Origin of the sequence: Enterococcus infantis (assembly GCF_049166715.1) — a bacterium.
GTDB classification, from domain to species: domain Bacteria; phylum Bacillota; class Bacilli; order Lactobacillales; family Enterococcaceae; genus Enterococcus_C; species Enterococcus_C leclercqii.
The window spans coordinates 1-112,505 of sequence record NZ_JBMHFB010000011.1 but is presented as its reverse complement, the minus strand read 5'-3'; the positions used below and the strand labels follow the sequence as shown (position 1 = coordinate 112,505).

Below are 112,505 nucleotides of genomic sequence, written 5' to 3'. Positions count from 1 at the left end.
TTTTAGCTTGAGCATCTGCCGAGAAGCATCAGATCCGAGGAGACTCATTTTCAAGGGCAATCGGAGCAATAACAGGAAGGTTTCATGACACCTTATAAATTTTGTCAAAAAAAGGGTTGCCATTCCAATTACTAGACGCTGCCTACTAACCTGTTTTGATCAATAAAAAAGCACCTTCCAACTGAATGGAAAGTGCTTGAAATCGTTGGTATAACAACGATTAACGCTTAGAGAATTGAGATGCTTTACGAGCTTTCTTAAGACCTGGTTAGCCCAACCATTTTTCAAAACAGCTTCATAATGCTTTAATAGCAACGATTTAGAGATATTAAGACACGAAAAATTTTATTACCTTTCAAATTATTTGAAAGCGATGGTGTCAATTACTCGCGAGCCGATTTGATGATATTAAACAATACTATTGAGTAGAATGACCTCATCAAACTTGTATCAAGAAAATTTAAAAGTATCATTAATACTCGTTTACTTTCTTAATGACCGTTAAACTTTCACAATAGAATTATGGTTACATTTATAAATAAAACACAAGTAATTTAGTCTGATATAAATATTATCAAGATTTTATCAATTACGATACATTGTAAGAATTATTCTTGAGTTACATAAATTAAGACAGAATTTTCAATTTAATTTTATATTGAATAAATATCTCAAATAAAATTCGTAAAACAATAATTTGACGAGTTTTAGCCTTAGAGAAAAAAGTGTATTCTGAAAAGTTGTAAACAGATATTTATAGTCTAATTTTTTCCAAAGAATAAAAAATTGTCAAAGTTTATCCATGCTTGATACCTTAATCTATGGTATATTATCATTAAGGAGGTGTGTAAAATGGCAACTAGAATTAAACGAATACGCGAACAGCAATTACTTAGTCCTGAATTTATTGCTAAACAGCTATCAATCTCCCTTGATGAATATAGAGATATTGAATTCAGTGATTTTAATAATCTAGATTCAAAACTTCAAAATAAGCTTTGTATTCTATTTGGTGTTGAAGCTGTAGATTTAGTTGAAAAAAGCAGAAGCGATATTAACGTTGACACTCTCGGGTTTGCAAGATCATTTTCACACATCAATGACAAAGACAAACATGAGATAAAAAAAATATTAACTTTCAAAAAAAAGTATATTGAAGAGATGTGCTAATGAAAACTTGCTTGCTAAATTGTAATTTTAATATATATGAAACTTCTGATACGCCAGAATCGTTAGCCAAGAAAGCTCATTTTCGCTATTTTGGTAGAGAAGTAAATATGAGTGATTTACCTATTGATCCCTTCAAAGTTTTAAAAGAAAGCGGTGCTGTTTATAGCATCGTTGACTTTGATAAACTAGAAGGGTTTTATTTATTACCGGAAAATGATGAACCTGCATTTGTTGGAATAAATAAAAATCGTCCAGTTACTAGACAAAGATTTACAGGAGCTCATGAGCTATGCCATCACCTAAAAGATAATCAAAGCATTCTTTGTAAAACAGGTGATACTGTTGGAATAGAAGTTTTTGCTAATAAATTTGCTAGCGAATTTTTAGTTCCTACTTCTATTTTAAGAGATATTTTGAAACTCAATCCAATTTGCAGAACCGATTTGGATGAGGTACTTAAATTAAGTGTCAAATTTGGTGTTAGCTTTCAATCCATGTTAATTAAAGTATCTAGTGTTTTAAATTGGAGAGATATCGACATTGGCAAGGTGTCAAAAAAATATAAACCAAATAAAAAGAAGACTGAATTAGGATTGAGCAGTGATTCTATCTTATACCAGCAAATATTAAACAGTTATCAGTTTATAAAAATAAAGCCACCTCAAAAAATAAAAACTGACTTCTTGCGATATGTAATAACAAATGATCATCGTATTGAAAACGGATCACTTAGCGACACTAGAATTAGTGAAATACTGACTTTAATAAGGCTTAACGGTGTGAAGGCAGTAAGAAGTGAGTTGACTTCAAATGAATCCGAAGTTATAGGACAATATCTAATGTATAACCAGATATTTGATGAAGTTCCTATGAGAGATTCATACCTTTCATTTTTATCTTTGCATAGGAAATTTTATGAATGTGCGCCATTTCCGGAAGCTGGTGGATGTTTTAGAGAAGCTAATGCTAGAATAAGCGGAACTAGCGTTAAAACAAGTGATCCTGAAAAAATTGGACTTTCTGTTTATCAAGTCGGTCAAGAATCAAATAAATGTTTAAAAGAAGTTAACGAAGACGATATCAGTTCTTCGATTAAAGAATTTTGCTCACTACATCATAAATTGACCGTAATACATCCTTTTCAAGATGGGAATGGAAGGACAACAAGAGCTTTTTTGAATCTTCAGCTATTATCAATTTCCGTACCACCAATTTATATTTTGGAAGGCGAGAAGAGTCTGTACAGAAACGGTTTGGTGGAATTAGATCGCTGCACGGATTTGGAAAGTAACTTATTATTTGATTTTATTCTTCAGAAAATTATAAATAACTATTCAATATTTTTACCAACAAATGAAGAATAAACATTCATGCTAGTTTCTCGATAATAATTAGCACGAAATCGAGATGCTTAGCCTTGGCACATCAATAATTTTAGACGAAAAAACTCTTCTATTCCGTAAAACACAATAAATAAAGTCAAAAGACTCCTCCTAACGTCTCTTTTGACTTTATTTATTAGGTGTGTACTTTTGTCAGTGCCCGAGGAACTCACGAGTTAGCTAACACTTTGACTTGTCCTCGAACCTTCTCAGCATATCATGATAACCGTCTGCTTTAGCATTTAGGTTTTTTCAAGCCTTTCCTACTTAACCTCCGAACCTGACAAAATAGTTGTTAACAATCAATTTAATATATCAAATTGATTTTTTTGTAGTTGCGACTCAAGTGCACTAGCTTCAATCCCAATCTCCTTTGCTAATCCATCAATAATTGATTGATAATAACTCCGTTGTAATTCCCTAGAGTTCTCAACTGTAAAAGGAAAATCTGATTCTAATAAGATTCTTGATAAAGGCACTTTTTTCATCAGTAATTTGCCTTTCTTAGTTAATAGCATATTCGAGTTGAACGAGAAGTAGCACCCTAGCTTAACGGCCTCTTCAACCTCTCTCTCATCACCCTGAAACCAATGAAGTATTTTCTTTCCACCCTCATATTGCTTCAAGAGTTCTAAAACCTTTTTCTCAGCTTTTCTCGAATGGATTGTAAAAATCTTATTAGATTCGTTAGTAGCCATCTGTAGAATCTTTTCAAATACTTCTATTTGAATGACTAATGATTGTTTGTTCCGATTGCTAGCATCAATTCCCACTTCACCTATATAGCGCGTTTTACCTATCTGAGATTGGAACTTTTTCAATTGATTAGGAAACTGAAAAATTAACTCTGGGTGATAACCCAAAGCATGTTTGAGGTACTTTGTTTCTAGAATAGTCGCTTTATTTTTTTCAAATAATGATGGTAAATTTGTCACCGCAAGTGTATATATCTTTTGCTGATTTATTTGTTGAACCATCCTCGTTCGATCCTCAGCTAAATCTACATGACAATGTGTATCAAAGTAGTTCATCGTTTTATACCTCGTTAATTAATTTCTCAATCTCACACATTCCGATAGAATAAACACGTGCATATCTCTTTAAACTTCCTACTTCAAGAGGCCCCGAGTATTGAACACGAGAAATTGGATTGGAACGCTGATTCTCAAAGATAGCAATTTTTAAAGCGTTTAATGTTTCTCTCCCTACAGTGTTTTCATATTTTTTATAACGATAAGGAGTAGTATCTTGAATATCTGATGATAGGATAGAAGCTCTTCTTATTGTACACGGAAGACAATACCCACAATGAATAGGTTCTGAGAATCCACTCCATCTTGCTTGTTCAGGATGAGAACAAGACATGGTATTGGCAAGATTCTGATTTAAAAAAGACTGATCTAGACATTGCTGGACCATCTCTCCTTTAGTTAATAACTGGTACGGATTTACTATCGAAATATTAATTCCCACAAATTCAAGAATTTTTCTAAATAAGTTCATATAGTAAGGATGCGTTGTTCTTGTACTACTACTGCCATTTCTCGATTCAAATAATGGTACATTTAACGATACAAATCCATTTTCAGGAATTATTAATTGTCCGCCACTATGTGTCAGAGCAATAGCATGAGAGAAAAACATAAATGATCGACTTCTAGTTGTAGGTTCATCCAATCCTGTTAATGATTTCATTGCAGTTGCATAAAACGATACAAAATTGCAATCGGAGAGTTTTTCAAATTTTTCTATGAGCTTTGTTTGAAGAACCTGTTGATAGTCCTTGGTTCCTTTGCTCCCACCCCCATAATGACTAACAAAAATAGGAGAAAACTCATTGTCGGAAGTCAGCATATCAATAGCACCAATAAAAGAATCTAATCCACCAGAAAACATACAAACATTTTTTCCGATTCCCTCATCATCCATATAAAAATCCATCTTACGAAGTTTTATCTCATTTTCACTATATTCTCTTTTTTTAAAAATTATTGTCCAAGTGTCACCAGTAAGAAAAGAGAGCATTTCTTCTAGAACTTTTTGAGCTACTTTCCATTTTTCAAGTAATAATACATAAATGGTCATATTAATTTCTCTAGTCCATCCATCTTTGGCACTTGAACGAGGAATTCTACGGTCGGCTGCGTATATAAAATTGGAAATTGATAAAAGATCAATTCTAGCATCATCCAGTACTGAGAAAAATCTATTATTACTTCTGCTAAAGAAAGTATCACGAAAATCTTCTGGAGAGTCTAGATTCACGGTAAACGCTAAAGAAGAACAACTGATATTTGAGATATTTTTATTCATAGTTTCCACCTATTATTTCCATTACCCCTTCAAAAACGGTGTCAATAATTTTATCAGTTGGTTGATTAAGCTGCGAATTCTTCAACATTACATAAATTTTACTGTCAACAAAATCTCTCAATTCCTGCTCCTTTAGAGATAGCATCTCAGGATCTTCAACATATTTTTCAACACCATAACCAAGGTCTTTCAATAAGAGACCCGTTATATAATTTTTTAGATACTCACAAAGTAAATCATCAATAAATTCGCTCGATATGCTATTTGCTTCTTCAATATCAAGATTCTGTTCATCAATCATGTCATAGAATGTCATCATGGTATCAATTGTTGCTTTTCGTGCTACAGCTTCTTCCTTTGACTTACCTATTGGAGCAATAATTCCAGCCAATTCCGAAAGAGCTTCATCCAAAGTTTTCCCTTCGGATAAAAGGCGAAATGAATCTAATGTAGCCTTTAGCCCGATATCATTAACTTGAGCTATGAAATCATTAATTCCAGAAAATCCTGCTTTACCACCGATTGACGAGTTCGCCAAAGCTTTCGCTCCACCACTGGCTTTTACGTATTTTCCAAACAGTGAAGACGGATCTCCACCTGAATTGTTCATATATTTTCCAAATTCCGTCTTTGCATTTTTCCAACTATTATCATTGTAATCATCCGGTAAAAGTGGATTCTTGCTTGGACCACCAAATGACGAAGATGTTCCCATTTAATTCACCCCTGTTTTTTTAGAATATTTTCCAGATTACTATTCTGACCTCGCCATTTGTCTATCAAATCTACTAATTTTTTATCATTATTATCTTGCCCAAGATAATTCTGAAATAATACACCCGCTGCACTTGGAATTTTTTTACCGCTTAGTGAGTTAAGAAAATAAATCGTTTCATCCAGTACATCTGCATTATTAGAAATCCACTCAAAAAGATTTTGAAAATCTTTAGAACTATACATATCCTTACTACTTGATAGATTGTCCGACAAAATTCTGGCAATTTCTACCTTATCAAATCTTTGAATAGTGTCTTTTTTTTCGATTGCGGAATTTAGACTAGCCGATCCCTTTGATTGCAAGAATTTCAATATTGTTTGACCATTTTTACTAAGTTTAAGAGTACCAATACTAGCTTGATTTTTTTGTGTGTCACGAGTGAAGAACAAATACTCTCGTAAATCAGCCTCCTTTAATGACGGTGTTATTGTTAACCAATTTTTTCCCCACTCATCTTGGAAAAAAGTATTTAGTGGATTTTGTGGACTACGTATATCCTTTTCCAAATCCTCTAATTCTTCAACAATGCCTGTTTCGGATTTGTTTGAAAGAATACTTATTTGCTCGTATGCTGCTGGTTTAAAATATTCTAGAAGCATAATTTTTGTTAATATTTTTCTATCTAATTCAATGCCATAAGATTTAGCCATAATTTCACGCATTTTCATAGTATTCAAAAATCTTTTACATTGTCTTGGATTTCCATTAAGCCCTACTGCTAACAGTCTAGATAATTGAAGAGCAATAGTATACACTTCTTTTAATTCGTCGAAGTATTCCTCTTCAGAATACCCCGATAAAGCCTTCTGTAATTCAAACTTAAGCCTTTTTTCTATTCTCTCGGTGTTAATTTGGATGAATATTGATCCTGATAAACCTTCATCTTCGAAAGAATCTTCCAAAAGTAAACAGAAGATATAGTATTCGACTTCTTTCGCATTTAATTGCGGAATTTTAATAGGGTATTGTACAAGTTTTTCAAGGTACTCTTGACCAATATCAATTTGTCTTCCTTCTATTTCAGCAAACTTTCTTTCAACTGAATATGAAATATGTCGTTCATCTGCACCGATTATAAAAACCGTATTTCCAGTAAAAACAAAAAGTCTCATCGCTTCTAAGGTTTCAATAATCGTATCAGGACTACATCGGTCAAGTTCATCAATAAAAACTACTAATTTCTCAATTTTACTTGCTAAAAGAAGTTCAGCGAACTCCGCTTGGAATTTTTTTAAATCCTTCCGTAATTCATTATGGTTTAACTCGTCCCTAACATGATTAGTCACCTTTTCTAATTGACTTTCAGAGATTTCTTGATTACTCAAAGTAGTTAATTGCTTAACCGTCTCCCCAATTACAGTACCAATACCTCCTGTTGCTAGAACATCTGCCGTAATAGCTGCACCTTTTTTGAACAATTTTATTTTATCGACACTTCTATATAATCCCTTAAGAATCTCAGTGGCTTTTTTACTCAATCCTTCACGAGCGCTAATAGTATCTAAAATACTTTCTAAAAGAACAGATTTGGCATCTTCATAGCCCTCGAACATCCAACCATTAAAGTTTAAGACATCAATCTTTTCGCTGCTTCTCTTTTCCGTTAAATTTTTAATAGCCATTTTAATTAGACTAGATTTTCCTGAACCCCAGTCACCATAAACTCCAATAGTTGCTGGAAGTAATTTTTTATTATCTATTAATTCTGTTAACAACTCTGTTAAGTAACCAAAATTCAGATAATCTATCTCAGTTTCACTATCTCGCCACATATTTATTCTCCCTTTTAAAATTTTTCCACTCATATCTTTACATACTTTTTGAAGCACAGAAATAGAAGTGCTATTTATCTATCAAACCACTCAGAAATCTCATCCGGTGTCTTCTCTACGTACAATTTCATTAACTTTGGTCGTATAGACTGAAATATCCGTACCAATTCTTCTCCACCAAACAGAGTACAAAATGGCTTAGCCATCAGATCTTGTGATAGATCAGAAATCATCCTTTCCGTGGCTTTATCGTCATCTAACACATTGATTAATTTTCCAATCAAATATTCTTCTGAAAATTCAATACTTCCTTTTCCCGCAAGACTATCTATCGAATTCTTTACCATTTTAATGATTTTGTCTTTTTCGCCAAACTTTATTTCGCCGCTCATTTCAATAAAGTCATTCGTATCCGATGCAATAATCATTGCTGTCTCTTCTTTTTCTTTATCGGTTAGCTCTTTCAATTTATTTGAATTGACAACTTGTTCATTCACGATATCTGATACATAGCGCATCATAATCTTTGGCAAAATATCGGCAAAGCAATCATCAATAAATTCTTCCATTGGATAGCCAACTTCATTTTCCCATCCTGGATTTTTAAACTCACCAGTAAAAAACTCTTCTCTGATTTCATTCACCACTTCAGGATAAGCTTTTACCAATTTACCCTGCCCTTTTAACTTCAAGTAGTCTGCAATATATTCTTCAATATTTCCAAAATAAAACCAACCTACCGGTTTCCCACTAATACTCGATAATTGATTAATCACATTTTCAGGTGCCAACGCATAGCCTTGAACATAGGAACTAATCGTTGGTTTTTTTATCCCCAAGCGGTTGCCCAACTCCGTAAAGGACAGATCCATACTCTCTTTGATTTCCTTAATTCGTTGTCCTACCTTCACTTTATCAGGTTGTAATAAACCAAACATAGTTTACTTCCTCCTTGTCATTTTTTTCTATTATATCACTCGTATAAAATTTCGTATATGTTTTTTTGCTAAATCTCTTGACTTCGTATAAACAAACGTATAAAATACAAATCATAGATGGCCATCTATATTTTTTTAAACCAATCGTATAAATTATCGTATATCCAAAAAGGAGGGCTATTATGCCAATTAAAATCAATGATCTCACTTTACCAAAAGAAAAACTCGAAAAAGAATACCAAGTCGTCAACGTCACTCGCTGGCAAAAAGACGGAGAAATTTTAGGTTGGAGTTATGAATGTATCCTACCAAAACTCCGCTACGAAAAAATCAGCGTCAAAGTCAAATCTGAAACTCCTGTGATTACTCCAGAAGAGCTTACTCAACAAGGTTTAGCCATGGTTACATTTACCAATTTAGTAATTGCACCTTGGGGACGCTCAAATGGTCAATTCGTTAGTTACGGCTTATCAGCCACGGCAGATGCGACAACTTTGATTCCGAAAAAACAAGGCCCTACTACGCAAAACTAATTTTCCTATGGGTTTGTTGGGTGGTTAGGACGAAACGGCGAGGCAGCGCCATAGAGCCGCTTCTGTCCGTTAAGACCGCCCAATAAACCCATAGGCTGGAAGGACTGCTTTGCAGGACTTCCCCTTAACTTGATTTATAGAACAACATCTAGAGAAAATAAACGGATCATTGACAATTGAATAAACAACAAGGAGTGATGATTTTTGAAGGCTTATAATCAGAAAATCATTGAAACTCCCACGTACCTTGAAATTTATGATTATGAAGCAATCATTACTCCTAAACAAAAATCAGACAAAAATGAAACCAATCCAAAACGAAAAAAAGAATTAGCTTGGCTTTATGAAGAAGAAAACACCATCACTGATAAGAGAAAAAACTATGATGAATTATCTGCTCAAGGACAATACGACAGCTTAAAACGAAAACAAAAACACTATCAAAATATGCGATTTGAAATTGCTCGACTCGTGGATATGAACTTTGACAATCAGACAAAATTTTTAACTCTCACTTTCAGAGAAAACATTCAAGACATTGCCTATGCGAATAATGAATTTAATAAATTTATCAAACGACTAAACTACGAACTCTATCACACAAAAAAATCTAAGCTAAAATACCTTGCCACGTGGGAAAAACAAGAACGAGGCGCCATCCATTATCACATTATCCTGTTTGACTTTCCTTTTATCTCCTTCAATCGCCTTACAACCATCTGGGGACATGGATTTGTCAAAATCAACAAGATTGATGTGGATAGTATCGAAAATCGTGGACGCTATATCAGTAAATATTTTGATAAGGACTTGGATATGAAAGAGCATAAGAAAAAAGCGTTCTTCAAATCTCAGAATCTCAAAATACCTAGTGTCAAAAAACAACTCGTGGATCAACCTTTTGATACCACAAATCAAGACGTGCTTTATACCAATGAGTATCTTGTAAGACGTCCAATATTTTACAGTGCTGTTAATGAAGATGGGAATCCAGAACAAGTGATGGATTTTCAAGAAAGCATTGTTCGTTATACCAAGATAAAAAAATAATTCATTATTCCCTACGCAAAATTCAAAGGAAGTGAGAATATGACCGAAATGAAAATTTTACTCAGTGATGACCAGATGGGCATCATTTCTACTCAACTATCTGATTTAATCACAACTGAAATCGAAAAAATTAAGACACAGGAAAACCTGCAACACCGCTATATGAATAAAAAACAAACTTGTAACTATCTACAAGTTTCCAATAATACGTTAGATGGCTGGATTAAAGATGGCTTGCCCTTCATTCAAATCCACGGATCAAATAGATTTGACCGTATCGCCATTGATCAATGGCTAGCAAGCCTAGCAAAATAATTCCGACATCGTTATACTCCATGTAGTATTTGATTTCGGCTCGCAAATTCGGAGGGAAATACTATGGCAATTAGCAAAACAGAAAATGAGACTTACCGTTTACGGCTTTACTATCCACAAGATATTCAAGAGATGATAGGCGTAAACAAACTTTATTCCAAAACTTTCAAAACTAGAAAGGAGGCAAAAGCAGCAGAAATTGATTTTTATGCCAAGATTAAAGAGCTACGGGAAAACAAAGAAAAGAATGCTTTTGAACTAGGTGGTGAAGCACTGTTCAAAGCTTTCTATGAAGATATCTGGATCGATGCTTATACAGCTGGTTTAACTTCTCGAAACACGAAGTCTCCTACTCCTGTGACAATTGCGAATACAAAAGATATTTTTCGACTTCACATCTTACCAATGTTTGGGAAATACACATTGAACTATTTGAATCAAAATAAAGCTTTCGTTCTAAAAATCATGACACAAAAGGCTGCCGAATACGCAAACTTCAAAATACTACGTAGCTACGTGAATTCTATTTTCGATTGGGCGGAAGAACTTGAATACATCGAACGAAATAAACTAGAAAAATCGCTTAAACGAATTAACGCTACTAAGAAAAACCAATTGCAAGAAACAAAAAAAGAAGAAGATTTATACCTCTCCTTTGAACAACTTCAAGAATGGTTAACTGCCGTCCAAAGTGATTATGAAAGTGGGCAATTGACTTTACAGGACTATGTATTATTTCTGACTACCTTCTTTTTATCTGATCGAAAATCAGAAACTTACGCTATCAAATGGAAGAACGTGAATTTCACTACTTCCCAGATTACGATTGGCAAAGCCTTAGATAAATTCGGCAATGAAAAAAGTACTAAAGGGAATAAAACGACAATTTTCCATATTCCAAATGAACTAAAGCAATTACTTCAGCAGTGGAAAGTCCAACAAAAAGAAGTACTATCTCAATTTGAAATCGAACAAACCGAAGAACAGCTACTCTTTACCTTCTTTGATGATAAAGGGAATATCAATCAAAGACTTCATACAGATTATTTGAACTACCGTATGAAATCCATTGAGCGACGACATAAGAACCTTACCCATGCGACTCCACACAAGTTACGGCATACTGGGGCAACTTTAGCCAAACAAGCTGGTGTCGCTCTAGAACAGATTTCTGAAGCATTGACTCACAGCGATACCAATATCACAAGAACTTATGTAAATACACCAAATGTGATTCAAATGCCCATTGGTGAAATTGCCTATCGTAAATTGTCTCAAAAAGAGTCAGACCGGAATGGTGTCAACAATGGTGTCAACTCAAAAAAAGACGCTTCGCAAAGTGAATTGCGAAACGCCTGAAAGTACTGATATGAAGCTGTTTTTAACGCTTAGAGAATTGAGATGCTTTACGAGCTTTTTTAAGACCTGGTTTTGCTTATAAATAACACAAATCGATTGTTTATCGTTTAATCTAAAGGGTTTTATAGATTTTTTAAAAATCTTTATATCAATCAATTTCAACTGATTTCAAGCAACTCGTACATCAAAACGTACATCAAAAAAATACGCAAACCAGAACAAGACTACTCAATATAAATAACAAATCAACAATTATTTATATTTGACATATCGTACCTAGGAATATCTACTGTCACCGTGAACAACATCATATCTCATTCGCGTTCAAATTCAGACGAGCGATATTTCTCAATGACTATTTTTAATATCTCAATAATTTCAATATTTCCATCTACATATTCTTCTACTAATTTCATCGTATCTTTGGAAGGCATTGCTGCATCTAATGCTGAGTATGCCAAAGCAGTATCTCGAAGTTTTTCTCGCTCAATTTTTGTGGTGTATTTTATATAATGTTTGTCATCATTCATACCCTATGACTACTTAGAGGTTGCTTACTAATAAAATGCTGATACAAAGCGACTTCATATCAATTTTTTCTGTATAAAATTACTCCTTTTTGATTACATAGTAGTTTAAAGTAATTAAAGCTATAATAAATCCTTTGAGGGTGGGATTATTATTTAGATTGCAACAATACAGTTAACATCTCGTATGTCTGCGTTTTATCAAAAGGAATATCCTCATTTTGAGGAATTTCATTTATTCGTGTCTGTAATTCATCTAAGAACTCCAGCATGTCTTCTTGCACACGTTCATTAAGGGGCAACGAATCGAGATTTTTCAAAGAACCTAATAGTCTTGCTATATCGTTTAAATGCTTTTTGATGTTTCTACTATCCACTCGCATGGTTCCCTGTTCACGTTTTTTAGTTAAGTCCAACCAGGCTTTTGCTTTAAACACAATAAGATATTTACTATCCAGCACTGAATAACCATCTACAATAATTTTTCCTTTTACGAGAAGATCATAATAATCTTTATCAAGTAATAGTGCAGATAAACTCATATCCTCATCAAAATGTACCGGAGCAGTTCTTAATGTACTACTGAACCAATTTGGCGTTACACAAAATAGCTCTATAATTGCTGGATAATCTGGATTATCTGTTTTAAAGCGATATAGTTTTCCCTTCTCATCCATTTTATTTGGTGTGTACCCACCCGCATAAATAAAGTCAACAAATGCCTGATAAAACAACCGATCCTTCTTTTCTTCGATAACCACTAAGTCATAATCTTTTGTTGAACGACTATTCAATCCATTTTGATGTAAAACAAGTGATGTAGCGGTACCACCAATTATCACATAACGATCCGAATAATCTTTAAAGGCTTCTAGAAAGTTTTCATTACTATTTAACGGCATCTCAATTACTCCAAACTTTGTTTTATTTTGTAAAGTAGTTCATCCAGTTCCATCTCAATCCTTGGATCATCGCTATCTTTAAGGCTAAAATACAACGATATTGGATCAACGAATCGATCATTACTAAGGGAAAATGGGGAATAACTCCATAATTCTAGTTCAACCCTATTACCAATATTCACTTCAAATACTTCCTTGTTACTCATTATTGAATCTTCAATTGACTCCTTAAACACTTTTAGTGAAGTGGCATATACTTCCTCGGTATTTGCTAAATTTGATATTCTACTCAATGCCGGTAGTCCAGCAACTTTTAACCTAGTATTGGTTGTCTCTATTTCACTTAATTGATTAATATCTTTGTGCTTCAAATATACACTTTGCTTTTTAGGGTTTGTAAAAAAAGAAGCAGCTTTTTCAAAAACGTCATTTTTGGAAAGTAAGAACGAATAACTTCCATATTCTGATTCAATCCATTTAAACGAACTAAATTTTTTTAAACCTCGATAGACGGTCGGAATAGATACGCCGGTTATTTCACTTATTTCATTTGGTGTAAATCCTTTTCCTGTTCTAAGTAAAATACTTATAAGTACTGCTTGTTCACTAGGAGATAATTTATCTTTTAAGCCTAGCTCTATATTTTGAATTCTCTTAAGGGACATTCCAAGATCCGGGATAAACAAATTCCCCTTATAATCCACAAAAGGAATTCGAGCTTTTAACAATAATGTTCTAGTTTTTTCAGGTATCTCCGTAAATACTAAAATAATCTTTTGTCCGATAATTTCACCTATTTTATCCGCCTGGTTTATAAATGATTCAATCGACCCTGTCCTTTTTTCTTTAACTAATACAAATTGTTTGTTTTCATTTAAAATCGTCATTTCTAGATAATCATATCGATACTCAAAAGCTATAGGCAAATTAACAACTACATTTTTTAGTTGAACTGGCAATGCAATCTTTTCAAATACTTTATAGATTTTTTTTTCGTTCAATCTAACTCACCTACCGTTTTATCATGATAAGCAAATTTTATCACCGCATTTGATAATTTACAACCGTTTTGATAATTCGTGTCTGTTAATTTTATAATAACTAAAAGTAAAAACAGATTACTGGAAAATCAGAATTATTCTGTTCAATTTAAATCATCTAGGATAGAGTTATAGTAAGCAGAAGAACTATCTAATCGGAACAAAATGTCATAATAATAAAGAAAAAATCATTTGTGTAGATTTGTCGCACATTATATGATGAATTCTTAATTTCAGCGCTAGGATTATAATGTTCATCCAGTGATAATAAAGTTCAGGAGGGATTTTACATGAAGATTGGAGTTAAGCTAAAAGAAGCAAGAATACAACGGAAATGGACACAAGACTATGTTGCTTCTCAACTACAAGTTTCTAGGTCTACAATTTCAAGTTGGGAAGTAGGGCGAACTTACCCAGACTTAGAATCTCTTGTTCGACTAAGCGATCTTTTCGAAATTTCTCTTGATACTTTATTAAGGGAGGACAACACCATGACAAAAGATTTAAGCAAAAATATTAGGAAGGGTAGAAATTTAAAATGGATAATCGCACTAGTATTAATCATTTGCATTCCTATCTCTTTTCTAGCAGGTCAAAGATACAAAGAGCAAAAGATAACCTACATGTCTCCCAACATAGTAACCGCAGCTAGTATCCCAGACGAATTAACCAATACAGAGCAAATTGAGCTATCCTTTGATGTTCCTCAAGGTCTCAAATATCAGGGTTATACTGAAGCAATTGAAAATGATACTTTATATATTTCATTATTAGCTAATTTCGAAAAGGGCAATAAAAAGCAATCAGAAAACATAGAAATTAATCTTTCAGAACACAGCAATAATGAGCTAAACAGATTGAAAAATATAGTGGTTGTTAATGGAGAGTTTGGTTCGCCAAACAAAACATTCGATGATTTTGAACAAAATAAGATTTGGAGTATCGACTAAGCAACCTTGCTATATCAAGGTTGCTACAGTATGTAGCAGAATAAAATCAGCCTTAGTTACAAAACATATCAAGCAAAAAGTTGCTAAGTTACTCACGCAGTATTAGCATTGAGTCCTCTTAAATGAATGGAGAATTGCTATGAAAAAAATTATGTTTGGTTCAGTACTTGCTTTGAGCTTATTCGTTGGTAGTGGGATTTACACCCCGCTAATTGTTTCTGCTGCGACAGAAGAAAGTGATTCAGTTAGTTCTACAGATACAAGAATTGAATTATCTGATGGAAGCTTCCTAGTATTGAAAGATTATGTTGGTACTGAAGGTGTCGACTTTGTAGTCAATCAAATTATCGAACAACCTGACGGAAATCTTACGAGAGCAGTTGGAGGATATTATTTATCAACCTCTACTACTATCACGTACTACACTTCGAATTACCCATCCCAAGTATATCGTGAGGTTTCAAAAAATATGTCTGGTAAGATATGGTTATATGCAGGAAATATTCCATTAAAATCTGTTCAAAGCGGAGGGACTCACGGCGGATATAATTGCCATTATGCTGGTAAGATTCCAAGAATACGATAAAATATACAAGATTTTAAAAGTTTAACATGAAGTTTCTAGTACTATCTAGTGAAATTGACCACAAAAAATTATAGCAAAATTTCAAATAGTAAAAACATTCTGAAAGTATTTTGTCATGAAAAAAGTAATTATTGGTATTTTAGCTATGACTTGTCTTCTCTGCGGGACTGGACAAATTGTAGCCTCTGCTGCTGAAAATTCAGATATTTCAGGTCTAACTGGTAATTTTACTGTTGATTCTAACGGATCAACGGATTCACCAGATAAAATCAGAGTAACAGTGACACTTTGATTGATAATACTTTACTACCAGAACCAGATTCTAGATTACGATCTAATCCCTCATCATACTATGTAAGTTCGTATACTTATATTGACTGGGGAGCAGATCCACTAAAACCAATGCCTACCTATATCAATGTAACAGCTGACGTAAAAAACTACTACGACGGACTTAAAGGAAAATGGATTTACGATCATTATGCAGGAAGATTGAAAATTTACAAACAATATCGAAACACTGGATACTACTCAGGCACAATGTACAAGCAATCTTCAGCTCTATTATCCACGCCAATGAAATAGGGGGTACCTACTATGAAAAAAAAGAAAGTAACTGTTTTTTCTATTCTTACCGTCTCCCTAATTTTGTCTTTAAGCATAATCTACAATCAAACTACTTTAAAGAAGAATCTTTCCATGGATGATCCGAAGCGGTCCTCGAATAATTCTCCTAATAGTTCATTTTTTCAAGATGAGTTAACAATGAAGACTGTTAAAGACGGAAAGGTTGTTGGTACCGGAAAAGCAAAGATTATTAGACGAAAAATTGGTCCAAACTTTTCTAAAGATGAAACTTCTAACGATAATAAATTTATTATTAATAACTAAAAAGCTATTTCTTTCATTATATATACTTTATCACAATAGTCGACTAAACGGAGGTCATGCGTGACCATGATCGTCGCTTTTTGTTTTTCTTTCGTTTCTTTTGCTAAAATTTTGACCACTTCATAGGCTTTTTCCGTATCTAAACTTGCAGTGGGCTCATCAGCTAAAATAATCGTAGGATCATGATATAAAGCACGGATGATAGCGATTCGTTGACGTTCTCCTCCTGAAAGCTCTTCTGGATATTTTGAAACTAATTTTTCGACGCCTAGTTGAGTAAATAATTCTGTTCCAACTGACCGTGCTTTTTGTTTCGTGACTTTATCGACTAATTTCAATTGATCTTTGACGGTCAAAAATGGAACAAAATTTGATGCTTGTAAAATAAAGCCGATTTCTTTAAAACGTAAAGCCGCTCGTTGTTTTTCTTTTTTCTGACTAAATGGTTGGCCGTTGATCAAAACTTCACCTGAAGTTGGACTCTGTAAGCCTCCGATAATGGTTAAAAATGTACTTTTTCCAGATCCCGATGGTCCAATAATAGCTACAAATTCTCCTTTATCTACTGAAAAATTCGTTTCTTTTAACGCATGAATCGTCTCATCACCATCCTGAAATTGCTTGGTCACGTGTTTCATTTCTATCGCGCTCATCTATTTTCCTCCTAACTAATGGCTTTTAATGGATCGATTTTGACAATAGTACGAACTGAGAAAAAGGCTCCAATGATTGCAACGACAACCATCATAATACTGACTGCGGCAAAAAATAACGCATTACTTTGAAACGGTACCGCTTCTGGCAATACAAGTCCTGAGCCGATCGTAGCAAGCAACCCGATCCCAACACCCACAACCGCTAAAAAGAACGTTTGGGCAATAACAGAGCGGGCAATGTAACTACTAGAGATTCCTTGGGCTTTCATCACACCAAAAATCGCCGTTTTTTGCATCGTTAAAACATAGATGAAGATCCCAATAACTACTGCAGCGATGACGACTAAAAAGCCGATCATAAAACCAAAAGTCAACACTTGGGCATTATATCCCGGAAGTTTATTGATAAATGTTGAAATCGTTAAACGTTGTAAACTACTTGGTACATCCGTTAGTTTCCCTTTTGTCACAATGGCATTTAATTTCATCGGTTGCATTTGCGCACGTTCACCGTATTTTAGTTTGTGGACCGTATCTAGCGTTGTGTACAGGATTGGTGCCACATTAAATTTTGCATTTTTTGTAAATCCTGTGATAGTTAATTCTTCTTCATTTGTTGCTAAGATGATCGTATCGCCGATTTTATACCCTGCATTGATTTTTAAACTTTCATCGGCAACGACCTCATTATCTTTTGTAAATAATTTTCCTTCTGTAACTTCTGGAGTAATAAACTGATCTGGATTGATTCCAAAGAAACTGACATTTTCTTTTTCTGATTTATCCCCTTCACGATAGACGATACCAGAAAGTTGTGACAATTCAGCCTTGTCTTTGACATCAACCTTATCAAAATCTTTAGGATCGATCATCGACATATTCAAATTATCATTGGCTTCACTGGATAATAAAATATTATCTGCTTGCCATTTATCGATTCCCATTCGATTTTCTTGGGCTAATCCGTAAGCTAATCCTGTCAAAAAAAAGACCAGATAGGCAATTAAAAACATCACACCAATGACTAATGTGTAACGTAATTTAGAATGTTTGATTTCATTTAATGCTAAAAACATCGATTTTCCCCCTTTTTGGTAGAAAAAAAAGGCTAAACTTATAGCCCTTTTTTCCCAATAATTGGAAAGAATTTTGCAGTATGTGCTGCATATTCTTTAAAGTCTTGACGATAATGGTATTTCTTTTCTAATAATGGAACTCCTGAAACAAATAATAACAACAATGTAATACAGATTGGACTTAAAATCAGCCATAATGTCGACCAACTTGTCAGCGCAACTAAAAATACACCCCACCAACAAACGGCTTCACCAAAGTAATTTGGATGACGTGTTACCGACCAAAAACCACTTGTTAGTAATTTGCCTTTATTCTGTGGATTTTTTTTGAACTGTTCTAATTGACGATCGCCGCCAACTTCAAAAATAAAGCCAATCAACCAAATCAAAACGCCAAGCCATTGCCACCACATCATGGATTCATTTGGGTTAGCAAATGTATACGTGATCGGTAGCGCAATAATAAATAATAATACGCCTTGCAAGACGAATACATTTAAGAACGCTTTGATATCGACATATTTTGTCCCCCAGCGTTTACGCATGTTCACATAGCGATAGTCTTCTGGCTTGTTCCAATTGCGACGAGCAAGATGGGTAAATAATCTTCCACCCCATAATGTCACGAGTACTAAAATGGCTAATTGTTGTAATGTAATCAAATCTGTAGCAATCAAACCGACCCAGGCTACTACAACGAACCCCCCACCCCAAGCAATATCGACTAACGAATACTTGCGTTTACCTTTTGAAATAATAAACCAACAAATAAAATAGATGAGTAATGCAAATGCAACAATCCCATACATCATTTTTCTTCCTCCTTTAATACCCCGGCAATCGCTAAACTTGATTGTCCCGCACTGATCGCAATCGCTGCTGAGCTTTCTACGATCGCATCGACTGGTATCGCTCGTGCGTTTAAGCTCGTTTTCCAATCAAGTGCTGCTTGTTCATTAAACACATGTGTGACATAAACTGCTTCTAAACGCTGTTTGTTAGCAAATCCGCTGACCTTTTTTGTGATTTTTTTCAAACTTTGTTTTTGACTCAAAGAAGCGCCAATCAACTTGCCATCGCCTTCTTCATTTAGACTGACGATTGGATGAACAGAGGCTTTTTGAGCGATTTTTCCTAAGAATTGGGGAATTCTGCCAGATTGAATCATCGGATCTAAATCCGCTACTGCTACATATATAAAAATACGTTCACGCAAGGACTGCAATTCATTCACGACTGTTTCAAATGATTTATCTGCCTCAACTAACTCTACGGCTCGTTTGACAAGTAATCCTTGGGCAATCGAATTGAGCTTCGAATCGATTACTTGAATCCAGTTAGAAGAGAGCTGTTTTTCTTTTATGCGTTGGGTGATCAATTGATACGTTCCACTTAATTTAGCCGCTACACTGATAACCAATACATGATCATATTTCCCTTCTAAAAACGAAAGCAAGGTATCGACCGTTTTTATATTCGGTTGCGCAGTACTCATACTTTTAGCTATTTTTAGTCGTTGCTGTAAATAATCTGGTTCGATAGTCAATTTGTCTAAAAATGTTTCTTCATCTAGTAAAAGATTCATCGGTAACACATGTACTTGATGTTCCAAGCTAAAATCTTTTGGTAAGTCTGCGATCGAATCGGTTACAATCGCAATTTTTGCTTTTGCGTTTTGTCCAATTTGATATTGCAATTGCATATCGTCGACTTTTTGATACGTCACTTGACCATTAGATACTAAATAAGACATCAATCGTGCAGGTTCACTAGTGTGGATATGTATCTTTACTTGTGTTTGATCACCAATCAAAACCAAAGAATCACCATAGTGTGCCAGTTGTGCTTTAAATGTGTCAAATTCTATCGTCAACTGTTTGACTAAAAATTCTGAACAATAACGATATCTAGGTGCCTCGCTTAGAAAATGTTCTTCGATTGCTTCCTGTTGATCTACTTGCATCTTTTCATAGTGAGAGACATCCCCATTACAAAAATATTCGGTTAGACCGGCAATAAAATAATAAAATCCTTTTGCACCTGCATCGACTAATTTATTCTTTTTCAATACAGCCATTTGGAACTGTGTCTGTTCCAACGCTGCTTTAGTCTGTCTTTTTGCAACCGTCAACGCCTCAATCAGGGTATTTCCGTGTTCGATCTGCTCAACGAGATGTTCTGACCACACATGCATAACTGATAAAATCGTACCTTCTTTTGGTTCCAAGACAGCTTGATATGCTTTTTTTGACGCTTCTTGTGCTGCATAAACAAGTGCTTTTTCTGCTACGAGTGCATCATCATAGCTAGTACTTAACCCATAAAAATATTGAGCAAAGATCATACCCGAATTTCCTCTAGCACCCATCATTGCCGCTTCTGATAATTGGTTCAATCCATCTTTGATGCTGTTTGTTTGTATGGAAACTTGGTCTAAGATCGTTTGCATCAAAGCAGCCAAGTTACTCCCAGTATCTCCATCAGCTACAGGAAATACATTGATTCGATTCAATTCTTGTTTTTGATTGACAACTTCTTTAGCCCCATTCAAAAAACCTTCGAGTAACTTGGTTCCTTCTGATTCTTTCATTTCATTCACATTCCCTTAAAAAAATTCGCTTGGATCATATAAACAATTGCCGACGTCACAGCGGTTACACCAGTCCCCCAAGCAAGGTCGATAATCGTCATCTTCACTGGCCAATCTTTAAGCGTGGCTAAATTTGTCAAATCGTACGTTGCGTAACAAATCAACCCAAATAATGCTCCCGCACCGATTGTATAAAGAATACTCTGTTTTTCGACTCCTGGTAATAATACGAAAAAGACAACACCTATCACATAAAGCACATAAAAAATCACTGCTGGAGCCAATTTTACTTCTCCCATTAGTTGTCCAATAAAATGTTGATACATTTTTTTCGATACCACCAACAACCAAAATAAGTCAAAAATCAAAAAGACAATCGCACTTGTTAAAAATAATTTGAAAAATTGTGACATGCCTTTCTCCCCCTTATCACTTGATAAGCAAAGTGTAGCATATCTCCATTTTCATGCCTAGATTTTCGCTCAAATTCAAGCGCTTTTTTCTACTAATTAAATAACACGTTACTTTTAGGTTCTATGATATTTTGTGTTGTTACTCTCAACCGAGTAAGGACACCAAATATTTTTTTATAACAAAAAGACATTTGGTTGCCCTATAATTAAATCGCCAAACCCAATCATAGGAGGATAACCAAATGTCCATAGCTAAGAATATCAAATGTACTGATGAAAATACAAGTAAATCAATCAAACAAATCCTGAATATCAAGGATTCTCACATTACTTTCTCTAAAGACGCGATTAGTAAAGAGATTGTTCATGGCCGGATGGCCAATGTATTTACCGGCTTATTAACTGGAGAAGTGAATCGTTGTGAATATTGTGGCTTTGATTCAATTATTCGTCATGCCTACCAAGATAGTTGGATCCAATTGATTCCTTATCAAGAAGTACCTACTTACCTTCATCTATATAAACAGCGTTTTCGTTGTACCCAGTGTCACCATACGTTTTCTGCCAAAACCTATTATGTAGCGGAGAATTGTTACATCTCACAAGCTTTAAAATTTGCAATAGCTGTGGATTTGAAGAAAAAGATTTCAATGCAAGATATCGCCAAACGATACTTCGTTTCCACAAAAACCGTTGAGCGGGTCTTAGATAGTTTCTTTGAAGAGCCTCGTAAAAAGCTAACTTACCTTCCTAAGCATCTTCTGATTGATGAATTTAAAGGAACTAGCGATTGTGAAGGAGCGATGTGCTTTATTGTCAGTGATGCAGATACTGGTAAAATCTTTGATATCCTAGATGATCGACGAAACTTTAAATTACGAGCATACTTTCAGCGGTTTACCTTAAAAGCAAGAAAACAGGTCACACATATTGTAATGGATATGAACGCCTCTTACGATGCGATGACCAAAGAAGTCTTTCCAAACGCCCGAATCTCCATTGATCGATTTCATATCATCCAACAAATGACACGCGCCTTTAATAAACAACGGATTCAGACAATGAATCCGCTGAAGAAAAGCGATCCACAAGCTCAAAAAGACTACCGAAAATTGAAAAAGTATTGGCGAACAATTTTGAAGAAAAATTCAAAGATAAACTACACCTCCTTCAAGCAGTTTCCTCTTTTTCAAAGAAGATACTTAACAGAATCTGAGGTGTTAGATTACCTGCTTTCTATAGACGACCAACTACGGCAAAGCTATGAGGTCTATCAAGAACTGTTGGCTGCTTTTGATGCAAAAGATTTCACCGAGTTCTTTGACTTGATTGAATCATTACCACATTCCTTGAACGATGGGTTTAAAAAAGCGATTCGTTACCTGAGAAAGCACGAAGAAGCCATCACAAACTCCTTAAAATATCCTTATTCAAACGGAAAACTAGAAGGAAAGAACAATCTTATCAAAGTAATCAAAAGAATAGCTTTTGGATTTCGGACTTTCCGTCACCTTCGGATGTGTATTCTCATCCAACAAAATATCTGTGAAATCATTTAATAACGCAAAAAAGGAAATGCCGAAGCATTTCCTAAAGTGCGATTTGATCAAAACAACACCATTTTTATACGAAAGCTTCACCGCACTTATGTATGAAATAAATAAGAAAAAAACGAAAAAAAACTACCCTCCCTGTAAAAAATTAGAGTCTAAAATTTTCAAAGAGCAATAGTTCCTATTCGTGATAGACTTCATTTCTCATAAGCATATAGTAAATCATTCTGGTAATAAGATGCGCAACTGCCACTGTTGCACGCTTACAGCCTCGATTTCTACAGATTCTTTGATAATAATTTTTGAATCTCTGATGTTTAGATTTACAAGCTGAATAGGCACATTGGCATAAAATCCTCTTTGCATAAGTATTTCCCTTTGAAATTCTCGTAGAGCGTCTTTTCCCAGCGCTTTCGTTGTTTCCAGGACAAAGGCCAACCCATGAGGCTAATCTTTCTGCAGAAGAAAACTGATTCATATTGATGCCAAACTCAGAGATAATTACAGCAGCTGAATCCATACTAATTCCTGGGATCGTTAATAAATTGTCAACCTGTTGTTGGTAAGGAAGTAAATATTCAGCTATTTTGGTTTCTAATTCATCAATCTTACTGTTATACATATCAATAACATCTAAAATTTGCGCCAATAAAAACTTGTGATGATTTCTGAAAAAGCCAGTAAGTCCTTCCAGTAGTTCCGGCACTTTAAATTTTAAAGAAGTGTAAACAACCGCTTCAACTTTTTCCGCAGTAATATCTTCTTCATTAATCAGTAGATTTAATAAATTTCTTCCAGACAATCCGAATACATCTGTCATGTAGGAAGTTATTTTAATACCGGCAGTCTGCAAAACTTTGTGTGCACGATTCTTTTCCCGATTTCTAGATTCGATCCACATTTTTCTTAGCCGTGTTAGTTCACGCAAATCTTGTATGGGTTCCTCTGGAACAAAACTTTTAGGAATCAAATCTACTCGCAGCAATTTAGCGATCCAACTTGCATCTTTTTTATCCGTTTTTTGACCAGGAATATTTTTAATTTTATACGGATTAGCCAGAATTAAGTTGAAATTCCCTTGAAGAATGTGCCAAATCGGTTTCCAATAAATACCTGTACTTTCCATAGCGACAATTTCACAATTAAAATCCGTTAGCCATTCATGCAGGGCTAATAATCCTTTGGTGGTCGTATCAAATTTTTGTAGATGTTTTTTTGGTCTGGTAGAAGTAAGCGGCCCTTGTAAAATACAAGCAACAACATTATTTTGATGAATATCTAATCCAGCACAGCATTCGTAAATAATTTCCATAAAAAGACACTCCTTTCACATAATTTTCGGAAAGGAGTGCTTTATTTCATATAAAATCAAATTTTTATACACATGCTCATTGGCAATATTTCAGGGTTCTCGAGAAATAAAGCAAGCCAGTTTGACAATCGGCATAACATTCTTTTCCAAAATGGTGGCGGCTTTTTTCCTTTCCACCATAATTATACTACAATTCTATCTTTCATTCTTCAGGGTGAATGAGTTTGCGAATTCATGTGCGTTTGACAAAGAACCTTTATGACAAAAAAAGAACATGCTCTACGCATGCTCTTCTACTGAACCAAATAATATAGCAAAGAAAAAACCTAACCCGATCGTCATGATAATATGTCCTTGACCGGCAATACCTGAGATCGCTGCTGAACTTTCAATCCCCATCACGGTCATTGTTCCGTGGATCAACATAAGTAATAAGGTGATTCCCAAACCGATATTGTACGTGATATAAAATCGCTTGTACCATTTATGTGCTGTAATATGGAAATTTTTTTCTAATAATAACACAATCAAGAAGAAAAACATCCCCAAGACTAACGTATGTGTGTGTAGGGTACTTAGTTGTGTTTTCCCACTAAAATCAAACCATTTAGTCAATTCTCTATAATAAACCCCAAATAATAATCCAATGATCATATACGACATACTTACTCTGACTAGTTTTTTCATCATTTCCCCCTAAACTTCCTCGGCTTTTACATGATCTTTTTGTGTCAATACGCCATCTTTCATCACGTATACTTTATCACAAAAATCAACTAAACGAATATCATGTGTAACCATAATCGTTGCTTTATTTTTTTCTTTTGTTTCTTTTGCTAAAATTTTAACCACTTCATACGATTTCTCTGTATCTAAACTCGCAGTTGGTTCATCGGCTAAAATAATCGTTGGATCATTGTAAAGCGCTCGGATAATCGCGATTCGTTGACGCTCTCCTCCAGATAATTCTTCTGGATATTTATTTTTTAATTTTGCTACGCCTAATTGTTCGAATAACTGTTCAACATCGATTTTAGATTTTGCCCGTGTCACTTTATCCACAAGCTTCATTTGTTGTTTGACCGTCAAAAATGGAACGAGATTTGATGCTTGTAAGATAAAACCAATTTCATCAAATCGTAATTTAGCACGTTCCTTTTCTTTTTTATCACTAAATGGTTGTCCGTTGATCAATACTTCTCCTTCAGAAGGTGATTGCAAGCCTCCAGTGATCGTTAAAAAGGTACTTTTTCCCGAACCAGAAGGACCGATGATTGCAACAAACTCGCCTTTTTCAACCGAAAAATCAGTGGGTTTCAAGGCTTCGATCGTTTCGTCGCCGTCTTTAAAATATTTGGTTACATTTTTTAATTCAATAGCTTTCATCTAATCTCCTCCTTATCCAATGGCTTTCAACGGGTCGATTTTCACGATCGTGCGTACTGAGAACACGGCACCTAAGATCGCAATGACCACCATCAAGACACTAATACCTACAAAGAACATCGTATTCACTTGGAATGGTACGGCTTGAGGCAATAACAATGCAGAACCTAGTGTTGCAAGCAACCCGACAACGACTCCTACGACAGCTAAAAAGAACGTTTGGGCAATTACGGAGCGTGCGATATAGGCACTTGAGAGCCCTTGAGCTTTCATCACACCAAAGATATTGATTTTTTGCATCGTAAGTACATACACGAAAATCCCAATCACGACAGCAGCAATCACGACTAAAAAGCCAATCATAAAGCTAAATGTTAATACTTGTGCGTTGTATCCTGGCAGTTTATTAATAAATGTTGCGATCGTTAATTTTTCTAAACCTTTTGGTAGATCTTTGACAGTCCCTCTGGTCACAACTGCATTATATATTTGTTCGTTATTTTTAGTGGGTGCACCACCTAAATCGGTCGTTGTGGCATACGATACATAAAGAACAGGTGAGGCAGAGTAACTTGCTTTATCTGTAAATCCAACGATTTTTACTTTTTCATCTGTCCCAGCTACACTGACTGTATCCCCCAGTTTGATGTTATATTGTTTTTTCACACTTTCATCGGCCACTGCTTCATTCTTTTCGCTAAACATTTTCCCTTCAATAATATTTGGCGCAATAAACTGCTCTTTGTCGATTCCAAAAAACGTAACGTTTACCTTATCATCTTGATCATTACCTTTGACCAAAATACCTGGTTTTTGAACTAAGCCTGCTTTATCACTTGCTTTAATAGCATCGAATTCTTTTTGCGTAATCATCGACATATTTAAATTATCATTTGAAACACTTGTTAAAATAACATTATCGGCTTGCCATTTATCAATCGACATTTGAAATTCTTGCGCTAACCCATAAGATAGGCCTGTTAAAAAGAAGACCAAGTAAGCAATCAGAAACATCACACCGATCACTAAACTATATCGTAGTTTTGAATGTCGAATTTCGTTTAAAGCTAAAAACATCATTTATCGCTCCAATTTTATCTTAAGCCTTTAATTAACCATTGTGTTCGAAAATCAAAATCAGCTACTAGTTCATCTTCAGTCCATTCATTGACGAGCGCTGAAGTGATGGAATCTGTCACCAGATCCATTAAAAAGAATAAAAACGCATGTGCTTCTTCTTTCGTCTCGATGTTAAATTGGTTTTGTTTTAATAAACGCATCAACTGACCGATGAAGTGTTTACTCTCGTCGACTGTTGTGCGCTTATATAAAGTCGTCGTCTCTCCTTTAAGCAATAAGTGTAATCCTTTGAATTCTTGGCTCAAACGATCGAGCGTCAGACTGGTTATCAAATATTCTTTCAAACCAAAGAATATGTCTTCTGGTGTCGCCATGACTGCATCTAAAATATCATGATGGATCTGATTGGCAAATTTTTGGACAATATACCGATGAGCATCCTCTAGATTGACAAAGTATTTATAAAACGCTGCTCGTGAGATTCCAGTCGTTTCTACGACTTGCGCTACTTTGACTTGACTAATATGGAATTCATTGAACAAATCGATTAAGCTTCCTTCAATCAACATACGTTTTTCATCGGCTAAATTATAAAAAGTTTGTGTTGGCATTTTACTCGCTCCTTCAAAAGTGACATTTCGTCACTTCTTATTTATTATTCTAATCGAACTATTTTTTGAAGTCAAGAATTAAACAAAAAGAAAAGACTTACAGTACTGTAAGTCCTTTCGCAATACTATTCTTGTGCTCTTTCTTTACTAAATTCATACTTTGCAAGTGCTCTTTTACGTTGTTCTTTATGGTCCACTATCGGCAACGGATACGTTTCACCTAACTGAATCCCATATTCTTTTTGTTGTGCTTCGGTCATTTTTTCAGGTTGATGGATAAATTTATTTGGTATTGCTTTTAACTCTGGTACAAACGTTCGAATAAAGTCTCCTTTTGGATCAAATTTTTCGGATTGCGTAGTCGGATTGAAAATTCGAAAATAAGGAACTGCATCGGTACCTGTCGAAGCCGCCCATTGCCAGCCGCCAATATTGCTTGCCGGATCATAGTCAACTAGCATCTGCTGAAAATACTTTTCACCCCAGCGCCAATCGATTAAAAGATCCTTAGTTAAAAAAGAAGCTGTGATCATCCGCAAACGATTGTGCATCCAGCCGGTTTCATTCAACTGATGCATCGCCGCATCCACGATTGGAAACCCCGTTTGACCAGCTTGCCATTTTTTAAAGTCAGCTCGTTTATTTTCCCATTCGACATATCGATAATTTTCTTGGATACTTTCTTCTTTTTGTTTTGGAAAAGCTACGTAGATCATGTGGTAAAAATCACGCCAGCACAATTCTTTTTCGAATGTCGTTTTACCGGTCGAATTCGGTGCCTTTTGAACTGCTTGCCAAACTGTACGAATCGAAATTTCACCGGTACGCAAGTGACGAGACAAGCGACTGGTTTGATCTGCTTCAGGAATATCGCGCTTTTGATCATATACTTTAAGATCTTCTTTGACAAATTTCTTCAGTCGTTCTATTGCATAGGCTTCACCTAAAGGCTGATCGTCAAGCACAGGTAATTGCTCACAAAACGTCTTGAATCGCGCTTCTTCTTTTTCAAAAATCAGCTGACTTTTTACTGTCGTTTTGCTTAAATTCACTTCGATTGGACTTTCCTTCACTTGCTCGATCCATTTTTTATAGTACGGTGTATAGACTTTGTAATAGTTACCATTTCGTGTAATTTCTCTTGCTCCATGCAGATACCCATCCATAAATTCGTGGACTTGGATCTTTTGTTCTTTAAAAAAAGTACGCATTTCTTGATCACGAGTAGCACCATATCCCGTTTCATCAGTATTAAAATAAATATCTGTAATTTCTGGCACAGCCTTCAATAGTTCTTTAAATGAATCTTTAGGATTTCCAAAATGAACATGCAAGTGGCGATGTTGATCGATTTGTTTTTTTAGATACGCTACACTTGAAAAAAAGGCCTGATGGTTAGGACTGCCTTCGATAAATTGTTCTGGATTTAATTGAAAAAATAAAATCAATTCCTCTGATTCCTCACAAGCTTTTGCTAGTGCTTTATTATCTGAAAGTCGTAAATCTTTACGAAACCACATTACTGAAGTCATCGTCATTTCCTCCCACTTGTTTTTATCTAGTATACGTGATTTAAAAAAATTATGGCATTATTATACATAACAAACAGGCAGAGCAACGGATGGTTTTAACGAAACATCCATTGCTCTGCTTGTTTTCATAGGTTTTTGGGGAGGTATCAAAAGATACTTATTTTTATTAGATTAAAAAGCAAAAGAAGATATTTTTTTGAATAACGGTTGTCAGTATTCGATTCTTTTAAGGTAGCATAAGTACTAGCTTCATTTTTTATTATCTATTCCATTGAACATATTTCTAAATATTTTTCATTCTCTTCTGCTATCATTGTTACACATCTATTTCCCTTATGATTAGCTGTTACTAAATAAATTAGTCCGGCTCTCATTTCAGAATAACCAACTTCAATCACAAAATGATTAGCTCTTATTCCACAATAATACTCATCATCTTTTTCCACCATAAAAACTTTTTTTGCATGAAACAACATTAATTCGTCAATATCTTCTTGATAAACATCCTCGTAAAAATTAATTTCAAATACAACTTCTGAATCAATCTTTGTAAATTTATTTTCATATAGCCATGCAACACGTTGCTCAATATCCTCATAAATTTTTGCTTCTTTTTTTATTTTTAATTCTCGTTTTATCTTTTTTGTTTCGGTATTTTTTGATTTTTTCATATTGTCCACCTCTTCATTTTATTCAGGGAGTCTGTAGGGAGCGTGCTCCCTCAGGAATTGAGAGCCACCATTGACCTTTCCAGATAGAGTAGCCTGCGACAGCATGGCTACTCTATCTGGAAAGACAGTGGGTAGCTCGCGTATGTCTATAAAAATAATCTCACCATATTAAACTTTCTAATTTAATTCCTGGCAAGATACTTTAAAAATCCATTTCAAATCCTTGTCTTCTTTGTTGCTCCATTTCGATTTTATGTTGCATAAATTCATAGTCTTTTTTAGCACGATACATCTTCACATCATCATTAATAGCTTTACTAATTTGATGGTGCAAGGCTCGTGCATTTGGCGTATGAGTATAACTCCCTGCACCAAAATATAGGGACGTGTACTGTTTTTTTTCTGTCTTTTTGACTGCAACTTTTTTATGTTCAGTACTTTTTAAAGTCTGTTTGTTCACTTTCAAATGTACTTTTATTTCGTACTCTTGATCATCAAGTGAACCAAGTGATGTGGCAAAATGTTTATCAACTGACTTTAAAAAATCGTCATACTTCATAAAATGATGCGCACCTTTTCGATTAAATTGACGTTGTGCGATTTCATCTAATTCTACAAAGGGTTCTTCTAGTTCCCCTGTTTTATTAATTCTTTGATTCAAAATAATAAACTGTTCTTCTTATAATCAAGCTCTTTTTCTATCGACTCTAACTCATAACTCTTACCTAATTTTTTAGCACTAAATGTTTTTTCAACATACGGTTCACGTATTTTTCGTGACGCTTTGTCTTTACCTAGAAAAATAAATCTTTCTCTATTCTCATAAAAGTTTGCTTCTTTTTTATACAAAACATAACCTAATTTGTTGCTGTTTTTAGAAAACTTGTAAACTTCTATGTCATGATTTTTCGCTAAAGTATCTGAAAATTTTTCAAAAGAGGTAATCATTTTATCTCTCAGTACATCATCAATAGCATCTTGAATAACTTGCTGAGAGTTCGCTTATCCTTTTTTCAATTTGGATGGATCATTAGAATAAATATTATTACGTCTAAAAAGAGCGTCATAATATTCATTGTCTATCGGTTCTAATAATCTTATCGATGATTATTATGTTTTTTGGTTTTAAGTTCTACTTTCAGTTTTATAGTGATGAGAATAAAGAAATTAATCTAAATAATGTTGCAGATATTTCCTATCTTTCAGGAGATGGTGTAGAAATTAACACTCTTGAGGGTGAAAAAATTCAAGTTAACAGCTACTTAGATATAGTAAGATATTCAATTTCACATCCTGACTCTAAGTACGATAGCGAAGTTCGAAAAACAGTTGTTACGAAGAAAAACATTGAAGAAATAATTCAAAAAGACAAAAAATATAGTAAGAAGTAAAAAGATTTTTTCTAACTAAATCCAATCAATCTCGCAACGTTTCTCCCCCCGCTAGTAACACGGGGGTACCAAACTCATTGGAAATCCCTCTGATGGTTGCTACAAAAGGCTTCACGAGCATTCTTCAAAGATTCGATTTTTGTCAAAATTAGCTAAATAAAAAACCAAAAGACGTGTGAACGAACCGGCTGCCAGCGGCAGAGCCGAGTTCGTTTACACGTCTTTTTTGTGTTTTATCAAAAAAGAAACTTTTTCGAAATGAGGCGATTAAGGAGCAAATAGTTTAAGAATCTCTTACAAGTTAATTCAATTGCCTGTTGTTTCGAAAAATTGCCCTACTCAGATTGTAGTAGTAATGGAAGAGAAATCATCCATAAAGAAAATTATGAGAAATTCCACATTTTTTGGAAAATAGGGGGTTCCAAATTGTTCTTGTTAGTGAAGGGAGGAAATTTTATGCAACTGATTCGTGCACCCACTCTACTTTGTTTCAACCAATTAAAACAAAGACTAAATTCAAAATCAAAGGAGAAATACACATGTCAAAAAAATTAATGATCCAAAAAGGAACCAGTATCTCACTCAACGATTCAGAAACTGTCAATCTAGCCAGTCTACGTTTCGATCTCAAACAATTCAAACTCCCGCAACGTTTTGTTGTAGCCAAAAGTGATATTCAAATGCGGATGGAACGTGAACAGAACCATGTGGGCGAACGTGTAGAAACCGGGCTAATGACCCTCACCTTCAAAGTCTATGATCGGGCTTTTGTCGAACTGGTTCTGAATAACGGCGGAACAGAACTCGGCTCCCCGATTACCATTGTGGTCGAGCATCAAGAAGAATTACCCATTTTAGATAACTATGAAGACGGCGAGTTGATTCCCATTCGTTTTAATGGTTTAAATGTCTATCCCCGAAAAATTCAGAAAAAGTCATTTGTGGGAGAAGGTCAACCAATGATTGACACCTGGCAATTTGCAGCATTGAAAATCAGTGCCACCTCCTATCAACTAGGAGAAGTGAATGAACCAAACACACCGGCAAAGTAACGAATGTCTGATCGATTTTCTGCGTTTTTCATTACCGGATGCTTCGATGGAAAAAGTTGCGGACTTACTGGGAATTGCCCTTTCTGACTTTACTTCAGAAAAGAAAGGGAGTCCTTTTCCCACTTACGATTCTCACTATTCCTTTGCAGATATTATCATTCACCAAAGTGACCACCACAACAATCTCTTAGTAAACTTATCGGGTCAAGGGTGTCGCCAATACGAAGAATATATGTCTAGTGTGGAGGGTTGGCATTGGCAGAAATTCTTAGCCACCATTTTAAAAGCCAAAGGAACCATTACTCGTGCCGACTTGGCAATGGATTTATTTGACGGCTCCTCTCCTCCTGTATCTACTTTGCAAAAATACGTGAGGAACGGCCAACTCAGCTCTCAAAGCCGCCACTTTCGGGAAGTAAACAGTGGGCAACTACAGGAAGGCATTCTGACTGGTCATACGCTTTACATTGGCGCTCAGCCACAACTACTGCGGATTTATGACAAAAAGCAAGAAATACGCGATAAAACGGGAGAAATTGCCCAAGTCAACGAGTGGGTTCGCTGGGAATTGGAGTTAACCGATCAAAAAGCTCGGCAAGCCGTAGAAAAGCTTGCGAAAGGAATACCACTCAATACGGTAATTCGTGGCATTTTAGCTTCCCACTACAGCTTCAAGACCAAACCCAAAGGCCCCGTCAACTATCACAACAAAGCTCGTTGGCCGAACATGAAATGGTGGGATAAATTTGTGGGGGGTATTCCCAAAATCCCCTTACGTGTAGTTCGTGAAAAGCCAACCTTTTCCAAGAAGAAAGCATGGTTAGAAAATGCCACTTCGAAATCGCTCGCCATGATTTATGAAGCTTTTCTACAAGCCTATGGCCCAGAACAAGCAGAAGTTTATTTGAGAGAATTACTAGCCAAAGGAAAAGAAAAATTCACGGAAACAGATCAGACCTTTATCGAACAAAAAATACTGGAATTGGAGAATGAAGATTCTTACTAGAGAAAGGAGGTTACCTATGCACGAAGTTCAATTTTTACTGAACGATGAGCAGATGAAACAGCTAGGAAATAGTGTTTACACACTTCTTCTAAACAATGTGAATCAAGTACGACAAGATACTGCGATCGACAAACGCTATTTAACCAAGAAAGAAACCTGCCAATATCTCCATATTGCGAACAACACTTTGGATAAATGGGTCGAACAAGGACTGCCAAAAATCACGATTCAAGGTGTTGTGCGTTTTGATCGGCAAGCTATAGACGAATGGCTCCATTGCTATACTCGCTAGAAGCGGTTTATAATCAGAACGTAGTCATTCCTACGTTCTGGTTTGCGTATAAGAAAGTAGGAAGGAACATGGCAATTACTAAACTGAAAAACAACCACTACAAATTGGAGGTGTTTTACCCCAAGGAGGTGCGACAAATTCTAGGTGTCACTACCGAACGCTACCGCAAAACATTTAGGACGAAAAAAGAAGCGGAACAAGCTGAAAAAGACCTGTCTCAAAAAATTCAACGTGTGCTTAATGAAAAGAGTGCTCGTTCATTTGAATTAAACGGGCATATCAAATTCAAAGAGTTTTATGAAACAGTTTGGTTGGATATGTATATCGCTGGTTCTACTGGACGATCTAGGCAAATACCAACTGCCACAACCATTAGCAATACGAAAGATGTCTTCCGTCTTCATATTCTACCGATGTTTGGTGAATATTCCATCAAGTTCTTAAACGACAATAAAGACTTTGTGCTTCGTGCTTTGATGAAAAAGTCCCAAATTTATGCCAATATCAAAATCATCAAAAGTTACGTCAACCAGATTTTTGATATTGCGGAGCTATTAGAGTATATCGAATACAATCGGATTGAAAAAGTGATTCGGTATGTGGGTGATCCTAAGAAACAGCAACTAAAGGCGGAACGTCAGCTAAACGGTGAAGCACTGACAGCCGAAGAATTGATTGATTGGCTAGACGCAGCGAATGAGGATTACAGCAATGGTTCTCTAATCATGCAAGACTATGTTCTCTTGATGCTAACGTTGAACCTAGGGGACCGCAAGAGCGAATCCTATGCCCTTCAGTGGAAGCATATTGATTTTGAAAATGGTTATGTCAGTTTGATTCAAAGTAAGGATAAGTTTGGCAATTTAAAATCCACAAAAGGGCGCAAAGCCACGAAGTTCAAGATTCCGACATTCCTTATTAAACTATTGAAAGAATGGAAGCAAAAACAAAAGGAAGAACTGCTACAGTTGGGCATTAAACAGACGAAAGAACAATTTCTTTTCACTTATGCCAATCGAAGTGGCGAAGTAAATATTCCGGTTCATGTGGATTACTTAAATTATCGGCTAAAATCCATTCGCCGAAGACATGAGGAACTGGTTCAGACAAACCCTCACAAACTACGCCATACCTTTAGTACGTTAGCTCGTGAAGGCGGTGCAACAATGGCGCAAATTTCTCAAGCCTTAACCCATTCGGATATCAAAACGACAGAAATATACGTTAATACCCCAAATGTTGTCGATCTTTCCACTTATGAAAAATTCGAGAAACGCCTAGATGAAGCTCGAAAAGCAAAATAAATAACTATTTAAAATAACAATCAAACAAACTAAAAAGAACGATTATATAGTGTCCGACCTAGGTCTTAAAAACAGCCAATTCAAAATCTCGTACATTTTTTCGTACCTAAGCGTACAAAAAAAGACACTTCCCCAAAATCGGAAAGTGCCAGAAACGTTGATATATAAAGGATATTAACGCTTAGAGAACTGTGAAGCTTTACGTGCTTTCTTAAGACCTGGTTTCTTACGTTCGACCATACGAGCGTCACGGGTCAACAGACCAGCGCGTTTCAGAGCCAAACGGAAGTCAGGGTCTACTTCCAGCAATGCGCGGGCGATACCATGACGGATCGCGCCTGATTGTCCAGCGTAGCCACCACCGTTTACGTTTACGAATACGTCGTAAGCGCCTTTGGTTTCGGTAACGCCAAATGGTTGGTTGATAACTTCACGCAAGTCAGCGTGTGGGATGTATTCTTCAACAGCTTTGTTGTTAACAGTGATTTTACCAGTACCCGGTACCAAACGTACGCGAGCTACTGCATTTTTACGACGGCCTGTGCCGGTATATTGTGCTTGTGCCAATGAAATTCCCTCCTATTAGATTAAGTTTGTGATGTCCAAAACTTCTGGTTTTTGAGCAGCATGTGGATGTTCAGCGCCACCGTAAACGTGCAGCTTCATGCCTTGAGCACGGCCCAAAGTGTTTTTAGGAAGCATGCCTTTTACAGAAGTTTCGATCAGACGACGAGAATTTTTAGCACGCAATTCGCCAGCAGAGATTTGTTTCAATCCGCCAGGGAAGTTTGAGTGACGGTAGTAGATCTTGTCACTTGCTTTGTTACCAGTCAATTTTACTTTGTCCGCATTGATTACGATCACAAAGTCGCCAGTATCCACATGAGGGGTGAATGTTGGTTTGTTTTTACCGCGCAATACAGATGCTACAACTGCAGACAAACGACCCATAGGGACATCTGTCGCGTCAACGACATACCATTTACGTTCTACTTCGCCAGCTTTGGCCATATATGTTGTACGCAAGATTTTTTCCTCCAATTTCGATTTCGAATGTTTACAATCACGTGAGTTTCCGGGGCTCTTTGTGGGGTAAACAATACCATTTAACATAATACCTTCTGCGCCAGTCAAAGTCAACGAAAATCTCTAAGTTTTCCCTAGCTTTCGGAAAATCTTTCACGATTTCTTTTAAATCGAACTCCACGGCTAAAAACCATCGTAAACCAATGGAAAACTTGTCAGATCAAGTTCGGTCAGTGGTGAATATTACCACCAATTTTTGGAGTCTAAAAGCCATTTTCACAATCTCACCCAGATTCCGGGCTTGGTGTTTACTACTGTCTTCTGGAACAGGTTAGCTGCAGGTGGTTTGGATTTTGGCGTTAAGGTAAACCACGCATTTGATTGTTTTGACCACAGGCCGTCTTCTAAAAATTTGTTTCTATTATATAGTTTTTACTCGTTTTACTGCCCTTCCTTTTTCATTTTGCATGCCGCTGTTTCCAGCGAGAAACAATTTTCGAGTGTTCACTCTTTCTTAAGAAGTGCACGGATAATTTTACCTGATTATACAAAAAACTATGAATAACCGCTCGTCTTTGTATATTTTCTGCCTTTCTTCAACTTTTTATGTATATTTATTTACTTTTCCCTTGCAACCTGTATGAATATTTGTTACGATGGCATCAGTTAATCGACAAACGACTTAAAGCGAGGGTGTATAACTATGAAAGAGAAAGTAGTATTGGCTTATTCCGGAGGTTTGGATACTTCCGTTGCTATCAAATGGTTGGTAGATGAAGGATATGATGTCGTGGCTTGTTGCTTGGATATCGGAGAAGGCCGCGATATGCAGTTCATTAAAGACAAAGCGTTGCAGGTCGGCGCAATTGAGTCTTATGCTTTGGATTGCAAAGATGAGTTTGCCAACGAGTATGCGTTGATTGCTTTACAAGGGCATACTTTCTATGAACAATCCTACCCATTGGTTTCGGCTCTTTCTCGCCCGCTGATCGCTAAAAAACTGGTGGAAGTGGCTCACGCAGCCGGCGCAACGACTGTGGCCCATGGCTGTACCGGCAAGGGCAATGACCAAGTACGCTTCGAAGTTGCGATTGCTTCTCTGGACCCGCATTTGAAAGTCATCGCTCCAGTTCGAGAGTGGAAATGGTCCCGGGAAGAAGAAATTGCCTATGCCGCTGAAAAAGGTGTGCCGATCCCGGCGAATCTGGATAATCCTTATTCTATCGACCAAAATGTCTGGGGCCGGGCCTGCGAATGTGGGATTTTGGAAGACCCTTGGGCTGCGCCTCCTAAAGAAGCATATGCCATTACAGCGGAGTTGGAAGATACTCCGGATACCGCGGATATCGTGGAAATCACTTTTGATAAGGGTGTGCCTGTGGCTTTGAATGGCGAAGCGCTGTCCTTCTATGAGATTATTGACGAGTTGAATGTCGTCGCTGGCAAGCACGGTATCGGCCGGATCGACCATGTGGAAAACCGGTTGGTGGGGATTAAATCCCGAGAAGTCTACGAATGTCCTGGAGCCATTACTTTGATGAAGGCCCACAAAGAGTTGGAAGATCTGACTTTCGTGACTGAATTGGCTCACTTCAAGCCGACGATTGAAAATCAGTTGAGCGATGTCATCTACAATGCCTTGTGGTTCAATCCATTGACAGATGCCCTGATCGCTTTCTTGAAAGAGACCCAAAAATACGTGAACGGCGTTGTTCGGGTGAAACTTTTCAAAGGTAACGCCATTGTAGAAGGACGGAAATCAGAAAACAGCCTCTACAATGAAAACTTGGCCACCTATACTTCTGCGGATACCTTTGACCAACATGCGGCAGTCGGCTTTATCAAGCTTTTCGGTCTGCCAACTAAGGTCCATGCCGAAGTCCAAAGCAAGGTCAACGAAAAGAACCTCGTCAAATAAACAGGGATTTTTCCTGATGCTGCGTACAGTGAGCCGCAGGTGAGGATTAAATAATCACATTTCCTGATGACGCGTACAGCGAGCCGTGCTTGGGGAGATCATAAGAAAAGGCATAAGCGGGTCTTGCTTGCTTATGCCTTTTCTGTCTATTAGTACTGGATTTGGTATACTTGAAGTAATACGACAAGCGGGAGCTGTTCTCAAATTGCAGCCCGTGACAATTCTATTTAGAGGTGAAGCGATTATGGCAAAATTATGGGGCGGCCGTTTTGACGGCAAAAATGAAGCGTGGATTGATGCATTTGGAGCCTCTATCCCCTTCGATCAAAAGATGGCACAACAGGACATTTTCGGCAGTCTAGCCCATGTAAAAATGCTGGCTCACACCGGAATCATTCCACAAGCTGATGCCGATCAGATCATCGCCGGGCTGGAGGCAATCAAAACCAAACTAGATGCCGGTGAACTGACTTTTACCATTGAAAACGAAGATATCCACATGAATATTGAGACGTATTTGCACGAAGAAATCGGAGCTGTCGCCGGCAAGCTGCATACGGCCCGCAGCCGCAACGATCAAGTAGCAACAGATATGCATCTGTATTTGAAGGATACCTTGCATCAGGTAATCGACAAAATCCAGACTTTCCGCAGTGTGCTGGTGGCAAAAGCCGAAGAAAATATCCATACCGTGATGCCAGGTTATACCCATCTGCAACACGCACAACCCATCAGCTTCGGGCAACATTTGCTGGCTTATTACAGCATGCTGACCAGAGATCAAGAACGCTTCACAGAGAGTCTCAAACGCACTGACCTTTCACCGCTGGGGGCAGCTGCTTTAGCCGGAACTACTTTTCCCATTGATCGAGAGTTTTCCGCACAGGAATTAGGCTTTGCCGGCGTTTATGCCAACAGCATGGACGCGGTCAGTGATCGGGATTTTATTTTGGAATTTCTCAGCAACGGATCAATCTTGATGATGCATCTTTCACGCTTTTGTGAAGAGCTGATCCTCTGGTGCAGCCATGAGTTTCAATTCGTTGCGCTCACCGATACCTTCTCTACCGGCAGTTCAATCATGCCTCAAAAGAAAAACCCTGACATGGCCGAACTGATTCGCGGCAAAACCGGGCGTGTCTATGGAAATCTATTCGGCCTTTTGACGGTGATGAAAGGCCTGCCGCTAGCTTATAACAAGGATTTCCAAGAAGACAAAGAAGGCATGTTTGACACTGCCGAAACCCTGCTCACCAGCCTAGAAATCATGGCGGGGATGATCCATACCATGACAGTACACAAAGAACACATGCTGGAGTCCACTGAAAAAGACTTCTCCAATGCGACTGAGCTGGCTGATTATCTGGCGAGTAAAGGTATCCCTTTCCGAGAAGCTCATGAAATCGTCGGCAAGCTGGTGATTGACGGCATCCACAAAGGGCGCTACCTCCAAGATATTCCCCTGGACGAATACCAAGCTATCACGCCAGTTATCGAAGCGGATGTCTACGAGAAACTGGATTCTTTCAACGCTGTCAAAAACCGCCATTCTCTCGGTGGTACTGGATTTGATCAGGTGGCACACCAGATTCAGCTCGCTAAAGCACAGCTGGCAGCAGAATAATGAGCTGACTTTACCGACACTTGTTAACCAGCAATTCGAGTGCTGCTCCTTTTAGCGACACCCGCAGTACCTCATCATTACCTGGAAAAAAGCTCAAGGTAGTCCAGCTCTTTAATTTATGGCAAACGAAAATACCCGCAGAACCGCTGCTAAAAGCGGTCCTACGGGTATTTGTTTTTGCTTATTTGTCGATTTCTGGTGCTTTACCAAGGTGTGCTTGGACCATCCAGATACGTTTTTCAGTTGCTGTTTTGAATTCGATGAACATGTCTTGCGTTGGATCATCGCCTTCTTCGCCACTTACTTCGATCCCTTTTTGATACAAGTCAGCCAAGTAACGGTAGCCTTCTACCAAAGTTGCCAAGCGTTCTTCCATTGAGCGATCCCAGCTGCCGATTTCGTCTTTGATCTTAGTATTTTCAGCCATTTCTTTCAACGTTGAAAATGGTGAACCGTCCAATGTGATCAAGCGTTCGGATACTTCGTCTAATTGGTCGTTGATATCATCCATATAGGTGTCCATCAATGGATGCAGAGTCAAGAAACCAGGGCCACGCATATACCAGTGGGTTTGGTGGATGACCATTGCCATTTGGCTCAAGTCGGCTACTAATTGGTTCAGTACTTCTTTGGTCTTTTCGTATTTCATTTCAAGTCCTCCTACATCGGTTTTTTGTCGGTAAGCTGTGGGTCTTGCCCCACCTCACCGGCTTCCATTACCTATGTTAGTATGAATGTGATAAAAAGTACAATAATCTGCACCACACTGACAATTTGTAAGAGAAAGGCGTTCTCCTGCAATAAAAATAACGGATCACAAGAGTTTCCTACTTGTGATCCGCCACCGCTTCGCTTACTTCTGCAATTGTTTTTCCAGCTCTTTGGTCAGCTCTGCTTGTGCCGCCTGCCAATTTGTCGATAAGGTGTCCGCATCCTTGACTCCTGCCACAAAAGCCAAGTAAAGCCCCTCTAATTGGGCCTGCTGTCCGCCGACAATGACCCACTGGCCTTTTTCCGGCTTCATCTCCAACATGACATTTACCGCTTCTGCTTTGACCGGCGGAGCTTCCAGCACATGCTTTAACTGTTTGACAGTTTCTGTTTGCAACTTGGCTTCGTCTTTGGCCAACGCGGTGTTTTTCAGCATTTCAGCCGTCACTAATTGCGTCGTTTGCTTCATGATGGTCACCAAATCTAAGCCGTGGACTTGATAGGTCACGTTGCGGATACTATCGCCGTCTTCTGCCTCACCGACTTTGATCTGATAATCCGTGGCGCTTTTTACCTTATCCATTAACAAAGCGGTAATCTCATTAGCCGTCTCTTCACTGACATCCCCATCTGCCGCCACTAGACCGGTAGCAAACGTGTCACGAAAAGCTGTCGTATTTTTTTCAAAGCCTTTTTTTAGATCTGCTCCATTTTGGAAATTGTCTTCAAAATCAGTATCTTCTTTTTGATAGACGAGCTGCTCTACAAATAAGTCGGCAGCCTCCTCCACTGGAATAGCTTTCGGGGCACAGCCCGCCAACAGCAAAAGACCGAATATGATTGGTAAAATCATTTTTTTCATCTTGTTCTCCTTTAACTTCACACACTAGCAGCATCTTTTGGCAAAAGAGGCATTGCCTTTCCCTTGTTCCATTATCAGAAAAAATCCGGCAATTGTCTACTTTTGCAATCAAATTGCGTAATTTTTTAAGAAAGGGGTGATGAGATATGACCATAAACGTACTTTTGTTCCTATTGGGGACCTGCCTGGGTTCCTTTTTTTGCGTAGTCGCTCAGCGTTGGCCACAAGACAAATCAATCCTGACACCGGCTTCTCACTGTACCAGCTGCGGAGAATTTTTAAAATGGCGGGATCTGATTCCATTGGTTTCGGCTTTGCGACTGCGCTTTCGCTGTCGTTATTGTCACAAACATTTTTCTTACAGCAGTTTTGCTGCAGAATTTTTGTGCGGCACCTTGTTCCTATTGTCTTTTCCACTGACTTTCACAGGGGCAGCGTCGCTAAACTTTTTTTGGCTGACAGCTGCGTTTTTGTTGGCATTGGCGGATTGTTTCTACCTGATTTTAGAGCCGAAAATTTTTTATCCCAGCCTGGTGATTCTTTGGGGCGGGAAACTGGGGCTGGGCCAGTTGTTTCACTGGGAGACACTGTTGTATTGCGGTGGGATTTTACTGTTTCTGACGCTTTTTCTCAGAGGACGCTTTGGTATCGGAGACGTTTTATTGCTGCTTTCTTGGAGTCCTTGGCTAGAGCTGCGGCAATTTTGCCTACTACTAATCCTTGCTAGTGGCACCGGCTTAGTTGCATACGGCTTTTTTCAACTGGCAACAGTCACTACACAGCCACTAGCAAAAAAAGAACTGCCCTTCATCCCCTTTTTAGCAGTTGGCTTGTGGCTCGTTTTACAGTTCAACTGGTGAGCCCATCCTAACCCCAGCTTCCCTGAACCACCAACTTCTGATGACAGCTAGTTGCTGTGAATGCCGTCTTACTTCCATTCAAAAAAAGGCCTGTCTTCCAACAAGTGTCGGAAAACAGGCCTTTTTAGTTGTTCTCAAAATCAGTTTTGTTCGTTCAATGCATCTTCTGCCGCCATTTGGGCTTCGATGTCGGAAATGCTGTAAACATTTTCGCTGGCTACAGTCACTTCTTTTGGCTCCATGTTGCGATAATGAGCCATACCGGTACCAGCAGGAATAATCTTCCCGATGATAACATTTTCCTTCAGACCCAACAGTGGATCTTTCTTGCCGCGGATTGCTGCATCGGTCAAGACACGAGTTGTTTCCTGGAAGGAAGCAGCTGACAAGAAGGAATTGGTTTCCAATGAGGCTTTAGTGATCCCCAAAAGAACCGGACGAGACGTTGCAGGTACACCGCCGGAAACCAGCGTAGTGTAGTTACGGTCTTTAAAGTCTGCGATATCCATCAATGTTCCTGGCAGAATATCAGAATCCCCTGGATCCATGACGCGGACTTTACGCAGCATTTGACGAACCATTACTTCGATATGCTTGTCACCGATTTCTACCCCTTGCATCCGGTAGACCCGTTGAACTTCCCGCAGCAAGTAGTTTTCAACGGACAAGACGTCGCGAACTTGCAGCAGTTGTTTCGGATCGATTGAACCTTCTGTCAATGGCGCACCCCGGTGAATATAGTCCCCTTCTGCCACTTTCATGCGGGCAGTAAATGGTACGGTATACGTCCGGGTATCGGTGGTTCCTTTGATAGTTACTTCTTTAGAACGAGTTGCAGCATCTTCGGAGATATCGATGACTTCACCGGTAACTTCTGTAATGACTGCTTGCCCTTTCGGATTACGAGCTTCGAAAATTTCTTGGACACGAGGCAAACCTTGAGTGATATCATCACCGGCAACCCCCCCGGTATGGAAGGTACGCATGGTCAACTGAGTCCCTGGTTCACCGATAGATTGGGCAGCGATTGTACCGACTGCTTCACCAACTTCGACTTCTGAACCAGTTGCCAAGTTACGGCCATAACAATGTTTACATACACCGTGTTTGGTATTACATGTGAAGACGGAACGAATTGAAACAGTTTCAATTCCAGCGTCCACGATTTGTTTTGCCAAATCTTCGGTAATCAATTGATCTTTACCCATGATTGCTTCGCCAGATTGCGGATTGATCACAGATTTGTGTGTGTAACGACCCACCAAACGTTCTTCCAACGATTCGATGATTTCGTTTCCTTCACGAATAGCTGCGATTTCCAAACCACGATCCGTACCACAATCTTCTTCACGGATGATGACATCTTGGGCCACGTCTACCAGACGACGAGTCAGATAACCTGAATCGGCAGTCTTCAAGGCGGTATCGGTCATCCCTTTACGAGCCCCGTGAGTAGAGATAAACATTTCCAAGACAGTCAAACCTTCGCGGAAGTTAGAGATGATTGGCAATTCCATGATTCGGCCATTTGGCGCGGCCATCAACCCACGCATCCCTGCCAACTGAGTAAAGTTGGAGATATTACCACGGGCTCCGGAATCGGACATCATGAAGATTGGGTTTTTAGCATCTAAGGATTCCATCAGTTTTTGTTGGATTTCGTCTTTGGCAGCGTTCCAGACACCGATAACTCGTTCGTACCGTTCGTCGTCAGTAATCAACCCGCGACGGAACTGTTTAGTAATGTTGGCCACTTGCCCATGGGCTGTATCGATAATGTCATGTTTTTCAGCCAAAACCATGATATCGGCGATCCCCACAGTGATACCCGCCATTGTTGAATGGCTGTAACCCAAGTCTTTCATACGGTCCAACATGTGAGAAGTTTCAGTGACTTTGAAACGTTTGAAGACTTCAGAAATAATATTTCCGAGATTTTTCTTCTTGAATGGTCCAACTAATTCCTGTTCTTTGATAAAGGCAGGAATATCTGTTCCGGCTTCCACAAAGTATTTGTCAGGTGTTTGAACAGTCAAGTTAAAGTCAGTCGGTTCGTTCAAGTAAGGGAACTCAGATGGCATGATGGAGTTGAAGATCACCTTACCTACTGTGGTTACCATCAATTTAGAACGTTGTTCGTCAGTGAATGGTTTGTCCCCTAATTTCTTAGGATCGACAGCGATTCGTGAATGCAGATGGACATAGCCATTGCGCCATGCGGTTACTGCTTCGTCCATGTCACGGAAAAGCATGCCTTCCCCTTCACGACCATCTTCTTCCATCGTCAGGTAATAGTTACCCAAGACCATATCTTGAGATGGTGTAACGACTGGTTTGCCATCTTTCGGGTTCAAGATGTTTTGAGCAGCCAGCATCAGCATCCGTGCTTCCGCTTGTGCTTCTTCATTCAATGGTACGTGAACCGCCATTTGGTCACCGTCAAAGTCGGCGTTGTAAGCTTCACAAACCAATGGGTGCAAACGGATTGCCCGGCCTTCTACCAAAACAGGTTCGAAAGCTTGGATACCCAGGCGGTGCAAAGTCGGTGCCCGGTTCAACAGAACAGGGTGTTCTTTGATGACATCTTCCAAAACATCCCAAACTTCATCTTCCATACGTTCGATTTTGCGTTTGGCATTTTTGATATTTGATGCAATCTCGCGTTGAACCAATTCTTTCATTACGAAAGGTTTGAACAATTCAATGGCCATTTCTTTTGGCAGACCACATTGGTACATCTTCAAGAAAGGACCAACGACGATAACGGAACGACCGGAATAGTCAACACGTTTACCCAGCAAGTTTTGACGGAAACGACCTTGTTTCCCTTTCAACATGTGAGACAAAGATTTCAACGGACGGTTACCAGGACCAGTTACCGGACGGCCACGACGACCATTGTCAATCAACGCATCCACGGCTTCTTGCAGCATCCGTTTTTCGTTTTGGACGATAATGTTTGGTGCGTTCAAGTCCAACAAGCGTTTCAACCGGTTGTTACGGTTGATGACACGACGGTAAAGGTCGTTCAAGTCAGATGTCGCAAAACGCCCACCTTCCAATTGGACCATTGGCCGCAAGTCTGGAGGAATGACAGGAATAACATCCATGACCATCCAGCCAGGTTTATTGCCAGATTTACGGAAAGCTTCCAAAATATCCAAACGACGAATCGCGCGGGTCCGTTTTTGGCCGGACGCAGTTTTCAATTCTTCTTTCAGTTCAGCAACTTCTGCATCCAAGTCGACAGAATCCAACAATTGCTTGATGGCTTCGGCACCCATGGCTGCATTGAAGCCTTGACCGTACTGTTCACGTTTTTCACGGTATTCCCGTTCTGTAAGCAGTTGTTTTTTCTCCAAGCTCGTATCGCCCGGTTCAATGACCACGTAAGAAGCAAAGTAGATCACTTCTTCCAAGGCCCGTGGGCTCATATCCAAAACCAGACCCATCCGAGACGGGATACCTTTGAAGTACCAGATATGAGAAACCGGTGCTGCCAATTCGATATGGCCCATCCGTTCACGACGAACTTTGGCACGGGTTACTTCTACACCGCAACGGTCGCAGACGATGCCTTTGTAACGGATCCGTTTGTACTTCCCACAAGCACATTCCCAGTCTTTGGTAGGGCCGAAAATACGCTCGTCAAACAAACCTTCCCGTTCAGGTTTCAACGTACGATAGTTGATGGTCTCGGGTTTTTTGACTTCCCCGTATGACCAGCTTCTGATTTTTTCGGGAGAAGCCAGACCTATTTGCATACTTTCGAATTTATTTACATCGATCAAAAGGGGTTCCCTCCATTTCATTTCATGGCCGCAAGACCCGTATCTACAAACAGTGCCCCTTTGCCGCTATTTTCCTAAGAAAACAACGGCCCGTCACTGTGTAAAGAGAGCGGATCAATGATGAGACGCGGAAAGCTTCCGGTACTGTCGCATCTTTCCTATCTGAAAAAGACGAGCAGTACCATGTTTTTCCGAGCGGTGTCTCTTTAGCGCACGTTATCAGTCTTCGATGTCTTGACGATCTTCGACTGTTTCGATCTGATCGTTCAGCTCATTTTCATCTTCTTTGACTTGTTGTGCGGCTTGTTCTTCCAGCTCTTTAGCGGACTGGCGTTGCTGTGCGAATTTTTCCAACGCATCGACAGTGATCAAATCATCGTCATCGTCGTCCATATCTCGCAGCTCGATCTCTTCGTTGTCGATATCCAAGACCCGCATATCCAAACCAAGAGATTGCAATTCTTTCACTAATACGCGGAAGGATTCCGGAACACCTGGTTTAGGAATTGGTTCGCCCTTCACGATAGCTTCGTAGGTCTTCACACGTCCAACAACATCATCTGACTTGTAAGTCAGGATTTCTTGCAGGGTATAAGCCGCACCGTAAGCTTCCAGTGCCCAAACTTCCATTTCTCCGAAACGTTGTCCACCAAATTGTGCTTTACCACCCAATGGTTGTTGTGTAACCAGTGAGTATGGTCCAATGGAACGCGCATGGAGTTTGTCATCAACCATGTGGGCCAGTTTGATCATATACATGACACCGACAGAGATCCGGCCGTCAAATGGTTCCCCGGTCCGACCATCGTACAAGACAGTCTTCGCGTCAGCCGCCATCCCGGCTTCTTTCACTGTTGCCCAGACATCCTCATCGTTGGCACCGTCAAATACTGGTGTTGCCACGTGGATGCCCAGCTGACGAGCGGCCATCCCCAAGTGCAATTCCAATACTTGCCCGATATTCATACGAGAAGGTACCCCTAATGGATTCAGCATGATATCCACTGGTGTGCCGTCTGGCAAGAAAGGCATATCTTCTTCCGGCATAATCCGAGAAACAACACCCTTGTTCCCGTGACGTCCGGCCATTTTATCCCCTTCATGAATCTTACGTTTTTGCACGATATAGACCCGAACCAGCATATTGACACCAGGTGACAATTCATCGCCGGCTTCACGGGTAAAGATCTTCACGTCGTGGACAATCCCGCCACCGCCGTGAGGCACACGCAGAGAAGTGTCGCGAACTTCGCGGGCTTTTTCACCGAAGATTGCATGGAGCAAACGTTCTTCAGCAGACAGTTCAGTTACCCCTTTTGGAGTGACTTTCCCTACCAGCAAGTCGCCGTCTTTGACTTCGGCACCAATGCGGATGATCCCCATTTCGTCCAAGTCTTTCAACGCATCTTCCCCGACGTTCGGGATTTCGCGAGTGATTTCTTCAGGCCCCAATTTAGTATCGCGGGCTTCTGATTCATATTCTTCAATGTGGACAGAAGTGTACACATCATCTTTGACCAAACGACGGCTCATGATGATGGCATCTTCATAGTTGTAGCCTTCCCAAGTCATAAAGGCAACCAGCACGTTTTGACCCAATGCCAATTCCCCTTGTTCCATGGAAGGACCGTCTGCCAACGTATCGCCTTTATCGACTTTTTCACCCAACGTCACGATTGGACGTTGGTTGTAAGAAGTCCCGGAGTTGGAACGACGGAATTTAGTAACAGAGTAGACATCCAACGCACCATCTTCACGACGAATGCGAACTTCAGATGCATCCACGTATTCAACCACACCTGGGTTCTTACACAACAGGGCAGCACCTGAGTCATGGGCGGATTTGTATTCCATACCGGTACCAACCCAAGGTGATTTAGGGTTAATCAAAGGCACCGCTTGCCGCTGCATGTTGGCACCCATCAAGGCCCGGTTACTATCATCGTTTTCCAAGAAAGGAATACATGCAGTCGCTACTGCCACTACCTGTTTAGGAGAAACGTCCATGTAATCGACTTTATCGATGGATACTTCGATATTCTCAGAAGTTGCACGCGCCATTACGACCTCTTCAGCAAAACTGCCGTCATCGTTTAATGGGCTGTTTGCTTGGGCGACAACGTAATGGTCTTCGATGTCAGCAGTCAAGTAATCAATAATATCAGTAACCCGACCATTGGCACGATCGACACGGCGATAAGGTGTTTCGATAAACCCGTATTTGTTGACCTTCGCATAAGACGCCAGCGAGTTGATCAGCCCGATATTCGGACCTTCAGGGGTTTCGATTGGACACATACGGCCATAGTGAGAATAGTGAACGTCGCGGACTTCATAACCGGCACGGTCACGAGTCAAACCGCCAGGCCCTAAGGCAGACAGACGACGTTTATGCGTCAATTCACCCAGTGGATTGGTTTGATCCATGAACTGGGACAACTGGGAAGAACCAAAGAATTCTTTGATACTTGCCACTACCGGACGGATATTGATCAATTGTTGCGGTGTCAATGTTTCGGTGTCTTGAATTGACATCCGTTCACGAACTACCCGTTCCATACGAGCCAAGCCGATACGGAATTGGTTTTGCAACAATTCACCTACGGAACGAATCCGACGGTTACCCAAGTGATCGATATCATCCACATTGCCGATGCCTTCCATCAAGTTCAGGAAGTAGCTCATAGAGGCGATAATATCTGCAGGGCGAACAGTTTTCACGGAAGCATCCGGATAGCCGTTGCCGATCACATTGATTTCCCGTTCAGGATCTTTTGGTGAGAAGACTTTGATGACTTGAACAGTCATTGGTTCTGTCACTACACCATCTTCTGAAGGGTAGTAAGTTACTGCGTTCAAGCCGGCTTCCAAGAATGGTGCCAACTTGTCCATTTCAGCGTGACCCAAAACAGTGCCTTTTTCAACAAGGATCTCACCAGTTTCCGGATCCACCAGCGTTTCCGCCAATGTCAAATTCAACAGACGAGTCTTCAGATCAAGCTTTTTGTTAACTTTGTAACGACCAACATTTGCCAAGTCGTAACGTTTTGGATCAAAGAAGCGCGCGTTCAACAGGTTACGAGAGCTGTCGGCGGTTTTAGGTTCCCCTGGACGCAGCCGTTCGTAGACATCTTTCAAGCCTTCTTCTGTACGGGAATCACTAGCATTTTTATGCAGATCTTTTTCGACCGTATTGCGCAATGATTCGCTTTCGCCGAAAATTTCAAAAATCGTGTCATCGGAACCAAAGCCCAACGCCCGTACTAAAACAGTCAAAGGAATCTTACGGGTACGGTCAATCCGCACATAAGAAATATCTTTGGCGTCGGTTTCCATTTCCAACCATGCACCCCGGTTAGGGATAACAGTTGAACCGAAACCTTCTTTACCGTTTTTGTCGACTTTGCCATGGAAGTACACCCCAGGAGAACGTACCAACTGGGATACGATAACCCGTTCAGCCCCGTTGATGATGAATGTCCCTTGCTCAGTCATCAGTGGGAAATCGCCGAAGAAGACTTCCTGTGCTTTGATTTCGCCGGTTTCCCGGTTAGTCAAACGCAATGTAACGTGCAATGGTGCCGAGTAGTTGGCATCGTGAGCCCGTGCTTCTTCTACCGTATACTTCGGTTCCTTCAGTTCATAATCCACAAATTCCAGAGACAGGTTGCCGTTGAAGTCGTCGATCGGCAAAATGTCTTCAAACATTTCCCGCAAGCCCTCGTCTAAGAACCATTGGTAAGAGTCCGTTTGAATCTCGATCAGATTCGGTAATTCCAATACTTCACTGATACGTGCGAAACTTCTGCGTTCGCGGTGTTTCCCGTATTTTACTACGTGTCCAGCCAAGCTCTTCACCCCTCAAAATTTCTTTCAAAAAGGCTATCGGATTTCGTTACAGTTTTTTTACAAATATTAATTTACTGTAACAAAAAGCATTTTTTGCGGCTTTTGGGCACAAAAAAACACAAAAGCAGAAAGCGAAATTTTCGTCTTGCAACTTTTGTTTTCCTGTGCTGGAGCCGGAACGGACAATAGATCGTTCCTGCTTCCTTGTGTCAATCAGATAGTTTTTGCATCTCCCTATTATATAGAGAGAAACTGTTTCTGTCAATGCTTTTCACAATGTAACTTTCATGAAAAACGCATCAGTTAAGGATTTCTTTAGGTTTTCCATTGAAAGCCCACCTGCAGATAGGTCAGCTGCAAGCTGCCTCCTTTTTCCCTGTAGGGAGACTTATTTTTAAGTAGTAAATAAGGAAAGCCTGTGTTTGAAATTTTTGACACTAAAAAGCCAAGGCCCTTCCACTGTTTTTAATGGAAATGCCTTGGCTTTTCGGAGCTCACCTGTAGTATCCCTCGCTTCGAAGGACAGTGACCGGAGGATTGACGATTGTCGCAGCCCCGTGCTTTTTATTCGGCGATTGCCGTCTCCAGTCCGACTTCAATCATCTCGTTAAATGTTGTTTGCCGTTCTTCTGCAGTGGTTTCTTCGCCGGTGATGATGTGATCACTCACCGTACAAATTGCCAACGCCTGCACATGGTATTTGGCAGCAATGTAATACATCGCCGCAGCTTCCATTTCTACTCCCAGCACGCCTAGATCAGCCAACTTCAACGTCTCTGTCATATCATCTTTGTAGAAACTGTCTTCTGATAAAAGGTTGCCCACATGGGTCGTGAAGCCTTTTGCTTTGGCAATTTCATAGGCCTTCAACAACAGATCAAAATCAGCGATAGGCGGATAGTTGAAGGTTTGGAAATTCTTTTGCACGATGGAGGAACTGGTTGCCGCTGCTTGACCAATCACCAAATCTCGCACATGAACATCTTCTGAGATGGCGCCGCAAGTTCCCACACGAATCAGCTTTTTCACGCCGTAAGAGTTGATCAGCTCATGGACATAGATACTGGCAGAGGGCATCCCCATCCCAGTTCCTTGTACTGAAACTCGTTCCCCTTTGTAGATACCCGTGTAGCCCAGCATGCCGCGGACTTCATTGTAACAAATGGGGTCTTCCAGGAAGGTTTCCGCAATGTATTTTGCTCGCAATGGATCACCTGGGAGTAAGATTTTATCTGCAATTTCGCCTTCTTTGGCGCCGATGTGTACGCTCATTGTCATGACCTCTTTTCTTTTTTATAGTTCAGCTAATGTCTTTTTCACCAGGTCTTTGAATTCACCTTTCACCCGTTCAGTAGTCGCCACTACCTCTTCATGATTGAGGTTGGCTTGCATACCGGCAGCCAGATTGGTGATACAAGAGATTCCCAAAACTTTCAAACCACTGTGGGCGGCCACGATAACTTCCGGAACAGTGGACATCCCCACAGCATCTGCACCGATAGTCCGAGCCATCCGAATCTCAGCCGGCGTTTCATAAGTTGGACCTGAAAAGCCCATATAGACGCCTTCTTTTAGATGCAAGCCGCTTTTTTGACCAACTTTTTTAGCAACTTCTTGATACGCTGGAGTATAAGCATTGCTCATGTCAGGAAAGCGCGGTCCCAAGTCTTCATCATTTGGTCCGATCAATGGATTTGTTCCAGTAAAGTTGATTTGATCTGTGATCAGCATCAAGTCTCCTGGCTCAAAGTTTTCATTGACCCCGCCACAGGCATTGGTCACAATCAATGAATGGGCGCCTAATGCTTTCATCACCCGCACTGGATAAGTCACGGTCTGCATGGAATGCCCTTCGTAAAAATGGAAACGACCTTGCATCGCCAATACTTTTTTACCAGAAAGCGTCCCGTAAACGAGTTGTCCTGCATGACCCACTACCGTTGACACTGGAAAGTGGGGGATTTCATTGTAAGGAACCACTACTTTGTCTTCGATTTCTTCGGCTAACTCTCCCAATCCTGAACCCAGAATCAGTCCGAAAGTAACTTCGCCAACACCTTGGCTCTTAATAAATTCTGTGGTTTCCTTGATGGCTAATTTTAATTCAGTCATAATGTCCTCCAGATTTTTTCTTTTGTCACAACTTTTATCCACATATCGAAAGCCTAACCCACATTGCTCCACTTATCCATGCGGGATAGGCTCTCGTATTTCAAGTAGTAAAATCCTCTTTGCAAATGATGCTTATTTCAAATCTGCCAAAAAGCTCTTGCCATTTTCAGTTGCCGGTACGCTGAAGTTTTCAGCAATCGTTGCAGCAATATCAGAATAGTAACCTTGTGGCAGTGCGCCTTGGCCGCTGAATTTCTTGCTGTAAGCCAAAAGCGGCACATATTCCCGCGTGTGGTCTGTTCCTGGGAAGGTGGGGTCATTGCCGTGATCGGCCGTGATCAATAGCAGGTCATCTTCCGCCATAGCTGCCAACAATTCAGGAATCCGCAAGTCGAAGTCTTCGATAGCATGGGCATACCCCACCACATCGCGGCGATGACCATAAAGTGCATCAAAATCTACCAAATTGGTAAAACTCAGGCCCGTAAAGTCTTGCTTCATCACATCCAGCAATTTATCAACACCATCCATATTGCTCTTGGTTCGGACTGCCGCTGTGATGCCTTGACCGTTAAAGATATCGTTGATTTTTCCGACGGCAATCACATCTTTGCCATTGTCTTTCAGTGAATCCAAAACCGTTTTACCAAAAGGATCCAACGCATAGTCGTGACGATTTGGCGTCCGGGTAAAGTTGCCTGGTTCACCCACATAAGGACGAGCGATAATACGGCCAATCATATAAGGTTCATCTTTTGTAATATCCCGGGTGAATTGGCAAATACGATACAGTTCTTCCAATGGAATGATTTCCTCGTGGGCTGCAATCTGCAAGACTGGATCGGCAGATGTATAGACAATCAAGTCGCCGGTTTTCATCTGATGTTCGCCGTAGTCATTGATAACTTCAGTGCCGGAATATGGTTTGTTGCAGACTATTTTGCGACCGGAAAAGTCTTCAATCTGTTTTAGCAGTTCTTCCGGGAAGCCATCAGGAAAAACTCGGAAGGGCTTTTGAATATTCAAGCCCATGATTTCCCAGTGGCCAGTCATCGTATCTTTACCCACCGAGATTTCTTCTAACTTCGTAGCATAACCGTCATGACCATTGATTGCTGTCACACCTTCTAGAGGACGAATGGTCCCCAAGCCCAATTGTTCCAGATGCGGGATGTTCAGCCCAGCTTCTTTGGCAATATGTCCCAACGTATCGGAACCTTTATCACCGAATTTTTCGGCATCTGGTGCTTCGCCAATCCCTACTGAATCCATTACGATCAAATGTACACGTTTAAACATCATTAAAAACCTCTTTCCTTTTTTGTTAAACCAGACATTTTCTACACTCTTATCTTACAAAAAAACTCTCAAAATGACCCGTCTCAGCTATCCAAAATCTCTGCGCCAAGCAGTCTCATTTGCAAAGTCTTTGATACCAAACTTGAACATACCATTAAGAAAAACAGCCAAGCCACACTTTCAGCCAAAGTATTGCAAAATAAATAGTTTTGTAGCAACGCGTCTACGCCCAGCTTTCGCCATTGACTACTCATCGCGTTTTCAGAACGTTCCTCTCTGAAAACAGACAAGCCACGCTCCAGCAACAGTTCTGCAAAAATAAAGAGCAAGACAAAGAAACACTGTCCCTTAGTCCCGCCCTTTTTACAGTCCAGCTACTCACAGATTGCTTCTGCAAGTAGCTAGGCAACGTCTTGTTTCTCTGAACAAGACTCTATTTAGTTTTGATATAGTTGGTACCGTTAGCTTTTGGTCCTGAAGCTTTTCCGAGGAAGAGAACCAGCACCAAGATTGTCAAAGCGTATGGCGCTGCTTGCAAGTATACATCCGGGATAGAAGAAATCACAGGGATGTTTTTGCCGGCGATACTGATGTTCTGAGCAAAGCCGAAGAAGATAGCTGCACCCATGGCACCTAGTGGATTCCATTTACCAAAAATCATAGCTGCCATAGAAATGAACCCCTGACCGGCGATAGTGGTAATGGCAAACCGTCCGGAAATGGACTGTGCGAAGACTGCACCCCCCATACCTCCAAGAAAACCAGAAATTAAGACGCCGGCATAACGCATGACATAGACGTTGATTCCCAATGTATCGGCTGCCTGCGGATGTTCACCAACTGAACGCAAGCGCAAGCCAAATTTTGTTTTGAAAATAACGAACCAAGACAAGATTGCCACTAAAATGGCAAAATAGGCCGGCAAGAAGGTGTCCTTGAATAAGATTGGCCCGATCACTGGAATGTCTTCCAAAACTGGAAAACTAAAATACCCCAGGCGACGTTCAATACCATCTGTCTGCCCTTTATTGTACAGCACTTTTACCAAGAAGATAGCTAGTGATGGTGCCAGCATATTCATCACGGTACCACTGATGATATGATCGGCACGGAAATTGATGGTAGCCACTGCATGTAGTAAGGCGAACAAGACGCCCGCCAACCCGCCGACAAGCATTCCCAGCCATGGTGTCATTGCGCCAAACTGGTTGGCAAATTCCAAGTTGAAGACCACCGATGTAAAGGCCCCCATGACCATGATTCCTTCCAAGCCGACGTTTACGATCCCGCTGCGCTCAGAGAAAACACCGCCTAATGCCGTCAAAATCAACGGTGTAGAGTAAATCAACGTTTGTGTAAAAATCGAGGCGATTTGATTGAGATCCATTACAACGTCCCCCCTTCTTCATCTTGGTCAGCAGGTTTACTTTCGACATCTTCAACAACTGCTACTTCTTTTTTGCCGCCAAAAATTTTGGCCAGCAGGAAGCGAATAACAAAGCTGATTCCGACAAAGAAGATGATGATGGCAATATCCACATCCACTAATTCTGAAGGAATGTTGACCATCTGCATCCCGGGACCGCCAAGTTTCAAAATACTGAATAACAAGGCTGACAGTAAAATACCGACAGATGAGCCACTCCCCAACAAGGAGACGGCCATCCCGTCAAACCCGATACTCAATGAGGCCCCTTGCGTAAAGTAGTTTTGGAAAGTTCCCAAGCCGTAAACAACGCCGCCCAGTCCCGCCAAAAAACCCGATATAATCATGGAAACGATGATGGTCCGCTTGCTGCTCATACCGGCATACTCGGAAGCATCCGGGTTCAAACCTACTGCGCGAATCTCGTATCCTAAAGTTGTTTTCTTCATCAGGAACCAAACCAGCACTAGAAAAGCAACGGCCAGGAAAATACCGATATTTAAGCGAGAGTTATTGGAGATGCTTCGCAAAAATTCAGTCTGCAAAGTCCCGTTAGCTCCCACGCGATTGGAGACGCCGGTATTTGAAATCAAATCTTTAGACATCACATGGGTCACGATATGGTTCGCCGTGTACAGCAAGATATAGTTCATCATAATAGTAACGATTACTTCACTTGTACCGAAGAATGCTCTGAGAATCCCTGGTACAGCCGCAGCCGCAGCACCAGCCAATGCTCCTACGATCAATGCCGCTGGAACTACCACAGCTTTTGGTGCATTTGGCATCGAGAGGGCCACCCAGATACTTGCCAGCCAACCGCACAATGCTTGCCCGGAAAGCCCGATGTTGAAGAAACCCGCGGAATTGGCAACGGAAAATCCTAATGCAGTAAAGATCAATGGGCCCGCAGTTACAAAGATTTCCCCGATATTACGAGGGTTAATCTGTTTGGTTTGCGGGTTCAAAAATACGGTGCTGAACATTTGCCGATAGCCGTTGACTGGATCATATCCGAAAGCAGCCATGATAACGCCACCCAGAATAAATCCTAACAGCACAGCAATGATAGGCACCATAATATTGCGGATCGTCTCTGAACGATTATTCATTGCTGACACCTGCCTTCTGTTCTTTAGCCGATTGATTCATAGCGGCGTTTGCTTGGGGCTCTTCCGATTTCTGAGACAACTGGGCCCGGGCTTCTTCCAATGAATAACCCGCCATCAAAAGCCCCAGTTCATTTTCACTGGTTTCTTTTGGATCCACAATCCCTACGATTTCACCGCCATGAATAACTGCGATTCGATCGGAAACATTCAGAATCTCATCCAATTCAAAGCTGACCAGCAGTACTGCTTTGTACTTATCCCGTTGCTCAATCAAACGTTTATGGATAAACTCAATGGCCCCTACATCCAAGCCGCGAGTCGGGTTAGCCACAATCAAAAGATCCGGGTCTCGATCGACTTCGCGGGCGATAATCGCTTTTTGCTGGTTCCCGCCGGAAAGCGCCTTGGCCGGTACCAACTCATTGGTCGTACGTACATCGAATTCTTCAATCAGTTCGCGAGCGTGTTCATTGATCTCACCATAGTTCAAAATACCGTGATTGCTCATCGGTACTTGATAATACGTCTGCAAGGCAATGTTTTCTGCCAAAGACATTTCCAAAATCAAACCAAATTTGTGGCGGTCTTCCGGTACATGTCCTACACCTTTTTCAGTGATATAACGCGGACGTTTGTTGGTCACGTCATCTCCGTCAATTGTGATGCGGCCACTTTCAACCTTACGCAACCCAGTGATTGCCTGGATCAACTCTGATTGACCGTTGCCGTCGATTCCCGCAATACCGAGAACTTCTCCAGCGCGAACTTCCAAGCTGAGGTTTTTCACTGCATCTAAGCCGCGACCTTCTTTAACGGTGATATTTTCCACAGAGAGGATGACTTCTTTCGGATGAGCAGGTGTCTTCTCTGTCTTAAATGAAACTGACCGTCCCACCATCATATCCGCCAATTCCTGAGAGCTGACATCTTTCACGTTCACAGTACCAATCCCGCGACCACGGCGAATAACCGTACAGCGATCTGCTACTGCTTTGATTTCATCCAACTTATGGGTGATCAAAATGATTGATTTTCCTTCAGCGACCAGTTCTTTCATAATCTTAATGAGTTCTTCGATTTCTTGTGGTGTCAAAACAGCAGTCGGTTCATCGAAAATCAAGACATCGGCTCCCCGATACAAAGTTTTCAAGATTTCCACCCGTTGTTGCATCCCCACCGAGATGTCTCGGACATAGGCATTGGGATCGACAGCCAACCCGTATCGCTCGGACAATCGCTTGATTTCAGCAGCTGCGGCTTTTTTATTCAACACCCCTAGACGGTTGGGTTCGCTGCCGAGAACGATATTCTCAGTGACAGTAAAGGCATCTACCAGCATAAAATGTTGGTGGACCATCCCAATTCCTAGACGATTGGCTGCAGTGGGACTAGTCATTCGAACTTTTTCACCGTTGATTAGAATGTCACCGGAAGTCGGTTCCAATAGTCCGGACAATACATTCATCAAAGTAGATTTTCCTGCACCGTTTTCCCCCAACAGTGCGTGAATCTCTCCCGGACGAACTTGCAGATTGATGTCATCGTTTGCTTTGAAGGTTCCAAAGGCCTTCGTGATATGCCGCATCTCGATAACATATTTTTCTGATTCTGCCACTCTCTTCACATCCTTTTCTCTTGCTCTGCGAGACACAGCCTCAGTAGAAAGGGCCCGGCGAACATTTATGCGCTGCCGTTTTTTTGCGTCTCTGATTGCACCAAATTGTTACTGCTTTTTAACCAATGATCAATGATTGCGGTAATGCTGTTTTCAGTTGGGGAATCCACCCCTCCTTATGACAGCGGCTTTGAAAAAAGCTGCTGTCATAAAGACAAAAACCTAAGGAAAAGGTCTTGCCTGTCAAACAGACAAGACCTTAGAGAAATCTTGATTAAGGTTTTTCCGGAACTTCGATCTTACCGTCAATGATTTCTTGCTTAGCAGTTTCAACTGCTTTTTTAGCATCATCTGAAACGTAACCAGCAGTCAAATCAACACCGCCGTCTTTCAAGCCGTAAGTCAAGTGTTCGCCACCAGGGAAGTCATCATTCATAGCACGAGTAGAGATGTCTTTAACCGCTGCGCCAACACCTTTCAGAGTGGATGTCAATGTACAATTGTCCTCTGAACCGTCTTTTGTTTTGAATTTACCGTCAGCATCTTGGTCACGGTCAACGCCGATTACCCAAACTTTGTCGTTTTCCAGTTCTGCTTTGGTTTTTTGTTCATTCTTCGCGATTGCTTCTGCAAACACACCTACACCAGTACCGCCGGAAGCGTGGAAAATGATGTCTACGCCGTTGTTATACATAGAAGCTGCGATTGATTTCCCTTTGTCAGGTGAGCTGAAAGAAGCTGCGTACTGTACATCTACTTTGATTTCTTTGTTCAGTTTTTTAGCAGTGTCTTCCACACCTTTGGTAAAGCCGGCTTCAAAACGATCGATAACTGCGCCTTCTTCGCCACCTACAAAGCCGACTTTGTCAGTTTTGGTAGTATAAGCTGCTGCAATCCCTGCCAAATAAGAAGCTTCGTGATCACTGAAAGTTGCGGAAACAACATTGTCTTTGCCTTCGATTACATCATCGATCAAACCGAAGTTCGTATCAGGAAATTGTTCTGCACCTGCTTCAATATCATTTTTCAACAGGTAGCCGATCCCAAATACTGTGTGGAAGCCGTTAGTTACGGCTGTGTTGATGTGGTTGGCATAGTCGGCAGCATCTTGTGATTGGAAGTAAGCATATCCGCCGGCACCTTCTTTAAGATTGTTTTCCTTGCCCCACTCTTGCAAACCTTCCCAAGCTGATTGGTTGAAAGACTTGTCATCTACACCACCAGTATCGGTGATTAGAGCCACACTGTGGTCACCAGTTGCTGCTGCACTTGACCCGGTTGCTTCAGATTCACCAGCTGATGATCCTGAGCTGGCACTGTTGCCGCCACCGTTGCCACATGCGCCGAGTACCATTACACTTGCCAACGCTACTGCTCCTAAACGCCACTTGTTCGCTTTTTTCATTTCTGTAAAGCCCCCTAAATTTGATTAGTTTTTTTCTTCAACAGTCTGCTGATAAATCAGAGAACTGAAAGAACGTGGTTTGAGAGCCGCCTCGGCGGACTCTGTGGTCGCAATTTTCATGAATGAAAATCGGCGACAATTTCGCTTAAAGATCTTTGTCTGTAAATGAATAAGGCAGTAATTCGCCTACTGTCGTTTCTTTGATGACACCGTTATCACCTACGAGAGTTACCGTCATCTCTTGCGGACAAAACTCTGCCATAACTTGGCGGCAAGCGCCACATGGGGAGATTGGGTCCGGTGTATGTCCGGCAATCACCAAGTGTTGAAAATGCCGTTCGCCTTCAGATACTGCTTTAAAAAAGGCGGTCCGTTCCGCGCAATTGGAAAGTCCATAAGACGCATTTTCGATATTCAATCCTTGATAGACCTTGCCTGCTTCAGTGACCAGACATGCCCCCACAGGAAAATGAGAATAGGGCACATAGGCTTTGTCCAATGCTGCTATGGCAATGTCCAGCCATTCTTGCTCAGCTTTCATAAGATTACCTCGTGTTTGTTTAATAGCCTGCGCCTTTGCCACCAGTAATGATAGCTACGCTGGCGCTGGTTCCCAAACGAGTGGCACCGGCTTCTACCATTGCCATCGCATCTGCTTCCGTGTGAATCCCGCCGGAAGCTTTGACGCCCATATTGGGACCAACTGTTTGACGCATCAACCGAACATCTTCTACTGTGGCACCGCCGGTAGAAAAACCAGTAGAGGTTTTCACAAAGTCTGCTCCTGCTGCTTGAGCGAGCTCACAAGCTTTGACGATTTCTTCATTGTTCAACAAGGCGGTTTCAATGATTACTTTGACCAAGGCGCGGTCTTTGGCAGCATTGACCACAGCTTCGATATCTTGTTGTACTTTTTTGTATTGCCCTGATTTCAAAGCCCCGATGTTGATGACCATATCCACTTCATCTGCCCCGTTATTGATGGCATCTGTCGTTTCATAAGCCTTGACTTCAGAAGTATTGGCCCCCAGAGGAAAACCAATCACCGTACAAACAGCGACGGGTTCGCCAGCCAGCTTTTCAGCCGCAAGCTTCACCCAAGTCGGGTTGATACAAACTGAGTAAAAATGATATTTCTTTGCTTCTTCGATGATACGCAAAACAGCTTCTTCTGATGCATCTGCTTTTAAAAGTGTGTGGTCCATCATGCGGTTCAATTCCATTAGTAAAACAGCTCCTTTGATTTGTTAAATACAGTCGTTTCCCACTGCCTGCTACTCTGTAATGATATCATGGATCAGCTCAGGCTCCTCACCAGAAGCCCCAATCTCGATATTGGCATAGAGCAGTTCTTTCACCTCGGTCACGTCTTCTGAGTTGGCATAAATCGTCAACAGTGATTCCCCTGCTGCCACCGGATCACCAACTTTTTTATGAAGTTTCAGACCCACAGCATAGTCGATACTGTCTTCTTTCGTTTTACGGCCGGCACCCAAAAGCATGGCTGCCACACCGATTTCGTTGGCTACCAATTTGGTGACTACACCAGCAGTTTGGGCCGGCAATTCGATCTCATAATTGGCTGTGAGCAGTCGCTCCGGTTGGTCCACCACGGTGTCATCCCCGCCTTGATTGCGGATCATTTCTTTGAATTTTTCTAAGGCAGCACCGGATTCCAGCGCCTCTTGCAGCATTTGCCGCGCCTCTGCCAAGGTTTCAGCTGCTTTGGCTAGGACAACCATCTGCGAACCCAGCGCATAGCACATTTCCAGCAAGTCAGCCGGGCCCTTTCCTTGCAGTGTTTCGATAGCTTCTACGACTTCCAGGCTGTTTCCGATGGCTTCACCCAATGGCTGAGACATATCAGAAACCACCGCCATCACTTGGCGATCTGCTAATTTGCCGATACGCACCATGGTGTGAGCCAGACGTTTGGCGTCTTCGATATTTTTCATGAAGGCCCCATCGCCGGTAGTCACATCCAGCACGATTGCATCGGCGCCAGCTGCGATTTTTTTACTCATGATCGAGCTTGCAATCAGCGGAATCGAGCTGACAGTGGCAGTCACATCTCGTAATGCATACAGTTTTTTATCCGCCGGTGCTAAATCTCCCGACTGACCGATGACAGCAACTTTGCTTTCATTAACGATGCGAATGAAATCCTCATCTGCAATCTCAATCTGGAAACCCGGAATGGCTTCCAGCTTATCCAAGGTGCCTCCGGTGAAGCCCAAACCCCGACCTGACATTTTGGCTACCGGTACACCGATTGCCGCCACCAAGGGAGCTAAGACCAAAGTTGTCGTATCACCGACACCACCGGTTGAATGTTTGTCGACTTTGATTCCTTCGATAGAGGACAGATCAATGACCTCTCCAGAATGGGCCATCGCTAACGTCAACTCCGTAATTTCTTCATCCGTCATATCCTCAAAATAGATAGCCATCAAGAGTGCACTCATCTGGTAATCTGGAATCGTGCCATCGGTATACTTGTCGATGATAAATCGTATCTCTTCTTTTGATAACACCTGACCATCACGTTTTTTTTCAATCAAATCCACCATTCGCATGGCTATTCCTCCTAGTCAGTCATTCGCCTTGCTTCATCTTCTCCTTCTAAAAGAGAAAGCTACCTGAAACTACAGCGTTTTGAACGATGCTTTTGCCAAAGTTCAGAACTTGTCAAAAGCGAAATCTCTGCTGACCGAATATCAGCCGTCACTTGATTAAATTACAAAGCCACAGTCGATTCGGTGCTATTATACATGAAAATATCGTTGAGTAAACCACTTTAGTAAAACAGTTTACCTAGCACTCCTTTAATCTTTAAGCGCTTACAAAAGCAATATACAGCGTTATGATTAGTTTGTCAACCTCTTCACACTCTCACGAAGAATTAATTTAGTATCAAATACTTTATTGGCAATCCGCCGTTCCGGAAACTCAATGGCATCAATCAAAAATTTTGCCGCGTGAAAACCAATTTCAAAGCTAGGCTGTTCTACAGTGGTCAAAGGTGGCGTGATGTATTGTGCCAGGTTCAAATTGTCAAAACCGATAACCGAGATATCTTCCGGCACTTTTTTGCCTAGCTCATAAATGGCCTGGTAGCAGCCGATTGCCATCGCATCATTGCTACAAAAAATCGCTGTCAGTTCCTTTTGCTGCAACAGCTCTCTCGCAGCCAAATAACCACCTTCCACCGTCAACTCTCCAGTAGCAACATAGCGCCCTTTAAAAGGGATGCCGCCATCTTTCAAAGCATTTCGATAGCCGTTGAAACGCTCTTCTAGCTGATAGTATCCCGTGCTCTCTTTCAGCATCCCAATCTCTCGATGCCCTTCTTTCAGCAAATAAGTGACTGCCTGATACGCACCCTCGTATTCTTTTACAATCAAGCGACCATTTTCCCGCTGGTTGATCCCCCGGTCGATAAGAATAATCGGCATGCCCCGATAAAAATCGCTGCCCAATGCATAAGCTTCCGGCAGTTGGTGAGGCGTCGCAAATAAAACCCCGTCCACAGAACGGTGCCGCAGCTCTTCTAAGTAGCCCAGCTCTTTTTCTTGGCTTTGTTGCGAGTTACACATCACGACCATGTAGCCTAAAGCATTAACATACTGCTCGGCACCTTCCACAATCTTAGAGAAAAAATAATCGGTAATATCTGGAATAATCATACCAATCGTCTTGGAGCGTCGATTGATCAAATTGGAAGCAAAAAAATCCGGCTTGTAATTGTATTTATTGACGATTTCCCACACGCGCTGGCGAGTCTCTTGGCTGAAGCGGGTTCCTTTGTTATTCAAAATTTGGGAAACCGTCGTAACGGAAACCCCGGCCATTTCAGCAATCTGTTTGATCGTCAATTTCATTTCGACACATCTCCTTCACACCGGCGGGCTGCTTCCTTTCTGCTTATAACAGGTTTTCTCACGCAACTTCATCTGATTGCTCTCGCCGGTAATTCAGCCCCAGTGTATCAAATTTCCCAATGAAAAAACAGCTTTCTCCGCAAAGATGAGAAAGCTGCCTCAAATGGCTTATTCTTTGGTACTACGCAAAATATAATAGCCTTTGTCTTTGATGACCGTCTCGCAATTGCCAAAAACATCCAGCATCTTCTTTTTGGCACTGGGCGCCCCTTGTTTTTTCTGAATCACGATAGTCAGCGTGCCCCCCACAAGCAGGTGTTCATAGGCGCCAGTAAGAATCTCATGCACGACCTCTTTTCCAGCCCGGATTGGCGGATTTGAGACGATGGCTGCATAAGGTGCCTGCGTCAGCGCTTCGTAGATGTTGGAAACGTGAATCGTGACATTTTCGATTTGATTGCGCTGCGCATTTCGCTGAGCCAAATCTACCGCCCGCTGGTTGACGTCGATCATTTCTACCGAACGCTCGCCCACTGCCGCTAGAGCTAGACCAATGGGCCCATAGCCGCAGCCGACATCCAAAATGCCTCCTGCTTGCGGCAATTCATCAAAATCAAAGGCATCAATCAATACCCGGGAGCCATAATCGACAGTATCTCGTGAAAACACACCACTGTCAGTCACAAAATGAAAACGGCGGTCCCGCAATTGAAAATCCCATTCTTCATAATCATGAGGCAGATCAGGATTTTCGGAATAATAATGGTTGGTCATACAGATCATCCAATCAATTTATTTTTAATATCGCGAGCGATTAACCCGCCATACAAATGATACCCGAATTTCGAAGGATGTAAACCGTCCTCAGAAATAAATTCCAAAGGCTCAGGATAAACCATCTCATGGTGATACATATCAATAAAATTGACACCCGCTTGAAGGGCAACTTTTTTCCCACGATCATTGTACTCTTGAATAATCACAGGATCTGCTTCCGGCCGTTTTTGCCGATCCACGATTCCTAGTCCTATCAAAATGACCTTTTCAGGTGCAAATTTTTCAATCATCTCACTGAGATTAGCAGCAAAAGCTTCAATTCCCTTTTGATTCAGCGCATCATTGATCCCCGCATTGATCACGACAAAGTCCGGTTCTTCTTTGACCGCATCCGCAATTCGCGCTAAAACCTCAGTAGTTCCTTCTGCTCGTTGCCCCAGATTTACCATTTCATAGCCGAGAAAACCCATCCCTGCCAATTCGTCGATGATGAAGGTATCCAAGACGTTACTGGGTTGCCCTTCATACAAGCCGGCAGCGATAGAATCACCGATAATCACGATTTTTTTCATTGTTGCTACCCCTTTCTCTGATGGCTGCCGTCTTTTTTATGGACCACTGGCAGCCTGCTTTCTGCTTTATTCAGTTGGGACACAGATGTTGTGCCCCGTCGTTTTCATCTTAGCACGAGACGCCGGTTCCACGCATTTATTTACCCTTCGGCGACTATTTCCACAGGTTTTGTGTTAAACTGTTGTCGTGTGAAATTCATTGATTTCACCTACTGCGGACTGCTTTTTTCTGCAGATCACTCATCCAAGGAGCAACAGATGGCTGAAAATATGAACTACTATCAGATCCCCAGAAAAGAGTGGCAGGGCTTTTACACCAGCGGCAGCAATCCATTGACGCAGACGGAACTGGATAGTATCAAAAGTTTGAACGACCGAATTTCGATGCAAGACGTGGAAGATGTCTATATTCCCTTGTGTCATTTGGTTCATTTATATATGAAAGAAGCGGAATCACTGACTTTGAGTAAAGGGCTCTTTTTACACCGCTACTTGAAGACACCGCCCTTTGTTATTGGAATCGCAGGCTCGGTAGCCGTAGGAAAATCTACAACTGCACGACTAGTCCAAACCCTTTTGTCCCGCCTGTTTCCCAGACGCAAAGTTCAATTAATTACGACAGATGGTTTCTTGTACCCCAATCACGTCTTAAAAGAACGGGGCATCATGAATCGCAAAGGCTTCCCAGAAAGCTATGACATGGAGCATTTGATCCAATTTCTCAATGAAGTAAAATCTGGCCGACCCAACATCCCAGTGCCGCGGTACTCTCACACCGTATACGACGTGATTGAAGACGAATATGAATATATCGACTGCCCGGATATTCTAATCGTAGAAGGTATCAACACCTTGCAGCTCCCCCAAAACGAGCAGATTTACGTCAGCGACTTCTTCGATTTTTCAATCTTCGTCGATGCTGAACCTGAATTAATTGAGCAGTGGTACTTGGAACGTTTCGAGTCACTTTTAGGAACGGCCTTTTTGGACCCCACCAATTACTATTACAAGTTTGCAATTGGGGACCGTCAGGAAGCACTAGACATGGCTCGCGGCGTATGGGAAAACGTAAATTTAAAGAATCTTAAAGAGTATATCTTGCCTACACGAGGTCGAGCAGATATAATTCTCCATAAAACAAAGCACCATCTGATTGACGAGATTTACCTGCGAAAGTATTGAGAAGCTTAGTCGCTCTTCAATTTTTCTGCAAACTGCTCCACCAACCGCGCTGTATCGAGAGGACCGACGGCTGAAAGACTTTCGTTGTCGGCAGCTCTTTACTATAAAAAATCTAACGAATAGAGGGATAATCTGTGACAAACGTTGACAACATGCCGGACGTTGAAAAAATCATCGTACTAGACTACGGCAGCCAGTACAACCAGCTGATCACCCGCCGCATCCGTGAATTCGGTGTCTTCTCAGAATTATTGAGTCACCGCATCACCGCCGACGAAGTGAAAGCCATGGCACCCAAAGGGATCATCTTGTCAGGCGGCCCCAACAGTGTATATGACGAAGGTGCATTCGGAATTGATGAAGCAATCTTTGAGTTGGGCATCCCAGTCTTAGGAATCTGTTACGGGATGCAGCTGATGACCGACCGCTCTGGTGGGAAAGTCGAACCAGCCAAGAACCGCGAATACGGAAAAGCCGAATTGGAAGTGTTGACGGATGACGCAGTATTGTTTGAAGGCACACCAAGAAAACAAATCGTCTGGATGAGCCATGGTGACTTGGTAACACAAGCACCTGCTGGTTTCGAAGTGGTCGGCACAAGCGCTGACTGTCCGATTGCAGCCATCCAAAATCTGGATAAAAAACAATTTGGGATTCAATTCCACGCCGAAGTCCGCAACTCGGAATACGGCAACGAACTCTTGAAACACTTCGCTCTGGACGTTTGCCAATGTAAAGGCGACTGGAGCATGGACAACTTCATCGACATGCAAATCGCTAAAATCCGCGAACAAGTCGGCGATAAAAAAGTCCTACTAGGCCTTTCCGGTGGTGTCGATTCTTCTGTTGTCGGCGTCTTGCTGCAAAGAGCTATCGGGGATCAACTGACTTCGATTTTTGTTGACCACGGTCTCTTGCGCAAAGGCGAAGGCGACCAAGTCATGGAAACACTAGGTGGCAAATTCGGCTTGAACATCATCCGGGTAGATGCCAAAGAACGCTTCTTAGGCAAATTGGCCGGTGTTTCTGATCCGGAACAAAAACGTAAAATCATCGGTAATGAATTTGTCTATCTCTTTGATGACGAAGCTACAAAATTAGCCGGAAAAGAAGGCATTTCCTTCTTGGCTCAAGGCACACTTTATACCGACGTCATCGAATCCGGAACAGAAACCGCCCAAACCATCAAGAGCCATCACAATGTTGGCGGATTGCCAGAAGACATGCAGTTCAAGCTGATTGAACCACTGAACACCCTCTTTAAAGACGAAGTTCGCGCATTAGGTACTCAGTTGGGCATGCCAGATGATATCGTTTGGCGCCAACCCTTCCCAGGGCCAGGTCTTGGTATCCGCGTATTAGGGGAAATCACTGAAGAAAAACTAGAAGTCGTTCGGGAATCCGACGCCATCCTGCGGGAAGAAATCGCTGCAGCCGGCCTCGACCGCGATATCTGGCAATACTTCACCGTCCTACCAGGCATTCGCTCGGTTGGTGTTATGGGCGACGGCCGCACGTACGACTACACAGTCGGTATTCGCGCAGTCACTTCCATCGATGGCATGACCGCTGATTTCGCTCGCATTCCTTGGGATGTGCTGCAAAAGATCAGCGTCCGCATCGTCAACGAAGTGGCCCACGTCAACCGCATTGTGTATGACATTACGAGCAAGCCACCTGCTACGGTCGAGTGGGAATAGTTGTAGGAGAGCTAGAAATCCTCTTATACCAAGGGTTTCTGGCTCTTCTTATCTTTTTACTGCACTTTTATTGCACTTTTTTCATTTCTTTGTTTCGCAAGTAGTCTACAGTAAATTGATTCTTTGGTGAAGTATCATAATTTTGTTTTGCTTCTTTAAAGGAAATGGCTCCATTTAATTTGTTAGCTACCTCGAAATTACTGTTAGGATAAAGATGTCCATACGTTCCTAAAGTCGTCTCAATATCTTCGTGTCCTAGACGATCTTTAATGATAAGTGGATTTTCTCCCATACTGATTAACAAGGAAGCATGAGAATGCCGTAACCCATGGATTCTGATTCGATGGATACCAGCCAGCTTAGCATAGCGTTCAATAGCATATGATAGTGTATGTTTTTGGGTAGGAATACCGTTATAGCTCATTACAAAGTCTGTCTGAATTAGATTTTGTTGTACTTCCTTCCATTCGGATAAATAAGTTAATGTGCATTTATCTAATACAATATGACGAACGCTCGCCTTTGTTTTTGGTTCAACAAATCTATAATTCGATTGATTCTTGTAATAGAGTGTTTTGTTGATGGTTAGTACTCCTGAGTCAAAATCAATATCTTCCCATTGAATGGCAGTAGCTTCACCAATTCGCATTCCAGTCATAAATAAAAACCACAGAGAGATAAATAAAAAGTGTTGATAGTAATCTTCTTTGTAAATTAGAGAGATTACTTTTTCAAATTCTTCTTTTGTCCAAAATTCAATTTTAGACTTTTGCTTTTTCACATTGCCAATAATCTTAGATGGATTTGTGGTGGTTATCCCAAGGACAATTGCTCGATCCATAGCAACTGAAAATAGTCCTTGAACAGCTCTTACATAAGAAGACTTACACTTCTTTGATAATTTTAGTTGCCAATTTTGCACATCAATAGGCTCAATATCGGAAACAGCCATTTTATCAAAATAAGAGAAATGCTTCTTAATAGTTGGTAAGCGATTTTCATATGTTCTGAGCTTTACCTGTGTCTTATACCATGGAAGGAAAATTTCAAAGATATAATGTTTAAACGTCATTTTATCCTTATTCTCACTTAATTCTTCTGGTTTCATCAATAGCAGTTTCGAATATTCTTCTCTTGCTTCTTTTTTAGTAGTGAATCCACTACGATATTTTTGAATTTTTTTCCCTTTAGAATCATAACCTAGATTTGCACGAAAATAATAGGTTCCATTCTTTGCTTTTTTTATTGGGTCTTTAACCATAGTTTTTACTCCTTACTGTGCAAAAACTACTCAGACCTGTTTTCATTTGAAAACCGAATTCCTAGAATTTCTTCAACAGCTTCACGAGGGACTCTATCTAGCTTTCGAGATTGATAGTAGATATGCCCTTTTGTAATCATCAATTCTTTTGCTTTTTTTATGATGTCTGCTGAAAAAGAAGTTCCATATCCTAGCTCAACTAAATCCTTTTTTGTGACCGTTATCATTATTACTCCTTTCCCAATTATAGGCTAGGAAAACTCCAATATTCACCTATAATTATATCAAATAGTTTTATAATAATACACTGACAAGAGAAGAATATCTTAGCAATCGAACAGCTCTAGCAAAGCTCACAGGAATTTCACTTCTGCATGGTTCTCATGTAGCCGTACCCATTGCCTGTGACGCTTCTAACGCTCGGACTATGGCTATACGGGAGTATCATTATCACGATAAGAAAGTCATGGCAGCAATCCTGCTAAAGATTACTTTCGAATTACTAACATGAATCGCTCACTAATTTTGTTGGTCATGGCGTGTTAGTTCATCAGCTCTTTTCTTACCGAAACGTATTCGATTGCCTTTATTTGGTTGTCAAAGAACGTTTGGCTTGTTAGCCTATCAAAACCTACTGAACACACAATATGCTTTGATGGAATAACAAACCTCCCAAATCGGGAAGCGTGGATACGATTCGACACGCTTCCACGAAAAAATGGGACTATTTAATTTCGAACGATAAAATCTTAGAGATGAGTTTCGTTTCCATTCTGCCACGTAGGGTTTCATCAATAACCATATGAGAATTTCCATATTCGTCTGTCATGCGACGTAATGAACGTTTTGAGGTATACCCTCGATAATGTTTAACAATCTGATTAATTGCTTCCACGTCGCCATCTGTCGCCTTTACAATGAGGGGGAAGGGAACCCTTGGATAAGCTGTTTTCATTCTTTACACTCCTTCATGAATTCTTTAATCATGGCTAGTCCACTTATTCGATGACGATAAACAGTCGAACGATTCAAATTTAGTAACTCCGCAATCTCCACATCACTCATATCCATAAAGTAATGAAGTAAAATAATGTTCCGTTTTTTCTCTGAAAGATGACGCAGGGCTTCACTTAATAAATCACTTTCAACATTGATTCTTAATCCAAATAATTTAAATAGTTGGAAATCAGTGACGTACGTATCAACAGTAGAAAAAGAGTTGACAAGGTAGTTATCTATATCAGAAAACGAGACTTCTTTTGCTGATAGTCTGTCTAGATGTTTGAAGTAATCTTTTCGTTCATCTTCAATAACTTGTTTGCAGATATAGTCAAACTGATTTTCTATGGTTTCTTGAAAAGAAGATGGTTTCATGCTTTTCACCCCCTTTCTGTCGTGAAAGGGAGTGGCATGTGCTTCTTTATCTCCCTTCATACTAAGCCCCGACACGAAAGGGGGATTTGTTGCATAAATGAAGAGAAATCCTAAAAGATATTTATTAAGTGACCAAAAAAGCACATAAACAGATTGTTTTCTCTGTTCATATGCTTTGATTTTTCTATCTATGTAATCTGCAAAACCACATTGATGGTCATATCTATCCAGTACAGGTGGATAAGTTTTTTTGATAAGAACTTAATTAAGAGAACTAGATGACAGATTATCTTTCTCATGGCGACTTTTCCCTCCATTAAGTCGCCAATTTTATCTACTTTCTAGGAGTATGACTAAATTTTATAAAGTTGTATAGGTAAATAAAATCAGCGACCTTTCTATTTGAAATTGGATTCATCGCATTAATAAATTCCACAGTGTTCTATAGGAACTCATAAACTATATAACATGTTTTTCTATACCTGTTTATGGTTATATAGGAACAGTAAAATGTATAGAGGTGATTTAGTATGCGTAAAAAAGAAGATAAATACGATTTTAGAGCCGTTGGTTTAGCGATTAAAGAGGCTCGAATGAAACGGGGTCTCACTCGTGAACAAGTGGGAACAATGATTGAAATTGACCCACGTTATTTAACAAATATAGAAAACAAAGGACAACACCCAAGTACACAAGTGCTGTATGATCTTGTATCATTACTCCATGTATCTATTGATGAATTTTTCTTACCTACAGATAATTTGATTAAAAGCACTCGAAGGTTACAGGTAGAAAAATACATGGATAGCTTTACAGACAAAGAACTATCCTTAATGGAAGCACTAGCAAAAGGTATCAATGAAGCAAGAAATATTGAAGGCTAGTCAGTAAAATTCAGATAAACAAAAAGAGCCGATAAGATGAGAGTTTCATTTCTCAAATTATCGGCTCTGCGTCTTGGCGTCTGGCTCTTTGATTGTTATTATATTCATTTTTTGAACATTAATTAAAGTTTCGTTCTTACATTTGGGGCAGTATAAAGGGAAATTTTTAAGTATAGTATCCACTCGTATTCGTAGTCTTGTTTTATTTCCACAAATAGGACACAATATCCACTTGTAGTTTATAATAACAATCTCCTCCTTTCCACTTTAATTCAAATCTATATTAAAGAATATTTCATCTTATTTAATAAGAAACCATATTTATATAACAACATAAAACGCACTAAGTTATTTTATTGAACATATATCTTACTTTATCTATCCGACTATTTAGACGACGGGTCTGGCAAACAGGTTCGCCAGTGGTAACCTGATATCCTTTTAGCTCTGCTAAACAAACACTAAGCCCATTTGTAAAAAAAGTTAAATCATTGCGATAATCTTGAATACATCGAGCAGGAATTTCTCCAATAATAATGACCTCATTATTTTTCAGTTGAGTATTTACGATATTTGCACAATATTTGGGAGCATCGTTATATGCCCGTGAAAGATATTCCTGTGGTGCATAAACTTTAAAACTAAGATATGGCTCTAACAATTCTGTTCCAGCTTTTCTAAAGGCTTGCTCCAGTACAATAGGAGTAAGCATCCGAAAATCTGCTGGAGTACTAACAGGGCTATAGTATAAACCGTACTTAAAACAGATTTTACAATCCGTCACATTCCAACCATATAATCCTTGTTCGCAACCATAGCGTATCCCTTCCATAACTGCATTTTGAAATGATTGATTTAAGTATCCAAGAGAAACCGAGCTCTCATACTGCATTCCACTTCCCAACGGAAGCGGTGATACAGATAAACCAATGGAAGCCCAGAAAGGATTTGGCGGCACTTCGATGTGAATGGTATATTCTGCATTTTTTAACGGTCTCTCCATATAAATGACTGTAGGCTCTTTTAGTTCTATCTCCACATGATACTTTTCTTGCAACAGTGCACTAATCACTTCCATTTGTACTTTCCCTAAGAAAGAAAGTATAATTTCATGTGTCGTAGAATCCACGTAATATCGTAGAAGCGGATCACTATCTGAGATTTCCAAAAGGGCATCAAGCAACATTTCTCTCTGTTCAGGTTTACTCGGTTCAACAGTTGTTTGTAGTAGAGGGTGCGGATTTTCAATCTTTTTTCTCTGTGGCAATAGTTTTGTATCTCCAAGAACACTATTTAACTTCAAAAACTCATTTTGCAAAATAACAATTTCTCCAGAATAAGCTCTATCAATCTTACATAATTCACCATTTATTGAAGTATACATTTCTGTAACTTTTATTTTTTCTTTTTCTGATACTCTAACCGAATCTCGTAAATGTAGTACTCCACTATAAAGGCGTATATATGCAAGACGTTGTCTTTTTTTTGTATATTCAATTTTGAAAACATTTCCGCAAAGTTCAGACGGACCTCGATGTGTTGATGAATAAAATTTATTAGTAATAACTTCTATAAGGTTATCAATCCCTATATTACTTTTTGCACTTCCATGATAAAGAGGGAACAGAGAACAATTCTGAAATCTTATGCTTTCCTCTTGTTCGAGTTCCAATGCTTCTAATGATTTACCGGACATATATTTCTCTAAAAGGTCATCGTTTCCCTCTATTACCGTATCCCATTGTTCAGATTCGGTAAAGTTCGTCACACACATATTAGGATACAGTTCTACCTTCTGTTTGATTACAATTTCGGCAGAAAGTTTCTCTTTAATATCCTGATAAACCGTTGATAAATCAATTCCATTTTGGTCAATCTTATTGATAAAAAAGATTGTGGGAATCCCCATTTTCCTAAGTGCATGAAATAATATACGAGTTTGTGCTTGTACGCCATCTTTTGCAGAAATCAGTAGAATTGCCCCATCTAAAACTGATAATGAACGATATACTTCTGCTAAGAAATCCATATGTCCTGGCGTGTCTATGATGTTCACCTTCGTATTTTCCCACTGAAAAGAGGTTATTCCTGTCTGAATTGTAATTCCTCTCTGACGTTCTAAAAGCGTATTATCCGTCCTCGTTGTACCTTTGTCCACGCTTCCTAATTCTGTAATCGCTCCACTGTTATATAATAAGCTTTCTGTTAAGGTAGTTTTTCCTGCATCAACATGAGCTAAAACTCCAATATTAATAATTTTCATGTGATTTTCCTCCATTCAAAAACCCAAAAGGGCATAAAAATCCCAGTGATAAATACTTTTATCACTGGGATTTTTATGCATAACCATAGGTATACAAAGCATACAGATATTCTCTGGATACTTTAGAATCACATGATAAAGGTATTCTTAAACTGGGTACAAAAAACTAAGCCCTCCTAAAAAAGGACATCTAATTATTTGTTCCCGCTATCAAATTGACAGTTTATTTAAGAATACCTTGCCGCATATTTATTAACTCCTTTTAAATAGTCACTTAAATAATAGCACGTAAGAGCATATTTGTAAAGGAATCTCCAATTTTTTATCAAAAAGAGTACATGATTACAAAGTATCTGTAATCATGTACCAATATTTGTTATTTTACAATCTTCCAATTATCTTGTTTTTCTAATATCAACTCAAATTGCGAGATTTGGGTTGCCTTTGTTTCTTGATCTAAATATTTCACAGCGACATTCACGATTACTTGGTTATCTTTTCTGGTAAAGATAGGATTCACCAATTCCTCGAAAACATATTCCTTGTTAATCATAGGTAACACATGATTACTTACATAGTAAGTCAATTCTTTTTCTGTGGCGGTAGGATAGAGCTGGAAGAACGTTTCTAAAAAGCTAGTGATTTCGTCCATCGTTTCTGTATCTACTGTATGGTCACTTTCTAGCTGTTTGGGTTGGTAGTCCGATTTTTGAGGTTTCTTACTCATTGTCGGATTTTTGATAATAACCATATTATCTGATTCATCTATATGGACAACCACATGAAAGCTAGACGATATAGTTTCCTTGTCTTTGTCTTCGGTAATAACTTGTTCAACAGAAAACAGTACCTCAAAGGTGTTCTCATTCACTTGAGAAACCTGCCACACCTGTATATCGTTCACACTAGAACTAGTAGGAATATCCTTACGAATCATTTCTTCATTTAATACCTGCAATTCTTCCGTCAAATAATGGGTCAATTTTTCATTTCGTTTATCAATGGCTTCTTGGGATTGTTGCCACGAAAAGTAGTCTTTCGCAAAGGATTTCACAAAACTTTCTACTTGGTTGGTATCGACAATCTGCTGTTTAATGATTTCTGTTTCACGGACAGTATGAGTGTCAATGGCAGTAAAATTTTTATAGATTCCAAATCCGACACTACCAATCAATAAAACCCATAAAACAAAGGTTAATTTCTTATGCGTGCCAACTTTAATCATCGGAACTTTTCTTTGCTTGCTCGGTTTTTTAGATTTCTTTGGTTTCTCCTTCTTTTCTTTTCGCTCGATTTTTATAATCATTTGATTCATTCCTTTCTTAGTTATGAATAACACGTCTAGCCCCAATCAGATGGTCTTGCCAATAACGACTGCTTAAGTCGCCATAACCGATTGGGTCGCCTGCATGATAAAAGCGATTTCCCTCTAAATATATCGCCACATGAGTCACATATGTGCCTGCATTATAGGTTGAATGAAAGAAGATAAGGTCGCCTGCTTGGGCTTCTTCCATAGAGATTTCTTGCGTAGCGTCATACTGATCTTGGGCGACACGAGGGAGAGAAATGCCAGCTTTGTCATACACCCATTGTATTAAGCCACTACAATCAAAAGAGGTGGTAGGCGACGCCCCTCCAAAGACATAGGGAAACCCTTCGTATTTCAAGGCTTCGTCCATAATGACTTGCACGGTTTCATCATCAAATTCTGTTGGGGAAGTGTCGGTTAGGTATTGTGAAACCAACTGAACATAAAACTGATTTCCATAGTTATATCGCCAACCACCATTCACAGGTATGGCTATAGGATTGGGATAGTCTGCTTTTTGACCACCCGACTTCTCTTTAGAAAACTGTTCGGCTAATTCATAGGTATATTTTTTCCCATGACTCCTCACATAATTTAAAAAGCCACCGCCATAATTATAAGATTGGATAACAGAATCTATATCCACTCCTTGTTGTTCTGCACTGGTTAATAATTCACTGAAATATTTAACCCCTTGTTTGATGGACTCTTCGGTACTCAAACTGTTGGGCGGTAAACCCAAAGATTCGGAACTTTGCATAACATCTTCTGCTGTACCGCCCGATTCCACTTGCATAATGGCTAAGATATAAGAAACATAGTCTTCAATCCCATATTCCTTACCATATTTTTCAATCAACGGACGGTGTGCCAACACTTCTGGTGAAACGGTCACACCGCCTTGTGGAATAGAAGAATCCTTGTTGTTTTCGCCACTGTCCGTATCATCTGCAAAGAAAATGACTAGGAATAATAAGAGAAAAAAGAAGAGAGAGAAGACCACACTACAAATCACTGTTATTTTTAGCTTCATGTTTGTTGTCCTCGCTTATCCGTTCTTTTATTTAGCTTCCTCTGATTGAATTGCTTCGGTGGTGTCTTTTGTTTTTGCTCTTTTTTCAATGGTCGCTGATGATTTTCACCTTTAGTGTTTTGTGACAAAACAGGCGTGACGGTTTGCTGACGCTTGCGAACATGCTGCTGGTTATTCTGAACAGGAGATGATGGGTTTTCTTTTCGTCTTTTTTCTTTTGCTTTATCCAGCTCCAAACGCTTTTGAGCAATGTTCTTTCGTTTTTGCTCCTGCTGGTTCATACGCTGTTGTTTGCGTTGAGCTTTGGTATCTGCCATAGATTGTTTAAAGTCTGTTACATTATGAGTGACATTCTCTTTTCCTTGATGAAGGGCATATTTGACATGGGTTGGTGTCGCCTGTATCTGTTGTTTTGCCTGCTTTCTTTTATTGACTAGACGATTTTTCGTGTCCAATACATGGGCTGTCTTTTCACCTAATCGTTGCCCGATACCGCCTTGTTGCTTTTTCACATTGGAAAGTGCTGTTTCTTTCTTTGGTGTAGTCCGTTCATTTTGACGAGTATGGTTAGCTTTATTGGTTTGATTCTGCTTTGTTGTCATTGTCTTTTGCTTCGTTGACCCTGCTTTTCCACGAAAAATCTTACTCATACTGCGTTGAAATCTTCTGGTTTGTCGATTCATCATTTGACGAGGTCTGCGAAACACTTGTCTGCCCATGTTTTGAGAGTCGTTGCTTTGTAAAGTGAATAGGCTCATTAAATCGCCCAGTTTAAAATAAATCCCTGCAAAGGTCACAATTTGTAAAAACATAATCATGAAAAAGGGAGAACTTGCTGACAGCGAATAAAGCATAGTGGAAATACTAAAGGCAACGGTAATAATCAAGGTAATACCAGCCCTTGTCATAATCACATTAAATAACTTGGTAATGGCATGCCTGCCCATGCCATCAAAACTCGGCAACATACTTAATAGGAAACTGATTGGCAAAAACATAGCGAAAATAATAAATAGCACTTGCGAAAAAATCATGATTCCTGTTAGAAGGAAAACAAAAATCGAGATACCAATATTGAATACAAACAAAAAGAAGACTGTTCCTAATCTGGAAATCGTCTTCGGTAGGGTTAAATAGGTATTGTCATGATCTTCAATTTCTTCAATCACTACATTTTCTCTATCTTCACCATTGTTTGTATCTGGACTGGTAGACAATAAACTTTCCACACGTTCTTCCCCTAACGCTTCTACATCAGTGGAGCCATATTGAAGCAATAGCCATGGTTGCTTTACTTGAACAGAGAATAAGCTGTCACGTATCATGTCCACACTGTCTTTCCCTTGACTATCCGTGTTAGGAAGAACAATTTTTGTCCCAATATTCAGACTGGCGGTACTGACATCTTTGGAAAAATCATTGATTTTCGCAATATAATCGGGTGCATACGCAATAAAGGAAGCCGATAGAATAAACACCACGACAAAGTTTAAAACAGCTCGTATCACTTTCGTCGTTTCTCGCTTAACCAATCCTGTATAGGCAACATAGATTCCAACAATGAGAATAAAAAGAAGGAGGAAACCGACATAAAACCCTGAACTGGAAAAGCCATTCGGTGTAATGCCTGCAATCGTCTGCATGTTTTCGCCAATTGCTTGGGATGTTTGACTAATGAAATCTAAGGCATAGGCTTCTTTCACCAAATAACCTGTGGCGTTCGATAGATAAAGAGAAATTGTCCAAATAAAATTAGTAATGGCATACAATCCATACATCACCGATTGTCCTATGCCATCACTCCAATTCCATGGAAGCCAGCCCCAGCTATTGTCCACATAATAATCAAGCTGATATTGATTCAAACCATACTTGGAGTATTCATTGCTTGTATCAATGGTTTCATCAACTAAGCCTGTCGCTTGTACTGCATTGCCCAGCGTGCCTAATAAAAGTAAAATAACGCCCACACAAAGGAGCGTTATCCAACTATAGTGAAGAAATTTCTTTTGTTTTTGTGTCATTCTTCCACCTCATTTCGCACAGGCGGTCTGGTATCAAAGGCATGAAGCAACTCTTCAAAAATCGGGTGAAACTGCATAACCCCTACACGACCATAGATGTCTGAAACTAAACATTGTCCATTTTCTAATTCACGTAAGCGTTTCTGATTGTTTTCATCTTCCTTGTCCACACCAAAAAATTCTAAGGTCTTTTTGATTTCCACTAGGTCAGTGGAACGAAAGGCAAATTTCAAGCCAATATTATTCTTCATCTTTTCATCTAGTAAATCGTCCGCGTTTTGAGTAACGAAATAGACCCCTGCATTCATGGCACGTCCTGCTCGAACCAATCGCATAGATAGAGCTTTTCCTTGTGCCACTTGTAAAAAACTCCAAGCCTCATCAAGGTCAACAATTTTAAAAATGGAACGGTCAGAGTGGATAAAGTCTAAAGCAAAGGTACTAATGACAATCAGCATTGCCACACTTAATAATTCCATGGTAGTGTATTCTTCAAAAGAGCTATTGGAATCGGGTAAGACCAAATCTGCCACTTGAATAATATTGAGTTGTTTTTCCAAGCTAATGGATTGGGTGACACTGCCATCACTGAATAACAGATGGGCAAAATCATAATCGACAAAGCTTTCGATATGGTCAGCAATACTATTGCTGATGGGCGTATCTTCTTTTCGCAATTCATCAATCACCAATAACAACCCTCGTTGTTTGCTTTGAGTTACACTCCGAATAGCTTTACGCAGGACAGGAAACTTCTCGCTATCTCGGCTGGAAATACCTGTTAAGAACGTGAGAATATCAATGGCAAGGCTTTCTGAATCTTTCGGGAGTTTTAAAATCACATAAGGGTCAAGTAACCCTTTATTGTCGTTCTCACTCGTGAGATTAACAATATTGATTTCATGGGCAATATCAGGTAAGGTTTCTTTCCATTCACCACGTTCAGCTTTTGGGTCAACAATGGTTGCCTGTCCGCCAAAGAGTACTGAATAATAGACCAGCATATTGTTAGAGAATGATTTTCCGCCACCTAATGAACCAATAAAAGCGGACGCTAATGCATTTGTTACAGAGCCTTTAATTCCTTGACTTGCAAGGCTAGGTTGGAGATAAATATTTCTGCCTGTATCGAGATTGTAACCGACGTAAATACCAGAATTTTCACCAATCATTTGTGTAGCACCGAAACCAAGACCAGCCAAAAAATCCGACGTGACATATTGAATATAGTCATTGATATATCGCTTGCTTGAGGGAATAAATTCATTATGCAAGCCTAGCATATCGCCAAAAGGTCGTACTAATTTGATAGACAGATCATCATAAAAATCTTTTACTTCATCACAACGTTGTTTCAGCTCGTCCAAATTCTTTGCTGATACCCGTACCACATAGCTTAGTTTGTACATAGATTCTTTGGTTTGGTCTAAATTACTTTCTAATTCATCGACAGATTCTAAAGCGTCCACCACATTAGTACTGGTTTCGTTGTCGCTTTCCCATGCGTGGCTATCTAAATCTTTCAGTTCTTTCTTTTTATTGCGAACGGTAGATAAGGCTTTTTTATTGGCGACAATTTCAACATTCATACTGGTATCAACGGGGAAAGTAAACTGCTGTTGCTGGTAATAAAAAATTTCACTATTAGGGAAATCCAATTCACCAACAATACTATTAATTGTAAAATACGCCACATAAGTAGTGGTATCTTCCTGTTCAATCCGTAAATAGCGTTGATTTTCTTCGATTAAACAGCGAGTGGGTTTGAGAATATCGTATTTCTTTACCAACACTTTTTTATCTTCGTATCGTTTCGGTAAATGGTAGTCGTAGTCATCAAAAGGGACACCTGTTTGCCCGTAAAGATGTTCAATAATATAACCAAAATCATCTTTCTCCAATTTACGAATCTGAAAGCGTCTGGATAATTTACTTTCTAACAACTGTTCCATCTTAGAAAAGCGTTCGATTTCCGCCATAGGCATAGAAACAAAATCGCCCATTAATTTGTGATTCACACCATGAAAGAATTCCGCAAATGCTTTTTGAATTTCTTTCCCAACATTTTTTACGGATACTTCCTGTTCATTGAGGTAGAGTTTAAAACCAATAAAAAAGCGATAGTCTACTTGATTGTCACCAATCATAGAAATTAACGCTTCGGTCTGTTCATCTATTTTTTCGTAAGCTATCTCTTTTAATCGTCCAGTGATTTCTTTTTTCGATTGTTCCTGTGTGGCTCGAATACTTGATTCGGTTGCTAGTTGCAGAGCATGAATCTTGCCATCACGATTTTGGGCAATCAATTGACAGAAATTATCATGAACTTGAATTTTTTCATCGGAACTTAAAAAACTGTAATTATAGGGAATTAATTCATAATAAGCGAATACTTCGCCATCATGATTAAATACGAGATTATCTTCCATATATTTAATCGGATATGCCATCTAGTTGTTCACTCCTTACAATCGTAATCGATTCATTCATTGTTTCTTTTTTTAATCGTATTTGTTTGCCAGCGTAGGTTACTTTAGGGCGTAGAGCATAGGTAATGATAGACTTTAGAAATCCATAGGGTTTCTTTCCGTCAAAGGTCTTTTGGCACATGAACCCAGTGAGAACAATGGGAATCCCTAAGTATTTGAGTAGTGCTCCGTCAATCAGAGAAAGTGGTGGTAAACTGCCAAAGAGTATGACGACAAACAAAGAAACGATAAACCATGTCATTTGCGTAAAGGTAATTGGGAAAGGGAGTTGTAAATCATTAATCGCATAAATCACTTTTTCTACTGACCAAATACTGGTGTAACTTCTTATTTTTTTCATGTCTTCACGTCCTTTCCGTAAAAATAGAAAAAGAACAATCAAAATAGGTGATTGCTCTTTCAATGCTTTAACTATTCAATTTTATTTTTTGTCCATTTTGCAATAATACCTTCATCAGTTTCTTCATCATCTGGATTCATTGAATATCTGAAACTTAAATTGGTATCTGACCCTAATCGTTCATATAAGCTGGGTCTATACAATCTCGTTTTATTGTCATTAAAAGGACTTCGTTTTCCCAGCTCACCATTTCCCTTTAAAGGATTTCTTCTAACTGAAAAACAATATTTTTTTCTGGGATCTTCTGAATCACTTTGACTTAATGAGAAACACATGGCTTCTTTTTGGTCTTCATTTTTCTTCTCACTAACTTCTGTCGGAATAAATCGAGCAAGAGTTTGGCTAAATTGAAATAAAACATCTCCCAAGTTACTACTGTATTCGATACCAAAATATTCTCTTATTGTTTTCGTGTCTGTATATAATTTTACCGAATTAGCATAGACAGCTAGCATATCTGAAAAATCGTTTTCCTTTAAAAATTCTAGTTTTAACAGAGCATATTCTGGAACTTTTTCCTCTTTTTCAAATAGCTTAACAAGTACAATATAATTTTGCTGTTTGTAACGAAAGTAAAAGGAATCTATCACCCAGCCTTTATCTTTCATGTCTAGTTTTAATAGTTTAAGATTTTCAAATACATTTACCATAATTTATACCTCTCCGTGCTATTTATTAATTTAATTATAACACGGATTGTTAAACTTACTGACAATATTCAAATACCCCATGAGAGGTAACTAGGTAATTACCCTCTATTTCCATATCACGTCCCAAAGATTGGTAGTCAATATAATTTTGTAAATTGGAAGGGACTTCACCAAGCTGTCCTGTTTCTTCCACGTAATAACGGGCGACATCTTCCATCGAATCACAATCACTATAACAATGAATATCCTCTTTGTTTTCCAGTAATTCTTCCAAGCTACTAAACCACATGCCTTGAATTTCTTTGAGTTCATTATAAATAGGTGTACCTTCGATTTCTTGAATGGCTTCACATAGACGGTTGATTTCACTAATCGGCGTGTATTCGTCCACATCAAAAGGAAGCTCAAAATCATGTATTGCATATTCTTCGTAGTCCTCATTTAAACCGATTCTTTCTGCCATTTCTTCCTCATCAATTGGTGGAGTAAACCATGCTCCGACTAATTCACCTTCATTATACCGTCCTAAATTTGCCACATAGACTTTCATTTCCAATTCTTATCACATCCTTTTTATAAAAATAGTCATAAAAAAAGTAGCAATCAGTTAATGACGCTACTTATCAAGGTATCCGCTAATATAATCTGTAACTGTACTTGAAATACCTATTATTAGTTTTGCTTCTCTCTTTCCAATAATATTTGTATTAGGGTGTGCAAGTGAATGCCTATTTCTTGCTTCATTAAGAGAGCTAATCATTCCATTTGATGACCTTATCGTTGTCTTCACTATATCAGCAAGTTCAGTAGGTTGAATTTCTTTTTCAATTAATTGTTGTATCCTACTATATAATTTAGATAGATTTTCGTCTCTAGGAACTGTAATTTCATATTTTTTTAGTATTTCAATTAAATATCCATGAAAAGCAGTGTGAACTCTGTCAAAGGCACGTTGATATTCACCATTACTCATAAAAGACTCAGCGTCTTCAATAGCTTGTGAAACCACATCACTAATTTTCAACTGACTAAAGTTAATTACTTCGTAATTCTCTGGAAGTGGTACTAAAATAGTATCCACTAATACATTATCACCTTGTTTATCATATATGGAGCTTGCTGTCTGGGTAATCAAATCTTTATGACTTTCAAAAAAGTCTAAATCATCAAAAGGAACTCTTATTTTAAGATATGTGCAAAGCGTATTCCAGCCCTTTTTATATCCTTTATAATAAGTAAAATCGTCAGTCTCATCTAAAGTTACCTCTGATATTTTCATTTTAGAAACAATCTCGTTACCTCCTTCATAATAATTTGAAGAGCTCTTTCTTTCTAATGTTTTAATTAAAAGAGATTTAAATTGATCATTTGTAAACATATTCATAAATCCTTTCATAACAAAATATATACTTCCTATTTTATCATGAAAAATATCTGTTAAGCACCAATGATTCGGTTAAATAAGTTTAATAACACATCTTTCACGCCAGCTGCATTGAACACAAGTCCGACGGCGATTAGAGCAATAATCAAGAAGCCAATGAGTTTTGAAAATTCTCGTTTAAAACCTAAAAACAGTCCAATGACAACAATCGCTAACAATACCAATGACTGTGCATTATCCAAGAACCAGTTGTACAAATTCTGCCCAAAATTCATGTGATTGTCCTCCTTTCCTTAAGATATTTTTCTCGATAATAGATATAGCTTTTTACACGCCTTAATAATTGAAAAGGGGTTAAATGCTCTCCATAGACGGTTACTCGATTGGTATAATTATTATAAAATCTCACCTTGTAAAAATCATAGGTATAGATGGTATCACCAGCTTGCCGTTTTCCCTCAATAATGAGAGACGTATATTTCCCTGTATTTTGTATATACGCTTGAAACTCAATGCCACACTGAAACCCTAACTTCTTTAATTCTTTTGTTAAAAGGCTCATGTAATCAAATCCTCCATGGCTAGATGTTGTTGTTCAATTAATTTCTCATGTTTTTCTGTCAGTTTGGCTTCCTGAATCATGGTGGAGATAATGGTTGTACCGTTGAGAACATCTAAAATGCTTGCGATTTTTAATGTAGGGGCGACTTGATGATGTAACCAGTTCAATGTTCGTTCAAAAGAATAAGGCTCTGGCTGTGTGGTTAGGCGTAATGCTCCACGATTTTTACCGATAAACCATTCCCAACGTTCATTAGTTTTCCAATCACTCCGACGTTTAGTGTCGTCTTTATCTGCAAAGCGGATATAGCGATTGATAATTTCAAAGGCTGTTTTTTCCGCCTGTTGATGTGCCAATAAATCTTTCATGGCTTGGGTGGCTCGGTCATTTTTTAACCGAATTTCAAACCGATTCTTTACTTCTGCGTCTTCTAAGGGAACATCATTTTTCACGTATTGCTCATAATCTTTCTCATATATACAGAAATAGACTTCACTTTTTAATGAGCCAATATAAAGTGTGTTTCCCATGTATGGTTTTTCATCACGGTGAACCAATTCACCACTGCGATAATTTTTAAAGCTTCGAAAGACGGAAATGCATTCTTCCTGTTTACATTTCTTTGCCAAATCTGGAATATTCAAAATCCCTGTTTTATCGTTGATAGCTAAATCCAAGCGTTTGAAAATACCTTTATGTTCCATGCAATCTTGAAAGAAATCATACCAGCTCCGATGTTGAGCCAATAGAAAGTTTTCAAATTGCCGACAGCCTTTTCCTTTCAGTTCTAATAAAACACCTTTACTTACATCATGAGAGACTAGGACAACAATATCACCGAAACGATAGTGTTCGGGATAAGAATAATAGCCAAAGTCTTCGTGTAGCATATAATCCATATTCAAACGTAAAACCTCACCGATAATTTGAGCCACATCATTGGTAGGGAATCGAATCCGTACATAGTCGAATAACATCTCCAATGGGTTATCGGGATTGAAGCGTTCCAAAGCGTTCAGTAAATCTTCTTTCACCTGTTGAGTAGGGACTGCCTTGCCTGTTTCAATATCCGATAGGTAAGGTCTGGTAATATGAGAAGCAACCGCCAGTTTATTTTGAGAAACGCCATAAGCCAGTCGCTTTTCTTTCAATTCCTTAATCCAAATTTTTTCGTTTTCCATTCGCAAACCTCCAATCTAAAAAAGATGTAAACTATGACCCTTGAGTTTACACCTTTCATATTTTCCGCAATCCTTTGTACCATCAACATTGGTTGATGAGAATTGCCTGTTTTCAGTTGTATTTGTGCCCCCCTGTTAGATAGAGGGGGCTAAAGGATTGGCGTGGCTAACGCCACACCAATCAAAGCAAGTCTGAACCTGTACCTTTCACTTCGTGCGGTACAGGCTCAGATTGCTTTTTTTGAATGACTTTTCCTATTTCTCCTAAGAAATCGTACCTTTTTGGTACAAGGGGTGTATAAAACTCACTAATCACACTTTTTCCTGTATCCACGTAACCTCTTCCCTTGATGGGTTTTAAGAAAAATTGTTTTTGTGTATCGCTTCCGAACATCATACCAAAGCCCATTTCAGACATACGACCCAAAGCCACACGGAAGTTAAAGTTGTCCCGAATCCCATCACTAAAATATTTTGCGTCTGGACGTTGACAGGCAAGAATTAAAAAGAAGCCTGCTTGTCGTCCTAACATTACAATTTGTTTGAGTTTATGAATAACGGTGGTACTTTCACGACCTAGCATATCCATCATTGCCACATATTCATCAAAAATAAGAAAATTGGCAGACAAACCAAGATAAGCATAATTTTCTCCTGTTTTATAGTTAGGGTGTTGTTTCATGGTTTCACTGCGATCAATCATATCTTCGTAAAATTGATTGATACATGCCAACATATCTTCTTTACGGTAATAGACATTATTCATGACCGCCCCTAAGTCTGCCAAATCAGCATTTTTAGGGTCAAGAATATAAAGCTTTGCATTTGTATGCAGGAGAGATTCAATCAATGTGAGAATAAAATAGGATTTTCCACTACCAGTGCCCCCAGCAATTAACATGTGAGGGAGAGAATCGAACTCCCAATAGACCGATTCCATCAATTTGACACGTCCATTTTGAGCTACCACGTCTTCAATGCCAATTCGATTGCCAATAGTATCATAAAGTAGGACATACTCTACATAAGAATCTTTCAACGTTTTTTCCACTAATTCACAATACAATCCTGTTTCTAGTTTGTTTTCTAGGTGCAAAAGCTGATCTTGATATTTCCCTAAGGTGATTTCTACATGAATATGGATTAGTCCATCTTTCATTCGATAATATATTTTAGGAAAATGGCGGATTCGTTGTTTGGTTTTCTTGCTGGGTAAATCTTTAAAGAATCCCTCTGATTGAGTTTCTTCGGCTTCATACCAATGATTTTCTAAAATCATACGAGCTAACTTTTGACGGTGCTCTAACTGTTTTATAGAATCTATACGATAGTGATAATAAAGCCAGCTGATAAGTCCGCATACAAAAAGAGCAGTGAGAATACTGCTCCAAAAGTATGGCGTATGAAGTTGATAGAAAAATGTATCTAACTGAACTGCTTGCCAGTTCACCGATTGTAACGCTCTCCAATGAAAAGGGAGTAGGACGACTAGAAAAACTACCAGCAATGAAATTAGTACAAAATGATAGACCAAGTGCTTATCGTTGGCTTTGATTCGCTCTCCTCTGTCATGAAGCAATGGCATAAAAATCCTCCTTTCCACCTATCAAAATAATTGTGTATTGTAGATACGAGCCTGTTTATCAAAAGTTGGTTGAGAAATGGCTTCATATTTCTGATAAGCGATTCGCTTTTCAAAGCGTAAATTTTTTTCTTTCGGATAATAATGACGTCGATAGAGAGTGTGTCCTAACAGTTTTTTCGCTTCTTTTGTCAACGGATAGAGATAGCGAAACATGCGTCCATTGATTTTCTCAATCCCTTTGTATTCGCAAAATGCCTGGGAAAGCCAATGCTTTTTCTCTACCTGTTCAAAGCGAGCATTTTCCTCTAATAAAAGGCGAGCACTTCGAGGGTGTATCTTTTCCCATGACTGCTTATCACGATAGACACTTGTCTTGAAATACCCGCAGTAAAAGAAGTTGGACGCTTGATAGACATAGCCACATTTTCCCTCAATTCCATCTGCCAGTGTATATAAAAAATGACAGTCCGTATGTTCTTTCAACCACTTAATTAGAGCTGAAAGAGCTTGACTGCCAAAATAATTGGTTTGATTCATTTCTGGAAGAAAACACATCTTTCCAATTTCTAAATAATCTGTGGTTTGAAGGGAACTGTCGGGAAAGAGTTTGCGTATGGTTTGTAGGGGTTGCGTACCCCAGCCTAATTCCACAACGCCTAATAATTTTTCTTCTGAAAAAATCCCTAGAAAGTATTTACACAATCTAGGGAGTATCTTTGAATAATGGTATTGCCGAATAAAAGAAATGGCTTCATCCTTCGGAATTTCTTTCAAAATCAATGGTGTGTTTGTCATAAGCAACACCTATTTTTCACTTTCGGACGCTTCTTTTTTATATTTCTGATGAGGTTTTGTCTGTCCTTTTAATACAAGATCGTCTGCTTTCACGTACCAATCAACGTCTGCCCCTCGAAAAGTAGCCGTCGCTACGGTATCTGCCACAGGATTGATTAATTCCACTTCTGCGTTGTAGTCAAATTCTTTCAAAGGAACAGAAGCGGGGATACTGACTTGTATCATGCGTCCTTGTCCTTTTGATTTTAAGTCATAGGTACGTTCTTTAATTTCTTCGGAAACCGTACCATCTTCATTCTGGATACGAACCTCACGACGCAAGGCGGAAAATTTCAATGTGCCAAATGTCTGGTCTTTTTCAATCACAATACCTTCTGCTAATCTCATATTTTTTCACCTTTCCTTTCTTATGCTTTCACCATATCGTCTGCGTGCATAATGTAATTGGTAAATCCTCGATTGCCAATTTTATAACCTTCTGCGGTAATATGTGGGTTGATGAGTTTGACTTTTTCGTCGGATTCAAAATGTTTCTCGCCAGCTTCGGAGGGAAGAATGACAACAATATCATCTGCTCGTTGAATCGTTGAGTATAAATTGTAACTACGAGAGAGAATGGTTGGTCTGCCATTTATTCGACGTTGTTCAATGTTCCCTTCACCAGCATATTCTAATTGTCCAAATGTTTTTTCCATATTGGGAATGACATATTTAAGTTCCATATTTTTACCTATCCTTTCTGTTTTTATGTTTGAATGAATCTTATTTGTGTGATGGTTTTAAAGGGGGGAGAGCGACCTTTTGATTCTTGATTTTTTATTTTCATAAGTTCACTTCCTTTCAAAATTGGGTAAAAAAATAGACGCTCCGTACTGAGCGTCCGATTCCTACTATATTTAAAACAACGACTACCTAGGTATTTTAAATATTATAATCAAATTCTATTTTATCTAATAATTGAGTGGGATAAAGCAAGTCTCCTTTACTCGTAAAATAACCCACCTCTGAGAAAAGAAATAAATTATTTTTTGCTCTTGAACAAATTACGTATAGTAGTTTTCTCGCTGAACTAATTCCTTTATCAGAAACATTAAAAATTTCATTCCAATGAGGAATTTTCCCGTTTAGAAGATTAATAGCGATAACAGTATCATACTCATTTCCTTTAACTTTATGTGCTGTAGTAAGTGTGATACCATCTCGAGATTTAAACATCTTCTTAAAACTAGATACACTACTAGATAATGAATTATTTTTTATCCGATCTTCTACTTCGTTAATAAAAAATAGATAGTGCTTAAAAATAGACGGGTAATTTTTCTCGTCAATATTAAGATTAACAAATATATGTTTGGTAACAAATTTGTATAAATCAACACCGTTGTCGTCTCCACTATACATTCTTTTCACACTGTTTATTAGCTGTAATAAATCTAAGTCAATAAAATAATCTTTAACTTCTATTCCAAATTCATTTTTTAATATAATTAAAATATCGTTTGCAATTAGCTTTCTTCTTCGAACCTTTTCACCTGATTCAGTAAAGTACAAAATTGCTAACTTGAAAAATAAACTATGATTATTTACCTTAATTGGTGATATATTTATAGCATCAAAATTGCAATACGGTAATTCTTTCTTTAAATACTCACCCAGTGAAAACAGAGGATAGTGTTGAGGAGCAAGTACACAAATATCTTTTTCATGAATGCCGCTTTCAATCTTTTCCTTTATTATATTTTTTATTATGTTGGGTAAATCCTCCTTAGTAACTTTGCAATCATAACTTATAAAACCACGGTCGTTTTTATTATTCCCTCTGCTTTCAATCTCGTAAGGACAACTCTGAAAATTAGAGTAGAAGTCTACTAATCTCTGATTAGACCTGTAACAGCCATGTAGCGTCTTTGATTGAAAAGTGTGACTAGTTAGCATTTCTAGTTCTTCAACTGATTTAGCTATACCATCTAATGATCCATAAATTGCTTGGTCAATATCTCCAACAAACATTGACTGAATTTGAGGGTTGTTTTGAAGTAATTTAGCTATTACATTGTATTGTAATTCTCTAGTATCTTGAAATTCATCCACATAAATCGCCCTTATATTACTAGCAATATTACGTGCAACGTTACTGTTTACAGTTAAAATTTTATACGCTACTAGTAAAATCATATCAAAATCAATTTCTTTATTTTTTTCCAACATAGTGTGATACATTTCAGAAACTTGAGTATACTGAACTTCATTAATTTTAAAATCATGAGAAAGTGACAAATCAATTTTGTTCAGTTCATACGTTTTGAGATTTAAATTCAGCATATTATTAATTTGGCTGACGTAAGCTCTTTGAGTATAATCATCAATAATTGTAAATCCTTTTGATACTCTTGAGAGATTCATTTTAAAAGGATAAATAATAAATTCAAGACAAAACTGATGTATTGTCCCCACCCAAATATTAATATCATCATCTATACTAAGTAAACTTAGGCGTTCCTTAATTTCTTCAGCAGCTCTATTAGTGTATGTGATAGCAATTATTCTTTTTAGTGATCCATCGTGTTTAATTGCTTGGTAAGCAATTTTCCTTGTAAGTACCCTTGTTTTCCCACTCCCAGGACATGCATTTACATAAAGGTTATCTTCACTTTCCACAACATCTTTTTGTTCTAAATTTAAATCATTTACGATTTTTTCGAAGATATTTGTCATTTTGAAACCTCAGCATAAAGTATTTTTGTGTAATTTTCTATCTGATTGATTAGATACACAACATCCTCATCTTTACCAAAGTACTCTAATAAAGAAATTATTGCTATATTCAAATCAGCTGTATCACTTGTTTTTAAACTAGCTGATAAAGCTGACAATTCTGTAGTTTCCTCGTACAAGTCGATTGTATGGAGTAGAATTTTTTTATAAATTGAGAGATCTACTATTTCCTGACATGCAAAAGCAATAGCATTAAGAATATACTTAGGAATTTTGATTAAAAAGTCAATTTTTTCACCTAACTCAATTGCAAACCACCCCTTACCAACATGATTGGCTAGTTTTAACATCGCTAAATTTCTTTCTAAATATTGTTCACTTTGTATTTCTTCTTTATAAGCAGTTATTGTTTTTTTATCTTTGAATGCGTCATCTATAATTGGACTGACATAAGTTAGAATATTTTCTTTATTCACATCTAAAAACTCAATTTCAAATGTTGTATTAGCATAAAAACAATTAACCCAATTGTTTTCATTAAAAAGGGAGGATAATTTTTCTTTTCTTGCTTGACCTTTCTCTTGTGCAGTGCTTTTATACAATCGATGTTCTGATGGGATTGCCTGTTCATCTAAATCAGTTACAATAGCACACTTTCTCTGTATTCTATCATCGTCAAACAAGCTAGCGATATATTCAAACGAAGTACTACCAACATTAATCAAACCTATTCCAAGTTCGTCTAAGTTTATACCAAATAATTTTTTTACTATTTGAGGAATAAGTATTTCTTCAGCATCTCCTTCAACTAAGATAACACCTTTAGAAAAAAGCAATCCATTTCTTTTAACATCTAAATATCTCTCTACTGCGTTTATTAGATTTAGATTGTTCTTTTTTAACTTTTCTTTAGCAAATGAGTTCAGATTATTTGCTGGATTCATAACGATAGATTTGCCATTAAACGATTTTAATACATTCATCCGAGATATTTCAGACACTTCAGCTAAATGTACAGAATGTGTGGTCATGAGAATCTGAGTATAGTTTTTTTGAAGATTTAATCCTTCGAACAGAGTTTTTTGAATATGATGATGAATATGAGCTTCTGGTTCTTCAATCAACATAATATTAAGTAGTTCTCTTGAACGACACGCTTCAAATTCGACTATTTTCAAAGCTAAATAAATCATATTTAGATGTCCTAACCCTAGTAAGTCTAAGTCGATATTTTGTTCTGGCTTCATTGAAAGAAATTTTGCTAAAGAACCCATATCATCTGACATAGTTGAGGAAAGAAGAAGATTAGGAGAATACACTGAACCAATTATGCTATTTAGTTGCCGATTAATATTTTCGCCAATTTTCCTAATTTCAGGAACACTGGTAATAGTCTCATTTAATTGCTGTATAATTGTTTTTAATGACTCAACATTATCTGATGATATTTTTGATTCAATTGTTTCCATGATTCTTTTGACTGGGTTTCGATTGTTTTTCATTTCTCTAAGAACATCTCGAAGAGCGTCAACATAAACAACCGAAATATGCTTGAAAATATCTGACATGTCAATTCTTGAGCCCAACAGAGCTTCATCGTCTTCTTCAGGATTACTAGCTATATTGTCATTGAGTCTTCCTACCAATTTATCATAATTTTCATTGATACAGAAATTTAGATTTGATTTAGATGTGTAGTAAAATTCATAGTCGGATAGACGAATAGAATTTCTAAATTCGTTAAATTGATGAGAGTCTAATTCAGTGGAAATATCAAATAATTGCTTTCTAATAGCTTTGTTAGGTCTAATAAATAGAGAAATACTACCTACACCTTTATCTGCATTTGAAATTAATTCTTCTAAGATTGTTTGACTTTCAGAATTTAAAGAAATGGAAGCACAAATCTCATTGTCAAATTCTTCTTCGCTGATTCCTTCAAATGTCGCAGAGATAATAATCCAATGCCCTTGCCACCCATTTTGAATTCCATGAAAAAAATCTGATTCTTTTAGTGTTTTACTACTATAGTAATAACTATCATCTAATAAGATTCTCAATGCAGTAAGAGCATTGGTTTTCCCTGAATCATTCTCACCTATAATAGTATTTGTCTCATTATCGAATCGAAAGATTTCGGATTCATAATTTCTAAAATTTCGAATTTGAAGAGTAGATATAAACATAAGCAGATCTCCTAACTATTTAATTAATATGATTATATAGTAAGTTTATCATAAATTATGTTAGTAAAAGTTCTCATTATAAGGGAGCGTCAATAATTTTGTGTAAATGATTCTTCCCTACTGCAGATTGTTTCTAATTCTCAATCAGTTGGCTTAGCATTTGTTCGAGCTCGCCTTCGGCCTGTTGGAAACCTTTATGACTGCGACCTAGGAATTTTTGGTTGTAAGTATCAAAAGACGAGACTAAGAAACGTTCCATCGACTCTTCATTTTGGAACTGTTCCTTGCGGTGGCTGTATTTCTTGATTTGTTTATTAAAGGATTCAATCAAGTTCGTAGAATAAATACTCTTGCGTATGGCCAAGGGGAAATCATAGAAAGTGAGCAGGTAATCGTTCGAAAGAATTGATTCCACCATTTTTGGATAGCTGATTTTCCATTTTTCCGCAAAAGCACCACGTGCTTCCAACGCCACCTCTTTAGATGAGGCTTGATACACCATTTTAAAATCATCACAGACTTCCTTACGATCATCGACACGCACTTTGTGACTGATATTACGGGAAACGTGCACACAGCAATGTTGAAAACGAGCTTTGGGATAGAACCGACTAATCGCTCCTACCATCCCCTTTAAGCCATCCGTGATGAACAGGAGGACATTTTTCAAACCGCGCTCTTGAAGGTCCAATAAAATTTCCTCCCAAATCGTGATGGATTCAGTCGGTGCAATCGCATAGCTCAATACTTCCTTTGATCCGTCCGGGCGAATGCCAACTGCGATATGAATAGCTTCCTTGGCGACGGTTTTCCGCTTTAACGGAATATACGTTGCGTCCATATAAATAGCAGCATAACGGTCATGAAGCTCCCGCCCATTAAACGCCGTTACCTCTTCTGTAAATGATTTTGTTATATTGGACATGGTTTGGGGCGTGTAGTAATGCCCATACATTTTCTCAATCAAGTCTGCGATTTCCGACATGGTAATACCTTTTCGGAAGAGGTGAATGACGGTCTCCTCTAACGTGTCATTCGTCCGTCTATAAGCAGGAACAGTCTGTTGCTTGAACTCACCATTGCGGTCGCGCGGAATCTGGAGATGAAGTTCCCCATACTCGGTCTTGACCGTACGGTCATAGGAGCCGTTACGAGAATTACCCGTGTTAAAACCAATGCGATCATACTTTTCGTAATCTAGGAAAGCCGTTAACTCCGTTTTGAGAAGCGTATTGACTGCTTTCTCCAAATGGACACGGAATAATTCATTCAAATCGCCTTTGTTCGCTAGAGTCTTTAGAATTTCTGTAGTAAAATCGTTCATAGGGAAGTCCTCTCTTCTGTGAATGTGTTGTGGTAACTCTATTCTACAGAAGGGACTTCCTTTTTTCTATTTACACAAAATATTTTACACTCTCCATTATAACAATTGGGTTAAAAAGAAAATAGATAGTATTCTACCTCATATTTATTTGAAAGTAATATATAAAAGACGTTCAAATTCGAACGCCTCTCGTTAACCAAATATTGGATTCAGAATCTAGTTTTCATATATAAACAGAGTATGATTAGGTGCAAAAATTGCACTTTTATTGCACTTTTATTTTTATTTATAGTGTTTTACTGTTCTGTATATTGTTTTAACTCCCTTGATAGTATCGCATTCTGTTTTATACACTTTACGTTGAAAACAGAGTGGGAATAATGTAGTAACCTCCCTCGGTTGCGAAATGTTGATTTCATAGCTTTTTAGTTTCCTTAGAATAGATAAAAAGGACCTGTTTTAACTAGGTTCCCCGCCAAAAACCCGTCAGTGAAATCTGACGGGTTTTTTAGCATATGAATTCATCATAAGTTTAGGAAGACGGACTGCTGAGCTTATGATGAATTCAGAATTATTCTGTTCAATTCAAGTCAGATACGATAGATTAGAAAGTGGGGCACCACCTATTTGAATGATTCCAGTATAAATGAACAGACATGGTAATAAACGAAAGAAAAAAGCATTTGTGTAGATTTGTCGCGCGGTATATGGGGGATTCTTAATTTCAGCGCTAGGATTTCAATGCGTGTCTAGTGATAATAAAGTGCAGGAGGGATTTTCATGAAGATCGGAATTAAGCTGAAAGAGGCAAGGGTACAAAGAAAATGGACACAGGATTATGTGGCTTCTCAACTACAAGTGTCTCGCTCGACGATTTTAAGTTGGGAGGTGGGTCGTACCTATCCTGACTTAGAATCCCTTGTTCGGCTAAGTGATCTTTTTGAAATTTCTCTTGATACTTTATTAAGGGAGGACCATACCATGACAAAAGATTTGAGTAAAAATATCAAGAAGGGTAGAAAGCTAAAGTGGATTGTCGCACTAGTATTGATTATCTGTCTCCCCATTTCCTTTTGGGCAGGTCAAAAGTATAAGAATCAAAGGATCACGTATCTGTCCCCGACGATTGTAACCGCGACGAGTATTCCAGAAAAATTGACCAATGCCGAGCACATTGACTTATCCTTCGATGTTCCTCAAGGTCTCAAGTATCATGGATATACAGAGTTCATTGAGAATAGTGTTTTATATATTTCATTACTAGCTAATTTTGAAACAACTAATAAATCACATGCAGAAAAGGTGGAAATTGACCTTTCGGAACATAGTGATGCTGAGCTAAATAGCTTGAAAAATATAGTGATAGTTGATGGTGAATTTGGCGCACCTGATAAAACATTTGCTGACTTTGAACAAAATGAGATATGGCGCGTCGACTAGGAAGCATAGATATAATAAAGATGCTACAATATGTAGTATTACGAGATTTCTCTCAGCTACAAAACATAGCCGGCAAGCGCACCACCAATTTTTCCATTTTATACCCGCTGAGTCAGCCGTCTATTCGACTGACTTTTTAACTATTCTATAGGAGGCTGCTTATGAAGGAACTTTCAGCAACGAAAACTTTTGCTATTTGTGCATTAGCGGTTTGTTTTAATATTGTTTTTGGGACGTTTATTGCTTACGTGCGAATTCCTTTTTTATTCTTGGATGTTGTGGGCACGATTTTTATAGCAGCGAATTTCAAAATGTATTATGGTGTTTTGACCGCTATTGTCACGAGCCTGGTGATCAGTGTCGTGAGCGGGCCGTTATTTTTGCCATTTATCTTTGTTAGCATCACGATTGCAATCATCACAAATCTTATGGCACAAAAAGGCTTTGGCTACAAGCGTGCTTTTCTCACTGGCCTATTGCTGGCGTTACTTGGTTCACTGGTCAGCGCTCCGATTCGCTTAATTATGTTTGGTGGATTCTCCAATTCAATTACGGATTTTCTGATTCTTAGTTTGAAAGCCTCTGGACTAAAGATGATTACAGCAGCTTATTGGGGCGCAGTGACAGATAGTATTGTAGATAAAACACTGTCCTGCTTGTTGGTTGCTTGGATGATGAAACGTCCTGTTTTTAAGGGATATTTCAACCGCCATTTTTGAGACAGCTGCAGGCTTTTGGTATCAACAAAGTGCTTACATATTTCGCTGTCTTCGCGTGATAATCATAAAAAAACTCTTAGCTGCCAGGTACCGCTCTCCAAAAGTCTAACTTTGGGGGTCACTACACTACTGCTAAGAGTTTTTTTATCTTTATGTAGCTGCGGTCATTGTGATTGCACTATCTTTTTGAATCTGACGGGATTGTGTCAAACACACTTTTCAATCACTATCCAAATCTCTTACATGTTCTTGTTTACCGTCTTTGTAGACCTCATACCCATATAACTCCAGAGCACCGATCATTTCATTGATGGTGTATTCCTTCATGGATGCTGGCGAAAGCACCTTGATCATATCTCCTTGGGTCAACAGCCACATCTTGGTACCATAGCCGTCGTTCACCTGCATTTCCAATGTGTACACATTGCCTTTCTGACTGATGATTTTGGAGTCGGGGAAGCGATCCAGGACATACACCGGATCAAAATAGAATTCCACTCTCATGGTGATAGGACGTCCAAAATATGAAAATCTGCCAGTTTGATTTCTGAGCAGTCCACCTTCATAACGTTCGGTATATTCTTTGTGCTGGGCCGAACTTGAAAGTTTCTTCAGATCCTCCATATTGTTGATTCGGAACTTGTTCATATCGGACAAGGTGGCGTTGTCTTTGCCACGATGATTGTCTGAAATCATGTATAAATACATATCCGAGAAATAAAGAGCCTCCGGAGTCCGTCTGAGGGTTTCGGTAGCGCCATTTTTAGAATAGGTGAATTCCACCATGCGATTTTCCTGAATTGCCTCACAAATCAACTGGACGCGATCCAATAAATCGGGTTGTGCCACCCCTTTGTAATGAAACTCTTCATTCAGCAAGAAACGCTGTAAGGTTTCCGGCTGGTGAGCCATGGACATCAGTTTGCCTCGCAGGCTATCTAATTCGTGACGATTGAATACCCGGCTGCCATAGAGGATTTTCAATAAAATCAACAGCTCTTCGTCAGTCAGCCTTTCTAAATCAAAAAATTCGCCTTGATCCTTTAATTGATAATTTCCTTTTCCGTCTCGCTGGATTGACACAGTCTCCCGAATGGTTTTTCCTGCGATATCCTCAGAAAGAACATCCTCGATAATTGCGATATCCCTTTGAATTGTGGACTCCTTTTTGCCGAACTCTTCCATTAACTCTCGCTTGGTGATTTTTCGACCACTCAGCAGTCGGATAAAAATCATCAATAGTCTTTGCTGCCCGTTCATTTTGCACCTTCTCTATCGCTTATTGTTACTCCCATTATAAGGAAAAAATCTAGAAAAGACACGACCTCTTGTTTCAAGGAAATGCTGGCTAATGTGGTTTTTCTACTTCCAATATATAGTTTCTATTCATGCTTTCTACAATTATTTAAACATCCCTTGCATCCGCACCAGATGAATTCTTTGCTTTAGAAGATACTAGTCACCAATTTGGTTCCAATTTGGACTTTCTTGATATAATGACAACGATTCCTACAAAAAATCAGTTAGTTTGACTTGTTTATTCTGTGGAGATAAGGCTGGCAAAACCTGAAATCAACGGAGCTTCTGCATGTCGCAAGCAGCTCTTTCCCTTGATTTGACAGCTGGCAAGCAATGCTTGCTTGGAAACCGCCGAATCTTCAGCTAAGGTAAACAAACATCTGGGAAAGGAGAAGGATGATGGAATTTGGAGAACAAATAAAAACACTACGTATTAAAAATAACTTAACACAAGAACAGTTCGGTACTCGCCTGAATGTCACCCGACAAGCCGTTTCAAACTGGGAGAATGATCGAAATCTTCCTGACCTAGAAATGTTGATTCTAATTGCAGACGTTTTTCACCTTTCACTTGATGAATTGATTTTAGGAGGAACTCATGTGAATAATAATTTAACAGAAAAACTGATCAAAGACGGGAGTACTACAAGAAGGGCCAAGCTTAACCTGATTACGACTGCCATTGGTGCTTTTTTACTACTGTTGGGACTAGCTCTCTTATTTATTAAAGGGCACTCGGTGGAATATATTGATGCTGCCGGTTTTCTGCACGAAAATTTTTATCTGCTGCCTATTGGTATGCTCTTTTTACTTGCAGGAATCATCACCATCTCTGCCACTGGTGTATCTTATGTAGTAACACTTTTTAGAAAAAAATCGTAATATCGCGGGGACTTCTCTACCTCATTCTTCTTTGATAAAGCATTTCATTGCTAGTCGCTTCACAAAAAAAGGCGAAGCTCAGAGTACCTACACAACGATGGTTGGGTTTGTGCGCTAAGCTTCGTCCTTTTTTCATTCAAGCGGTGGGGCTTGCTGTTTTCCCCGCCCAAAATCCACCATATTTCCTCGAAAACGCAGTGGCAGGTGACTGCGCTGGAGAGTGGGGTTGCTGCGTTCCTTGATGGTCACGGCTGCTAAAAAGGTCTGCCAATGTTCTTGGACCTGTACTTCATTGGCGTCTTCTGGTGATAAAGGACAATCGAGATCCTCAATAAATGAAGTCGCCCCGTGATCGATGACTGCCAACAATCGATGGGTTTCGTCATAGATAAGCAGTTGTTCATTGGGATAGCGCTCTGCAAAATGTGGACAAAGATACGGGAGTGACTGATGTTTCGGCGCGATTTTACTGAAAAGGATAGCCCCGACATATTCAAAACGAACAAAGCCGGTCAGCAGATGTACTTCTCCTAAAAGCGACTGGATCGCTTTTTGCAGTGCCAGCACTTGGGGGTGGCCGATAAAATTGGTTAACGAGTCCCGACTCTCCAATGCAATGGCGATTGCTGTTAACAGCGCTCTTTCTTTATCCAACAACGTGCTGTTGAAGCCATCTCGGATAAAAGCCTGATTATCCGGGGTCAATTTCTGCTGTAGGCGTCGCCAGATTTGCTTTCCACGGCTTTCATCAGTGGCCAGCCATTCACTGGGAAATAGACTGATAGCAGTTGTAGCAGGATTTAGAATTTCTGCTGGCAGAATTTTTTGGGAAAAAGCGCGGTCCACGACAGTCATCATCCCCCAGAAACTGCCGTCGTATTCCCACAAGACATCCTGCTCTTGCAATTGAATCATGAGCTTCCCGCCTTTCCACTCATCTGATGATGTGCCAGTTTTTCCACATCAAACAGGCTCAACTGTTCACTTGTCGTCTGGGTATTCAAGTTTTTCAAGGTATTGTATTGCTTGGAGGAGACTAAAGACGCGATAATCCACTCGGGGTCGCGGATCAACCCTGCCAGCTGTTGCTGATTGCAGGAAACAAAATACTGGGCACGTTTGACCACCACACCCAAACGTTTTAAGTCGGATAATTGTAACTGGTAGTATTTTCTGGCCTTAATGATATTTTTGGCACTTTTCGGCCCGATTCCAGGGATGCGCAATAGCCGCTCATAGGAGGCAGTTTGCACATCAACAGGGAACTGCTCATAATGTTGCACCGCCCAGTTTGCCTTAGGGTCTAGGTATAAATTGAAGTTAGGCTTCTCTTCTGTCAGGATTTCATCGGCAGAAAATTTGTAAAAACGCATCAGCCAGTCTGCTTGGTACAACCGGTGTTCCCGCAATAATGGCGGATCGGTCGTCACCGCCGGTAGCAGTGAGTCATTGTTCACCGGAATATAGGCAGAATAATAGACCCGTTTCAAATCATATTTCCCGTAAAGATTCGCGGCAATTTTTACGATGGCCCGATCAGTTTCCGGAGTTGCTCCGATAATCATCTGAGTAGACTGACCGGCTGGCACAAAGGTCGGACTTTTGCGGAGCGCTGGTAGCAACCGTTGCTGCTGTTTGACTGTTGCGATTTGTTTCATCGGCTTGTACAGCGCTAAAGGATCTTTGTCCGGCGCCAGTAATTGTAAGCTTTCCCGTGAAGGCAATTCCACATTCACACTCATCCGGTCCGCCAAAAAGCCCAGCTCCTGGATCAGCCGCTCATCTGCTCCCGGGATAGCCTTGACGTGAATATAGCCTCGAAAGCCCTTTTCATGACGAAGAATCCGCAATGTCTCAATCAGCAGTTCGCAAGTATAGTCCACATTTTGGATAATAGCAGAACTCAAAAACAGGCCTTCAATGTAATTGCGCATATAAAAATCCATTGTCAAATCGGCAACTTCTCTTGGCGTAAAGGCTGCCCGCGGAATGTGATTGGACTTGCGATTGATACAATAGTGACAGTCAAAGATACACGCATTGGTCAACAGCAGCTTCAGCAAAGAGACACATCGCCCATCCGGAGTAAAGGAATGACAGATACCGGCCGCCGCCGTACTACCGACTGTTCCTTGGCGATTGTTTTCAGTCACCCCACTGCTGGAACAGGAAACATCATATTTGGCTGATTCAGCCAGGATCTCAATCTTCTTTGATAATTCCATCTTTCCACCTCCAACAGAACATACGTTCGCAAATTGATTGTAGCAAAAATACGCCAATTCGTCAAAAACAGGCGGCCACCACATATATTTTGCCTGCCAAAAAAGACCATGCCGCGATTGCAGCATAGTCTTATGACAGTTTTATTAGTGACAAGCCCTCCGTTTGTGGCCACTGACAGCCACCCGCCAAGATTCTCAGCCTTTCATTGCCACCGCTTCTTTACTAAAGAGGGCGTCAATTCCGGAAACTTTGATTAATTGTTCGTACTCGGCTGTTTCGATTGCCGCGACTTGAGCTCCCTTTTCTTGCGGAGTCACTTGCCGAAGATTCTTTTCAGTCATCACGACATTTTGAAAAGAAGAAAACGTCAGCACGTATTTTGCAATGGTTGCCATGGAAAGATCGATTTTCTGATTTTCTTCTTGCTGCAAAAATTCCTGGATGGCTGATTCCCAGATGCCTGGATTTCCTTTTCTGTCCTTATAGGAGCGGATGATAAATCTCGGTGGAACAAGGTCTGCAGTTTCACTTCGGTGTTCATACTCATAGATCCGTTTCAAGATGACAGAAATTACAAAGCGACTGGAGGCTTGCTTACAGACTGAAGCAATCTCCTTTTTAGGAAGAGTGATGGTCTTACTGCGGTAAGGAAATAAATCCAGCGTTGCGATTTTCAACTCGCGGATTTTCTCTTTGAATTCTTTGCCTTCAGCCTCCGACTTATTTGCAATATCTGCTAACCTGTCAACTGCCACGTCAAAAAAGTGATCTTGGGTCCCAATAGGTGTAAATAATCCTCGGAAGTATTTGTCAAAATAATAGTATTCCTGCTTTGCTGATTTCAAATCCGCGATTCCGTCCGTTTTCATACGGGTCAACAAGGGAACTTCATCATAGCGATTGGTTTCATCAGCCAGCTCTTGATATAGCTTGTTCCGTTGATCATCCCACACATACGCTTTCAATCGCGCTAAATCAATTGACCAATTTTCATTTGGATCACGAAACTTGCCATTTTCATCATAGATTTCCAGAAACTCTGCCACCGTTTTAGGAGGCACCAGATCTCCACCGTCTTGCTTTATCGCCGACCAGATTGTCAAATCCATATCATTGTAAGTTCCGCCTGGATTAAGCAGCACGAGAATCACTGAAGACTGCTCAAGCGAACCACTGTACAACGCCGGAATGCCGAATTTATAAGAAGCACTTTGCTTGGCATAACTCGGTAATGATTTCAAGTTATCTCCGGGTGCTTCCCAAGAGAATCCTCCCTCAGGTTCAATACCAGTCTCAACTGCACGTTTGTAAGACTCACAGGCAGCTGTGATAAACGGCTTTGTGTCACCATCAGCGCCCTTTACCAATGTCATAAAAGGATTGTAGTCATTCATCTGACTCCAACTGCCCTTTATGATCCATTCTGCCAATGACAGAGTGTCTTGCGTCTTACTTGCCGCTTCAAACATCCAATCTCCTCTTTTCCGATAATCATTTATACCTGCACATCAGCGAAAGGCGACTAGTCGTTTGGATGACCTTATGTAAACAATAATAACTTGCCAACGAACAGCAAATTTTTTGGAAACCTGCCGCCTATCAAACTCCACAGGTCTATTCTGATTATAAAAAAAGAGATAGTCACAATATGACTACCTCCTAATTGGATGAAATAATTCTGGCAACTTCAGCCCCCTGAACCCCCTACCATTTGGCATTGTCTAGTAGCACAGTCGGACTAGTTTTAAAATTTAAAAATCAGCCACATTTTCTTTGGTAATTTTTTTATAGGGCAGGTAAATCTGGGGTCCGGCTGCTGTGAGTCGGCTCTTTTTTCCTAACGCCAAATCAGCTGCTAGTTCAGCCATTGCCGTAGCTTGACCATCCTTATCATTGTAGACGGTACCGGCTAGTAAGCCATCTTTTACTGCCTGCAAGCCTATTTTAGTCCCATCAATTCCGAAAAACACCGGAATGCTAGATTCGGTGCGATTGAGTTTAGCATAAGCATCTAATCCGCCAAGGGCCATTTCATCATTGTTGGAGAGGACCAGCTCGATATCATTTTGATATTGGCCAATGAGCTGCATCATTCGATTTTCTGCCTGAGCCCGGTTCCAATTGGCGATGCCATACCCCAGTTTCTCCAATTTGATACCGGCATTTTTCAAGGTATTGACACTCTCTTCGGTTCGAATAATGGCATCTTGATGTCCGGGTTCTCCTTCTAAAATTACATACTGGATTTTGCCATCTTGATTGCGATCAATTTTAGGATTTTCAGCGATTGCCGCAGCAGCCAACTCACCTTGCATCTTACCAGACTCTTGGGCATCCGCTCCCACATAATACAATTTATTCCATTGCTTTAAATCCTCAGCTACCGGCTCACGATTGAAAAAAATCACCGGTACGTCACGTTCTTTAGCCTGTTCGATAATAGAAGAAGTGTTGGTCCGATCCACCAGGTTTACCAGCAGAACATTACAGCCAGCACCCAGCAATTCCTTAACCTGCTCGTTTTGTTGTCGCTGAGAATCCGAAGCATCTCGAATGGTCATCACTGTCTCAACTTCTTTTTCTTTACCCAACTCCTTTAACTTTTCTTCCATACTATCCGTTAGCTCATTCATAAACCGATCACTTTTGTCGTATCGTGTGACCCCCACCTAGACCTTCTGAAACGGCTCCACACAATTCTTGGCCCCGATGCTCGTGATAAACCGCAAATTACAGTCAAGCTGTCACTCACAGTTTACCGAACTTGTTATTCTCTAATTGATTCACAAGCACCAGTAAAACCATAATTATGCCCCAGCCAGCTACTGAAGGTGTCGTTCACATGCAGACGCTACCCCACATGCAGTTCTCTGATGAACTTCTTGTACTTTCATACAAGCACAGACTATCTCTTCTCCATACCAAATTACTTTGGGTTAGGCGAAACCACTTCCACGGGCTTTTCCGTGTACTTCCCTCAAGAGGAATAGTCGTTGAACGTTCTCATTTCTGAGCTTCGCTGCTGATCACCGATTGTTTTTGACAAGTAGGTTTTAACCTTATGTCATCTCAGCTGTTTTTTCTGTTTTCACCGCCGTCACGCTTAGGTTTGGCTATCCTTACGTTGTGGCCAGCTGAGCTTTACGGCTTTCCAGCAATTCAGTTTCTTTGTTGGATAAGAAATTACTTATCACTATCTGCCAGTTTCCCGACAGACTTACTCGTCGCCTGTCTCTACCGAAATACAAATATCGTTACTTGTTGCTTCCGGAAAAGTTACGGCAGTCAATAAATTTTGGGGGTGTTCGGAGTTGGTGAGCTGGCACATGCAGCTAATGAGAAAACTGCCAAAAGGCTGAATATCAGCCATACTGTCCTTTTGACTCTCACAGTTAGGGCTCCTTTCTCAATTTTGATTCATAGTAAACAGCAGCTTCTGATTGTCCTCAGTGAATAGGTTTTCTCCACGCAAGACTTGATAGGCTACGGTTTTACTGTCGATTTTTCCCAAATGAAATTGTAACAGCTGTGTTGCCTTACCGACACTCAGATAGCCCATACTGAAAATATCAGGAACTATCAGCGCTTTTACTAAACCGGTATCCAGATAATAGACAGCTTCCGTGGAGTGCGCGATACCATAAGCTACAGCATTTTTCAGATTACTGTTTTTGTGACTTTCTGCATAAGCAGCCACGCTTTTATCGTCCAACGCTGCCACCAAATCTACTGGTGCCAATGCTTCTGGAACCCCATCTTTTTTCATTTCATCACTGATTTTGCAGCGCCATTTTATCACTACACCTTTGTCCGCCAACGCCGTTTCAAATCCTTCTTCTTTGGAATCATCTGTCTCTTCGCAGATGATTCCTAAAGTTTTACCCTCAAGATCACCAGCATAGTCTTGTAACAGCTCTTCTGCCAGCGCCTGGCCCATCACTAAATTATCAGGAGCGACACTAGTCACAGAGCTTTTATTAGATGTAGGAGCGCTGCCAATCATCACCACTGGAAGTTCTTGCTCAATCTTGGCAAGCATTGCCGTTTCCTCTTCTCCTACTGCCGGACCAACAATAACTGCGTCTGCGCCATTGGCTACTTCCTGATCAATGAACTTTTTTTGCTTTGCAGCAGTCATGGTCTCACCAGTATCTGTAACGACTACTTCTACATTGTAATCAGCAGCAGCCATTTTTAAGCCGTAGCGCAGAGAAGCCCACCGACTACTATCAGAATCAGGCAAGATAACCGCAACTTTCCCCACACTGGCATCAGGATCTGCCGTCAGCATCAGAAGCGCTAAGACAACAGCCATCCCCCCTAACACTAATTCCAGCAAAATAAAGATTTTATGGTTCTTCATCTGGTTCCACCTGCCCTTTTTCTTCAGCTTTCAATACATCATCATTGAAACGGAAACCTTGCTCTAGCCGTTTGCGATTTTCTTCGGTATACGCTACCGCAGGGATCACAATGGTGACAGTCGTGCCTTCATCCAGTTGGCTTTGTACTCGTAATCCATAGCTCTTACCGAAAAATAGTTGCAGACGTCTGTTAACGTTTACTAACCCAACACCGGAGCCCATCTTGGCAACCTTTTCATCATCAGTCAACAACGAGGCCACCTGCTCTTTGGTCATACCTACTCCATTGTCTATTACCGAAAGTCGAATCTCATTTTCTACCAGACGACCAACGATCCGAATCTCACCACCTTCATCAAGACCTGTCAGCGCGTAGTTCAAACTATTTTCCAAAATCGGCTGCAAAACCAGCTTAACAATTGCTTGGTTTTCGACTTCTGGATCAATATCGAAACTCACTGAGACACTTTCTTGGTAGCGCTCCATCTGGATATTTAGATAGCTTCTGGCATGCTGCAGCTCATCAGCCACACTAATCACCGTTCGCCCTTTTGAAAGGCTAATTCTGAACAGCTTCGCCAATTGCGTTACCATGAAGACTGCCTTGTCGTTGCGTTCTCCTTCAATCATCCAGGTGATAGATTCTAGTGTATTGTATAAAAAATGCGGATTAATCTGGCTTTGCAGGGCATCCAATTCACTTTTCCGTCGCTCATTATGCTCCGAAATCACTTCCTTCATCAATAATTCGTTTTGTTCATATGACATTTGAATCGAATGTCCCAAGTGACGGATTTCCGAGGAGCCACCGATATAAATTGTCGAGTTTTCTCCAGCTTCATATCCTACTACCGAGTCATTCAATTTTCGCAGTGGACTGGATACTCTCAGGGCAATCAACCGATTCACCAGTAAAAGAACCATTGCCATCAAGACCACATAAAAGGCCAAAACTAAGCCCACCCGAAAACGATCTTGCAGAAAAGTTTCTTTTGGAATGACCCCCACCAATTTCCAACCGGTATAACTGATATCATTGACCAATACCGTACGTTTGATTCCTTGAAAAGAATTGTCGTAACTGCCTTCTTTATATTCAGCAGCGGCTGCTGTATCTTCACGCAGCAGCCCTTTTTCAATCTGAATCTGTTTCGGATGGTAGATAATTTTTCCGTTTGCATCACATAAATAATAATATTTCAAATTCTTCGGTAGATTGATCTGCTCCATCATATGTGAAACACGATAGTAATTCATATCCACCAACAGCACACCTAGTTGACTATCGCCATTGTTGTTGAGTTCCACAGCGCGACTTAATGAGATCACCCAATCATAGTGCATGCTACCATTATCAAAGAGATTCTGGATGTGGGGAGTGGAAAAATGAATGTTCTCCATCTTCGAAAGTGCTTGTTGAAACCATTCCTGATTGGTAATATTAGGGTCTTCTTTTTGAAGAGCGACTGGTTCAGCGGCAATCAAGCTACCGTAGTTGTTGTAAATAGCCACACTAGCCAGATTATCTTTACTGCTTTCGTAGAGTAGATTCATACCGTTATGGATGATTTGATCTTGAGTGGCAAAGTCATTTTCTTTGATTACATCATAGTAGACCATGTCAGAAATTTGGCGCATCTGCATTAGATAACTTTCGATGGAATCCCGAGTTTGGCGCATCAATTCCTGGGAAGCCTCGACTTCCTTTTCCTGTGCCAGCCGAGAAAAGCGCGTGTACAAAAGCCAACCAGTGATCAACGTAATCAAAATCGTCAAGGCGGAAAAGACGAGCATCAAGATTGACTGTAATCCCATGTCAGAGAACTTTTTCTTATACTTTTCCCACACGTTCAACATTCCCCGTCCGATAGTTTAGTGGTGACAATCCAAAGCGTCGTTTGAATACATAACTGAAATAATTGGGATCTGTGTATCCGACTTTTTGTCCGATAATGTAGCTTTTTTCAGCTGTTTCTAAAAGCATGCGTGAAGCGTGGTCTAAACGATAGTCCGTCAGATAGCCGATAAAAGTCGTCCCCGTCTCCTTTTTAAACATCGATGAAAAATAAGAGTTGGAAACACCGAGAAAGTGACAGATATCATCTAAAGATAGCGTCTCATCGTTATAGTGGCTACGGACATATTCTTGTGCTTTTAATACCAGTGATTTCGTCGTATGGCTGCGGGCTGTTTTCAGCTGTTCATACAGCATTCCCGTCGTCTCTAGCAACCAGTTTCGCAATGATACCGGTTCCATTTCCGGCAATCTTGTGTAGAGCTCTTTGATGTTGTCTGTCAGTGCTTCAGCAGTCAAGTTATTATTTACCGAGAAGCGGTACAAGGCCCCGATGAGTTCTGAGATGACCACCGTGTGTTGAGAAAAACTCATAGTGGTTTCATTCAAATGCTCCAAGTAAACACTCGCTGCCTGCTCCACTGCTGCTTTTGGGCCAACATGGATCTTTTTCAACAATTCCCCCAATTCGCCTTCATTGGAGAGGGTAACATTTTGCATTTCCTGGGGAGCCACCTCATTGATATTCAACACACGAGAGGCGCCGTAAATTGAACGATAGGACACCGCCATGCGACCACTGCTGTATGAATTTCCCAAATCCAAAATCGTCGTACACACTTGTCCCATTCCAATGGTCACTACTGCATTGAGTTTACGCAGTACATAGCGACAAAAGCGGTCGCACTCGTCGGTCAACTCTGGAATGGCTTTTTCATCAGCCAGTTGGGCCAGCATCACAGTTTCTCCCAAATAAGAAAAATAGACGCCTTGCCACTTGTCGTCAAAAAAATCGGTGGCTTGCTTTTGCACAGCCGCTGTCAGCAAAAGCGGATTCATTTCGGTAGTCAGTCGGCTCAATGACGTATGCAAAACCAAGCAGCAGTATAAAGGCCCCTTCAAGGGAATTTGATAGCTAGTCAAAAAGCGCGGGAGGTCGGCTTCTTTGACGCGACCTTCCAAAAGAGTGGCATAAAAGTTCACCTGCATCAGCGGCAATGATTCCTGATAGTATTGCTGTAATGTCTCGATATTACGACTCTCGGCAGCTTCTTTATCCAATTTTATTTTTAGCTGCGTGAAGGCCTCTGTCAATTCTACTGAGCTAGCGGGTTTCAATATGTAATCCCCCACTTCCAGACGCAGTGCTTCTTTCACATATTCGAATTCATCAAATCCCGAAAAGATCAGCAATTTGGTCGCTGGATAGTCCGCCTTAACCTGTTGAAATAGTTCCAAGCCATTCATATAGGGCATTTTGATATCTGTCATGATTACATCCGGCTGTTCTTTTTCCACGATGTCCAAAGCTTGAACCCCATTATTGGCAGTACCGATTACGCGAAAACCCAGTGCTTCCCATGCAACTTTTTTGGTGATGACTCGTAAGACATCCTCTTCATCATCCACTAAAAGTAATGTGTAGTTACTCATTTTGTCACCTTCCCACTTTTTTTAGTTTATCGTTGCACATTTTTTTGCAACTATTTTAAGAAGCGCTTCCATTATGGACCCTTTTATAAAAAATAGGAAGAGGTCATCTGCCTTTTCTTTGACCACACTAACAAAAAAGGACCATGGTATGCGCCATAGTCCCCTTTTTGAACCGTTCAGTTCCAACGGCTATTTCTTTTGAACATATTTCAAGCAGTCCAAGGTAACAGCTACAAGGATAATGACCCCAGAGAAGACGAACTGCAAGTTCGTATCAATCCCTAAGATAGTCAATGCATAAGTCAGCGCCGTGAAAATCGTGACACCGACAACAACACCGGAGATTTTACCAATCCCACCAGTGAAAGAAACGCCCCCTACCACACAGGCTGCGATAGCATTCATTTCCCAACCTTGCCCATAAGCTGCAGAGCCAGAACCTACCATGCGGGCACATTCTAACCAAGAACCGAAACCATACAGGATGCCTGCCAAAACAAAGGCGCCGATGGTTACAGCAAACACTGAAATCCCTGAAACGGCTGCAGCTTCAGGATTCCCCCCGACAGCATACAAGTTTTTACCAAAAGTGGTTTTATTCCAGATAAACCAGACGATCACGATAGCAGCTACTGCCCACAAAATGATGGAAGGAAATCCGTTCAATTTTGGAATAATCATATTGGGAATTGCTGGATCAATTGCCCCAAAAGAAACCCCTTTAGTGGCATACGTCACCAGTCCAAAGATAATCAGCGTATTGGCCATGGTCGAGATGAAAGGATGCATCAAAAACTTCGCGGTAAAGAACCCGGCAATCGTCGTAAAAATTGTCGATAAGATAATAGTCACCACTAATGCCAAAACCACACGAGCACCCAAAGACATTTTACTGAAGTCGAAGATATGACCGAAAACACCCCCGGTATTGATTCCTTGGTGCATGATGATAGTCGAAGCAGTCATCCCCATCCCTACCATCCGCCCGATGGACAAGTCGGTCCCCGTCAGTAGAATCAAGCCGGCAACCCCCAGCGCCAGAAACATTTGCGGTGACGCCTGTTGTAGGATATTCAAGATATTATTATAGGTCAATAAAGGTGTCCCTTTGACAATCGGCGTGATGATTGCCAAGATAATGAAGACAATAATGATGGCAAAATACAAACCATTACGCAGCAAGAAATCCCGTCGGTTGAAGGTATAGCGATAGTTTTCCCAACGTTGTTCGATGGTTTCTTTGATGCTGAATTTTGACATTCGTAAGAGGTCTAACAGATGATACTTATGGATAAATGCTTCATGTTCCCGATCTTTAACTCGCTGTTTTTCAGCTTGGTAATCCATCTTGATGTCAAAGAGACGGTTTTTAAAGACATATTTTTCTTCTTTGATTTCTTGATGATCGGATAGTTTGGCAAGTGCTGCTTCTCGTTCAGCATTTAATGAACGAATCCGATCTTGGTAATTTTTTTTCGCAATGACTCGTTCCTGTTGAGCACTCTCTTTGACTGGCAAAAAATATTCTTTATCAAAGTGTTCATTCAAATAATTCTCTGCTTGGCTGATTAGAGCAGCTACTTGGGGTTTATTCTGTTCTTCAACTTTTTTTGCTGTCTCCAACTGTTGCTTGTAGTCGGCGATTTGTTGACTCTTTTCCTCTTTTGTCAAGCTGCGGTCTCGTTTAGTCGTCTCAATCAGGCTCAATAATGAAATTACGCGGTCGGTCCCCTCTAATCGCAGGGCGTTGATCTGATTTTGTAAGCCACCAACATAGTCATCGATAGGTTGACGTAGTTTTAGCTCCGCTTCGGCTGTCAGCAGTTTTCCTTTTTCCGTTGCCATACTCTGATATCTCCTTAAATTATAAGTATTTCGCGCTGAGGCGTAACAATTCTTCTTGATTGGTATCGGTGGTATTGACGATACCGGAGAGTCGGCCGTTTGACATCACGCCAATACGGTTGGTAATCCCCAAAATTTCCGGCATTTCCGAAGAGACCACAATAATCGTCTTTCCTTGTTTGGCCATATTAATGATCAATTCATAGATCTCATATTTCGCCCCTACGTCGATCCCCCGCGTTGGTTCATCCATCATGAAAACTTGCGGATTACGCTCCAGCCATTTTCCGAAAATCACCTTTTGCTGGTTTCCCCCTGACAAGCTGGCGATAGCATCGTGAGGACCCATCGCTTTGGTCCGCATGACTTTAATTTCATTGACCGTCGCTTTTTCCATCTTCTGGTTGGACAATGCCACTCCGGCTTTGTATTGCGGCAGATTTGCAATTGTCGTATTGAAGACCAAATTCCCTTTTTCAAAAATTCCGTTGGCTTTACGCTCTTCTGTAATCAAAGCAAATCCGTGTTCCATCGCTTCTTTCGGACTGTTGAAGTTCATCAGTTTTTCGTTGAAATAGACCCGCCCAGCCGCTCGGGTTCGAATACCAAAAATCGTCTCTAATAGTTCTGTCCGACCCGCACCAACTAATCCGTACAAGCCGAAAATTTCACCACGGCCGACATCGAAGGTCACATCCTGAAGTTGCGGTGCAAATTTAGTGGAAAGGTGTCTCACAGACAAAATACTCGTTCCCGGTGTATTATCTACCGGTGGAAACCGATTTTCCAAGGAACGTCCCACCATGGCTGCAATTAATTCATTCATATTGGTATCGTTGGTCGCTTTGGTCGCAACTAATTTCCCGTCTCGCAAAATGGATACTTCGTCGCAAATTTCAAAAATTTCGTCCATCTTGTGGGAGATGTAGACGATGGAGATGCCTTTTTCTCGCAACATCCGCATCATATCGAACAATTTTTCCACTTCTTGCACGGTCAACGAAGAGGTAGGTTCATCTAACACGATAACTTTTGAATTGTAAGAAATCGCCTTAGCAATTTCGCACATCTGGCGCTGAGAAACCGACATAGTACGCATTGGTTGCGTCAAGTTGACGGTAATTCCCAGCTTCCGAAACAACTCGGAGGCTTCTTTACGCATTCGTTTTTCATCCACCATCCCTAACGAATTAAGGGGGTAGCGTCCCAAGAACAAATTGTCGACTACATTGCGTTCTAGGGCTTGGTTCAATTCTTGGTGGACCATTGCAATCCCATTTTCCAGCGCATCCTTAGGTCCTGTAAAATTGACTTCTTTATTTTCCAAGAAGACGGTTCCTTCGTCTTTTTGATATGTACCAAAGAGGCACTTCATCATCGTCGACTTACCGGCACCGTTTTCTCCCATCAGCCCCATAACCGTTCCCCGCTTTACATCTAGATTGATGCGATCTAACACGCGGTTGCGGCCAAAAGACTTGCTCATTCCTCGTATCGATAATACGATATCATCTTTGTTTTCTGTCATGATGTCTACTCCTGTAAAGAACTTTGAGATAATCCGACTATTGGACTTCTGTCGCTGGCCATTCTTTATGGCGATACAGGCGGCGTAAGTTTGGTGGTCGGTAGCTATATTCGACTGATGCATCTAGCCCACCAAATCAGGTGAGACTGCGGCTAAATGGCTAGCTCTTTGACTTTTCTAATCAGCTGTTACCAGATGTTTCCTTAAAATTGGGGCTGCAACAGCTTTTTTGTCGCAACCCCGAATCCCCTTATTGATCTTATTGGTTAAGAATAGAGGTGTAAGAAGCGCCGTTATCTGTTTTAACCATGTTGATTGCAAAAGCATCGTACTCACTTGGGTTGCCCAAACGGTTGGTGATATTAGATTCTGTTTGACCGTCACCAGCGATATATTCCACTTTTAAGTTCAGCAGATCATCATAAGCTTCCAACAGGGGTTGGTAGGTAGAACCTAAGAAATTGTCGGAAGAGTTGTAGATATTCAACCAAACTTTCTTTTCAGGCGATTTGGTTTTGTCCAATTGATGAGAAACTGGTTCGTAAACTTTAGTAGAATCGGTGAAATCTTTGTAGTTGTCAGCAGTAACAGCGACATTCAACGCGTAGTATGAACGTTGATCGGCATTGTAAGTGTACACATCTGAACTCAACACATTGCCCGCTTCGTCTTTGGTACCGATACCGGTATCAATATCGACACCGTCCAAAGCATTACGCAATACCCGCAGTGTCAAGTAAGCTTGAACGTCTGCGTGTTGGCTGATAGTTCCACCATAACCTTCTCCAATGGCTGCCACAGCATCACTGTTAGCATCGTAGCCAAATGTCGGTACTTTGTTGTCTTTAGACCAAGAGTTGAAGATGGACATCCCCATCCCATCATTGTTGGAAGCGATCACATCAATCTGCTCAGCAAAAGATGATGCCCAAGTCCCGATAGCATTACCGGCAGTCGCTGCATCCCAAGTAGCACCAGAGTTATTTTTCATTTCCTGTGAAGCCAGTTCGCGGATCTTATAGGATTTCCCGTTAACTTCTAAAGTACCATCTTGTACAACTTTGGATTTGCCATCCACATTCGTCCCAATCGGTTCGCTATTCACACTGCCACCTTGATCTACACCTGTGCCCAATGCTTTACGCACCCCTCTGGTACGAGCGATAGAGTCGTTATGACCTACGTCACCGATAGCTAATACATAACCGATGACCCCATCACCGTTGCGATCGATCTTATCGATATTTTTTTCGATATAGTCTTTGATCATTGTTCCTTGTACTTCTGCCCCCTGGGAAGCATCAAATCCGACATAGTAAGTATCTTTATTAAAATTAAGAGCAGTCATATCCAGTTCACCAGTAGAGGAGTTGGAAGGCTGGCGGTTGAACCAAACCAGTGGCTTGTCCTTGTTGGCAACTTTTGAAGCGGCTGCATCGCCACCACCTTTTGAAGCATCCGTCCCACCTTCAGAACCGGAACTGCAGGCTGTTAGACTGACCGTCAACCCCAAAGCTAAAGCCAAAGCAGCAAACGCATTTCTCTTTTTCATATTCATTTTTTCCTCTCTTTCAGCACATTGTATGCGCTTTATTTATTGTCAGTATAGCGATTGCGGAAATAGTTAAACATAGAATTTTTTTCGCTAATGATTGAAATTTTTATGGTCTATCATATTTTTCATCAAAAAAACGCTTTGAACCCCTGATAAATTCCTCATTCTCACCACCTTTGTGTAAAATTTTATTTTGTTCATTACCCTGCATTTTTTTTGCGGCACAAATATTCGCTTTTTTCTCAGATCCATAGTAAAATCGCAGTAACTTATCAAAAGTAAGTGATTTTCCAATAAAGAAGGAGGAAATCGACAATGAAAAATATCGGTTTTTTGAGTTTTGGTCATTGGATGGATCAGAGCTCATTAGTCAAAACTGCCGAAGAAGCGTATCTGCAATCCATTGACTTGGCGGTTGAAGCTGAAAAGTTGGGGATTGACGGCGCTTGGTTCCGGGTGCATCACTTTGCCCCTCAGATTGGATCACCATTTCCACTGATGGCAGCTATCGGTGCCAAAACGAGCAAGATTGAAATCGGTACCGGCTTAATCGACATGCGCTATGAAAATCCTTATATGATGGCAGAAAATGCCGGTTTGACGGATATAATCACTCAAGGACGCGTGCAATTGGGCGTGGGCCGTGGGTCACCGGAACAAGTGTTAGATGGCTGGAAGTATTTCGGCTATGACTACAGCGAAGAAGAAATCAAAGAAGTTACCCGAGAACGGACGCTGGAATTCATGGAACTTTTGCAAGGCAAGCGCTTTGCTGAACCAAATCCGATGCCGATGTTCCCACAAGCTCCTGGTAAACTACGCATCGAACCTTATTCAGAAGGTCTAAAACAACGAATCTGGTGGGGTGCCGGTTCACAAGAAACTGCCATCTGGGCAGCTAAACACGGCATGAACTTGCAATCCTCAACCTTGGTGAATAACGAATCCAATGAACCTTTCCACATCCAACAAGCAAAACAATTGCGAGCCTTCAAACAGGCTTGGAAAGAAGCCGGTCACGACTTCGAACCCCGGACACTGGTTACTCGTTCGATTCAACCCATCACCACTGATTTTGACCGTCGTTTGTTTGGCGGCGATGACGATTCCAAATACGACCAAGTAGGTTTCTTGGCTTATCACCGCAATCCGACGATTTTCGGTCGTACCTTTGCCGGTGAACCGGATCAATTGGTTAAAGAATTGGCACAAGATGAAGCATTGAAAGAAGCCGACACGGTTTTAATCACGATTCCTAACACATTGGGAGTAGATTATAACGTGCATCTGATGGAAACCTTTATCAAAGACGTAGCTCCCGGTTTAGGCTGGCGCTGATTACAACTCCGTATTCGGAGAACTTCCCCGAAACAGCAAAAGCAATGAAAGCTTCAAATTAATAAAAATGCCGACAGTCGTGCACTCACAGCGTCAAGCTTTTGATTCTGTGAGCCGCTTTCTGCCGGCATTTTTGGTGTAAAAAGTACGAAAAAAAAGGGCTCTTCGTCAAATAGTGTTGGTGAGTTCAAATTGAATGAGTGAATGAGCTCAGGCAGGAAAAAATTCTTGCCTGAGCGCTTTTTTATTTTTCGCTCTTTCTTAAACAAAAATCAGTCCTTGGATG

Annotated in this window: 102 protein-coding genes and 1 pseudogene; 26 read left to right on the top strand and 77 right to left on the bottom strand. The window is 39.9% G+C overall.

The window, feature by feature from the left end:
- Positions 1-852 precede the first annotated feature (852 nt).
- Both ACOMA8_RS13115 and ACOMA8_RS13110 read left to right on the top strand, forming a co-directional pair.
- Positions 853-1,170, top strand: a complete 318-nt coding sequence (locus tag ACOMA8_RS13115; RefSeq protein ID WP_311880317.1) for a hypothetical protein — start codon at positions 853-855, stop codon at positions 1,168-1,170.
- On the top strand, positions 1,170-2,534 hold the full coding sequence (locus ACOMA8_RS13110; RefSeq protein WP_349706345.1) for an ImmA/IrrE family metallo-endopeptidase: 1,365 nt from the start codon (positions 1,170-1,172) through the stop codon (positions 2,532-2,534). Before ACOMA8_RS13115 ends, ACOMA8_RS13110 begins: the two co-directional genes overlap by 1 nt.
- Before the next feature lie 320 nt (positions 2,535-2,854).
- Here ACOMA8_RS13110 and qatD read toward each other — a convergent pair whose 3' ends face one another.
- The 5 genes from qatD to ACOMA8_RS13085 are packed head-to-tail and all read right to left on the bottom strand — an operon-like array spanning position 2,855 to position 8,353.
- On the bottom strand, positions 2,855-3,583 hold the full coding sequence (gene qatD / locus ACOMA8_RS13105) for a Qat anti-phage system TatD family nuclease QatD (protein ID WP_311880319.1): 729 nt from the start codon (positions 3,581-3,583) through the stop codon (positions 2,855-2,857).
- Between the two features lie 4 nt (positions 3,584-3,587).
- Positions 3,588-4,865, bottom strand: coding sequence for a Qat anti-phage system QueC-like protein QatC (gene qatC / locus ACOMA8_RS13100; RefSeq protein WP_311880320.1), 1,278 nt, complete (start codon positions 4,863-4,865; stop codon positions 3,588-3,590).
- Complete coding sequence (locus ACOMA8_RS13095) at positions 4,858-5,580, bottom strand: hypothetical protein (RefSeq protein ID WP_311880321.1); 723 nt, start codon at positions 5,578-5,580, stop codon at positions 4,858-4,860. Before ACOMA8_RS13095 ends, qatC begins: the two co-directional genes overlap by 8 nt.
- A 5-nt stretch (positions 5,581-5,585) precedes the next feature.
- Positions 5,586-7,448 (bottom strand): KAP family P-loop NTPase fold protein, encoded by a 1,863-nt coding sequence (locus ACOMA8_RS13090; RefSeq protein ID WP_349706347.1) that lies wholly within the window; start codon positions 7,446-7,448, stop codon positions 5,586-5,588.
- Positions 7,449-7,489: 41 nt separating this feature from the next.
- A complete protein-coding gene (locus ACOMA8_RS13085) occupies positions 7,490-8,353 on the bottom strand; it encodes a helix-turn-helix domain-containing protein (RefSeq protein WP_311880323.1) in 864 nt (287 codons plus the stop codon).
- Between the two features lie 182 nt (positions 8,354-8,535).
- Here ACOMA8_RS13085 and ACOMA8_RS13080 point away from each other — a divergent pair, with 182 nt between their 5' ends.
- From ACOMA8_RS13080 to ACOMA8_RS13065, 4 genes are all read left to right on the top strand, one after another.
- Positions 8,536-8,886 (top strand): hypothetical protein, encoded by a 351-nt coding sequence (locus ACOMA8_RS13080; protein WP_421371284.1) that lies wholly within the window; start codon positions 8,536-8,538, stop codon positions 8,884-8,886.
- Between the two features lie 204 nt (positions 8,887-9,090).
- Complete coding sequence (locus ACOMA8_RS13075) at positions 9,091-9,936, top strand: rolling circle replication-associated protein (RefSeq protein WP_311880325.1); 846 nt, start codon at positions 9,091-9,093, stop codon at positions 9,934-9,936.
- 39 nt (positions 9,937-9,975) lie between these two features.
- Positions 9,976-10,251: a helix-turn-helix transcriptional regulator gene (locus tag ACOMA8_RS13070; RefSeq protein WP_060815436.1), complete on the top strand. Its 276-nt coding sequence runs from the start codon at positions 9,976-9,978 to the stop codon at positions 10,249-10,251.
- Between the two features lie 63 nt (positions 10,252-10,314).
- Entirely contained in the window at positions 10,315-11,610 is a 1,296-nt protein-coding gene (locus tag ACOMA8_RS13065; RefSeq protein WP_421371282.1) for a site-specific integrase, read from the top strand.
- A gap of 314 nt (positions 11,611-11,924) precedes the next feature.
- Here ACOMA8_RS13065 and ACOMA8_RS13060 read toward each other — a convergent pair whose 3' ends face one another.
- From ACOMA8_RS13060 to ACOMA8_RS13050, 3 genes are all read right to left on the bottom strand, one after another.
- Entirely contained in the window at positions 11,925-12,140 is a 216-nt protein-coding gene (locus tag ACOMA8_RS13060) for a hypothetical protein (protein ID WP_173103998.1), read from the bottom strand.
- 149 nt (positions 12,141-12,289) lie between these two features.
- Complete coding sequence (locus ACOMA8_RS13055; protein WP_173103999.1) at positions 12,290-13,039, bottom strand: hypothetical protein; 750 nt, start codon at positions 13,037-13,039, stop codon at positions 12,290-12,292.
- Between the two features lie 5 nt (positions 13,040-13,044).
- Complete coding sequence (locus ACOMA8_RS13050; RefSeq protein WP_349735616.1) at positions 13,045-14,040, bottom strand: hypothetical protein; 996 nt, start codon at positions 14,038-14,040, stop codon at positions 13,045-13,047.
- 329 nt (positions 14,041-14,369) lie between these two features.
- Between ACOMA8_RS13050 and ACOMA8_RS13045 the strand changes: the two genes are divergently transcribed.
- The 4 genes from ACOMA8_RS13045 to ACOMA8_RS13030 all read left to right on the top strand — a co-directional run bounded on the left by ACOMA8_RS13045 (position 14,370) and on the right by ACOMA8_RS13030 (position 16,506).
- The gene (locus ACOMA8_RS13045) at positions 14,370-15,029 is read left to right on the top strand and encodes a helix-turn-helix domain-containing protein (RefSeq protein WP_137614773.1); all 660 of its coding nucleotides are present in this window, start codon (positions 14,370-14,372) and stop codon (positions 15,027-15,029) included.
- Positions 15,030-15,168: 139 nt separating this feature from the next.
- A complete protein-coding gene (locus ACOMA8_RS13040; RefSeq protein ID WP_137614772.1) occupies positions 15,169-15,615 on the top strand; it encodes a hypothetical protein in 447 nt (148 codons plus the stop codon).
- A gap of 115 nt (positions 15,616-15,730) precedes the next feature.
- Entirely contained in the window at positions 15,731-15,907 is a 177-nt protein-coding gene (locus ACOMA8_RS13035; RefSeq protein WP_170178040.1) for a hypothetical protein, read from the top strand.
- Positions 15,908-16,212: 305 nt separating this feature from the next.
- Positions 16,213-16,506: a hypothetical protein gene (locus ACOMA8_RS13030; RefSeq protein WP_349735613.1), complete on the top strand. Its 294-nt coding sequence runs from the start codon at positions 16,213-16,215 to the stop codon at positions 16,504-16,506.
- Here ACOMA8_RS13030 and ACOMA8_RS13025 read toward each other — a convergent pair.
- From ACOMA8_RS13025 to ACOMA8_RS13005, 5 genes are read right to left on the bottom strand one after another with little or no spacing between them, the layout of a single operon-like run.
- Entirely contained in the window at positions 16,503-17,159 is a 657-nt protein-coding gene (locus ACOMA8_RS13025) for an ABC transporter ATP-binding protein (protein ID WP_349735611.1), read from the bottom strand. The genes ACOMA8_RS13030 and ACOMA8_RS13025 overlap by 4 nt on opposite strands.
- 11 nt (positions 17,160-17,170) lie before the next feature.
- A complete protein-coding gene (locus tag ACOMA8_RS13020; protein WP_173104002.1) occupies positions 17,171-18,238 on the bottom strand; it encodes an ABC transporter permease in 1,068 nt (355 codons plus the stop codon).
- 38 nt (positions 18,239-18,276) lie between these two features.
- Positions 18,277-19,050, bottom strand: a complete 774-nt coding sequence (locus tag ACOMA8_RS13015) for a DUF1295 domain-containing protein (protein WP_197745903.1) — start codon at positions 19,048-19,050, stop codon at positions 18,277-18,279.
- Entirely contained in the window at positions 19,047-20,828 is a 1,782-nt protein-coding gene (locus ACOMA8_RS13010; protein ID WP_137614768.1) for a DAK2 domain-containing protein, read from the bottom strand. Before ACOMA8_RS13010 ends, ACOMA8_RS13015 begins: the two co-directional genes overlap by 4 nt.
- Before the next feature lie 5 nt (positions 20,829-20,833).
- On the bottom strand, positions 20,834-21,241 hold the full coding sequence (locus tag ACOMA8_RS13005; protein ID WP_137614767.1) for a DUF2177 family protein: 408 nt from the start codon (positions 21,239-21,241) through the stop codon (positions 20,834-20,836).
- Between the two features lie 242 nt (positions 21,242-21,483).
- Here ACOMA8_RS13005 and ACOMA8_RS13000 point away from each other — a divergent pair, with 242 nt between their 5' ends.
- A complete protein-coding gene (locus tag ACOMA8_RS13000; RefSeq protein WP_349735608.1) occupies positions 21,484-22,800 on the top strand; it encodes an ISL3 family transposase in 1,317 nt (438 codons plus the stop codon).
- A gap of 175 nt (positions 22,801-22,975) precedes the next feature.
- Here ACOMA8_RS13000 and ACOMA8_RS12995 read toward each other — a convergent pair whose 3' ends face one another.
- From ACOMA8_RS12995 to ACOMA8_RS12955, 9 genes are all read right to left on the bottom strand, one after another.
- Positions 22,976-24,106 (bottom strand): IS110 family RNA-guided transposase, encoded by a 1,131-nt coding sequence (locus ACOMA8_RS12995; protein WP_311816615.1) that lies wholly within the window; start codon positions 24,104-24,106, stop codon positions 22,976-22,978.
- 279 nt (positions 24,107-24,385) lie between these two features.
- Complete coding sequence (locus ACOMA8_RS12990; protein WP_421371275.1) at positions 24,386-24,796, bottom strand: DUF2871 domain-containing protein; 411 nt, start codon at positions 24,794-24,796, stop codon at positions 24,386-24,388.
- Positions 24,797-24,802: 6 nt separating this feature from the next.
- Positions 24,803-25,492, bottom strand: a complete 690-nt coding sequence (locus ACOMA8_RS12985; RefSeq protein ID WP_173104004.1) for an ABC transporter ATP-binding protein — start codon at positions 25,490-25,492, stop codon at positions 24,803-24,805.
- Positions 25,493-25,504: 12 nt separating this feature from the next.
- Positions 25,505-26,569, bottom strand: a complete 1,065-nt coding sequence (locus ACOMA8_RS12980) for an ABC transporter permease (RefSeq protein WP_349735605.1) — start codon at positions 26,567-26,569, stop codon at positions 25,505-25,507.
- A 17-nt stretch (positions 26,570-26,586) separates the two neighbouring features.
- The gene (locus ACOMA8_RS12975; RefSeq protein ID WP_421371272.1) at positions 26,587-27,183 is read right to left on the bottom strand and encodes a TetR/AcrR family transcriptional regulator; all 597 of its coding nucleotides are present in this window, start codon (positions 27,181-27,183) and stop codon (positions 26,587-26,589) included.
- Between the two features lie 125 nt (positions 27,184-27,308).
- Entirely contained in the window at positions 27,309-28,715 is a 1,407-nt protein-coding gene (locus tag ACOMA8_RS12970; protein ID WP_137614762.1) for a cryptochrome/photolyase family protein, read from the bottom strand.
- 263 nt (positions 28,716-28,978) lie between these two features.
- The gene (locus tag ACOMA8_RS12965) at positions 28,979-29,386 is read right to left on the bottom strand and encodes a hypothetical protein (protein WP_173104006.1); all 408 of its coding nucleotides are present in this window, start codon (positions 29,384-29,386) and stop codon (positions 28,979-28,981) included.
- Between the two features lie 202 nt (positions 29,387-29,588).
- Positions 29,589-30,047 (bottom strand): hypothetical protein, encoded by a 459-nt coding sequence (locus ACOMA8_RS12960; RefSeq protein WP_137614760.1) that lies wholly within the window; start codon positions 30,045-30,047, stop codon positions 29,589-29,591.
- Entirely contained in the window at positions 30,044-30,334 is a 291-nt protein-coding gene (locus ACOMA8_RS12955; RefSeq protein WP_173104007.1) for a hypothetical protein, read from the bottom strand. The genes ACOMA8_RS12960 and ACOMA8_RS12955 overlap by 4 nt, the downstream gene beginning before the upstream one ends.
- Positions 30,335-30,498: 164 nt before the next feature.
- On the opposite strand from ACOMA8_RS12955, the gene ACOMA8_RS12950 reads away from it, so the two are divergent.
- From ACOMA8_RS12950 to ACOMA8_RS12930, 5 genes are all read left to right on the top strand, one after another.
- Positions 30,499-30,777 carry a hypothetical protein gene (locus ACOMA8_RS12950; protein WP_137614634.1) on the top strand — a complete coding sequence of 93 codons (279 nt, stop codon included), beginning with the start codon at positions 30,499-30,501 and terminating at the stop codon, positions 30,775-30,777.
- Positions 30,778-31,316: 539 nt separating this feature from the next.
- A complete protein-coding gene (locus ACOMA8_RS12945; protein ID WP_137598938.1) occupies positions 31,317-31,829 on the top strand; it encodes a hypothetical protein in 513 nt (170 codons plus the stop codon).
- Positions 31,804-32,835, top strand: coding sequence for a replication initiation factor domain-containing protein (locus ACOMA8_RS12940; protein ID WP_173104008.1), 1,032 nt, complete (start codon positions 31,804-31,806; stop codon positions 32,833-32,835). Before ACOMA8_RS12945 ends, ACOMA8_RS12940 begins: the two co-directional genes overlap by 26 nt.
- Before the next feature lie 16 nt (positions 32,836-32,851).
- On the top strand, positions 32,852-33,127 hold the full coding sequence (locus tag ACOMA8_RS12935) for a helix-turn-helix domain-containing protein (protein WP_048603186.1): 276 nt from the start codon (positions 32,852-32,854) through the stop codon (positions 33,125-33,127).
- Between the two features lie 68 nt (positions 33,128-33,195).
- On the top strand, positions 33,196-34,431 hold the full coding sequence (locus ACOMA8_RS12930; RefSeq protein ID WP_137598940.1) for a tyrosine-type recombinase/integrase: 1,236 nt from the start codon (positions 33,196-33,198) through the stop codon (positions 34,429-34,431).
- 174 nt (positions 34,432-34,605) lie between these two features.
- Here the strand turns inward: ACOMA8_RS12930 and rpsI are convergent, their stop codons facing one another.
- Together rpsI and rplM are read right to left on the bottom strand one after the other, a co-directional pair.
- On the bottom strand, positions 34,606-34,998 hold the full coding sequence (gene rpsI, locus ACOMA8_RS12925; protein ID WP_161898705.1) for a 30S ribosomal protein S9: 393 nt from the start codon (positions 34,996-34,998) through the stop codon (positions 34,606-34,608).
- Between the two features lie 15 nt (positions 34,999-35,013).
- A complete protein-coding gene (gene rplM / locus ACOMA8_RS12920) occupies positions 35,014-35,460 on the bottom strand; it encodes a 50S ribosomal protein L13 (RefSeq protein ID WP_337248032.1) in 447 nt (148 codons plus the stop codon).
- Between the two features lie 700 nt (positions 35,461-36,160).
- Between rplM and ACOMA8_RS12915 the strand changes: the two genes are divergently transcribed.
- Positions 36,161-37,375, top strand: a complete 1,215-nt coding sequence (locus ACOMA8_RS12915; protein ID WP_161898707.1) for an argininosuccinate synthase — start codon at positions 36,161-36,163, stop codon at positions 37,373-37,375.
- 244 nt (positions 37,376-37,619) lie between these two features.
- Entirely contained in the window at positions 37,620-38,999 is a 1,380-nt protein-coding gene (gene argH, locus ACOMA8_RS12910) for an argininosuccinate lyase (RefSeq protein WP_421371267.1), read from the top strand.
- A 181-nt stretch (positions 39,000-39,180) separates the two neighbouring features.
- Here the strand turns inward: argH and ACOMA8_RS12905 are convergent, their stop codons facing one another.
- Positions 39,181-39,648 (bottom strand): Dps family protein, encoded by a 468-nt coding sequence (locus ACOMA8_RS12905; RefSeq protein WP_161898709.1) that lies wholly within the window; start codon positions 39,646-39,648, stop codon positions 39,181-39,183.
- A gap of 204 nt (positions 39,649-39,852) precedes the next feature.
- Positions 39,853-40,572, bottom strand: a complete 720-nt coding sequence (locus ACOMA8_RS12900; protein ID WP_421371265.1) for a DUF5105 domain-containing protein — start codon at positions 40,570-40,572, stop codon at positions 39,853-39,855.
- Positions 40,573-40,718: 146 nt separating this feature from the next.
- On the opposite strand from ACOMA8_RS12900, the gene ACOMA8_RS12895 reads away from it, so the two are divergent.
- Positions 40,719-41,432: a prepilin peptidase gene (locus tag ACOMA8_RS12895; RefSeq protein ID WP_421371263.1), complete on the top strand. Its 714-nt coding sequence runs from the start codon at positions 40,719-40,721 to the stop codon at positions 41,430-41,432.
- A gap of 140 nt (positions 41,433-41,572) precedes the next feature.
- Here ACOMA8_RS12895 and rpoC read toward each other — a convergent pair whose 3' ends face one another.
- From rpoC to ACOMA8_RS12820, 15 genes are all read right to left on the bottom strand, one after another.
- On the bottom strand, positions 41,573-45,223 hold the full coding sequence (gene rpoC / locus ACOMA8_RS12890) for a DNA-directed RNA polymerase subunit beta' (protein WP_161898712.1): 3,651 nt from the start codon (positions 45,221-45,223) through the stop codon (positions 41,573-41,575).
- Between the two features lie 219 nt (positions 45,224-45,442).
- Positions 45,443-49,072, bottom strand: a complete 3,630-nt coding sequence (rpoB, locus tag ACOMA8_RS12885; protein ID WP_161898713.1) for a DNA-directed RNA polymerase subunit beta — start codon at positions 49,070-49,072, stop codon at positions 45,443-45,445.
- Positions 49,073-49,636: 564 nt separating this feature from the next.
- Positions 49,637-50,344: a purine-nucleoside phosphorylase gene (gene deoD / locus ACOMA8_RS12880; protein ID WP_161898714.1), complete on the bottom strand. Its 708-nt coding sequence runs from the start codon at positions 50,342-50,344 to the stop codon at positions 49,637-49,639.
- A gap of 21 nt (positions 50,345-50,365) precedes the next feature.
- Positions 50,366-51,184, bottom strand: coding sequence for a purine-nucleoside phosphorylase (locus ACOMA8_RS12875; RefSeq protein WP_421371259.1), 819 nt, complete (start codon positions 51,182-51,184; stop codon positions 50,366-50,368).
- 132 nt (positions 51,185-51,316) lie between these two features.
- A complete protein-coding gene (gene deoB, locus ACOMA8_RS12870) occupies positions 51,317-52,483 on the bottom strand; it encodes a phosphopentomutase (protein ID WP_161898716.1) in 1,167 nt (388 codons plus the stop codon).
- Between the two features lie 433 nt (positions 52,484-52,916).
- Positions 52,917-53,870: an ABC transporter permease gene (locus ACOMA8_RS12865; protein ID WP_421371257.1), complete on the bottom strand. Its 954-nt coding sequence runs from the start codon at positions 53,868-53,870 to the stop codon at positions 52,917-52,919.
- A complete protein-coding gene (locus tag ACOMA8_RS12860) occupies positions 53,870-55,021 on the bottom strand; it encodes an ABC transporter permease (RefSeq protein WP_421371255.1) in 1,152 nt (383 codons plus the stop codon). Before ACOMA8_RS12860 ends, ACOMA8_RS12865 begins: the two co-directional genes overlap by 1 nt.
- Positions 55,014-56,606, bottom strand: a complete 1,593-nt coding sequence (locus tag ACOMA8_RS12855; protein WP_421371291.1) for an ABC transporter ATP-binding protein — start codon at positions 56,604-56,606, stop codon at positions 55,014-55,016. Before ACOMA8_RS12855 ends, ACOMA8_RS12860 begins: the two co-directional genes overlap by 8 nt.
- A gap of 304 nt (positions 56,607-56,910) precedes the next feature.
- Complete coding sequence (locus tag ACOMA8_RS12850) at positions 56,911-58,041, bottom strand: BMP family lipoprotein (RefSeq protein ID WP_161898719.1); 1,131 nt, start codon at positions 58,039-58,041, stop codon at positions 56,911-56,913.
- A gap of 145 nt (positions 58,042-58,186) precedes the next feature.
- Complete coding sequence (locus tag ACOMA8_RS12845) at positions 58,187-58,582, bottom strand: cytidine deaminase (RefSeq protein WP_421371251.1); 396 nt, start codon at positions 58,580-58,582, stop codon at positions 58,187-58,189.
- 19 nt (positions 58,583-58,601) lie between these two features.
- Positions 58,602-59,264, bottom strand: coding sequence for a deoxyribose-phosphate aldolase (deoC, locus tag ACOMA8_RS12840; protein ID WP_161898721.1), 663 nt, complete (start codon positions 59,262-59,264; stop codon positions 58,602-58,604).
- A gap of 51 nt (positions 59,265-59,315) precedes the next feature.
- Positions 59,316-60,617, bottom strand: coding sequence for a pyrimidine-nucleoside phosphorylase (locus ACOMA8_RS12835; RefSeq protein ID WP_421371249.1), 1,302 nt, complete (start codon positions 60,615-60,617; stop codon positions 59,316-59,318).
- A gap of 291 nt (positions 60,618-60,908) precedes the next feature.
- Positions 60,909-61,922 (bottom strand): LacI family DNA-binding transcriptional regulator, encoded by a 1,014-nt coding sequence (locus tag ACOMA8_RS12830; protein WP_421371248.1) that lies wholly within the window; start codon positions 61,920-61,922, stop codon positions 60,909-60,911.
- Between the two features lie 168 nt (positions 61,923-62,090).
- Positions 62,091-62,696, bottom strand: coding sequence for a class I SAM-dependent methyltransferase (locus ACOMA8_RS12825; protein WP_161898724.1), 606 nt, complete (start codon positions 62,694-62,696; stop codon positions 62,091-62,093).
- Between the two features lie 5 nt (positions 62,697-62,701).
- Complete coding sequence (locus tag ACOMA8_RS12820) at positions 62,702-63,271, bottom strand: SGNH/GDSL hydrolase family protein (protein WP_421371246.1); 570 nt, start codon at positions 63,269-63,271, stop codon at positions 62,702-62,704.
- Between the two features lie 258 nt (positions 63,272-63,529).
- On the opposite strand from ACOMA8_RS12820, the gene coaA reads away from it, so the two are divergent.
- Together coaA and guaA are read left to right on the top strand one after the other, a co-directional pair.
- Positions 63,530-64,453, top strand: a complete 924-nt coding sequence (gene coaA, locus ACOMA8_RS12815) for a type I pantothenate kinase (RefSeq protein WP_161898726.1) — start codon at positions 63,530-63,532, stop codon at positions 64,451-64,453.
- 134 nt (positions 64,454-64,587) lie between these two features.
- Complete coding sequence (gene guaA / locus ACOMA8_RS12810; RefSeq protein ID WP_161898727.1) at positions 64,588-66,153, top strand: glutamine-hydrolyzing GMP synthase; 1,566 nt, start codon at positions 64,588-64,590, stop codon at positions 66,151-66,153.
- Positions 66,154-66,220: 67 nt separating this feature from the next.
- On the opposite strand, the gene ACOMA8_RS12805 is transcribed toward guaA, so the two are convergent.
- The 4 genes from ACOMA8_RS12805 to ACOMA8_RS12790 all read right to left on the bottom strand — a co-directional run bounded on the left by ACOMA8_RS12805 (position 66,221) and on the right by ACOMA8_RS12790 (position 68,788).
- Positions 66,221-67,414, bottom strand: a complete 1,194-nt coding sequence (locus ACOMA8_RS12805) for a site-specific integrase (RefSeq protein ID WP_000237797.1) — start codon at positions 67,412-67,414, stop codon at positions 66,221-66,223.
- Positions 67,415-67,440: 26 nt separating this feature from the next.
- Positions 67,441-67,641, bottom strand: coding sequence for a DUF3173 family protein (locus tag ACOMA8_RS12800; protein WP_000633907.1), 201 nt, complete (start codon positions 67,639-67,641; stop codon positions 67,441-67,443).
- A gap of 497 nt (positions 67,642-68,138) precedes the next feature.
- Positions 68,139-68,369 carry a helix-turn-helix domain-containing protein gene (locus ACOMA8_RS12795; protein WP_000845143.1) on the bottom strand — a complete coding sequence of 77 codons (231 nt, stop codon included), beginning with the start codon at positions 68,367-68,369 and terminating at the stop codon, positions 68,139-68,141.
- Complete coding sequence (locus ACOMA8_RS12790) at positions 68,366-68,788, bottom strand: RNA polymerase sigma factor (RefSeq protein WP_000804879.1); 423 nt, start codon at positions 68,786-68,788, stop codon at positions 68,366-68,368. Before ACOMA8_RS12790 ends, ACOMA8_RS12795 begins: the two co-directional genes overlap by 4 nt.
- A 530-nt stretch (positions 68,789-69,318) precedes the next feature.
- Between ACOMA8_RS12790 and ACOMA8_RS12785 the strand changes: the two genes are divergently transcribed.
- A complete protein-coding gene (locus ACOMA8_RS12785; RefSeq protein WP_001227350.1) occupies positions 69,319-69,672 on the top strand; it encodes a helix-turn-helix domain-containing protein in 354 nt (117 codons plus the stop codon).
- A gap of 57 nt (positions 69,673-69,729) precedes the next feature.
- Here the strand turns inward: ACOMA8_RS12785 and ACOMA8_RS12780 are convergent, their stop codons facing one another.
- From ACOMA8_RS12780 to ACOMA8_RS12680, 21 genes and pseudogenes are all read right to left on the bottom strand, one after another.
- Positions 69,730-69,897, bottom strand: a complete 168-nt coding sequence (locus tag ACOMA8_RS12780; RefSeq protein WP_001803271.1) for a cysteine-rich KTR domain-containing protein — start codon at positions 69,895-69,897, stop codon at positions 69,730-69,732.
- Between the two features lie 118 nt (positions 69,898-70,015).
- Positions 70,016-71,935 carry a tetracycline resistance ribosomal protection protein Tet(M) gene (gene tet(M) / locus ACOMA8_RS12775; protein ID WP_000691737.1) on the bottom strand — a complete coding sequence of 640 codons (1,920 nt, stop codon included), beginning with the start codon at positions 71,933-71,935 and terminating at the stop codon, positions 70,016-70,018.
- A 15-nt stretch (positions 71,936-71,950) separates the two neighbouring features.
- Positions 71,951-71,998: pseudogene (locus ACOMA8_RS12770) on the bottom strand (hypothetical protein); the annotation flags it as partial.
- A 313-nt stretch (positions 71,999-72,311) separates the two neighbouring features.
- Positions 72,312-73,241, bottom strand: a complete 930-nt coding sequence (locus tag ACOMA8_RS12765) for a conjugal transfer protein (RefSeq protein WP_000584387.1) — start codon at positions 73,239-73,241, stop codon at positions 72,312-72,314.
- 16 nt (positions 73,242-73,257) lie between these two features.
- A complete protein-coding gene (locus ACOMA8_RS12760; protein ID WP_000768373.1) occupies positions 73,258-74,280 on the bottom strand; it encodes a bifunctional lytic transglycosylase/C40 family peptidase in 1,023 nt (340 codons plus the stop codon).
- Positions 74,277-76,304 (bottom strand): CD3337/EF1877 family mobilome membrane protein, encoded by a 2,028-nt coding sequence (locus ACOMA8_RS12755; RefSeq protein ID WP_113845103.1) that lies wholly within the window; start codon positions 76,302-76,304, stop codon positions 74,277-74,279. Before ACOMA8_RS12755 ends, ACOMA8_RS12760 begins: the two co-directional genes overlap by 4 nt.
- Positions 76,301-78,754 carry a conjugal transfer ATPase TcpF gene (gene tcpF, locus ACOMA8_RS12750; protein WP_000331165.1) on the bottom strand — a complete coding sequence of 818 codons (2,454 nt, stop codon included), beginning with the start codon at positions 78,752-78,754 and terminating at the stop codon, positions 76,301-76,303. The genes ACOMA8_RS12755 and tcpF overlap by 4 nt, the downstream gene beginning before the upstream one ends.
- A complete protein-coding gene (locus tag ACOMA8_RS12745; protein ID WP_000723887.1) occupies positions 78,738-79,133 on the bottom strand; it encodes a conjugal transfer protein in 396 nt (131 codons plus the stop codon). Before ACOMA8_RS12745 ends, tcpF begins: the two co-directional genes overlap by 17 nt.
- A 71-nt stretch (positions 79,134-79,204) precedes the next feature.
- Positions 79,205-79,843, bottom strand: a complete 639-nt coding sequence (locus ACOMA8_RS12740; protein WP_000248477.1) for a DUF6037 family protein — start codon at positions 79,841-79,843, stop codon at positions 79,205-79,207.
- A gap of 55 nt (positions 79,844-79,898) precedes the next feature.
- Complete coding sequence (locus tag ACOMA8_RS12735; protein WP_000870467.1) at positions 79,899-80,393, bottom strand: antirestriction protein ArdA; 495 nt, start codon at positions 80,391-80,393, stop codon at positions 79,899-79,901.
- 66 nt (positions 80,394-80,459) lie between these two features.
- Positions 80,460-81,221, bottom strand: coding sequence for an abortive infection family protein (locus ACOMA8_RS12730; protein WP_001565981.1), 762 nt, complete (start codon positions 81,219-81,221; stop codon positions 80,460-80,462).
- Positions 81,222-81,280: 59 nt separating this feature from the next.
- Positions 81,281-81,502, bottom strand: a complete 222-nt coding sequence (locus ACOMA8_RS12725) for a hypothetical protein (protein ID WP_001009054.1) — start codon at positions 81,500-81,502, stop codon at positions 81,281-81,283.
- Positions 81,499-81,789 (bottom strand): hypothetical protein, encoded by a 291-nt coding sequence (locus tag ACOMA8_RS12720; RefSeq protein ID WP_000055376.1) that lies wholly within the window; start codon positions 81,787-81,789, stop codon positions 81,499-81,501. Before ACOMA8_RS12720 ends, ACOMA8_RS12725 begins: the two co-directional genes overlap by 4 nt.
- Complete coding sequence (gene mobT / locus ACOMA8_RS12715) at positions 81,786-82,970, bottom strand: MobT family relaxase (protein WP_000426689.1); 1,185 nt, start codon at positions 82,968-82,970, stop codon at positions 81,786-81,788. Before mobT ends, ACOMA8_RS12720 begins: the two co-directional genes overlap by 4 nt.
- A 181-nt stretch (positions 82,971-83,151) precedes the next feature.
- Entirely contained in the window at positions 83,152-84,555 is a 1,404-nt protein-coding gene (locus ACOMA8_RS12710; RefSeq protein WP_333720055.1) for an FtsK/SpoIIIE domain-containing protein, read from the bottom strand.
- Positions 84,556-84,576: 21 nt separating this feature from the next.
- On the bottom strand, positions 84,577-85,350 hold the full coding sequence (locus tag ACOMA8_RS12705) for a Mom family adenine methylcarbamoylation protein (RefSeq protein WP_000185761.1): 774 nt from the start codon (positions 85,348-85,350) through the stop codon (positions 84,577-84,579).
- Between the two features lie 9 nt (positions 85,351-85,359).
- Positions 85,360-85,737 carry a YdcP family protein gene (locus ACOMA8_RS12700; protein WP_001234191.1) on the bottom strand — a complete coding sequence of 126 codons (378 nt, stop codon included), beginning with the start codon at positions 85,735-85,737 and terminating at the stop codon, positions 85,360-85,362.
- Positions 85,738-85,757: 20 nt separating this feature from the next.
- Positions 85,758-86,072 (bottom strand): YdcP family protein, encoded by a 315-nt coding sequence (locus ACOMA8_RS12695; RefSeq protein ID WP_000421279.1) that lies wholly within the window; start codon positions 86,070-86,072, stop codon positions 85,758-85,760.
- 199 nt (positions 86,073-86,271) lie between these two features.
- Positions 86,272-88,065 carry an ATP-dependent helicase gene (locus tag ACOMA8_RS12690; RefSeq protein WP_000181735.1) on the bottom strand — a complete coding sequence of 598 codons (1,794 nt, stop codon included), beginning with the start codon at positions 88,063-88,065 and terminating at the stop codon, positions 86,272-86,274.
- Positions 88,062-90,251, bottom strand: a complete 2,190-nt coding sequence (locus ACOMA8_RS12685) for an ATP-dependent nuclease (protein ID WP_000470931.1) — start codon at positions 90,249-90,251, stop codon at positions 88,062-88,064. Before ACOMA8_RS12685 ends, ACOMA8_RS12690 begins: the two co-directional genes overlap by 4 nt.
- A gap of 133 nt (positions 90,252-90,384) precedes the next feature.
- Positions 90,385-91,575 (bottom strand): IS256-like element ISLgar5 family transposase, encoded by a 1,191-nt coding sequence (locus ACOMA8_RS12680; RefSeq protein WP_113845101.1) that lies wholly within the window; start codon positions 91,573-91,575, stop codon positions 90,385-90,387.
- 780 nt (positions 91,576-92,355) lie between these two features.
- Between ACOMA8_RS12680 and ACOMA8_RS12675 the strand changes: the two genes are divergently transcribed.
- Together ACOMA8_RS12675 and ACOMA8_RS12670 are read left to right on the top strand one after the other, a co-directional pair.
- Entirely contained in the window at positions 92,356-93,015 is a 660-nt protein-coding gene (locus tag ACOMA8_RS12675) for a helix-turn-helix transcriptional regulator (RefSeq protein WP_421371217.1), read from the top strand.
- 161 nt (positions 93,016-93,176) lie between these two features.
- Complete coding sequence (locus ACOMA8_RS12670) at positions 93,177-93,734, top strand: ECF transporter S component (RefSeq protein WP_421371215.1); 558 nt, start codon at positions 93,177-93,179, stop codon at positions 93,732-93,734.
- 219 nt (positions 93,735-93,953) lie between these two features.
- Here the strand turns inward: ACOMA8_RS12670 and ACOMA8_RS12665 are convergent, their stop codons facing one another.
- A complete protein-coding gene (locus ACOMA8_RS12665; RefSeq protein WP_421371213.1) occupies positions 93,954-94,994 on the bottom strand; it encodes a helix-turn-helix transcriptional regulator in 1,041 nt (346 codons plus the stop codon).
- Between the two features lie 438 nt (positions 94,995-95,432).
- On the opposite strand from ACOMA8_RS12665, the gene ACOMA8_RS12660 reads away from it, so the two are divergent.
- The gene (locus tag ACOMA8_RS12660; RefSeq protein ID WP_421371211.1) at positions 95,433-95,915 is read left to right on the top strand and encodes a DUF3955 domain-containing protein; all 483 of its coding nucleotides are present in this window, start codon (positions 95,433-95,435) and stop codon (positions 95,913-95,915) included.
- A gap of 132 nt (positions 95,916-96,047) precedes the next feature.
- Here ACOMA8_RS12660 and ACOMA8_RS12655 read toward each other — a convergent pair whose 3' ends face one another.
- From ACOMA8_RS12655 to ACOMA8_RS12610, 10 genes are all read right to left on the bottom strand, one after another.
- Positions 96,048-96,830 carry a TIGR03915 family putative DNA repair protein gene (locus ACOMA8_RS12655; RefSeq protein WP_421371208.1) on the bottom strand — a complete coding sequence of 261 codons (783 nt, stop codon included), beginning with the start codon at positions 96,828-96,830 and terminating at the stop codon, positions 96,048-96,050.
- A complete protein-coding gene (locus ACOMA8_RS12650; protein WP_421371206.1) occupies positions 96,827-98,140 on the bottom strand; it encodes a putative DNA modification/repair radical SAM protein in 1,314 nt (437 codons plus the stop codon). Before ACOMA8_RS12650 ends, ACOMA8_RS12655 begins: the two co-directional genes overlap by 4 nt.
- Before the next feature lie 195 nt (positions 98,141-98,335).
- A complete protein-coding gene (locus ACOMA8_RS12645; protein ID WP_421371204.1) occupies positions 98,336-99,610 on the bottom strand; it encodes a hypothetical protein in 1,275 nt (424 codons plus the stop codon).
- A gap of 282 nt (positions 99,611-99,892) precedes the next feature.
- Positions 99,893-100,810 carry a galactose ABC transporter substrate-binding protein gene (locus ACOMA8_RS12640; protein WP_421371202.1) on the bottom strand — a complete coding sequence of 306 codons (918 nt, stop codon included), beginning with the start codon at positions 100,808-100,810 and terminating at the stop codon, positions 99,893-99,895.
- A gap of 737 nt (positions 100,811-101,547) precedes the next feature.
- Positions 101,548-102,504, bottom strand: a complete 957-nt coding sequence (locus ACOMA8_RS12635; RefSeq protein ID WP_421371200.1) for a sugar ABC transporter substrate-binding protein — start codon at positions 102,502-102,504, stop codon at positions 101,548-101,550.
- Complete coding sequence (locus tag ACOMA8_RS12630) at positions 102,491-104,320, bottom strand: histidine kinase (RefSeq protein WP_421371198.1); 1,830 nt, start codon at positions 104,318-104,320, stop codon at positions 102,491-102,493. The genes ACOMA8_RS12635 and ACOMA8_RS12630 overlap by 14 nt, the downstream gene beginning before the upstream one ends.
- Before the next feature lie 16 nt (positions 104,321-104,336).
- Entirely contained in the window at positions 104,337-105,953 is a 1,617-nt protein-coding gene (locus tag ACOMA8_RS12625; RefSeq protein ID WP_161898739.1) for a response regulator transcription factor, read from the bottom strand.
- Positions 105,954-106,142: 189 nt separating this feature from the next.
- Positions 106,143-107,798 (bottom strand): ABC transporter permease subunit, encoded by a 1,656-nt coding sequence (locus tag ACOMA8_RS12620; protein ID WP_161898740.1) that lies wholly within the window; start codon positions 107,796-107,798, stop codon positions 106,143-106,145.
- A 19-nt stretch (positions 107,799-107,817) separates the two neighbouring features.
- Positions 107,818-109,326, bottom strand: coding sequence for a sugar ABC transporter ATP-binding protein (locus ACOMA8_RS12615; protein ID WP_161898741.1), 1,509 nt, complete (start codon positions 109,324-109,326; stop codon positions 107,818-107,820).
- A gap of 259 nt (positions 109,327-109,585) precedes the next feature.
- A complete protein-coding gene (locus ACOMA8_RS12610) occupies positions 109,586-110,878 on the bottom strand; it encodes a substrate-binding domain-containing protein (RefSeq protein WP_161898742.1) in 1,293 nt (430 codons plus the stop codon).
- A gap of 318 nt (positions 110,879-111,196) precedes the next feature.
- Here ACOMA8_RS12610 and ACOMA8_RS12605 point away from each other — a divergent pair, with 318 nt between their 5' ends.
- A complete protein-coding gene (locus tag ACOMA8_RS12605) occupies positions 111,197-112,219 on the top strand; it encodes an LLM class flavin-dependent oxidoreductase (protein ID WP_421371194.1) in 1,023 nt (340 codons plus the stop codon).
- Positions 112,220-112,505: the final 286 nt, after the last annotated feature.

Excerpts from the sequence above, each read along its gene's own strand:
- ACOMA8_RS12785 (WP_001227350.1), top strand. The coding sequence starts at position 69,319 with ATGCGTAAAAAAGAAGATAAATACGATTTTAGAGCCGTTGGTTTAGCG.
- ACOMA8_RS13080 (WP_421371284.1), top strand. The coding sequence starts at position 8,536 with ATGCCAATTAAAATCAATGATCTCACTTTACCAAAAGAAAAACTCGAA.
- ACOMA8_RS12745 (WP_000723887.1), bottom strand. The coding sequence starts at position 79,133 with ATGAAAAAAATAAGAAGTTACACCAGTATTTGGTCAGTAGAAAAAGTG.
- ACOMA8_RS12630 (WP_421371198.1), bottom strand. The coding sequence starts at position 104,320 with ATGGGATTACAGTCAATCTTGATGCTCGTCTTTTCCGCCTTGACGATT.
- ACOMA8_RS12825 (WP_161898724.1), bottom strand. The coding sequence starts at position 62,696 with ATGACCAACCATTATTATTCCGAAAATCCTGATCTGCCTCATGATTAT.
- ACOMA8_RS12755 (WP_113845103.1), bottom strand. The coding sequence starts at position 76,304 with ATGACACAAAAACAAAAGAAATTTCTTCACTATAGTTGGATAACGCTC.
- ACOMA8_RS12685 (WP_000470931.1), bottom strand. The coding sequence starts at position 90,251 with ATGTTTATATCTACTCTTCAAATTCGAAATTTTAGAAATTATGAATCC.
- ACOMA8_RS12845 (WP_421371251.1), bottom strand. The coding sequence starts at position 58,582 with ATGAAAGCTGAGCAAGAATGGCTGGACATTGCCATAGCAGCATTGGAC.
- ACOMA8_RS12915 (WP_161898707.1), top strand. The coding sequence starts at position 36,161 with ATGAAAGAGAAAGTAGTATTGGCTTATTCCGGAGGTTTGGATACTTCC.
- mobT (WP_000426689.1), bottom strand. The coding sequence starts at position 82,970 with ATGGAAAACGAAAAAATTTGGATTAAGGAATTGAAAGAAAAGCGACTG.
- ACOMA8_RS12690 (WP_000181735.1), bottom strand. The coding sequence starts at position 88,065 with ATGACAAATATCTTCGAAAAAATCGTAAATGATTTAAATTTAGAACAA.
- ACOMA8_RS12835 (WP_421371249.1), bottom strand. The coding sequence starts at position 60,617 with ATGCGAATGGTGGATTTGATTGAAAAAAAACGTGATGGTCAGGTGTTA.
- ACOMA8_RS12790 (WP_000804879.1), bottom strand. The coding sequence starts at position 68,788 with ATGAAACCATCTTCTTTTCAAGAAACCATAGAAAATCAGTTTGACTAT.
- ACOMA8_RS12945 (WP_137598938.1), top strand. The coding sequence starts at position 31,317 with ATGTCAAAAAAATTAATGATCCAAAAAGGAACCAGTATCTCACTCAAC.
- coaA (WP_161898726.1), top strand. The coding sequence starts at position 63,530 with ATGGCTGAAAATATGAACTACTATCAGATCCCCAGAAAAGAGTGGCAG.
- ACOMA8_RS13030 (WP_349735613.1), top strand. The coding sequence starts at position 16,213 with ATGAAAAAAAAGAAAGTAACTGTTTTTTCTATTCTTACCGTCTCCCTA.
- ACOMA8_RS12830 (WP_421371248.1), bottom strand. The coding sequence starts at position 61,922 with ATGAAATTGACGATCAAACAGATTGCTGAAATGGCCGGGGTTTCCGTT.
- ACOMA8_RS13015 (WP_197745903.1), bottom strand. The coding sequence starts at position 19,050 with ATGATGTATGGGATTGTTGCATTTGCATTACTCATCTATTTTATTTGT.
- ACOMA8_RS13020 (WP_173104002.1), bottom strand. The coding sequence starts at position 18,238 with ATGTTTTTAGCATTAAATGAAATCAAACATTCTAAATTACGTTACACA.
- ACOMA8_RS12720 (WP_000055376.1), bottom strand. The coding sequence starts at position 81,789 with ATGAGCCTTTTAACAAAAGAATTAAAGAAGTTAGGGTTTCAGTGTGGC.
- argH (WP_421371267.1), top strand. The coding sequence starts at position 37,620 with ATGGCAAAATTATGGGGCGGCCGTTTTGACGGCAAAAATGAAGCGTGG.
- ACOMA8_RS12850 (WP_161898719.1), bottom strand. The coding sequence starts at position 58,041 with ATGAAAAAAGCGAACAAGTGGCGTTTAGGAGCAGTAGCGTTGGCAAGT.
- ACOMA8_RS12735 (WP_000870467.1), bottom strand. The coding sequence starts at position 80,393 with ATGAAAGTCTATGTGGCAAATTTAGGACGGTATAATGAAGGTGAATTA.
- ACOMA8_RS12615 (WP_161898741.1), bottom strand. The coding sequence starts at position 109,326 with ATGACAGAAAACAAAGATGATATCGTATTATCGATACGAGGAATGAGC.
- ACOMA8_RS12930 (WP_137598940.1), top strand. The coding sequence starts at position 33,196 with ATGGCAATTACTAAACTGAAAAACAACCACTACAAATTGGAGGTGTTT.
- ACOMA8_RS12655 (WP_421371208.1), bottom strand. The coding sequence starts at position 96,830 with ATGATTCAATTGCAAGAGCAGGATGTCTTGTGGGAATACGACGGCAGT.
- ACOMA8_RS13095 (WP_311880321.1), bottom strand. The coding sequence starts at position 5,580 with ATGGGAACATCTTCGTCATTTGGTGGTCCAAGCAAGAATCCACTTTTA.
- ACOMA8_RS12695 (WP_000421279.1), bottom strand. The coding sequence starts at position 86,072 with ATGGAACTTAAATATGTCATTCCCAATATGGAAAAAACATTTGGACAA.
- ACOMA8_RS13000 (WP_349735608.1), top strand. The coding sequence starts at position 21,484 with ATGTCCATAGCTAAGAATATCAAATGTACTGATGAAAATACAAGTAAA.
- ACOMA8_RS12725 (WP_001009054.1), bottom strand. The coding sequence starts at position 81,502 with ATGAATTTTGGGCAGAATTTGTACAACTGGTTCTTGGATAATGCACAG.
- ACOMA8_RS12860 (WP_421371255.1), bottom strand. The coding sequence starts at position 55,021 with ATGAATAATCGTTCAGAGACGATCCGCAATATTATGGTGCCTATCATT.
- ACOMA8_RS13115 (WP_311880317.1), top strand. The coding sequence starts at position 853 with ATGGCAACTAGAATTAAACGAATACGCGAACAGCAATTACTTAGTCCT.
- ACOMA8_RS13035 (WP_170178040.1), top strand. The coding sequence starts at position 15,731 with ATGAAAAAAGTAATTATTGGTATTTTAGCTATGACTTGTCTTCTCTGC.
- tcpF (WP_000331165.1), bottom strand. The coding sequence starts at position 78,754 with ATGGCATATCCGATTAAATATATGGAAGATAATCTCGTATTTAATCAT.
- ACOMA8_RS12820 (WP_421371246.1), bottom strand. The coding sequence starts at position 63,271 with ATGAAAAAAATCGTGATTATCGGTGATTCTATCGCTGCCGGCTTGTAT.
- ACOMA8_RS12765 (WP_000584387.1), bottom strand. The coding sequence starts at position 73,241 with ATGATTATAAAAATCGAGCGAAAAGAAAAGAAGGAGAAACCAAAGAAA.
- ACOMA8_RS13085 (WP_311880323.1), bottom strand. The coding sequence starts at position 8,353 with ATGTTTGGTTTATTACAACCTGATAAAGTGAAGGTAGGACAACGAATT.
- ACOMA8_RS13060 (WP_173103998.1), bottom strand. The coding sequence starts at position 12,140 with ATGAATGATGACAAACATTATATAAAATACACCACAAAAATTGAGCGA.
- ACOMA8_RS12985 (WP_173104004.1), bottom strand. The coding sequence starts at position 25,492 with ATGAAAGCTATTGAATTAAAAAATGTAACCAAATATTTTAAAGACGGC.
- ACOMA8_RS12700 (WP_001234191.1), bottom strand. The coding sequence starts at position 85,737 with ATGAGATTAGCAGAAGGTATTGTGATTGAAAAAGACCAGACATTTGGC.
- ACOMA8_RS12950 (WP_137614634.1), top strand. The coding sequence starts at position 30,499 with ATGTTTTTTGGTTTTAAGTTCTACTTTCAGTTTTATAGTGATGAGAAT.
- ACOMA8_RS12955 (WP_173104007.1), bottom strand. The coding sequence starts at position 30,334 with ATGATTACCTCTTTTGAAAAATTTTCAGATACTTTAGCGAAAAATCAT.
- ACOMA8_RS12965 (WP_173104006.1), bottom strand. The coding sequence starts at position 29,386 with ATGAAAAAATCAAAAAATACCGAAACAAAAAAGATAAAACGAGAATTA.
- ACOMA8_RS12650 (WP_421371206.1), bottom strand. The coding sequence starts at position 98,140 with ATGGAATTATCAAAGAAGATTGAGATCCTGGCTGAATCAGCCAAATAT.
- qatD (WP_311880319.1), bottom strand. The coding sequence starts at position 3,583 with ATGAACTACTTTGATACACATTGTCATGTAGATTTAGCTGAGGATCGA.
- ACOMA8_RS12905 (WP_161898709.1), bottom strand. The coding sequence starts at position 39,648 with ATGAAATACGAAAAGACCAAAGAAGTACTGAACCAATTAGTAGCCGAC.
- ACOMA8_RS12670 (WP_421371215.1), top strand. The coding sequence starts at position 93,177 with ATGAAGGAACTTTCAGCAACGAAAACTTTTGCTATTTGTGCATTAGCG.
- ACOMA8_RS12990 (WP_421371275.1), bottom strand. The coding sequence starts at position 24,796 with ATGATGAAAAAACTAGTCAGAGTAAGTATGTCGTATATGATCATTGGA.
- ACOMA8_RS12625 (WP_161898739.1), bottom strand. The coding sequence starts at position 105,953 with ATGAGTAACTACACATTACTTTTAGTGGATGATGAAGAGGATGTCTTA.
- ACOMA8_RS12995 (WP_311816615.1), bottom strand. The coding sequence starts at position 24,106 with ATGGAAATTATTTACGAATGCTGTGCTGGATTAGATATTCATCAAAAT.
- ACOMA8_RS12635 (WP_421371200.1), bottom strand. The coding sequence starts at position 102,504 with ATGAAGAACCATAAAATCTTTATTTTGCTGGAATTAGTGTTAGGGGGG.
- ACOMA8_RS12970 (WP_137614762.1), bottom strand. The coding sequence starts at position 28,715 with ATGACTTCAGTAATGTGGTTTCGTAAAGATTTACGACTTTCAGATAAT.
- ACOMA8_RS12675 (WP_421371217.1), top strand. The coding sequence starts at position 92,356 with ATGAAGATCGGAATTAAGCTGAAAGAGGCAAGGGTACAAAGAAAATGG.
- ACOMA8_RS12865 (WP_421371257.1), bottom strand. The coding sequence starts at position 53,870 with ATGGATCTCAATCAAATCGCCTCGATTTTTACACAAACGTTGATTTAC.
- ACOMA8_RS13055 (WP_173103999.1), bottom strand. The coding sequence starts at position 13,039 with ATGCCGTTAAATAGTAATGAAAACTTTCTAGAAGCCTTTAAAGATTAT.
- ACOMA8_RS12740 (WP_000248477.1), bottom strand. The coding sequence starts at position 79,843 with ATGGTAAATGTATTTGAAAATCTTAAACTATTAAAACTAGACATGAAA.
- deoB (WP_161898716.1), bottom strand. The coding sequence starts at position 52,483 with ATGTTTAAACGTGTACATTTGATCGTAATGGATTCAGTAGGGATTGGC.
- ACOMA8_RS12620 (WP_161898740.1), bottom strand. The coding sequence starts at position 107,798 with ATGGCAACGGAAAAAGGAAAACTGCTGACAGCCGAAGCGGAGCTAAAA.
- ACOMA8_RS13045 (WP_137614773.1), top strand. The coding sequence starts at position 14,370 with ATGAAGATTGGAGTTAAGCTAAAAGAAGCAAGAATACAACGGAAATGG.
- ACOMA8_RS12660 (WP_421371211.1), top strand. The coding sequence starts at position 95,433 with ATGGAATTTGGAGAACAAATAAAAACACTACGTATTAAAAATAACTTA.
- ACOMA8_RS12665 (WP_421371213.1), bottom strand. The coding sequence starts at position 94,994 with ATGAACGGGCAGCAAAGACTATTGATGATTTTTATCCGACTGCTGAGT.
- ACOMA8_RS12895 (WP_421371263.1), top strand. The coding sequence starts at position 40,719 with ATGACCATAAACGTACTTTTGTTCCTATTGGGGACCTGCCTGGGTTCC.
- ACOMA8_RS12800 (WP_000633907.1), bottom strand. The coding sequence starts at position 67,641 with ATGATAACGGTCACAAAAAAGGATTTAGTTGAGCTAGGATATGGAACT.
- ACOMA8_RS12680 (WP_113845101.1), bottom strand. The coding sequence starts at position 91,575 with ATGAACGATTTTACTACAGAAATTCTAAAGACTCTAGCGAACAAAGGC.
- ACOMA8_RS12705 (WP_000185761.1), bottom strand. The coding sequence starts at position 85,350 with ATGACAAACACACCATTGATTTTGAAAGAAATTCCGAAGGATGAAGCC.
- ACOMA8_RS12980 (WP_349735605.1), bottom strand. The coding sequence starts at position 26,569 with ATGTTTTTAGCTTTAAACGAAATTCGACATTCAAAACTACGATATAGT.
- ACOMA8_RS12875 (WP_421371259.1), bottom strand. The coding sequence starts at position 51,184 with ATGACTGAATTAAAATTAGCCATCAAGGAAACCACAGAATTTATTAAG.
- ACOMA8_RS12605 (WP_421371194.1), top strand. The coding sequence starts at position 111,197 with ATGAAAAATATCGGTTTTTTGAGTTTTGGTCATTGGATGGATCAGAGC.
- ACOMA8_RS13040 (WP_137614772.1), top strand. The coding sequence starts at position 15,169 with ATGAAAAAAATTATGTTTGGTTCAGTACTTGCTTTGAGCTTATTCGTT.
- ACOMA8_RS12795 (WP_000845143.1), bottom strand. The coding sequence starts at position 68,369 with ATGAAAACAGCTTATCCAAGGGTTCCCTTCCCCCTCATTGTAAAGGCG.
- ACOMA8_RS13090 (WP_349706347.1), bottom strand. The coding sequence starts at position 7,448 with ATGAGTGGAAAAATTTTAAAAGGGAGAATAAATATGTGGCGAGATAGT.
- ACOMA8_RS13065 (WP_421371282.1), top strand. The coding sequence starts at position 10,315 with ATGGCAATTAGCAAAACAGAAAATGAGACTTACCGTTTACGGCTTTAC.
- ACOMA8_RS12645 (WP_421371204.1), bottom strand. The coding sequence starts at position 99,610 with ATGTTTGAAGCGGCAAGTAAGACGCAAGACACTCTGTCATTGGCAGAA.
- ACOMA8_RS12760 (WP_000768373.1), bottom strand. The coding sequence starts at position 74,280 with ATGAAGCTAAAAATAACAGTGATTTGTAGTGTGGTCTTCTCTCTCTTC.
- ACOMA8_RS13110 (WP_349706345.1), top strand. The coding sequence starts at position 1,170 with ATGAAAACTTGCTTGCTAAATTGTAATTTTAATATATATGAAACTTCT.
- ACOMA8_RS13025 (WP_349735611.1), bottom strand. The coding sequence starts at position 17,159 with ATGAGCGCGATAGAAATGAAACACGTGACCAAGCAATTTCAGGATGGT.
- ACOMA8_RS12610 (WP_161898742.1), bottom strand. The coding sequence starts at position 110,878 with ATGAAAAAGAGAAATGCGTTTGCTGCTTTGGCTTTAGCTTTGGGGTTG.
- ACOMA8_RS12730 (WP_001565981.1), bottom strand. The coding sequence starts at position 81,221 with ATGTTTACAAATGATCAATTTAAATCTCTTTTAATTAAAACATTAGAA.
- ACOMA8_RS12975 (WP_421371272.1), bottom strand. The coding sequence starts at position 27,183 with ATGCCAACACAAACTTTTTATAATTTAGCCGATGAAAAACGTATGTTG.
- deoC (WP_161898721.1), bottom strand. The coding sequence starts at position 59,264 with ATGGAATTGAACCGCATGATGGACCACACACTTTTAAAAGCAGATGCA.
- ACOMA8_RS12935 (WP_048603186.1), top strand. The coding sequence starts at position 32,852 with ATGCACGAAGTTCAATTTTTACTGAACGATGAGCAGATGAAACAGCTA.
- ACOMA8_RS12940 (WP_173104008.1), top strand. The coding sequence starts at position 31,804 with ATGAACCAAACACACCGGCAAAGTAACGAATGTCTGATCGATTTTCTG.
- ACOMA8_RS12710 (WP_333720055.1), bottom strand. The coding sequence starts at position 84,555 with ATGCCATTGCTTCATGACAGAGGAGAGCGAATCAAAGCCAACGATAAG.
- ACOMA8_RS12855 (WP_421371291.1), bottom strand. The coding sequence starts at position 56,606 with ATGCGGCATATCACGAAGGCCTTTGGAACCTTCAAAGCAAACGATGAC.
- ACOMA8_RS13010 (WP_137614768.1), bottom strand. The coding sequence starts at position 20,828 with ATGAAAGAATCAGAAGGAACCAAGTTACTCGAAGGTTTTTTGAATGGG.
- ACOMA8_RS12805 (WP_000237797.1), bottom strand. The coding sequence starts at position 67,414 with ATGGTTAAAGACCCAATAAAAAAAGCAAAGAATGGAACCTATTATTTT.
- ACOMA8_RS12900 (WP_421371265.1), bottom strand. The coding sequence starts at position 40,572 with ATGAAAAAAATGATTTTACCAATCATATTCGGTCTTTTGCTGTTGGCG.
- ACOMA8_RS13070 (WP_060815436.1), top strand. The coding sequence starts at position 9,976 with ATGACCGAAATGAAAATTTTACTCAGTGATGACCAGATGGGCATCATT.
- qatC (WP_311880320.1), bottom strand. The coding sequence starts at position 4,865 with ATGAATAAAAATATCTCAAATATCAGTTGTTCTTCTTTAGCGTTTACC.
- ACOMA8_RS13005 (WP_137614767.1), bottom strand. The coding sequence starts at position 21,241 with ATGTCACAATTTTTCAAATTATTTTTAACAAGTGCGATTGTCTTTTTG.
- deoD (WP_161898714.1), bottom strand. The coding sequence starts at position 50,344 with ATGAGCGTACACATCGGCGCCAAAGAAGGCGAAATTGCAGATAAAATC.